The organism is Acidovorax sp. NCPPB 3576 (assembly GCF_028473605.1).
GTDB lineage: Bacteria > Pseudomonadota > Gammaproteobacteria > Burkholderiales > Burkholderiaceae_C > Paracidovorax.
Map to the genome: position 1 here is coordinate 2964671 of NZ_CP097267.1, position 115343 is coordinate 3080013.

At 65.3% G+C, this 115343-nt stretch carries 97 protein-coding genes, 4 tRNA genes, 2 pseudogenes and 1 riboswitch (1 of these 104 cut by a window edge); of the genes and pseudogenes, 49 read left to right on the top strand and 54 right to left on the bottom strand.

What is annotated here, in order from left to right:
- Positions 1-199 precede the first annotated feature (199 nt).
- The 3 genes and pseudogenes from M5C98_RS13590 to M5C98_RS13600 all read right to left on the bottom strand — a co-directional run.
- Positions 200-370: pseudogene (locus M5C98_RS13590) on the bottom strand (ABC transporter ATP-binding protein); the annotation flags it as partial.
- Positions 365-517 (bottom strand): annotated as a pseudogene (locus M5C98_RS13595) (ABC transporter ATP-binding protein); the annotation flags it as partial. The pseudogenes M5C98_RS13590 and M5C98_RS13595, both read right to left, overlap by 6 nt.
- The gene (locus M5C98_RS13600; RefSeq protein ID WP_272547967.1) at positions 517-750 is read right to left on the bottom strand and encodes a hypothetical protein; all 234 of its coding nucleotides are present in this window, start codon (positions 748-750) and stop codon (positions 517-519) included. The pseudogene M5C98_RS13595 and the gene M5C98_RS13600, both read right to left, overlap by 1 nt.
- On the opposite strand from M5C98_RS13600, the gene M5C98_RS13605 reads away from it, so the two are divergent.
- Both M5C98_RS13605 and M5C98_RS13610 read left to right on the top strand, forming a co-directional pair.
- A complete protein-coding gene (locus tag M5C98_RS13605) occupies positions 739-1464 on the top strand; it encodes an NrtA/SsuA/CpmA family ABC transporter substrate-binding protein (RefSeq protein WP_272547968.1) in 726 nt (241 codons plus the stop codon). The two genes, M5C98_RS13600 and M5C98_RS13605, sit on opposite strands and share 12 nt — an antisense overlap.
- A complete protein-coding gene (locus M5C98_RS13610; RefSeq protein ID WP_272547969.1) occupies positions 1461-3674 on the top strand; it encodes a molybdopterin-dependent oxidoreductase in 2214 nt (737 codons plus the stop codon). Before M5C98_RS13605 ends, M5C98_RS13610 begins: the two co-directional genes overlap by 4 nt.
- 497 nt (positions 3675-4171) lie before the next feature.
- On the opposite strand, the gene M5C98_RS13615 is transcribed toward M5C98_RS13610, so the two are convergent.
- From M5C98_RS13615 to M5C98_RS13675, 13 genes are all read right to left on the bottom strand, one after another.
- Positions 4172-4498, bottom strand: coding sequence for a hypothetical protein (locus M5C98_RS13615; protein ID WP_272547970.1), 327 nt, complete (start codon positions 4496-4498; stop codon positions 4172-4174).
- Positions 4499-4640: 142 nt separating this feature from the next.
- Positions 4641-4922: a DUF6980 family protein gene (locus tag M5C98_RS13620; protein WP_272547971.1), complete on the bottom strand. Its 282-nt coding sequence runs from the start codon at positions 4920-4922 to the stop codon at positions 4641-4643.
- A gap of 95 nt (positions 4923-5017) precedes the next feature.
- The gene (locus M5C98_RS13625) at positions 5018-5440 is read right to left on the bottom strand and encodes a hypothetical protein (RefSeq protein ID WP_272547972.1); all 423 of its coding nucleotides are present in this window, start codon (positions 5438-5440) and stop codon (positions 5018-5020) included.
- A gap of 363 nt (positions 5441-5803) precedes the next feature.
- Entirely contained in the window at positions 5804-6322 is a 519-nt protein-coding gene (locus tag M5C98_RS13630; RefSeq protein WP_272547973.1) for a hypothetical protein, read from the bottom strand.
- Between the two features lie 238 nt (positions 6323-6560).
- Complete coding sequence (locus tag M5C98_RS13635; RefSeq protein ID WP_272547974.1) at positions 6561-6857, bottom strand: hypothetical protein; 297 nt, start codon at positions 6855-6857, stop codon at positions 6561-6563.
- Complete coding sequence (locus tag M5C98_RS13640; RefSeq protein ID WP_272547975.1) at positions 6854-7411, bottom strand: RHS repeat-associated core domain-containing protein; 558 nt, start codon at positions 7409-7411, stop codon at positions 6854-6856. The genes M5C98_RS13635 and M5C98_RS13640 overlap by 4 nt, the downstream gene beginning before the upstream one ends.
- On the bottom strand, positions 7392-8561 hold the full coding sequence (locus M5C98_RS13645) for a transglutaminase family protein (RefSeq protein WP_272547976.1): 1170 nt from the start codon (positions 8559-8561) through the stop codon (positions 7392-7394). The genes M5C98_RS13640 and M5C98_RS13645 overlap by 20 nt, the downstream gene beginning before the upstream one ends.
- A 240-nt stretch (positions 8562-8801) precedes the next feature.
- Positions 8802-9497, bottom strand: coding sequence for an ABC transporter ATP-binding protein (locus M5C98_RS13650; RefSeq protein ID WP_272547977.1), 696 nt, complete (start codon positions 9495-9497; stop codon positions 8802-8804).
- Between the two features lies 1 nt (position 9498).
- A complete protein-coding gene (locus tag M5C98_RS13655) occupies positions 9499-10290 on the bottom strand; it encodes an ABC transporter ATP-binding protein (RefSeq protein ID WP_272547978.1) in 792 nt (263 codons plus the stop codon).
- On the bottom strand, positions 10287-11597 hold the full coding sequence (locus M5C98_RS13660) for a branched-chain amino acid ABC transporter permease (protein ID WP_272547979.1): 1311 nt from the start codon (positions 11595-11597) through the stop codon (positions 10287-10289). The genes M5C98_RS13655 and M5C98_RS13660 overlap by 4 nt, the downstream gene beginning before the upstream one ends.
- Before the next feature lie 4 nt (positions 11598-11601).
- On the bottom strand, positions 11602-12555 hold the full coding sequence (locus M5C98_RS13665; RefSeq protein ID WP_272547980.1) for a branched-chain amino acid ABC transporter permease: 954 nt from the start codon (positions 12553-12555) through the stop codon (positions 11602-11604).
- 99 nt (positions 12556-12654) lie between these two features.
- Complete coding sequence (locus M5C98_RS13670; protein WP_272547981.1) at positions 12655-13890, bottom strand: branched-chain amino acid ABC transporter substrate-binding protein; 1236 nt, start codon at positions 13888-13890, stop codon at positions 12655-12657.
- A gap of 149 nt (positions 13891-14039) precedes the next feature.
- A complete protein-coding gene (locus tag M5C98_RS13675; RefSeq protein ID WP_272547982.1) occupies positions 14040-15680 on the bottom strand; it encodes a 3-(methylthio)propionyl-CoA ligase in 1641 nt (546 codons plus the stop codon).
- Between the two features lie 188 nt (positions 15681-15868).
- Here M5C98_RS13675 and M5C98_RS13680 point away from each other — a divergent pair, with 188 nt between their 5' ends.
- The 5 genes from M5C98_RS13680 (at position 15869) to M5C98_RS13700 (ending at position 19481) form a co-directional block, all read left to right on the top strand.
- Entirely contained in the window at positions 15869-17356 is a 1488-nt protein-coding gene (locus tag M5C98_RS13680; protein WP_272547983.1) for a protein adenylyltransferase SelO, read from the top strand.
- A complete protein-coding gene (msrB, locus tag M5C98_RS13685) occupies positions 17353-17766 on the top strand; it encodes a peptide-methionine (R)-S-oxide reductase MsrB (protein WP_272547984.1) in 414 nt (137 codons plus the stop codon). Before M5C98_RS13680 ends, msrB begins: the two co-directional genes overlap by 4 nt.
- Before the next feature lie 32 nt (positions 17767-17798).
- Positions 17799-18362: a septation protein A gene (locus M5C98_RS13690; RefSeq protein ID WP_272547985.1), complete on the top strand. Its 564-nt coding sequence runs from the start codon at positions 17799-17801 to the stop codon at positions 18360-18362.
- Positions 18359-18628, top strand: coding sequence for a BolA family protein (locus tag M5C98_RS13695; protein WP_272547986.1), 270 nt, complete (start codon positions 18359-18361; stop codon positions 18626-18628). Before M5C98_RS13690 ends, M5C98_RS13695 begins: the two co-directional genes overlap by 4 nt.
- Before the next feature lie 67 nt (positions 18629-18695).
- Positions 18696-19481, top strand: a complete 786-nt coding sequence (locus M5C98_RS13700; RefSeq protein WP_272547987.1) for a foldase protein PrsA — start codon at positions 18696-18698, stop codon at positions 19479-19481.
- A gap of 127 nt (positions 19482-19608) precedes the next feature.
- On the opposite strand, the gene M5C98_RS13705 is transcribed toward M5C98_RS13700, so the two are convergent.
- A complete protein-coding gene (locus M5C98_RS13705; protein WP_272547988.1) occupies positions 19609-20397 on the bottom strand; it encodes a DUF1624 domain-containing protein in 789 nt (262 codons plus the stop codon).
- A gap of 261 nt (positions 20398-20658) precedes the next feature.
- On the opposite strand from M5C98_RS13705, the gene M5C98_RS13710 reads away from it, so the two are divergent.
- The gene (locus tag M5C98_RS13710) at positions 20659-20940 is read left to right on the top strand and encodes a hypothetical protein (RefSeq protein ID WP_272547989.1); all 282 of its coding nucleotides are present in this window, start codon (positions 20659-20661) and stop codon (positions 20938-20940) included.
- Positions 20941-21106: 166 nt separating this feature from the next.
- Here the strand turns inward: M5C98_RS13710 and M5C98_RS13715 are convergent.
- Both M5C98_RS13715 and infA read right to left on the bottom strand, forming a co-directional pair.
- Positions 21107-21183: transfer RNA gene (locus M5C98_RS13715), tRNA-Pro, on the bottom strand.
- A 73-nt stretch (positions 21184-21256) separates the two neighbouring features.
- The gene (gene infA, locus M5C98_RS13720; RefSeq protein WP_092739728.1) at positions 21257-21505 is read right to left on the bottom strand and encodes a translation initiation factor IF-1; all 249 of its coding nucleotides are present in this window, start codon (positions 21503-21505) and stop codon (positions 21257-21259) included.
- Between the two features lie 435 nt (positions 21506-21940).
- Here infA and asd point away from each other — a divergent pair, with 435 nt between their 5' ends.
- On the top strand, positions 21941-22792 hold the full coding sequence (asd, locus tag M5C98_RS13725) for an archaetidylserine decarboxylase (protein WP_272547990.1): 852 nt from the start codon (positions 21941-21943) through the stop codon (positions 22790-22792).
- A 51-nt stretch (positions 22793-22843) separates the two neighbouring features.
- Here the strand turns inward: asd and M5C98_RS13730 are convergent, their stop codons facing one another.
- A complete protein-coding gene (locus M5C98_RS13730; protein WP_272547991.1) occupies positions 22844-23098 on the bottom strand; it encodes a hypothetical protein in 255 nt (84 codons plus the stop codon).
- Positions 23099-23253: 155 nt separating this feature from the next.
- Between M5C98_RS13730 and M5C98_RS13735 the strand changes: the two genes are divergently transcribed.
- Positions 23254-25200 carry a phosphatase PAP2 family protein gene (locus tag M5C98_RS13735; RefSeq protein WP_272547992.1) on the top strand — a complete coding sequence of 649 codons (1947 nt, stop codon included), beginning with the start codon at positions 23254-23256 and terminating at the stop codon, positions 25198-25200.
- Positions 25201-25238: 38 nt separating this feature from the next.
- On the opposite strand, the gene hutG is transcribed toward M5C98_RS13735, so the two are convergent.
- The 15 genes from hutG to M5C98_RS13810 all read right to left on the bottom strand — a co-directional run bounded on the left by hutG (position 25239) and on the right by M5C98_RS13810 (position 40700).
- Positions 25239-26063 (bottom strand): N-formylglutamate deformylase, encoded by an 825-nt coding sequence (hutG, locus tag M5C98_RS13740; RefSeq protein ID WP_272547993.1) that lies wholly within the window; start codon positions 26061-26063, stop codon positions 25239-25241.
- A 49-nt stretch (positions 26064-26112) separates the two neighbouring features.
- The gene (locus M5C98_RS13745; protein ID WP_272547994.1) at positions 26113-27579 is read right to left on the bottom strand and encodes a formimidoylglutamate deiminase; all 1467 of its coding nucleotides are present in this window, start codon (positions 27577-27579) and stop codon (positions 26113-26115) included.
- Between the two features lie 58 nt (positions 27580-27637).
- On the bottom strand, positions 27638-28900 hold the full coding sequence (gene hutI, locus M5C98_RS13750) for an imidazolonepropionase (RefSeq protein ID WP_272547995.1): 1263 nt from the start codon (positions 28898-28900) through the stop codon (positions 27638-27640).
- A gap of 170 nt (positions 28901-29070) precedes the next feature.
- Complete coding sequence (locus M5C98_RS13755; RefSeq protein WP_272547996.1) at positions 29071-29691, bottom strand: HutD/Ves family protein; 621 nt, start codon at positions 29689-29691, stop codon at positions 29071-29073.
- Positions 29688-30551 carry a phytanoyl-CoA dioxygenase family protein gene (locus M5C98_RS13760; protein WP_272547997.1) on the bottom strand — a complete coding sequence of 288 codons (864 nt, stop codon included), beginning with the start codon at positions 30549-30551 and terminating at the stop codon, positions 29688-29690. The genes M5C98_RS13755 and M5C98_RS13760 overlap by 4 nt, the downstream gene beginning before the upstream one ends.
- A gap of 40 nt (positions 30552-30591) precedes the next feature.
- Positions 30592-31386 (bottom strand): amino acid ABC transporter ATP-binding protein, encoded by a 795-nt coding sequence (locus M5C98_RS13765; protein WP_272547998.1) that lies wholly within the window; start codon positions 31384-31386, stop codon positions 30592-30594.
- Positions 31383-32051, bottom strand: a complete 669-nt coding sequence (locus tag M5C98_RS13770) for an amino acid ABC transporter permease (protein ID WP_272547999.1) — start codon at positions 32049-32051, stop codon at positions 31383-31385. The genes M5C98_RS13765 and M5C98_RS13770 overlap by 4 nt, the downstream gene beginning before the upstream one ends.
- 50 nt (positions 32052-32101) lie before the next feature.
- Positions 32102-32878: a glutamine ABC transporter substrate-binding protein gene (locus M5C98_RS13775; RefSeq protein WP_272548000.1), complete on the bottom strand. Its 777-nt coding sequence runs from the start codon at positions 32876-32878 to the stop codon at positions 32102-32104.
- Positions 32879-32953: 75 nt separating this feature from the next.
- Positions 32954-33703: an IclR family transcriptional regulator gene (locus M5C98_RS13780; RefSeq protein WP_272548001.1), complete on the bottom strand. Its 750-nt coding sequence runs from the start codon at positions 33701-33703 to the stop codon at positions 32954-32956.
- A gap of 123 nt (positions 33704-33826) precedes the next feature.
- Positions 33827-35584, bottom strand: a complete 1758-nt coding sequence (gene hutU, locus M5C98_RS13785) for a urocanate hydratase (RefSeq protein ID WP_272548002.1) — start codon at positions 35582-35584, stop codon at positions 33827-33829.
- A gap of 13 nt (positions 35585-35597) precedes the next feature.
- Positions 35598-37184: a histidine ammonia-lyase gene (hutH, locus tag M5C98_RS13790; protein ID WP_272548003.1), complete on the bottom strand. Its 1587-nt coding sequence runs from the start codon at positions 37182-37184 to the stop codon at positions 35598-35600.
- Between the two features lie 60 nt (positions 37185-37244).
- Positions 37245-38024 carry a histidine utilization repressor gene (gene hutC, locus M5C98_RS13795; RefSeq protein ID WP_272548004.1) on the bottom strand — a complete coding sequence of 260 codons (780 nt, stop codon included), beginning with the start codon at positions 38022-38024 and terminating at the stop codon, positions 37245-37247.
- Positions 38025-38047: 23 nt separating this feature from the next.
- Entirely contained in the window at positions 38048-38833 is a 786-nt protein-coding gene (locus M5C98_RS13800) for an ABC transporter ATP-binding protein (protein WP_272548005.1), read from the bottom strand.
- Complete coding sequence (locus tag M5C98_RS13805) at positions 38830-39714, bottom strand: ABC transporter permease (RefSeq protein ID WP_272548006.1); 885 nt, start codon at positions 39712-39714, stop codon at positions 38830-38832. The genes M5C98_RS13800 and M5C98_RS13805 overlap by 4 nt, the downstream gene beginning before the upstream one ends.
- 20 nt (positions 39715-39734) lie before the next feature.
- Positions 39735-40700, bottom strand: a complete 966-nt coding sequence (locus M5C98_RS13810; RefSeq protein ID WP_272548007.1) for an ABC transporter substrate-binding protein — start codon at positions 40698-40700, stop codon at positions 39735-39737.
- Between the two features lie 594 nt (positions 40701-41294).
- Between M5C98_RS13810 and M5C98_RS13815 the strand changes: the two genes are divergently transcribed.
- The 18 genes from M5C98_RS13815 to M5C98_RS13900 all read left to right on the top strand — a co-directional run bounded on the left by M5C98_RS13815 (position 41295) and on the right by M5C98_RS13900 (position 66549).
- Positions 41295-42137 (top strand): STAS domain-containing protein, encoded by an 843-nt coding sequence (locus M5C98_RS13815; RefSeq protein ID WP_272548008.1) that lies wholly within the window; start codon positions 41295-41297, stop codon positions 42135-42137.
- A gap of 15 nt (positions 42138-42152) precedes the next feature.
- Entirely contained in the window at positions 42153-42527 is a 375-nt protein-coding gene (locus M5C98_RS13820; protein WP_272548009.1) for an STAS domain-containing protein, read from the top strand.
- A gap of 10 nt (positions 42528-42537) precedes the next feature.
- Positions 42538-42921, top strand: a complete 384-nt coding sequence (locus tag M5C98_RS13825; protein WP_442867284.1) for an anti-sigma regulatory factor — start codon at positions 42538-42540, stop codon at positions 42919-42921.
- A complete protein-coding gene (locus M5C98_RS13830) occupies positions 42912-43967 on the top strand; it encodes an ATP-binding protein (protein ID WP_272548011.1) in 1056 nt (351 codons plus the stop codon). The genes M5C98_RS13825 and M5C98_RS13830 overlap by 10 nt, the downstream gene beginning before the upstream one ends.
- A gap of 19 nt (positions 43968-43986) precedes the next feature.
- Positions 43987-44928, top strand: coding sequence for a sensor histidine kinase (locus tag M5C98_RS13835; RefSeq protein WP_272548012.1), 942 nt, complete (start codon positions 43987-43989; stop codon positions 44926-44928).
- A gap of 4 nt (positions 44929-44932) precedes the next feature.
- The gene (locus tag M5C98_RS13840) at positions 44933-46912 is read left to right on the top strand and encodes a hybrid sensor histidine kinase/response regulator (protein ID WP_272553279.1); all 1980 of its coding nucleotides are present in this window, start codon (positions 44933-44935) and stop codon (positions 46910-46912) included.
- 8 nt (positions 46913-46920) lie between these two features.
- On the top strand, positions 46921-49593 hold the full coding sequence (locus M5C98_RS13845) for an ATP-binding protein (protein ID WP_272548013.1): 2673 nt from the start codon (positions 46921-46923) through the stop codon (positions 49591-49593).
- A gap of 266 nt (positions 49594-49859) precedes the next feature.
- Positions 49860-50483: a biliverdin-producing heme oxygenase gene (locus M5C98_RS13850; RefSeq protein WP_272548014.1), complete on the top strand. Its 624-nt coding sequence runs from the start codon at positions 49860-49862 to the stop codon at positions 50481-50483.
- Positions 50480-52705 carry an ATP-binding protein gene (locus M5C98_RS13855; RefSeq protein ID WP_272548015.1) on the top strand — a complete coding sequence of 742 codons (2226 nt, stop codon included), beginning with the start codon at positions 50480-50482 and terminating at the stop codon, positions 52703-52705. The genes M5C98_RS13850 and M5C98_RS13855 overlap by 4 nt, the downstream gene beginning before the upstream one ends.
- A 69-nt stretch (positions 52706-52774) precedes the next feature.
- Positions 52775-53164, top strand: coding sequence for a response regulator (locus M5C98_RS13860; protein WP_272548016.1), 390 nt, complete (start codon positions 52775-52777; stop codon positions 53162-53164).
- 304 nt (positions 53165-53468) lie between these two features.
- Positions 53469-54002, top strand: a complete 534-nt coding sequence (locus M5C98_RS13865; protein ID WP_272548017.1) for a MarR family winged helix-turn-helix transcriptional regulator — start codon at positions 53469-53471, stop codon at positions 54000-54002.
- A gap of 250 nt (positions 54003-54252) precedes the next feature.
- Positions 54253-54480, top strand: coding sequence for a hypothetical protein (locus M5C98_RS13870; protein ID WP_272548018.1), 228 nt, complete (start codon positions 54253-54255; stop codon positions 54478-54480).
- Positions 54481-54499: 19 nt separating this feature from the next.
- Positions 54500-55804 (top strand): glucose-1-phosphate adenylyltransferase, encoded by a 1305-nt coding sequence (gene glgC, locus M5C98_RS13875; RefSeq protein ID WP_272548019.1) that lies wholly within the window; start codon positions 54500-54502, stop codon positions 55802-55804.
- A gap of 11 nt (positions 55805-55815) precedes the next feature.
- Positions 55816-57966, top strand: coding sequence for a glycogen debranching protein GlgX (gene glgX, locus M5C98_RS13880; RefSeq protein WP_272553280.1), 2151 nt, complete (start codon positions 55816-55818; stop codon positions 57964-57966).
- Positions 57963-59780 carry a malto-oligosyltrehalose trehalohydrolase gene (gene treZ, locus M5C98_RS13885; RefSeq protein WP_272548020.1) on the top strand — a complete coding sequence of 606 codons (1818 nt, stop codon included), beginning with the start codon at positions 57963-57965 and terminating at the stop codon, positions 59778-59780. Before glgX ends, treZ begins: the two co-directional genes overlap by 4 nt.
- Positions 59741-64756, top strand: coding sequence for a malto-oligosyltrehalose synthase (locus M5C98_RS13890; RefSeq protein ID WP_272553282.1), 5016 nt, complete (start codon positions 59741-59743; stop codon positions 64754-64756). Before treZ ends, M5C98_RS13890 begins: the two co-directional genes overlap by 40 nt.
- Positions 64753-66204 carry a glycogen synthase GlgA gene (gene glgA / locus M5C98_RS13895; protein ID WP_336298473.1) on the top strand — a complete coding sequence of 484 codons (1452 nt, stop codon included), beginning with the start codon at positions 64753-64755 and terminating at the stop codon, positions 66202-66204. The genes M5C98_RS13890 and glgA overlap by 4 nt, the downstream gene beginning before the upstream one ends.
- 126 nt (positions 66205-66330) lie before the next feature.
- On the top strand, positions 66331-66549 hold the full coding sequence (locus M5C98_RS13900) for a hypothetical protein (RefSeq protein WP_272548021.1): 219 nt from the start codon (positions 66331-66333) through the stop codon (positions 66547-66549).
- A 50-nt stretch (positions 66550-66599) separates the two neighbouring features.
- Here the strand turns inward: M5C98_RS13900 and M5C98_RS13905 are convergent, their stop codons facing one another.
- Together M5C98_RS13905 and rnr are read right to left on the bottom strand one after the other, a co-directional pair.
- Positions 66600-67355: an SDR family oxidoreductase gene (locus M5C98_RS13905; RefSeq protein WP_272548022.1), complete on the bottom strand. Its 756-nt coding sequence runs from the start codon at positions 67353-67355 to the stop codon at positions 66600-66602.
- A 39-nt stretch (positions 67356-67394) separates the two neighbouring features.
- Positions 67395-69692, bottom strand: coding sequence for a ribonuclease R (rnr, locus tag M5C98_RS13910; RefSeq protein WP_272548023.1), 2298 nt, complete (start codon positions 69690-69692; stop codon positions 67395-67397).
- Positions 69693-69711: 19 nt separating this feature from the next.
- On the opposite strand from rnr, the gene M5C98_RS13915 reads away from it, so the two are divergent.
- Positions 69712-69796: transfer RNA gene (locus M5C98_RS13915), tRNA-Leu, on the top strand.
- A 165-nt stretch (positions 69797-69961) separates the two neighbouring features.
- Positions 69962-70046: transfer RNA gene (locus tag M5C98_RS13920), tRNA-Leu, on the top strand.
- A gap of 216 nt (positions 70047-70262) precedes the next feature.
- Here M5C98_RS13920 and M5C98_RS13925 read toward each other — a convergent pair.
- Positions 70263-72989, bottom strand: a complete 2727-nt coding sequence (locus M5C98_RS13925) for a DUF349 domain-containing protein (protein ID WP_272548024.1) — start codon at positions 72987-72989, stop codon at positions 70263-70265.
- Between the two features lie 261 nt (positions 72990-73250).
- Complete coding sequence (locus tag M5C98_RS13930) at positions 73251-77003, bottom strand: DUF748 domain-containing protein (RefSeq protein ID WP_442867181.1); 3753 nt, start codon at positions 77001-77003, stop codon at positions 73251-73253.
- 716 nt (positions 77004-77719) lie between these two features.
- On the opposite strand from M5C98_RS13930, the gene M5C98_RS13935 reads away from it, so the two are divergent.
- The 4 genes from M5C98_RS13935 to M5C98_RS13950 all read left to right on the top strand — a co-directional run bounded on the left by M5C98_RS13935 (position 77720) and on the right by M5C98_RS13950 (position 83227).
- The gene (locus M5C98_RS13935) at positions 77720-78580 is read left to right on the top strand and encodes a lytic transglycosylase domain-containing protein (RefSeq protein ID WP_272548026.1); all 861 of its coding nucleotides are present in this window, start codon (positions 77720-77722) and stop codon (positions 78578-78580) included.
- A gap of 78 nt (positions 78581-78658) precedes the next feature.
- A riboswitch (ZMP/ZTP riboswitch) is annotated at positions 78659-78808 on the top strand.
- A gap of 34 nt (positions 78809-78842) precedes the next feature.
- Entirely contained in the window at positions 78843-80087 is a 1245-nt protein-coding gene (gene glyA / locus M5C98_RS13940) for a serine hydroxymethyltransferase (RefSeq protein ID WP_272548027.1), read from the top strand.
- 116 nt (positions 80088-80203) lie between these two features.
- Entirely contained in the window at positions 80204-80653 is a 450-nt protein-coding gene (gene nrdR / locus M5C98_RS13945; protein ID WP_272548028.1) for a transcriptional regulator NrdR, read from the top strand.
- Between the two features lie 216 nt (positions 80654-80869).
- The gene (locus tag M5C98_RS13950; RefSeq protein ID WP_272548029.1) at positions 80870-83227 is read left to right on the top strand and encodes a hypothetical protein; all 2358 of its coding nucleotides are present in this window, start codon (positions 80870-80872) and stop codon (positions 83225-83227) included.
- A gap of 56 nt (positions 83228-83283) precedes the next feature.
- On the opposite strand, the gene aroC is transcribed toward M5C98_RS13950, so the two are convergent.
- Together aroC and M5C98_RS13960 are read right to left on the bottom strand one after the other, a co-directional pair.
- Entirely contained in the window at positions 83284-84381 is a 1098-nt protein-coding gene (gene aroC / locus M5C98_RS13955) for a chorismate synthase (protein ID WP_272548030.1), read from the bottom strand.
- Positions 84382-84508: 127 nt separating this feature from the next.
- Positions 84509-84964 carry a CBS domain-containing protein gene (locus M5C98_RS13960; protein WP_272548031.1) on the bottom strand — a complete coding sequence of 152 codons (456 nt, stop codon included), beginning with the start codon at positions 84962-84964 and terminating at the stop codon, positions 84509-84511.
- Between the two features lie 98 nt (positions 84965-85062).
- Between M5C98_RS13960 and M5C98_RS13965 the strand changes: the two genes are divergently transcribed.
- Entirely contained in the window at positions 85063-86373 is a 1311-nt protein-coding gene (locus tag M5C98_RS13965) for an O-acetylhomoserine aminocarboxypropyltransferase (RefSeq protein WP_272548032.1), read from the top strand.
- Complete coding sequence (locus M5C98_RS13970) at positions 86373-87182, top strand: alpha/beta fold hydrolase (RefSeq protein WP_272548033.1); 810 nt, start codon at positions 86373-86375, stop codon at positions 87180-87182. Before M5C98_RS13965 ends, M5C98_RS13970 begins: the two co-directional genes overlap by 1 nt.
- Before the next feature lie 9 nt (positions 87183-87191).
- On the opposite strand, the gene M5C98_RS13975 is transcribed toward M5C98_RS13970, so the two are convergent.
- Positions 87192-88679: a hypothetical protein gene (locus tag M5C98_RS13975; RefSeq protein WP_272548034.1), complete on the bottom strand. Its 1488-nt coding sequence runs from the start codon at positions 88677-88679 to the stop codon at positions 87192-87194.
- 134 nt (positions 88680-88813) lie between these two features.
- Here M5C98_RS13975 and M5C98_RS13980 point away from each other — a divergent pair, with 134 nt between their 5' ends.
- Entirely contained in the window at positions 88814-89758 is a 945-nt protein-coding gene (locus M5C98_RS13980; protein WP_272548035.1) for a hypothetical protein, read from the top strand.
- A 402-nt stretch (positions 89759-90160) separates the two neighbouring features.
- Here the strand turns inward: M5C98_RS13980 and M5C98_RS13985 are convergent, their stop codons facing one another.
- Positions 90161-90853 (bottom strand): HAD family hydrolase, encoded by a 693-nt coding sequence (locus M5C98_RS13985; RefSeq protein WP_272548036.1) that lies wholly within the window; start codon positions 90851-90853, stop codon positions 90161-90163.
- A 165-nt stretch (positions 90854-91018) separates the two neighbouring features.
- Here M5C98_RS13985 and hemH point away from each other — a divergent pair, with 165 nt between their 5' ends.
- The gene (hemH, locus tag M5C98_RS13990) at positions 91019-92008 is read left to right on the top strand and encodes a ferrochelatase (protein ID WP_272553283.1); all 990 of its coding nucleotides are present in this window, start codon (positions 91019-91021) and stop codon (positions 92006-92008) included.
- A gap of 134 nt (positions 92009-92142) precedes the next feature.
- Here hemH and M5C98_RS13995 read toward each other — a convergent pair whose 3' ends face one another.
- Positions 92143-94269 (bottom strand): D-(-)-3-hydroxybutyrate oligomer hydrolase, encoded by a 2127-nt coding sequence (locus M5C98_RS13995; protein ID WP_272548037.1) that lies wholly within the window; start codon positions 94267-94269, stop codon positions 92143-92145.
- 303 nt (positions 94270-94572) lie between these two features.
- Between M5C98_RS13995 and M5C98_RS14000 the strand changes: the two genes are divergently transcribed.
- The 3 genes from M5C98_RS14000 (at position 94573) to M5C98_RS14010 (ending at position 98337) form a co-directional block, all read left to right on the top strand.
- Positions 94573-94794: a hypothetical protein gene (locus M5C98_RS14000; protein ID WP_272548038.1), complete on the top strand. Its 222-nt coding sequence runs from the start codon at positions 94573-94575 to the stop codon at positions 94792-94794.
- A 107-nt stretch (positions 94795-94901) separates the two neighbouring features.
- Positions 94902-97112 (top strand): TonB-dependent receptor, encoded by a 2211-nt coding sequence (locus M5C98_RS14005; protein WP_272548039.1) that lies wholly within the window; start codon positions 94902-94904, stop codon positions 97110-97112.
- A gap of 34 nt (positions 97113-97146) precedes the next feature.
- Positions 97147-98337, top strand: coding sequence for a PepSY-associated TM helix domain-containing protein (locus tag M5C98_RS14010; RefSeq protein WP_442867182.1), 1191 nt, complete (start codon positions 97147-97149; stop codon positions 98335-98337).
- On the opposite strand, the gene M5C98_RS14015 is transcribed toward M5C98_RS14010, so the two are convergent.
- The 3 genes from M5C98_RS14015 to M5C98_RS14025 all read right to left on the bottom strand — a co-directional run bounded on the left by M5C98_RS14015 (position 98327) and on the right by M5C98_RS14025 (position 101496).
- Positions 98327-99838 carry a tripartite tricarboxylate transporter permease gene (locus M5C98_RS14015; protein ID WP_272548040.1) on the bottom strand — a complete coding sequence of 504 codons (1512 nt, stop codon included), beginning with the start codon at positions 99836-99838 and terminating at the stop codon, positions 98327-98329. The genes M5C98_RS14010 and M5C98_RS14015 overlap by 11 nt on opposite strands.
- On the bottom strand, positions 99838-100404 hold the full coding sequence (locus M5C98_RS14020; protein WP_272548041.1) for a tripartite tricarboxylate transporter TctB family protein: 567 nt from the start codon (positions 100402-100404) through the stop codon (positions 99838-99840). The genes M5C98_RS14015 and M5C98_RS14020 overlap by 1 nt, the downstream gene beginning before the upstream one ends.
- A gap of 132 nt (positions 100405-100536) precedes the next feature.
- Positions 100537-101496 (bottom strand): Bug family tripartite tricarboxylate transporter substrate binding protein, encoded by a 960-nt coding sequence (locus M5C98_RS14025; RefSeq protein WP_272548042.1) that lies wholly within the window; start codon positions 101494-101496, stop codon positions 100537-100539.
- Between the two features lie 130 nt (positions 101497-101626).
- On the opposite strand from M5C98_RS14025, the gene M5C98_RS14030 reads away from it, so the two are divergent.
- From M5C98_RS14030 to M5C98_RS14050, 5 genes are all read left to right on the top strand, one after another.
- Positions 101627-102310 (top strand): response regulator transcription factor, encoded by a 684-nt coding sequence (locus M5C98_RS14030; RefSeq protein ID WP_272548043.1) that lies wholly within the window; start codon positions 101627-101629, stop codon positions 102308-102310.
- Positions 102307-103767 (top strand): sensor histidine kinase, encoded by a 1461-nt coding sequence (locus tag M5C98_RS14035; RefSeq protein WP_272548044.1) that lies wholly within the window; start codon positions 102307-102309, stop codon positions 103765-103767. The genes M5C98_RS14030 and M5C98_RS14035 overlap by 4 nt, the downstream gene beginning before the upstream one ends.
- Positions 103764-104183 carry an RNA-binding S4 domain-containing protein gene (locus M5C98_RS14040; RefSeq protein ID WP_272548045.1) on the top strand — a complete coding sequence of 140 codons (420 nt, stop codon included), beginning with the start codon at positions 103764-103766 and terminating at the stop codon, positions 104181-104183. The genes M5C98_RS14035 and M5C98_RS14040 overlap by 4 nt, the downstream gene beginning before the upstream one ends.
- 755 nt (positions 104184-104938) lie before the next feature.
- A complete protein-coding gene (locus M5C98_RS14045; RefSeq protein WP_272548046.1) occupies positions 104939-105385 on the top strand; it encodes a hypothetical protein in 447 nt (148 codons plus the stop codon).
- A 274-nt stretch (positions 105386-105659) separates the two neighbouring features.
- Complete coding sequence (locus tag M5C98_RS14050) at positions 105660-105839, top strand: hypothetical protein (protein WP_272548047.1); 180 nt, start codon at positions 105660-105662, stop codon at positions 105837-105839.
- 122 nt (positions 105840-105961) lie between these two features.
- On the opposite strand, the gene M5C98_RS14055 is transcribed toward M5C98_RS14050, so the two are convergent.
- The 7 genes from M5C98_RS14055 to cysS all read right to left on the bottom strand — a co-directional run bounded on the left by M5C98_RS14055 (position 105962) and on the right by cysS (position 112392).
- Entirely contained in the window at positions 105962-106342 is a 381-nt protein-coding gene (locus M5C98_RS14055; RefSeq protein WP_272548048.1) for a hypothetical protein, read from the bottom strand.
- A gap of 350 nt (positions 106343-106692) precedes the next feature.
- A tRNA-Ser gene (locus tag M5C98_RS14060) sits at positions 106693-106785 on the bottom strand.
- Between the two features lie 42 nt (positions 106786-106827).
- Complete coding sequence (locus M5C98_RS14065) at positions 106828-108096, bottom strand: aspartate kinase (protein ID WP_272548049.1); 1269 nt, start codon at positions 108094-108096, stop codon at positions 106828-106830.
- 95 nt (positions 108097-108191) lie between these two features.
- A complete protein-coding gene (gene tilS, locus M5C98_RS14070) occupies positions 108192-109142 on the bottom strand; it encodes a tRNA lysidine(34) synthetase TilS (RefSeq protein ID WP_272548050.1) in 951 nt (316 codons plus the stop codon).
- 100 nt (positions 109143-109242) lie between these two features.
- A complete protein-coding gene (locus tag M5C98_RS14075; protein ID WP_272548051.1) occupies positions 109243-110220 on the bottom strand; it encodes an acetyl-CoA carboxylase carboxyltransferase subunit alpha in 978 nt (325 codons plus the stop codon).
- 88 nt (positions 110221-110308) lie between these two features.
- The gene (locus M5C98_RS14080) at positions 110309-110968 is read right to left on the bottom strand and encodes a DNA-3-methyladenine glycosylase family protein (RefSeq protein WP_272548052.1); all 660 of its coding nucleotides are present in this window, start codon (positions 110966-110968) and stop codon (positions 110309-110311) included.
- A 44-nt stretch (positions 110969-111012) separates the two neighbouring features.
- The gene (gene cysS / locus M5C98_RS14085) at positions 111013-112392 is read right to left on the bottom strand and encodes a cysteine--tRNA ligase (RefSeq protein WP_272548053.1); all 1380 of its coding nucleotides are present in this window, start codon (positions 112390-112392) and stop codon (positions 111013-111015) included.
- 213 nt (positions 112393-112605) lie between these two features.
- Between cysS and M5C98_RS14090 the strand changes: the two genes are divergently transcribed.
- The 3 genes from M5C98_RS14090 to M5C98_RS14100 all read left to right on the top strand — a co-directional run.
- Positions 112606-113682: a L,D-transpeptidase Cds6 family protein gene (locus tag M5C98_RS14090; RefSeq protein WP_272548054.1), complete on the top strand. Its 1077-nt coding sequence runs from the start codon at positions 112606-112608 to the stop codon at positions 113680-113682.
- 103 nt (positions 113683-113785) lie between these two features.
- A complete protein-coding gene (locus M5C98_RS14095) occupies positions 113786-115069 on the top strand; it encodes a L,D-transpeptidase family protein (RefSeq protein WP_272548055.1) in 1284 nt (427 codons plus the stop codon).
- Positions 115066-115343: the 5' end (the start) of a peptidylprolyl isomerase gene (locus M5C98_RS14100; protein WP_272548056.1), read on the top strand. Its footprint extends 307 nt past the window's final position; the window shows 278 of its 585 coding nt (coding positions 1-278); it begins with the start codon at positions 115066-115068; its stop codon lies beyond the right edge, outside the window. The genes M5C98_RS14095 and M5C98_RS14100 overlap by 4 nt, the downstream gene beginning before the upstream one ends.

Genomic DNA, 115343 nt, shown 5'->3' on the forward strand with positions numbered 1-115343 from the left:
ATCTGCAGGGTAACGGCGAGCATCGCATCTTGACTGTGAGTCGCGGTGTGGTCCGGCGGCAAACCTCCACAAACAGCCGCGGAAACGCCCCCGCGTCGCTGAAAACTTTGAAAGTCACTGCGTAATGACCACGGATTCGTGCTGCGATGGCAAAGCCCCGGAAACGGCCCGGCCGTCGATCTGCGGCGTTGCAAGGCTGCTATACCTCTAGCCACTCCTTGCGCACCGCCGTGTTTTCGCGCAGGCCTTCGGGCGTGCCGTCGAACACGATGCTGCCGTGGCCCATGGCCAGGGCCCGGTCGGAGATGCGCATGGCGAGGGTGAGCTTCTGCTCGATGATCAGCACCGACTCGCCGCTCGCGCGGATGGTGGATTTGTCTGCGCCGTTGGGGCCAATGATGGCCACGCGCTCGCCTGCCTTCACGGCCAAGTTGGCGCCGCAGATGATTTCGGTCTTACCGAAGCGCTTGCGCAGATCGCGCAACTCCAGCGTCGGAATTCCTTCTGCGACCGCCATCATGCGCTCCTCCCTTTACCGGCCACGCCCAGTTGCATGACGCGCTCGATCGCTTCCTGCGTAGCGCTCCACCGCTTCGCGAAGTTCCGTCGGCAGACCTCGAAGAGCCCGATTTCCACGGCGAACACGAGGCCTGTGGCGATCCAGGTCGAGGTGCTGCGCGCATCGAGCACGGCGCCGAGAGAGTTCATCTCCGGCCCGAGCGCCGCATTGAGTTGCAGGTGGTAGGTCATCTCGGTAATGGCGGCAGCACCACGCCCGCGCTGGCCGCCATGATCGCGGGATCGCCGCTGGTGTTCACGCAGTTCGCCATCGTGGAGCCGCGCAGCACGGCCATCATCGCCAAGGACGGCTCGGGCATCGACAAGGTGCAGGACCTGGTGGGCAAGTCGGTGGCGGTCAACCGCTCGGGCCTGGGCGAATTCCTGCTGGTGGCGGCCCTGGAAAAGCACGGCATCGACCGCAGCCAGGTCAAGTTCGTGTACCTGAACCCACCCGACGCCGGCCCCGCCTTCGCGCAGGGCAAGATCGACGCCTGGTCGATGTGGAGCCCGGGCGTGGACATCGCCCGCACCGAGTACAAGGCGCACGACGTGTTCTTCGAGGGGCGCGACCTCGACTTCCTGATCGACTTCAACTCCTACGTCACCCACCGCAAGTTCGCCGAAGAGAACACCGCCATCGTGCACGCCGTGAATGCTGCCTACGCTGCCGAAGCCCAATGGGCCACGCAGAACGCGGCCGAGGCCGAGGCGCTCTACCAGCAGGACGCCAACTACAGCGATGCCGTGCGCGCCTCGCTGCTCAAGCTGCAGCGCCGCTGGGAGCTGCACGGCGTGAACGACGCGGCCTTCCTCCAGAAATTCCAGAACGCCGCCGACTGGCTGTCGCAGCGCAAGATCCTGCAGCAGAAGGTGCAGGTCAAGGACTACCTGGCCCGGCTGTGACCGCCGCGGCCCCCGCCCATCCCGCCCACGCGCCCCACGACACGGGCTTCACCGCCACGCACTGGGGCGTGTACCGGCCCATCGTCGAAGGCGGGCGACTGGTCGGCATGGCACCCGCGCCGTGGGACGCCGCGCCCTCGCCCATCGGCCAGTCCCTGCCCGGCGCCATCGACTCGCCCACCCGCGTGCGCCGGCCCGCCGTGCGCCGCAGCTTCCTGGACCCGGCCACGCGGCACACCAGCGGCCACCTGCGCGGGCGCGAGCCCTTCGTCGAACTGCCGTGGGACGAGGCGCTGGACCTGGTGGCCGGCGAACTGCGCCGCGTGCGCACCGCCCACGGCAACGAGGCCCTCTTCGGCGGCAGCTACGGCTGGTCGAGCGCGGGGCGCTTTCACCATGCGCAGAGCCAGCTGCACCGCTTCCTGAACGGCTTCGGCGGCTACATCGCCAGCAAGGACAGCTACAGCCTGGGCGCCGGCCGCGTGCTGCTGCCGCACATCGTCGATGGCATGGACGCGCTGCTGCAGCACCACACCGCGTGGGACGTGCTGGCCGAGCACTGCGAGCTGTTCGTGGCCTTCGGCGGCCTGCCCTTGCGCAACACGCAGGTGAGCCCCGGCGGCGCGAGCGACCACGGCGCGGCACCGGCCCTCGCCCGCATGGCGGCGGGCGGGCGCACGGCCTTCGTCAACATCAGCCCGGCGCGCGACGACCTGGCGGCCGTGCCTGCGGCCGAGTGGCTGCCGATCCAGCCCGGCACCGATACGGCCTTGATGATGGGCCTGGCCCACGTGCTGGTCACCGAGGGCCTGCACGACGCCGCCTTCTGCGCGCGCTACACAGTGGGCTTCGACCGGGTGCGCGACGCCCTGCTGGGCCATGGTGCCGACGGCACCGCCAAGACGCCCGAGTGGGCCGCCGCGCACACCGGCATCGCCGCTGCCGACATCGTGGCCCTGGCGCGGCGCATGGCCCGACACCGCACGCTCATCAACTGCACCTATTCGCTGCAGCGCGCGCGGCACGGCGAGCAACCGTTCTGGATGGCCGTCACCCTGGCCGCGCTGCTGGGCCAGATCGGCCTGCCCGGCGGCGGCTTCGGCCTGGGGTACGGCTGCATGAACTACATCGGCAGCGGGCACGGCAGCTTCTCGGGCGCGCGCCTGCCGCAGGGGCACAACCCGGTGAGCGCCTTCATTCCCGTGGCGCGCATCGCCGACATGCTGCTGCAGCCCGGCGAGCCCTTCGACTACAACGGCGCCCGCCACCGCTATCCCCAAGCCCGCCTGCTGTACTGGGCCGGCGGCAACGTGTTCCACCACCACCAGGACCTGAACCGCACCATCGAGGCGTGGCAGCGGCCCGAGACCATCGTCACGCACGAACAGGTGTGGACGGCGCAGGCCAAATACTCCGACATCGTGCTGCCCGCCACCACCTCGCTGGAGCGCGACGACATCGGCAGCGCCGGCAGCGAGCCGCGCATGATCGCCATGCGCGCCGCCATCACGCCCGTGGGCGAGGCCCGCGACGACTACGCCATCTTCCGCGCCCTGGCCGCGCGGCTGGGCTTCGAAGCCGCCTACACCGAAGGGCGCGACACCATGCAATGGCTGCGCCACCTGTACGAAGCCGCCCGCCCGCGCGCCGAAGCGGCGGGCATCACCCTGCCCGGCTTCGACGCGTTCTGGAGCGCCGGCCAGCTCGAACTGCCCCGGCCCGCCGCGCCCGTGGTGCTGCTGGAGCGCTTTCGGCAAGACCCGGCCGCGCACCCGCTGCCCACGCCCTCGGGGCGCATCGAGCTGTTCTCGCAGACCATCGACCGCTTCGGCTATGCGGACTGCCCGGGCCAGGCCACGTGGTTCGCGCCCGAGGCATCAGCCTGGCCCATCCACCTGCTGTCTCACCAGCCTGCGGCGCGGCTGCACAGCCAATACGACCACGGCAGCGTGAGCCGCGCCACCAAGGTGCAAGGCCGCGAGCCGATCACGTTGAGCCGAGCCGATGCACTGCGGCGCGGGATTGCCCAAGGCGACGTGGTGCGTGTGTTCAACGCCCACGGCGCGTTCCTGGCCGGGGCGGTGCTCAGCGACGGCCTGCGGCCCGGCGTGGCTCAGATCGCCACGGGCGCGTGGTACGACCCGCTGGACCCGCAGGTGGCGGGGAGTTTGGACAAGCATGGAATCCCAACCTGGTCACGCCGGATATGAGGAGCTCCAGACTTTCGCAGGGGTGCGCGGCGCAGAGCGCGCGCGTGGAGGTGTCGCTGTGGAAGGGGGCGTTGCCGGAGGTGACGGCTTTTGAACCGCCGGAGCGTGTGGGGGTGGAGGTCGTTGTCGATCCGAAGTGATGGGCGGGGCCAAGGCACAAAACCAGGCTTTAAGCCCAATCGGCCTCCACCGCAATCAGCACTAGGGGGTATAGCTATCAATTAAATAGCAAACCTCCCAACAACGCTTGGGGCGAAGCAAGCAAGTAAACGGCTGGGGCGACCGATGCATTGACGGTCATCAGGCACGGTGACGAGAAGCTCGGCGGAAGAACAGTCCAGTGGGAAACCTCTCAAAACCTCCGAATTTGCAGGTTTGATCGTCGTAACTCATTGATTCATAAGGGCTTCGAAGGGCTTGGATCGGGGTTTTGAGAGGTTCCCAGCGGTCTTACGGGCTTTTCACTTTGACCGTGGCAAATGATGGCCCGCTCCCCATCATTGAGCCGACGACGTGTTCATATTCCTGCCGTGTCGACGATCCATCTCCTGAATCGCGAACATCAACTCCCCAATCAATTCTGCACAAACTATTTCATTTTTCGATTGATAAGCCAGCCCAAACTCTTCCTCATCGGGATCGAAAAACAAAATGCAACTATTGCTGTTGGCAATTTTGTAGGCCAGTTTATTCGGTCGCTCAAATAACTCGAAAAGCGAGGCGCCCGTGCGGCATTCCTGGAAATATTGAACCAATACCAAATGCACGTTAGATTTGCAGAAAATATTCAGGAAATTTTCCAAATCGTTTTCCAGACTTTTCATGGAATTATCTGCATTTTTTCGGCCGACAAAGGGCGAATATTCATTCACTGGATCAATGAGAAATCAATTACGCCCCATCATCAATAAAATTATCAGCAGCTGTTCCGCCAGGCTTCGCGTAAGCATGATTGACGTAAATTATTTAAACCCCAATGTTCAAATATAATTTATCTATTTTATATTTATCATTCACCCACCAAGCTTCAGATTGCATTTCTAGAGGAATATCATCCTCCGGCTCCAACCCAATCCGATCCAAGACTTCAAACCAAACCTCCCGCAGAGACGATGACAGTTTTTTTCCACACCATGGGCAAAAGTCAATCACCTGATAGCTCCCCCCACCCACGTAGTTGATTCCGTATTCTCTGAATTTTGGAATAAATTCCAAATTGAAATCATCAGAAATTACTTGATCACACATTGCTGCGCAGCAGTGTCGAAAAACTCCATTTAATAATCACCAAGCCACATTCCATCCTCCACCTACCGTACTCCATTTTCGCAGTCATTTATATTTTAATTATTATTTGAGATGGCTTTTAATTGAACTTTCATGAGCCCTTCAATCGCCTTATAGTCATAAAACGCTTGCACCATTAGATTTGAATGGAAATTTAAAACATGATTTCTAATTTCCTCCTCATTTTTAAATGCGCCGCTATCTTGCAATTTTTTAATTAACAAAGGCTGTAAAATCCAATTTCTACCAACCTTACTCAGAGACCATGGAAAATCACCCTTGTAACTGTCCAACAATGAAGCCAAGCAAGAAATAAGACGATTTTCCAGATGATCGTCTACGGTATTTTTATCAAATCGCCAAACAGCAACTGGCAGTACAAATCCGATCTGCTCAGGCTTCAATACGGGATATCGAAACCATTCTAATTTGGCAACGCCTTCCAGAGCATCAATAACACCCCTGCCAAAACCTTTCATTTGATTACCGCTTCAGGATTTAACTGCTGAATCATTCGCATTCAATCGCTAAGAGAGCTGAAATGCTATTTAAGCGCGCGTCATACATATTTTCGTCGTTTTCTAAACCACCTTGGCATTTGGTGCATGCAGCGCATTCGGACCACGAAATGGTCGACTCACACTAGGCCTATTAATTGGCGACAGTAGAGAAAGACCTGCAAGCCAACCGCCTCAGCCCCTCCCGTTTTGAAATATTTTTCAAATACTTTGGAGAAATTATTATCTTTCGAATCAAGAAATGCTTATCTGACATTTTATCAATATTCCTAGCCATGGATAGAACAGCCTTTGCCTAGATTTGGATTGGGCATCCAGTTACTATCAACTCCTTACAAACCTTTCAATCAAAGCAATCTGGATATCAATCTCGGTTTTCTCAGCTTCATTGATCGATCTAATCTCATCAAGAGTCAACGCATTTATTTCCTCAAGAACGTATATGAAATTAATAACTTTTGAAAAATCTAAATGAGTATTTTCTTTAAAAATCTCACCCAAAACCAACTCCGCATTAAAACAAAGCGAATCCAGACTCAAAGAACCATTGCGATAGCCAGCAATTAATTCAAACAACTTTTCTTTATTCATTTTCACCCCCCTAGCAGCACAAGAATTACTTGGAGGCCCATTTCTAACAGTAATGACATTACCAGTTATCGAATTCGTCACAACCGTTATATTATTTACAGGGTCGTGAAACTGGGTGGTATTTGGTCGCGAGCCTGGATTCTGCCGCCCATAGAGCAGAGTATCTATTACTGCCGAAGGATAAACCCCACGCCCTTGCATTCGATCAAAAGCGTGCTCCGAGAAAGGACGACTATTAATTTCGCCAGGCAAATTTGATCCAGGCCGCACTTCAACAGGTGTGCACGTTGATCCTATCTGTGGATTAGGTAGTGGAAGGTTCCACCCACCATCCAGCCCGATTGGATCAGCCTGTATTACTGCCCGCCTTCCCAGTCGTAATAGCGATTCAGGTTGTACGCTAGTCCCGTCTCTTCATCCCACACCTGCCCTGGACCTTGTACGTTTCGACTTGTATGTAATGGATTTAATTAAAGCCATCCTCAACCTCCTAACATCTTTTCTTCATTTCCTGTAGAGCATAAGCCAGTGATCCAACCAATTCTGTATTGGTAACCTCCCCCACAGTCAAATACGCAAGGCCAAACTCCTCCTCATCAGGATCAAAAATTAGCAAAAGACTCCTATTTTGAGCGATTTTGTAAATTATTTTATTTTGAAGATCAAATACCTTCATTAAAACAGCATTAACCCTATTAGAAAGCAAAAAATCAGTTAATTCCGATTTTTCGCTTAAACTGCAAAATTCATCCAAAAATTTATCAAGCTCTTGTTCTATTTTTCTCATGGCATACAAATTTGCGGGTTATCAACAGAATTAGGACCAAGAGCTGGGTGAAAATGTGGACTCACATGATCACGTCTACCGTGATTCGTCACGTCTGTTCTACCCAAAAAACGCCCATTTGCATCAAACGTAGCTCCCTGTGTGTATGTACCTGAACGGCCTGACCTTGTTCCTAAGGTCGTATGAGCACCAACAGCATCAGGTAACGGTAGGTAATCAGTAGTCTTTGGATCTCTGGGAGGACCACCTTTGGAAGATGAGGTAAAAGCGCTCCTCCCTCCGCCTCCCGACATACCACCGCCACCTCCCTCCAGCGGCTCAAAATCTTTAGGGTTGCGTATTCCTTTAACCAATCCAGTAGGATCAATATTATTAATGGGATTGGCATCTACATATACGAATCGATTCAATCCCCCCTCTAGCCCAATCGGATCGGCCTGTATATATCGTGCTAGTGCAGGCCCCTGTGCTACTAAACTCAAAAAAATCACAAGCAAGATGTATTTAAACCATTTCATTACCATTCTCCCTCTGCTAATTTTGAAATTTTGCATTTGCGCCGTATCCAGTTTTGGCAGAAATTTCCAACGGCCGCCAACCCAGCCCATAAGCCCGATCATAAATTGACTCGAGTTGATCATTCAGCATCAGGAGCCGCGGTCGCTCGTTAATCGGAATGTCGTTGGCTATAGGATACTTTTTCACAAACTCCTGTCTTCGAATTTCCTGGGTCGCCGCGAACAGATTCAGAAGCGCGCAAATGTCATTGGGACTGTATTTCAACAAAAATTGAGCCATCGCGGCATGCCGATAAGGCTGATCTTGCTTTTCATAAAACGCCATCAGCGTTTCTGCCATGGCGACAATGGCCTCTTTTTTGGGCATGGGCCGCAAGTAAATCCCTGATTTCAGAGCAATGTCGGTCATGGGAGACTGCTGGCGCAGCCAGGCATCGCGCGTGAAGCCGGCGCCGCTGGTCGTTTCCAGGTTGTACAACTTGCCGTCGCTGTCTCGCCATTGCACGAACAGATGGTTGGGGGCGGCAGCCAGGCTCACGTCCAGCCCCAGCCGCTGCCCCAGGAAGATGAACAACAGCGGCATCGAGACACAGTTACCTTTTCTGGTTATCAAGTAGTTGGACAGCAGTTTGTTTTTGATATTGCGTCCGTACGGATCTTCCAGGTCGTATTGAAATGGTCGGCGCTCATTCCATTCATTGGGCTGATAGATGTGAAACCGCAGGGCGTCCAAGGTCAGGCGTTTGGAGGCGCCAACGGGCAGTGCCTTTCGGATCCCTCGCGCCATTTCGTCCAGGCGCGCCAACGTTGCATCGACATCGACACTGGGGTCCATCATTCGGTCGATGACCAATTTGGCTTTGGACAAATCAATGTCGGCCTCTGGGACCTGCAGAAGTTTCTGGATGATTTTTTGGTTTTCATCCGGCGCCTGGCTGATCCGCTGGGCATGGGCCATCGGGGCCAGTGCCAGCAAGAAGAGGGTGGTGGATACCCATCGCTTCAACAAGATCGCCAAGGCTTGCCATGGGGCCCTGGCCGATGGGCTTGATGCATGTTCCGCTTCGCCCCGTCCGCCCCGTAGCCGTTGGGCCAGCGTTGCTAGACCAAGCCTGCCCGGCAACGCACCGCTGCGTTGGGCCTTGCGAACATGGCGGGTGCACGTCCCCGCGAGTTCTGCGCTCATTGAAACCTCCCCGTTTCATTTTTTGTTGGGTCGGATGTTAAGCGCAGAGTGGCCAGTTCCAGCAGACATTACCCACCAAATATTAACTATTTGTCAAATTCTGATGAAAGCAGAGCCACGGGCAGCCTGCGGTGAGCGTTTGTGCTTGAAAGGCGCTCGGGGCCTCATGTATTGGGGAATGGCATTCGGTGCATCGGAACGATAAGTTGCGTAAAAAGCAACTTCACCAACCATGCCCGGTCACACCTCCAGCCACTCCTTGCGCACGTAGCTGTTCTCGCGCAGCCCCTGGGGCGTGCCCTCGAAGACGATGCTGCCGTGGCCCATCACCAGCGCGCGGTCGGAGATGGTCATGGCGATGGTGAGCTTTTGCTCGATGAGCAGCACCGAGATGCCTCGCTCCTTGATCGCCATGAGGTACTGCCCCACCAGCTCCACGATCTTGGGCGCGAGGCCTTCGGTGGGCTCGTCGATGATGATGAGGTCGGGGTCGCCCATGAGCGTGCGGCACAGGGTGAGCATCTGCTGCTCGCCGCCCGACATCACGCCGGCCTCGGTGTGCTGGCGTTCTTTGAGGCGCGGGAACATGCCATACATGTCGTCGAAGCTCCAGCGGCTGCCTTTGCCCTTGCCCTTCTGGCCCAGCAGCAGGTTCTGGTGCACGGTCAGGTTGGGGAAGATGTCGCGGCTTTCGGGCACGTAGCCCAGGCCCAGGTGGGCGATCTCGTAGGCCTTCTTGCCATCCAGGCGCTGGCCCTTCCATTCGAGGGTGCCTTCCCAGTCCACCAGGCCCATGATGGCCTTGGCGGTGGTGGAGCGGCCCGAGCCGTTGCGCCCCAGCAGCGCGACGATCTCGCCCGGCTGCACGCCGAACGAGACGCCGTGCAGGACGTGGCTCTTGCCATAGTAGGCATGCAGGTCTTGGACGTTCAGCATGTCAGTGCCCTCCCTCCTGTTGCGCCGCGACGGCCGAGCCCAGGTAGGCCTCCTGCACGCGCGGGTTGGCGCGCACGGCCTCGGGGGTGTCGAAGGCGATGACCTCGCCATAGACCACCACGGCGATCTTGTCGGCCAGGCCGAAGACCACGCCCATGTCGTGCTCCACGGTAAGCAGCGTGCGGCCCACCGTCACTTCCTTGATGAGGCGGATGAAGCGCGCGGTCTCGCTCTTGCTCATGCCGGCGGTGGGTTCGTCCAGCAGGATGACGTTGGCGCCGCCGGCGATGGTGATGCCGATCTCCAGCGCGCGCTGCTCGGCGTAGGTGAGGTTCATGGCCAGCGTGTCGCGCTTCTTGTCCAGGCGGATCTGCTCCATGAGCTGCGTGGCGCGCTCGTTGGCATCGTGCAGCCGCGAGAGGAAGCGCAGGAACGTGTAGCGGTAGCCCAGGCTCCACAGCACGCCGCAGCGCAGGTTCTCGAACACGCTGAGCTTGGGGAAGATGTTGGTGATCTGGAAGCTGCGCGACAGCCCCATGCGGTTGATCTCGTACGGCGCCTTGCCGTCGATGCGCTGGCCGTTCAGCAGCACCTGGCCGCTGGTGGCGCCGAACCGCCCGCTGATGAGGTTGAACAGCGTCGATTTGCCGGCGCCGTTGGGGCCGATGATGGCCACGCGCTCGCCCGGGGCCACGCACAGGTTGGCGCCGCGGATGATCTCGGTCTTGCCGAAGCGCTTGTGCAGGTCGCGCAACTCCAGCGCGTAAGGGGGTTTGATGGGGGTCACGCTCATGCTGCGTCTCCCCGCTTGATGTCGTGTTCGATGGCTTCCTGGATGGCGCCCCATTGCTGCAGGAACTGGCGCCGCACGGTCTCGAACAGGCCCAGCCCCACCAGCAGCACGAAGCCCGCGCCGAACCAGCTGGTCAGCGCCCGCGCGTTCAGCGTGGCGCCGAGAAAGTTCATCTGCGGGCCGAGCGCCGCGTTGAGCTGCAGGTGATAGGTCATCTCCACCATGCAGGCCGCGCCCAGCACGGCCACCAGGGCCGTGCCCCCCAGCGCCAGGTACGACACCCACAGCGTGCGCAGCCGACCGTATTGGGCCACGCGCAGGTTCATCATGATCAGGCTGGCGATGCCGCCGGGCGCATACATCACCATGAACAGGAACACGAGACCCAGGTACAGCAGCCAGGCCTTGGACAGCTCGGACAGCAGCACCGAGGCGAACACCAGCAGCACCGCGCCGATGATGGGCCCGAAGAAGAAGGTCGCCCCGCCCAGGAAGGTGAACAGCAGGTAGCCGCCCGAGCGCAGCACGCTCACGCTGTCGGCGCCGGTGACGATCTCGAAATTGATGGCCGCCAGCCCCCCGCCCACGCCCGCGAAGAAGCCCGCGATGATGAAGGCGAAGTAGCGCACGCGCTGCGTGTTGTAGCCGATGAACTCCACGCGCTCGGGGTTGTCGCGCACGGCGTTCAGGATGCGGCCCAGCGGCGTGCCGGTGAAGGCGAACATGAGCGCCGTGCACACGAAGCAGTAGGCCGCGATCAGGTAGTACACCTGGATCGCCGGGCCGAAGGTGATGCCCATGAACCCCTTGCCGTACACGCGGTCGGTGGTGATGCCGCCCTCCCCGCCGAAGAACTCGGGGAACATCAGCGCCATGGACGCCACCAGCTCGCCGATGCCCAGCGTGATCATGGCGAAGGTGGTGCCCGACTTCTTGGTGGTGACGAAGCCCAGCAGCACGGCGAAGAACAGCCCCGCCAGCCCGCCCACGAGCGGGATGAACACCAGCGGAATGGGCACAGCGCCCTTGCCCGCGAGGTTCATGGCATGGATGGCGATGAACGAGCCCAGGCCGGTATAGACGGCATGGCCGAAGCTCAGCATGCCGCCCTGCCCCAGCAGCATGTTGTAGGAGAGGCAGATGACGATGAGGTAGCCGATCTGCGACAGCATGGTGAGCGCCAGGCTGCTGGTGAACAGCATGGGCGCCACGATGAGCGCGGCCGCGAACAGGCCCCAGATGGCGATGCGCCCGATGTTGAGCGGCTTGAACCGGTAAGCCGGTGGCGAGGAGGTGTGGGAGCGCATGGGTTCAGTCCTCCCGCGTGCCGAGCAGGCCCTTGGGCCGGAAGATGAGGATCAGCACCAGCAGCAGGTACGGCAGGATGGGCGCCACCTGCGACACGGTGAGCTTGAGCAGCGGCCAGCCGAAGGTCTGCTCTGTCACCGCCATGCCGACCGCGCGCAGCGCATGCGCCAGCGAATAGTCCAGCGCCACCGCGAAGGTCTGCAGCACGCCGATCAGCAGCGAGGCGAGGAAGGCCCCGGCCAGCGACCCCATGCCGCCCACGACGACGACGACGAAGATGATCGAGCCCACCGATGCCGCCATGGCGGGCTCGGTGACGTAGGTGTTGCCGCCGATCACGCCCGCCAGCCCGGCGAGCGCGCAGCCGCCGCCGAACACCAGCATGAACACGCGCGGCACGTTGTGGCCCAGCGCTTCCACCATGTCGGGGTGCTTGAGCGCGGCCTGGATCACCAGGCCGATGCGGGTGCGGGTGAGCAGCAGCCACACGGACAGCAGCATCAGCAGCGCCACCAGCATGACGAACGACCGCGACTTCGGGAACTGCGTGCCATACAGCGTGAAAAGCGGCCCCTGCAACTGCGCAGGCAGGCCGTAGGGCACGGTGGAGCGGCCCCACACCAGTTGCACCACCTCCAGCACCAGGTACGACAGGCCGAAGGTCACCAGCAGCTCGGGCACGTGGCCGTACTGGTGCACGCGGCGCAGCGCGTAGCGCTCGAACGCGGCGCCGAGCGCGCCCACCAGCAGCGGCGCCAAGAACAGCGCCACCCAGAAGCCGACCAGGCCGGACAGCGTGTAGGCGATGTAGGCCCCCAGCATGTAGAAGCTGGTGTGGGCGAAGTTGAGCACGCCCATCATGCTGAAGATGAGGGTGAGCCCCGAGCTGAGCATGAACAGCAGCAGCCCGTAGCTGACGCCGTTGAGCAGCGAGATCACGAAAAACTCAAGATTCATCGAAGAACGCCGGCACGGTTAAAAAAAGAGCCCGAGTCACCCCGGGCCCAAGGTCTCAGCAATGAAACTGAAATGCGGTTGCCCCGTGTGGGCCCCGTGTCAGGAAGGCCGCTTCATCTGGCACGAGGTAGGCGTGCTGGCCACGTAGGGCTCGTAGTACTTCACCGGAACGAAGGTGTAGCCGGTATTTTCCGCGTCGTTGGGGTACTTGCCGCCGGCCTTCTCCCACTTGGAGACGAACAGGCCCTGCTGCAGCTGGTGGTCGCTCTTGCGCATCTCGACCTCGCCGTTGAAGCTGTTGAACTTCATGCCTTCCAGCACGGGGGCGACCTTGACGGGGTCGGTGGATTTGGCCTTGACGAAGGCGGAATCCAGCATGGCGAAGGCGTGGTACACGGCGCCGGTGTACATGTCGTCGTTGAACTTCTTCTTGTATTCGGTGACCACGCGGCCGATGTCGCCGGGCAGGTTCAGGTGGTTGTACGACACCATGTACACGCGCCCTGCCGCTGCCGCGCCCATGGCCGTGGGGCTGCCCGTCACGCCGCCGTAGTAGGTGTAGAAGTTGACGTTGGCCAGCCCCGCATCGTTGGCGGCCTTGATGAGCAGGGCCAGGTCCGAGCCCCAGTTGCCGGTGATCACGCTGTCGGCGCCGGACTGCTTGATCTTGGCGATGTAGGGGGCGAAATCGCGCACCTGGGCCAGCGGATGCAGGTCGTCGCCCACGATCTGCACGTCGGGCCGCTTGCGCGCGAGGTTTTCCTTGGCGAATTTGGAGACCTGCTGGCCGTGCGAGTAGTTCTGGTTGATGAGGTACACCTTCTTGACCTCGGGCAGGTCCTTCATGAAGGTGGTCATGGCCTCCATCTTCATCGAGGTGTCGGCATCCAGGCGGAAGTGCCAGTAGCTGCACTTGCTGTTGGTGAGGTCGGGGTCCACGGCGGCGTAGTTGAGGTACATGACCTCCTTGCCGGGGTTGCGCGCGTTGTGCTTTTCCAGCGCGTCGATGATGGCCAGCGCCGGGCCCGAGCCGTTGCCCTGCACCACGTAGCGCGCGCCCTGGTCCATGGCCGAGCGCAGGGCGCTGGTGGTTTCCTGCGGACTGAGCTTGTTGTCGATGCCGATGATCTCGAACTTAACGCCCGCCGCGTTCTTCTTGTTGAACTCTTCCGAGAGGAATTGGAAGCTCTTGAGCTGGTTGGTGCCCACCGCCGCCATGAGGCCCGACAGCGGGTCGAGCCAGGCGATCTTCACCGTGTCGCCCTTTTGAGCGAACGCGCCGCCAGCGCTTACCAGGATTGCGGATGCAGCTACAGCCTTGATAGCAAATCTCATCGCTTGTCTCCTCTTGGGTTCTTGAATGGAACAGGCCGCAGCGTAAGGCACGGCACAGAGGAGATGCTCAGGGATTCACCCTATCCGCTATCCCGCATGCGACTGGGCGGCGGCCCCGCGCGGCCGCCCCATCGCCGAATCGGCGCGCGTCACAGGCCCGGCAGGCGGTAGTCCTTGAGCTGCTCGCGCAGCTTGGCCTTGAGCATCTTGCCGGTGGCGCCGATCGGGATGGCGTCCACGAACAGAACGTCGTCCGGGATCTGCCACTTGGCGGTCTTGCCCGCGTAGAACTGCAGCAACTCCTCGCGCGTGACCTCGGCGCCGGGGCGCTTGACCACCGCCACGATGGGACGCTCGTCCCACTTGGGGTGCGGCATGCCCACGCACGCGGCCATGGCGACGCCAGGGTGGGCCATTGCGATGTTCTCGATGTCGATGGAGCTGATCCACTCGCCGCCGGACTTGATCACATCCTTGCTGCGGTCGGTGATCTGCATGTAGCCGTCGGCATCGATGGTGGCGACGTCGCCCGTGGGGAACCAGCCGCGGCCCTGCGCATCGGGCACCAGCGGATCGCCCTCGCCGCGGTAGTAGTTCTCGACGATCCACGGGCCCTTGACCAGCAGGTCGCCATAGGTCTTGCCGTCCCAGGGCAGTTCGTGGCCGTCGCCGTCCACGATCTTCATGTCCACGCCGTAGATCGCGCGGCCCTGCTTCATGAGGATCTGCATCTGCTCGTCGCGCGGCAGCGCCAGGTGCTTGTTCTTGAGCGAGCACAGCGTGCCCAGCGGGCTCATCTCGGTCATGCCCCACGCGTGCAGCACGCGCACGCCGTAGTCGTCCTGGAACGACTGGATCATGGCCGGCGGGCAGGCCGAGCCGCCGATCACGGTGCGCTTCAGTTGGCCAAAGCGCAGGCCGCCCGCCTTCACGTGGTTGAGCAGCATCTGCCACACGGTGGGCACGCCGGCGGCGAAGGTCACGCCCTCGGCATCCATCAGCTCATAGACCGATTTGCCGTCCAGCGCCGGGCCGGGAAACACCACCTTGGCGCCCACCAGCGGCGCCGAGTACGGCAGCCCCCAGGCATTGACGTGGAACATCGGCACCACGGGCAGCACGGCGTCGCTGGCCGACAGGCCCATCACGTCCGGCAGCGCGGCGGCATACGCATGCAGCAGGGTCGAGCGGTGGCTGTAGAGCACCGCCTTCGGGTGCCCGGTGGTGCCGCTCGTGTAGCACATGCTGGAGGCGGTGTTCTCGTCGAACGAGGGCCACACATAGGTGTCGGGGGCCGTGCCGATCCAGGCTTCATAGCTCAACAGGCCGGGGATGCCGCTGTCGGCGGGCAGCTGGTCGGCATCGCACAGCGCCACCCACTGGCGCACCGTGGGGCACTTGGCGTGCACGGCCTGCACGATGGGCAGGAAGGTCATGTCGAAGCACAGCACCCGGTCTTCGGCGTGGTTGACGATCCACGCGATCTGCTCGGGGTGCAGGCGCGGGTTGATGGTGTGCATCACCCGCTCGGAGCCGCTCACGCCGTAGTACATCTCCATGTGGCGGTAGCCGTTCCAGGCCAGGCTGGCCACGCGGTCCCCGGGTGCCAGGCCCATGCCGTCCAGCACGTTGGCCAGCCGCCGCGCCCGCACCGCCATGTCGCGGTAGGTGTAGCGGTGGATGTCGCCCTCGACGCGGCGCGACACGATCTGCACATCGCCGTGATGGCGCTCGGCGAATTCGATCAGCGTGGAAATCAGCAAGGGTTGACTTTGCATCAGGCCCAGCATGTTGGCTCCTTGGGTTGTCGTTGTGAATGGTTCCGCGGCATCCTACCGTGCGCCCCCTGCGCTCCAGCCCGGGGGGCGCCATGCGTTGGGGCCGCGTCTGTCGCCTGCTTGACAGCAGCGGCCGCAGGGCCGGCGCCCCCAAGTCCCCTCGCCCCGCGTGGCAAAGCGGGTCGGAGACAATTCGGCAGATGAATGCCCCCCTTCTCTCTGCTGCTGCCGCTGCGCCTGCGTCCGGCCTCGAATGGCGCAACGGCTTCGCGGACCTGGGCGCGGATTTCTTCACCGAACTGGTCCCCACCCCCTTGCCCGCCCCGCATTGGGTGGCCACGAGCCTGGACGTTGCTCACCAACTGGGCGTGCCGGCCGCTTGGCTGGACTCCGATGCGGCGCTGCAAGTGTGCTCGGGCAACGCGCTGCTGTCGGGCATGCGGCCCCTGGCCACGGTGTACAGCGGCCACCAGTTCGGGGTGTGGGCGGGGCAACTGGGCGATGGCCGCGCCATCCTGCTGGGCGAAACCGCCGGCGGACTGGAAGTGCAGCTCAAGGGCGCGGGGCGCACACCGTATTCGCGCGGGGGCGATGGCCGTGCCGTGCTGCGCTCGAGCATCCGCGAATTTTTGTGCAGCGAGGCCATGCATGCGCTGGGCGTACCCACCACGCGGGCGCTGGCCCTGACCGGCTCGCCCGCCCCGGTGCAGCGCGAGGTGGTGGAGACCGCCGCCGTCGTGACACGCATCGCACCCAGCTTCATCCGCTTCGGGCACTTCGAGCACTTCGCGGCGCGCGACCAGTTGCCGCAGTTGCGCACGCTGGCCGACTACGTCATCGACCGCTACTACCCCCAGTGCCGCAATCCTGACGCGCCAGGCGGCAACCCCTACGCCGCCCTGCTCCAGGCGGTGAGCGAGCGCACGGCGGAGCTGCTCGCGCACTGGCAGGCGCAGGGCTTTTGCCACGGGGTGATGAACACCGACAACATGAGCATCCTGGGCCTCACGATCGACTACGGGCCGTTCCAGTTTCTCGACGGGTTCGTGCCGGGCCACGTGTGCAACCACAGCGACACGCAGGGCCGCTACGCCTTCAACCGCCAGCCCAACGTGGCCTACTGGAACCTGTTCCGCCTGGGCCAGGCGCTGCTGCCGCTGATCGAGGACGTGGCGCTGGCGCAGGCGGCGCTCGAGTCCTACCAGACCGTGTTCCCTGCCGAATTCCTGCAGCGCATGCGCGGCAAGCTCGGGCTGCAGGCGGCCCATGCCGGCGACGCCGCGCTGGTGGACGGCCTGCTCAATCTGCTGGCCCACGGCGGGGTGGACTACCCCATCTTCTGGCGCCGCCTGTCGCATGCCGTGGCCAGCGGCGATTTCGAACCCGTGCGCGACCTGTTCATCGACCGGGCGGGCTGGGATGCTTGGTTGCTATCATTTTCAGAGCATCCAGGGCAATCGAATCCACGGCACATGGCGGATTCGATGCTGAAATGCAATCCGAAATTCGTGCTGCGCAACCACTTGGGCGAGCAAGCCATCCGCGCGGCCGAGCAAGGCGACTTCGCACCGCTGCACACCCTGCAGGCGCTCCTGGCCCAGCCCTTCGAAGAACACCCCGGCCACGACGCCTGGGCCGACTTTCCGCCCGACTGGGCTTCCTCCATTGAAATCAGCTGCTCATCATGACCTTTCCCATCAAAAAGACCGAAGCCGAATGGCAGGCCCTGCTGCAAAGCAAAGGCGCCGAACCCGTGGCGTGGCAAGTCACCCGCCATGCTGCCACCGAGCGCCCGTTCACCGGCAAATATGAAGCCCACTGGGCCGACGGCAGTTACCACTGCGTGTGCTGCGGCGCCAAGCTGTTCGACTCGGGCACCAAGTTCGATGCGGGCTGCGGATGGCCCAGCTTTTCCGAGGCGGTGCCGGGCTCGATCAAGGAGATCGTGGACCGCAGCCATGGCATGGTCCGCACGGAGACGGTTTGTGCACAATGCGGGGCGCACCTCGGCCACGTGTTCGAGGACGGCCCCGCCTCCACCGGCCTGCGCTACTGCATGAACTCCGCATCGCTCGATTTCGAGCCCGGCTCCACCTGAACGGCGGCAACGCTCGCCCACGCTCCAGCCCCATGAAACTGCTGATCGACTTCTTTCCCATCATCCTGTTCTTCGCGGCCTTCAAGCTGTGGGGCATCTACACGGCCACAGCCGTGGCCATCGCGGCCACCGTGCTGCAGATCGGCTACCTGCGCTACAAGAACGGCAAGGTCGAGCCCATGCAATGGGTGAGCCTGGGCGTCATCGTGGTGTTCGGCGGCGCCACGCTGCTCTCGCACAGCGAGACCTTCATCAAATGGAAGCCCACCGTGCTGTACTGGCTGATGGGCTCGGCGCTGCTGATCGGCCAGGTGTTCTTCCGCAAGAACCTGATCCGCTCCCTGATGGGTGCGCAGATGGAACTGCCCGACGCCGCGTGGCGCACGGTGAACTGGAGCTGGACCGGGTTCTTTGCCGTGATGGGCCTGGTCAACCTCTGGGTGGCCTATCACTTCGACACCGACACCTGGGTCAACTTCAAGCTGTTCGGCGGCATCGGGCTGATGGCGGTCTTCGTGATCGGTCAGGCTCTGTACCTGAGCCGCTACATGAAAGAAGACGAAACCAAGACCGCTCCCAAGGACGTGCAGCCATGACGGTACTGGCCATCACCGCCGAGGCCATGGCGGCCCGGCTTCAGGAGCGCCTGACCCCTGCCAAGCTGGAAGTGCTGGATGAAAGTGCCGCCCATGCGGGTCACGCAGGCGCCAATGGAACGGGGTCTGGCACCCATTTTCGGGTGCGGATTTCGTCACCTTTGTTTACAGGCAAACCACGGGTTGCACAACATCGCCTTGTGTATGATGCGCTGCAAGAATTTATTGACCAGGGCGCTCACGCCATAGCCATTGAAGTTCTTTGATCCGGCCCTATTTGTCGGACTTGCGGTCAAACTGCCCGCAACTCATTTCCTTTTTGTGGACTCCCCAATGAAGAAAAAGCTCTTGTCCGGCCTCGTGGCCGCTGCCGTGCTGGGCGCGACGGCATTTCCCGTCTACGCTCAAAACCTCGCCGTCGTGAACGGCAAGGCCGTTCCCAAGGAACGCGCCGAAGCCCTGAAGCAGCAAGTGGAGCGCTCCGGCCGCCCCGTGACCCCCGAGGTCGAAGGCCAGATCAAGGAAGAAGTGATCGCGCGCGAAATCTTCCTGCAGGAAGCGCAAAAGCGTGGCCTCGAAGCCTCGCCGGACTACAAGACCCAGATGGAACTGGCCCGCCAGACCATCCTGATCCGCGAGCTGTTCGCCGATTACCAAAAGGCCAACCCCGTCACCGACGCCGAAATCCAGGCCGAATACGACAAGTTCGTTGCCGCCAGTTCCGGCAAGGAATACAAGGCCAGCCACATCCTGGTGGAAAAGGAAGACCAGGCCAAGGCCATCATCGCGTCCATCAAGAAGGGCGCCAAGTTTGAAGACATCGCCAAGAAGCAGTCCAAGGACCCTGGGTCCGGCGCTCGCGGCGGCGATCTGGACTGGTCTGCGCCCAGCAGCTATGTGGCCGAGTTCACCGAAGCGCTGGTCAAGCTGAACAAGGGCCAGATGACCCAGACGCCGGTCAAGACCCAATTCGGCTGGCACATCATCCGCCTGGACGACGTGCGCGAAGCCAAGCTGCCCAAGCTGGAAGAAGTGAAACCCCAGGTGGCACAGCAACTCCAGCAACAAAAGCTGGCGAAGTTCCAGGAAGAACTGCGCACGAAGGCCAAGATCGAGTAATCGATTGCAAAGAGGGGGGTTGGCAAGCAAGCGCCTGCCGCACCACCCACCGCCCTGCTTCTTGCTCAACGCGGCCTTGGTGCCGCGTTTTGCTTTTGGAGGACGCCCCGTCCTGTGTCTTAGCGCCTTAAGCCCGCCCCAGCACCCAGGATGCAGCCATGAGCAAGCCGATCAGGACCGGCTGGTGCAGCATGTAATAGCTCAGGCTCCATCGGCCCAGCACTGCCAGCGGCGAAAGCGCCCTGGGCAGCGCGGCCTTCATCCAATACGGATGCTTTCGAAGCACCCACTGCCCGCTCGCCAAGCCCCACCACATCACGCCGAGCCACGGCAGCACCGGTACATAGTCTTCCGTGAAAGGCTTGCGCGACACCAGCCCCAGCCAGTTGAGCGCGTTACCGTTGAATGTGCTCGCCCAGGCAGAGAGCGGCCCGTCCGTCAGTGCCCAGCCCCCAAGCGAAGGGAGCGCGATGGCAATCGCTCCCGCAGGCCACAGCCAGGCACCCCACCCCGCCGTGCATCGCGCCACCATGAGCATGGCCGCCATCCCATGCAGTACGCCGAAGTGGATGAAGCTGCGGGGGAACATCAGGTACGACCCTGCGGTCACCAGCAATGCACAACCCACGATCTGCAGCCAACGCTTGAAAAACCGCTCCCATCCCAGGCCCTGATGCCAGGCCAAAGCCTGCCCCAGCCCCGCACAGAAAAGAAACAGTCCCACGATGGCCGTCCGTTGGGTCGTCCAGAACGGATCGGCCCGAAAGTTCTGCGGCCAGTATCCGAAGTGGCTGAGGTCAAAGCAGAAGTGGAAAATGGTCATCCATACCATGGCCACGCCCCGCAATGCATCCACCCCCGCCATGCGAGCACCATTGCGGGATGAAAAGCTGCCAAGGGGGAAGGGACGGGGCATGGCCAGGTAGGTTTTGAGCAGGACGCGAGATGGTAAAGCGATCACGACCGGCCATGCGGTACGCGGTACGCGGTACGCGGTAAGGCACTAGATGAGTGGCCATTCCCCGCTCGACGCAACACGCCGCCCCCCATAGCCGTTGAAAGATGGCGACTGCTGAAACGACAGGGTTTTTGACAGTATGCAGCCGCAGCGATGCTGGATGCAATTTCAGCTTGTTGGCCGTATAGCCCCGCTCTAGCATGGCACCGAGGAGGCATTATGGACAATCATCCACAAGCAGAAATAGAACTGCTGCGCCAGGAAATTAGAACGCTCAAAAGCGCACTGGCCAATGTCACGGCACAGGTACATCCACTGAATATGCTGGCCCAGGCTTTGGTCATATTGCACCAGGAGCCGACCGCATTGCTCATGGTGTTCGAGCATGCCATTCCCGAAGCCAATGCGCCGGACCTGCCCTTCCACCTGGAAAATGAAGAGGTGGAACAACTGACCCATCAAAGCGAGTGGATTTTGAGGCTGCTGCGCACCCGGGGCTGATTTCCACGGGACGTGCGTTGCAGATTTTTGCTTGCCCGCAATGCCTCCGGCCATGCCCTGCAATGTGAATGCAGAACACCATCGCAACGGCATCGAAAGCATGCGAAGAATGAGAAGCCAAAAAGACAAAAGGGGTTAGGTCAAATGACCTAACCCCTTGAATCAATGGTCGGAGCGGCGGGATTCGAACTCGCGACCCTCTGCTCCCAAAGCAGATGCGCTACCAGGCTGCGCTACGCTCCGACAACTAGTATTATAACCCTGCATCACAGCCATATTTGGAAGATTCAAGGAAATTTCCCAGATTTTTTCAAACTCAACGCGACGACGGTCCCGGGCCACGGCCTGGGAGGTGGCGGAAGGTGATACGTCCCTTGGACAAGTCGTATGGAGACATCTCGAGCGAGACCTTGTCGCCAGCCAGAATGCGGATGTGGTGCTTGCGCATCTTGCCGCCGGTGTAGGCGATCAATTGATGGCCGTTGTCCAGCGTGACGCGAAAGCGGGAGTCGGGCAGGACTTCCGTCACGGAGCCCTGCATTTCAATCAGTTCTTCTTTGGCCATGATTTCAAGTCAATCTTCAAACAGTAATAGGAGGTATCGGGGCCTGCGCGAAACTGCAACCAGAATGTCGGCCCATCTCGCAAGAGATCCAGGCACGGTGTACAGCAAGCGGGGGGATTCACTGCGCCCCATGGCGCATCGGTCGGAAAAGGCCGGCGGGGCGGCTTCCATACACAGCGACAGCGAGGAGCTGCGCAAAACCGCACCATTGTAACGTAGTAAGGGAATCGTGTGGAATAGTGCCGACACACCACCGCTGCAGCGCCAGCCCATGCCGAGCGCCCGTCGCGCACGGCGTTTTATTCCACCGTTTCGGCGCTGCACCGTCCGCACGGTTTTCGCCGGCTGAACCAGGGATGGGCTCAGATCAACCGCCAAGCAAGAGCGCCCGCGTCGTTAGAATGCCTCGCACCCCAACCGCTCAGGAAGTCCACCTTGTCAGACCGCCTTGCCGTACTTCCCCAATACCTTCTTCCCAAACAAGCACTCACGGCGCTGGCGGGGCGGCTTGCACGGGCGCAAGGCGGAGCCCGCACCACGGCGGCGATCGAGCGCTTCATTGCACGCTACCGGGTGGACATGAGCGAGGCCGCCGAGCCAAATCCCGCAGCGTACGCAACGTTCAACGACTTCTTCACCCGTGCATTGCGGCCCGGAGCAAGGCCCATCGCCACGGCGGCTGCGGTTTGCCCGGTGGACGGAGCGATCAGCCAGTTCGGGCCCATCGACCAGGACCAGATATTCCAGGCCAAGGGCCACCGCTACTCGACTACGGCCTTGGTGGGTGGCGATACCTCGTTGGCGGCGCAGTTCGACAACGGCAGCTTTGCCACCATCTATTTGAGTCCACGCGACTACCACCGCATCCACATGCCCTGCGATGGCACATTGCTGCAGATGGTGCATGTGCCCGGTGAGCTTTTCTCGGTGAATCCGGTAACGGCGCGGGGCGTACCCGGGCTTTTTGCACGCAACGAGCGCGTGGTGTGCGTGTTCGACACGCCTTTGGGAAAGATGGTCCTCGTGCTGGTAGGTGCGACCATCGTGGGCAGCATGGCCACGGTGTGGCACGGGCAAGTCAACCCGCCGCGCACAGGCGAACTGCGCAACTGGGGCTATGCCGATCGGCGGATCATGCTGCGCCAGGGAGAGGAGATGGGGCGATTCCTGCTGGGCTCCACCGTCGTGCTTCTGTTTCAGCGCGGTGCGGTGCAATTTTCAGAACAGTGGTCGCCTGCTCGTCCGGTGCGGCTGGGCGAGGCGATGGCCGAGCGGCCAGCCGGCTGACGCGCTTGCTGCGCCCGGCGCCTGAACGAAGTGGGCCGGGCGGGAGATCCATCAGCGCTGGCGCACGGTGGTGAATGCGCTGGGCGCCAAAAAGAGCCGGCTGGGAGAGACGGACGCTTCGTGGCCCACGAGGTAGATGGCCAGTTCCTGGCGCCGCAGGGCCACGTGGCTCACGGTTTCCCACTGATCGCCCATTCGTACCGCAGTGCCGGGCCGAAAGAGCGGCATGTGAAAAAGCTCTCCCCATCCAGGCAGTGCTACGGGCTTTTCCGCGACCGTGGGCGCGATGGTGGGGGCGATGTCCATGGCGAATGCTACTCCGCCCCGGCCCTTTGCGGGGAAATGATTGAGGCGCGCAGTCACGGCACTGTCACAGCGCAATCCTAGAGTGCAGCCGCAGCAGGCCCGCAAGGTCTGTTCGCCCCGGCTCCCGCCTTCGCTTTTCCAACCTGCCTGTTCCCATGACGCTGCCTTTGCCCCGACGCACACTGATCCTGGCGCTTGCCGCCGCATTCGCGCTCTCCGCCTGTGGCGGCGGGGGTTCCGATGCCGCACCACCGGACGCACCGCGCGGCCTGGGGTTTGCCGATTCCGCGCCGGTGCCCAATGAATTGACCACGCCCCCGTTCGTGGATTTCGCCTTCACCAACCAGCGCGGCGATGCCCGCTACGCCACGCTGGCCACCAACGCCGGGGTGCGGGTGCTGTCGGGCTTTCTCGACATCTGGAAGCCCAGCACGCTGCTGGTGGATGCCGGCGTGACGGCCGATGCCAACGGCGCCTTCCCCGCGATCAAGCCGTCAGCCTGGACCGGCATTCCCGGCGACGCGACCGACGGCACGGTGCTGAACGCGCAGGTGCACACCCGCAACATCCAGTACGTGGTGGACGCCACGGCGCGCCGCACGGCCGCCCAGGAACGCCTGGCCTACGAAGACGACCGGCGCGGCAAGGCCTACAGCGTGACCGATGGCCTGGGCCCGTTGACCAACGCGTGGCGCACCGCGGCGCAGCAAAAGACCAGCATTTCGGGCATTCCCGCGGATGCGACCACGGTGCTCTACAACGACACCGGCAACAACGCCGGGGTGGGCGGCAGCGCCAACGCGGGCTTCGGCACGGTGGTGGACTTCATCGGCGGCATCGGCGACAACGGCTCGACCGAGCCGGCCAAGCGCTTCTACAAGTACGCCCGCCCCTGGCGCTGGAGCGCCAATGTGCAGATCGTCCCGGCCCTGGTGCCCGCCAAGAGCACCACCCCAGCCACCGACGGCGGCTTCACCAGCGGCCACACCGCCGAGGGCGTGCGCGATGCCATCGCCATGGCCTACCTGGTGCCGGAGCGGTTCCAGGAAATGCTGGCGCGCGGGCTGGAGTTGGGCGAAAGCCGCATTCTGGCCGGCATGCACTCGCCCCTGGATGTGATCAGCGGCCGCGTGCACGGCCAGGCCGTGGCTGCCGCCAGCATCGCCACCGGCGCGAACGCGCCGCGCAAGGCCGCTGCCGTGGCCCAGGCCCGCAGCACGCTGATGGCTGCGGTGGGCGCGCGCACGCCCGAGGAATTCCTGCAGATCGCACACTCGCAGGCCACCACCGCCGACCGTTTCGCCGACCGCGCCGCCAACCAGGCAGAGTACCTGCGCCGCATGACGTTCGGCTTCGCCCCCATCGGCGACACCACGCGCCCGGCCGTCGTGCCCAAGAGCGCCGAGGTGCTGCTGGAAACCCGCTTCCCCTACCTGGATGCGGGCCAGCGCCGCGTGGTACTCAAGACCACCGCGATCGCATCGGGCTACCCGGTGCTGGACGACGCCGAAGGCTGGGGGCGCCTGAACCTGTTCGCGGCCGGCGACGGCTACGGCGCCTTCAACGGCGACGTGGCGGTGACCATGGACGCGGCGCAGGGCGGCTTCAACGCGCTGGACGCCTGGCGCAACCCCATCGCCGGCGCCGGCAAGCTCACCAAACGCGGCAGCGGCACGCTCGTGCTGGCGGGCGCGAACCGCTACACCGGCGGCACGGAAGTGGCCGCAGGTGCCGTACGGGCCGACAGCAGCAGCGCGCTGGGGCAAGGCGACGTGTACCTGAGCGGCGGCACGCTGATCGGCAACACGGCGGCGCAGCTGGCCATCGGCGGTGCCTTCACCCTGGGCAGCAGCAGCACGCTGGAACTGCGCGTGGGCGCCGATGGCGCCGGCCAGCTGCAGGCCGCCGGCCCGGTCACTCTGGCGGGCACCCTGCGCATCGCCTTCCGTTCGGGCTTCACGCCGGCGATCGGATCGACCCTCACGCTGGTGCGCGGCGCCCCGGTGCGCGGGACGTTCGGCAGCATCACGGTGAACGGCTTCAAGGTCACGCCGATCTATCTGGACGATTCCGTGCAACTGCGGATCGACGCCGCGGCCTGACTGGCGCGGGCGCGGACCGGCCGGTCCTGGCGTAGGCCTTACGCCAGCGCCCGGGTGCGGGCAAATTCCAGCACGGCCTCCAGCATGCGGCGCAGGACAGGCTGCACGCCGGCCGCCACCTCGGGCAGGTAGTCGAACGGCAGGGCTTCCTGCATGTAGCTGCACTGCGTCATCTCCAGCTGCACCGCGTGCACGTTGCGCGCAGGATTGCCGTAGTGCCGCGTGATGTGGCCGCCTTTGAAGCGGCCATTGAGCACCGTGGTGTACGCCGGGTCTGACTGGCCGATGCGCAGCAGCGCCTGCGCCAGCGCCGGGTCGCAGCTGGCCCCTTCGGCCGTGCCCAGGTTCAGGTCCGGCAGCTTGCCCGCGAAGAACCTCGGCAACACGGAGCGGATGGAATGCGCATCCCACAGCATGGCCACGCCATGGGCGGCGCGCAGGCGCTCCAGCTCGGCGGCCAGTTGCGCGTGGTATGGCGCCCAGACCGCATCGCGGCGCGCGGCGATCTCGGCGTCGTCCGGCGCGTCACCGGCCTCCATGTAGATCGGCGTGTCGTCGAAGGTGTCCACCGGGCACAGGCCCGTGACGCTCTGGCCGGGATACAGGCTGGCGCCATCCGGCGGCCGGTTCAGGTCGATCACATAGCGCGAATGCGTGGCCACCAGGATCGAGGCGCCGAGGCCGCGGGCAAAGCCGTAGAGCCGCTCCAGGTGCCAGTCCGTGTCCGGCACCTGGCGGGCCTCGTCGGTGAAGCGCGCGGCGATGTCCGGGGGCACGTGCGTGCCCACGTGGGGCATGGACACGAGCAGCGGAGCGGTGCCCTGGTGGAAGGTGAAGGGTGGAGGGGAATGGGGTACGGTCATGCGATCGGGTCTGCGTTGGGGGGACGAAAGCCGTGGGCCGGCCGGTCAGTCAATGATCGGCTCGGGCGATGGTGGCCGTGCGGGCGGCCACGAAGGCAGCGGCGGCGCGGTCGTGCAGCGCGTGGCGCCCCGCGACGACGCGCGGCGTGCCGGCAGTCCAGAGGCTGTGCAGCGCCGAGGTGCGATGGCTGCCGAACACATGCGCGCCCAGCATGCTGTCGGGCGGCAGGCCCTGCAGCGCGATGTGCTGCGCATCGAGCGCCACCAGATCGGCGCGCCCGCCCACCGCGATGCCGGCCGGCGCGTCTGGAGTGCACCGGCCGCTGGCCTGCGCCCCGCCCTGCACCGCCTGCAGCGCCATGGCGGTGGCGACCTCGGGGTGGGCGCGGCTGGCCAGCACGTTGCGCTGGCGCAGGGACAGGCGCTGGCCGTATTCGAGCAGCATCAGCTCTTCCGCCGCGTTCACGCAGGCATGGCTGTCGGAGCCCACGCCCCAGCGGCCGCCGTCCGCCAGCCAGCGCGGCAGGTCGAACAGGCCGTCGCCCAGGTTGGCCTCGGTGGTGGGGCACAGGCCGGCCACGGCGCCGGTGCGGGCGGCGCACGCATATTCGTCGGGCGTCATGTGGGTGGCATGCACCAGGCACCAGCGCGCATCGACCGGCGCATGCTCCAGCAGCCATTGCACCGGGCGCTGGCCGCTCCAGGCGATGCAGTCGTCCACCTCCTGCGTCTGCTCGGCGATGTGGATGTGCACCGGCGCTGTCGGGCTCAAGGCCGTGAGGCCTTCGACCGCGATGCGCAGGCTGTCGGGCGGCACGGCGCGCAGCGAATGCGGGGCCAGGCCCAGGATGCCGCCCTGCGCAGGCAGCACGGGCGCGAGGCGCTCCAGCAGCGCGAGCATGCTGTCGGTGCTGCGGATGAAGCGGCGCTGGTCCTCGCGCGGCGCGCGGCCGCCGAAGCCGCTGGTCTGGTAGAGCACCGGCAGCAAGGTGATGCCGATGCCCGCGGCCTGGGCGGCGCGCAGCAGCGCGAGCGACATGGCGGCATCGTCGGCATAGGGCTGGCCCGCCGCGTCGTGGTGCACGTAATGGAACTCGCACACCGCGGTGTAGCCCGCCTCCAGCATCTCGACATAGAGCCAGGTGGCGATCGCCTCCAGATGTTCGGGCGTGGTGCGCGCGGCAAAGCGGTACATGAGGTTGCGCCAGCTCCAGAAGCTGTCCTGCCCGCCGTCCGGCTGGGGCGCGCGGTATTCGGTCAGCCCGGCGAAGGCGCGCTGGAAGGCATGGGAATGCAGGTTGGGCATGCCGGGAAGGACCGGGCCCGGCGCACGCGGCGCGGTGCCGGCGGCGCTGCCCGGCGCCACGGCGGTGAGCCGGCCCGCGGCATCCCACTGCAGCAGCACGTCGCGCGCCCAGCCGCCGGGCAGCAAGGCGTCCTGCGCGAACAGGGCGCCAGCGGGAGGCGTCCGAGGCGCAGAGGACTCGGCAGGCGGGGATGAAACGGTGGTGCGCATCAGTCAATGGCCTCGGGGCAGATGGGAAATGAGAAAAAGGATTGGGGCCAAGGGCGCATCAAGCCGCCGCCCGGGCGATGCGCCCCTGCCGCACGATGGTGTGCGCCGGCTTGTGGCCGAACCAATAGGCCAGCTCCGCCGCCTCTTTGAAGGGCCACAGCACGAAGTTCGCCGGCCGCCCCGCGGCGATGAGCCCGTGCGAATCCTGCAGCCCCAGCGCGCGCGCGGCGTGGGTGGTGATGCCGGCCAGCGCCTCGGGCACGGTCAGGCGAAACAGCGTGCACGCCATGTTGGCCATGAGCAGCAGGCTCAGGGCCGGCGAGGTGCCGGGGTTGTGGTCGGTGGAGACGGCCATGGGCACGCCGGCCTCGCGCAGTTGCGCGATGGGCGGCAGGTGGGTGTCGCGCAGCGTGTAGTAGGCGCCGGGCAGCAGCACGGCCACGGTGCCCGCCGATTTCATGGCGGCGATGCCCTCGGCGGACAGGTGCTCGATGTGGTCGCACGACAGCGCTTTGTATCGCGCGGCGAGCGCCGCGCCGCCCATGTCCGACAGTTGTTCGGCATGCAGCTTGACGGGCAGGCCCAGCCGCTGCGCCGCCTGGAAGACCTGCTCGGTCTCGGCCAGCGTGAAGGCGATGCGCTCGCAGAACACGTCCACCGCATCGACCAGCCCTTCCGCCGCCAGCGCCGGCAGCATCTCCTGGCACACGTGGTCGATGTAGTCCTGGCTGCGGCCGGCGTATTCGGGCGGCAGCGCGTGCGCGCCCAGGAACGTGGTGCGCACCGTGGTGCCCGTGGCCTCGCCCAGGCGCCGCGCCGCGCGCAGCTGCTTGCGCTCGTGCACGGTCGCCAGGCCGTAGCCGGACTTGATCTCGATGGCGCACACGCCTTCGTCGAGCAGGGCCGACAGGCGCGGCAGGGCGAGGTCGAACAATGCGTCTTCGCTGGCCTCGCGCGTGGCCCGCACCGAGGCGACGATGCCGCCGCCGGCCCGGGCCACCTCTTCGTACGTGGCGCCGGCCAGCCGCATGGCGAACTCGTTGGCACGCTGCCCGCCATAGACCAGGTGGGTATGGCAGTCCACCAGCCCGGGCGTGGCCAGGGCGCCGCGCGCTGCGTGGCGCGGCAAGGCGGAGTCAATGGCGGGCAAGGCCGCTTCGGGGCCCACCCAGCGGATGACGCCCTGCTCCACCACCAGCGCGGCTGGCGCGCCCTCGGCCACAGGCACGTCGGCCACCGCCAGGCCCGGCGCCAGATGCAAACCTTGCCAGACGCCGTCAGCGCTGGGGGCTTTGGAAAAATCGTCGTGCGGCACCGTCATGTCATTCCCTTTTTTGCTATGAAAGGCATAGCTGCATGCCCTAGTGATTATTGCGCTGGAGGCATTTTTGACTCAAAACCAGACACAGACCGTCCCCCGGACCGACGCCACCACAGCACCAATACGCCCCATCCATTTGCTATTATTTTTATAGCGACATCCCCTAGTATTTATTGCGCCAGAGGCCGATTGGACTGAAACCCTGGCACCAGCGCCACCCAGGCGACGGCCGGCATTTCGGCGCCGCCGGCCAGTGGCTGAAGGGTCGCATGGGCGCCTGCCGGCGCGGCGGTGCTCCACCACAGCCCCTCCCCGGCCTCCATCACCTCGCTGCCCCACTGCCACCGGCCCGACAGCACCATGCACAGGCCCGCGGGCGTGGTGCCCGGCACGCACGCGTTCTGCAGCACCTGCACCGCGCCCTGCCAGCGCCCGTGCCGCAGCATGAGGTTGAAGTCGGTCGAGGCGCCGCCCAGCGGAATGCAGTCGATGGCCTGGTCGCCCGCGAACGCCACGGGCTGCCAGCGCTCGTCCAGCGCGTGGTCGATGCCTTCGTCCTCGGCGCGCAGGCGCACGCCGGCCCCGTCCAGCAGCATGATCTGGCGCTGCACGCCCTGGAAGGCCGAGAACGGCCCGGGCGCGGCGATGGTGGCCACGCTCACGCGCCACTCGAAGGCGTCCATGCCGGCGCCCGGCGGCCAGCAGGCCAGCTCGCGCGTGTCGCCGCCGCCGTTCTTCCACGGCGTGGGCGCGATGGCCGACAGGTCGAACCGCTGCAGCGCCGCCGTCATCCCGCCTCCCCCACCAGCAGCGGAAAGAGCGGGTGCGCCATGGGTGCGCCGGCCGGCAGCGTGTCGGCCAGGCCCGGGAAATCGGGCGAGGTCTTCCAGGCGCGCGGCGCATGGCGCGTGTCGTCGCCCAGAAAGCGCACCGAGAACACGCGGCGCCGCTGCGGCCCGGGCACGCCGCCCGAGGCATGCAGGGCCAGCATGTGAAAGCACACCACGTCGCCGGGCGCGATGTCCCAGCCCAGGATGGGAAACGCCGCGCGGTCGGCCTCGATGTCGGGCAGCTCGGCCAGGGAGCCTTCGGGAAACCACCGCGCCTGCTGGTCCATGAAGGTGCGCGGCATGCGCCACGGCCCCCGGTGCGATCCGGCCACGAACTCCAGCGTGGCCTCGCGCGCCACCGGGTCCACGGGAATCCACAGGCTCACGTTCTGGGTGCCGTCGATGTTGTAGTAGGGCTGGTCCTGGTGCCAGGGCGTGCGCTGGCGCGTGCCCGGCTCCTTGACCAGCACATGGTCGTGGTACAGCCGCACGCCGGCCGACTGCATGAGCCGCTGCGCGGCCCAGGCCACGGGCGTTTCGGCGATGAAGCGGCCGAAGGCGGGAATGTCCTGCCAGTTGCAGAAGTCCTCGAAGAACCGGCCCGGATCGTCCGGGCGGCTCGCCACCTTGGCGCGCGGGCTGGGCGCGGCCAGGTTGGCGTCGATGCCGCTGCGCAGCAGCGCCACCTCGGCCGGTGTGAGCAACTGGCGGATGCACACTGCGCCGTCGCGCGCGAAATCGGCCACGAGGGCGTCGGTCACGCGCTCGCGCAGCCGTTGCTGCAGGTCGGGCGGTGGCACCAGGGGGGTGGAAAGCGTCATGGCGAAGGCCTCACTCTCGGCGGCTCGGTGGTGGGGGCGCTCAACCGCGCGACAGCACGGCCTGCAGGAACGCGCGGGTGCGCTCCTGCGTGGGCTCGGTGAAGATCGTGGCGGGCGGGCCCGATTCGATGATGCCGCCGCCGTCCATCACCACCACGGTGTCGCCGACCTCGCGCGCGAAGTCCATCTCGTGCGTGACGACCATCATGGTCATGCCCTCGCGCGCCAGCAGCTTCATGACCTGCAGCACCTCGCCCACCAGCTCCGGGTCCAGGGCCGACGTGGGTTCGTCGAACAGCATCACGCGCGGCCGCATGGCCAGGGCGCGCGCGATCGCCACGCGCTGCTTCTGCCCGCCCGACAGGCTGGCCGGCATGGCCGCGGCCTTGTGGCCCAGGCCCACCTTGTCCAGCAAGGCGCGCGCCTGGCTCTCGGCCTCGGCACGCGAGGCACCGCGCAGCTTGCGCGGGCCCAGGGTGACGTTGTCGAGCACCGACAGGTGCGGGAACAGGTTGAACGACTGGAACACCATGCCCACCTCTTCGCGCAGGGCGTTGAGCTCGCGCTCGGGCAGCATGCGGCCTTCGTCCACCAGGGTGCGCCCGCAGATGTCGATGCGCCCGCCCTGGGGCTGCTCCAGCCCGTTGCAGCAGCGCAGGAAAGTGCTCTTGCCCGAGCCGCTGGGCCCGATCACCACCACCACCTGCGACGGCTGCACGTCGAAGTCGATGCCGTTCAGCACCACGTGCTCGCCGAAGGCCTTGCGCAGGCCGCGGATGCGCACGATGGGTCCGGCTTCGGACCCGGATTTTTCAATGGGTATCTGCCGCGTCATTGCACCATCCCCCCGGCGCGCAGGCGCAGCTCGATGTGGCGCAGCACCAGCGTGGTGATGCCGGTGAGCAGGAAATACACGACCGCAATCGCCAGGTACACCTCCAGCGAGCGGTACGACACGCTGATGATCTTCTGCCCCTCGTGCATCAGGTCGTGGATGGTGAGCAGCGACACCAGCGCCGAGTTCTTGATGAGCGCGATGAACTCGTTGCCCAGCGGCGGAATCATGCGCACCACAGCCTGGGGCAGTACCACCCAGCGCATCGCCACGCCCGAGGACATGCCGATGGAGCGCGCGGCCTCCATCTGGCCCCGGTCGATGGACTGGATCGCGCCGCGCACGATCTCGGACACGTACGCGCCCGAGTAGATGCCCAGCCCGATCACGCCGCACAGGAACGCCGGCAGCAGGATGCCGAACTGCGGCAACCCGAAGAACAGGATGAACAGCTGCACCAGCAGCGGCGTGCCGCGAATGACGGCCACATAGGCGGTGCAAAGGCTGTACACGATGCGGCGGCGGGGGTCGAGGCGGCCAATGCCCACCAGCAACCCCATCACGCAGCCCAGGAGCAGCGAGGCGGCCGTGATCTCCACGGTCACCAGCGCGCCCTCCAGCAGTTGGGGCCAGCCGGCCCACACGGGGGAAAAGTCGAGTTCCATCGCTCGGTTTCAGTGCTTGTCGATTCGGTCGGCGGCAGGGTTCCGCCGGCTCACTTGGCGGCCGGCGTGGCCGCGGTGGTGGCGGCGCTGCCGCTGAACCACTTCTTCACGATGGCGGCGTAAGTGCCGTCGGCCTTGAGCTTGGCCAGCGCGGCGTTCACCGCACGGGTGAGCTCGGGCGTGTCCTTGCGCAGCGCCATGCCGTATTCCTCGGTGGTGAGCTGCTCCTCGATCACGCGCAGGCCGGGCCGGGTGCGCACGTACTGGTAGGCCGCGGGCTTGCCGGTAACGGCAGCATCGGCGCGGCCGATGTCCACCAGGTTGAACATTTCCTGGTTCTTCTCGACCTCCACGCGCTGCGCCTTGGGGTAGTTCTGCGTGAGGAAGGCGACCGACTTGGTGCCCACCTGGACCGAGATCTTCTTGCCGTCCAGGTCGGCCGGCTTGCGGATGGTGGTGTTGCCTTCCTTGACCATGGCGACCAGGCCGCCGGCGTAGTAGGGCTCGGTGAAATCGACGACCTTCTTGCGCTCGTCGGTGATGTAGATGCCCGACACGGCCATGTCGAAGCGCCGCGAGATCAGGCCGGGGATCAGGCCCTTGAAGTCGATGTCCACCCACTCGACCTGCTTGCCCATGCTCCTGGCGACGGCCTCCACCAGCTCCACGTCGAAGCCGGTGCGCTTGCCGTTCTCGACGAACTCCATCGGCGGGAAGGTGGCATCGGTGGCCACGCGCAGCACGTTGTCTTGCGCGCGGGCGGCGCCAGCGCCCAGGGCGAACACGGCGGCCAGGCTGGCCAGGAGAAGATTGCGTCGGACGTTCATGGGGAGTTTCCGGTGGGGGTGGATGGAAGGAACAGGAACTGGGGGGAAAAGAAGCAAGAAGCGACGGGGCCGGGTTCAGTGCAGAACGAGTTGGCGCGAGATGCGCGCGGCCGCCACGACCACCATGCGGATCAGCGCGGCCTCCTGGCCCTGGGCCCGCATCACCGGCGCCATCAGCGTGATGGCGCCCGCGGCCTGGCGGGACGCGCCGAACAGCGGCACGCTGCAGCCCCAGACGCCGGGGTCCACCTCGCTCTCGCTGGTGGCGAAGCCGGCCTTGCGGATCGCCTCCAGCGCCTGCTGGGCGACCTCGCGCTCGGGCGTGCCCGTGCCCCATTGGCTATCGAGCACCGCATCGCGCGCGGCGGGCGACAGATGGGCCAGCACGCACTTGGCCGAGGCGCCTGCGCGCAGCGGCACGCTGCGCCCCTTCTCGAACGAGCAGCGCAGCGAATGGTGGCTCTCCACCATGTCCAGGCAGATGGCTTGGTCGTTCACCGCGACGATCAGGCCGACGCTTTCCTGCGACTGCTGCGACAGCTCCACCATGCCGGGGCGCGCCTGGCGCACCAGGTGCGAAGCCAGGTCGAAGCCGAGGGCCAGTTGCAGGCTCAACGGGCCCGGCGCATAGCCGCCATCGCTTTCCAGCACGAAGCCCCAGCGCTTCAAGCGCGCGAGCTGGCGGTACAGCGTGCTGCGCGCCATGCCGGTGTGTTCCATGAGTTCGGTGGCCGCCATCGCCCTGCCCTGCTGGGCCAGCACGGCGAGCACTTGAAGCACTCGGTCGGACGTGGCAACGGCGCCGGGCAATGCACTTTGGGTCATGCGTTCAGTATCGAAGGAAGCGGCCCGGGATCACACGCCCCCATTCCCGGCCATTGGGAATGGGGTTCCCCTTTTTTCTCGCGGAATTGCGATATTCCGTTTTCCGGCGGCCCTGCGGATGCCTCAGCGCACCATGGGAAGATTCAAGCCTTGCCTGCGCGCGGTGGCCACGGCGATGTCGTAGCCGGCATCGGCATGCCGCATCACGCCCGAGGCCGGGTCGTTCCACAGCACCCGGCCCAGGCGCGCGGCCGCCTCTTCGGTGCCGTCGGCCACGATGACCACGCCGGCATGCTGCGAGTAGCCCATGCCCACGCCGCCGCCATGGTGCAGGCTCACCCACGTGGCGCCGCCCGCCGTGTTGAGCAGCGCGTTCAGCAGCGGCCAGTCGCTCACCGCGTCGGTGCCGTCCTTCATGGCCTCGGTCTCGCGGTTGGGACTGGCGACCGATCCGGTGTCCAGGTGATCTCGGCCGATGACGATGGGCGCCTTCAGCTCGCCGCTCCTGACCATGTCGTTGAAGGCCAGGGCCGCCTTGTGGCGCTCGCCCAGGCCCAGCCAGCAGATGCGCGCGGGCAGGCCCTGGAAGGCGATGCGCTCGCGCGCCATGTCCAGCCAGCGGTGCGTGTGGTGGTTGTCGGGGAACAGCTCCTTGATCTTGGCGTCGGTCTTGTAGATGTCCTCCGGGTCGCCCGACAGCGCCACCCAGCGGAACGGGCCCTTGCCCTCGCAGAACAGCGGGCGGATGTAGGCGGGCACGAAGCCGGGGAAGTCGAAGGCATTCTTCACGCCTTCGTCGAACGCCACCTGGCGGATGTTGTTGCCGTAGTCCACCGTGGGAATGCCCATGGCCTGGAAGTCCAGCATGGCCTGCACGTGCACCGCGCACGACTGGGCGGCGGCCTTCGTCAGGACGGCATGCTGTGCGGGGTCCTTCATCGCGGCCTGCCATTGCGGCACCGTCCAGCCGGCGGGCAGGTAGCCGTGGATCAGGTCGTGGGCGGAGGTCTGGTCGGTCACCAGGTCGGGCTTCAATCCGCCCGCCTTCGCGCGGCGCACCAGTTCGGGCAGCACCTCGGCCGCGTTGCCCAGCAGTGCGATGGAGACGGCCTCCTTCGCGTCGCAGTGCTGCCGGATCAACTCCAGCGCATGGTCGATGTCGCGCGCCTGCTTGTCCACGTAGCGCGTGCGCAGGCGAAAGTCGATGCTGCTTTGCTGGCATTCGATGTTGAGCGACACCGCCCCCGCCAGCGTGGCGGCCAGGGGCTGCGCGCCGCCCATGCCCCCCAGTCCCGCCGTGAGGATCCACTTGCCGGAGAGGTCATTGCCGTAGTGCTGGCGGCCGGCCTCGACGAAGGTCTCGAACGTGCCCTGCACGATGCCCTGGCTGCCGATGTAGATCCAGCTGCCGGCCGTCATCTGGCCGTACATGAACAGGCCCTTGCGGTCCAGCTCGTTGAAGTGTTCCCAGGTGCCCCACTTGGGCACCAGGTTGGAGTTGGCCAGCAGCACGCGCGGCGCGTTCTCGTGCGTCTTGAACACGCCCACCGGCTTGCCGGACTGGATCAGCAGGGTTTCGTCGGCCTCCAGCGCCTTGAGCGACGACAGGATCTGGTCGTAGCAGGCCCAGTCGCGCGCGGCGCGGCCGATGCCGCCATAGACCACCAGATCCTGCGGGCGCTCGGCCACCTCGGCATCCAGGTTGTTCTGGATCATGCGGTAGGCGGCCTCGGCCAGCCAGTTCTTGCAGTTCAGCTGGCTGCCGCGCGGGGCGCGGATCACGCGCGTGGGGTCGTGGCGCGGGTCGGCGAGCGGGGCAGCGCCTCCCTGCGCAGTGGTCGCAGCGGAGGACTTGGAGAGGATGGCGTCGTTGGCATTCATGGCAAAGGCTCCTTCACGAAATCTGGGAAACAAAGCTGGGCAGGTGGGCGGTCACGGCGCCAGGCCAGGCGGATTCCTGGGCCCAGCCGCGCATGGCCTCGATGTCGGTGGCGAGAAAGCGGTCCTGCTCCAGGAAGGCGACGCGCGCGCGGATGGCGGCGATCTGCGCCTCGATGAGCGGCGAGCTTTTCAGCCACGGGGTGGCGGCCGCGCCCGGCGCGGGCACGCGGTCGAAATCGATGCCCTGGGTGGCGGCCATGGCCTCGATGCCGACGACCACCGCCGTGTTGCGCACCATGTCGGTCAGGCGCCGTGCGGCGTAGGTGGCCATGGACACATGGTCTTCCTGGTTGGCCGAGGTGGGCAGGCTGTCCACGCTGCCCGGGTGGGCCAGGCATTTGTTCTCGGACGCAAGCGCCGCGGCCGTGACCTGCGCGATCATGAAGCCCGAGTTCACGCCGCTGTCGCGGATGAGGAAGGCCGGCATGCCCGACAGGCCGGTGTCCAGCAGCAGTGCCAGGCGCCGCTCGGAGATGGCGCCGATCTCGGCCACCGCCAGCGCGATGATGTCGGCGGCGAAGGCCACGGGCTCGGCGTGGAAGTTGCCGCCCGAGATCACGTCGCCCGTCTCGGCGAACACCAGCGGGTTGTCCGAGGCGGCATTGGCCTCGATCTGCAGCACGCGCGCGGCATGCTGCAGGTTATCGAGGCACGCGCCCATCACCTGCGGCACGCAGCGGATCGAATACGGGTCCTGCACGCGCCCGCAGTCCGGGTGCGACGGGTCGATCTCGCTGCCCTCCAGCAGCGCGCGCACGGCGGCCGCCACGGCGATCTGCCCCGGCTGGCCGCGCGCTTCGTGGATGCGCGCATCGAACGGCTTGACCGAGCCCTTGATGGCTTCGAGCGACAGCGCGCCCGACACCAGCCCGGCCGCGAACACGCTCTCGGCACCGAACAGCCCGGCCAGCGCGAGGGCCGTGGACACCTGCGTGCCGTTCAGCAGCGCCAGCCCTTCCTTGGGGCCGAGCACGAACGGCTCGCAGCCGATGGCCGCCATGGCCTCTCGGCCCGGCACCGTGCGGCCCTGTACCTTGGCCTGGCCCTCGCCGATCAGCACGCAGGCCAGGTGGGCCAGCGGTGCCAGGTCGCCCGAGGCGCCGACCGAGCCCTTGGCCGGGATCACGGGCAGCACGTCGGCATTGGCCAGGGCCAGCAGCGAATCGACGATGGCCGGCCGCACGCCGGAGTGGCCGCGCGCCAGACTCACCGCCTTGGTGGCCAGCACCATGCGCACCACCGCATCGGGCAGCGGATCGCCCGTGCCCACGCTGTGCGACAGCACCAGGTTGCGCTGCAGCTCGGCCAGCCGGCCGTGGGCGATCTTCGTGCTGGCGAGCTTGCCGAAGCCGGTGTTGATGCCATAGACCACCTGGTCTTCTTCGACGATGCGCTGCACCGTGGCCAGCGAGGCCTGCATGCCGGCCTGCGCGGCCGGGTCCAGTGACAGGCGCACGCCGCCGGCGCTCAAGGTGCGCAGTTCGGCCAGCGTGACGCGGCCGGGGTGCAGCACCAGGGTTTCAGGGGAGGAATCGGTCATCAAGTTCATCCTGTATATACAAGTAGGTTCGAGCGAAAAAAGAGGAAAAGCGGTGGCACGCTATCCGAACACGGGATTGCCGTCGGCCCGAAAGCGGCTGCCCAGCCGGTAGCGCGAGGCGGGGTGCAGGCAGCGCACCAGGGTCACCGGCACGCCGCGGCTCCAGGTGCGGCGGGTGAGCAGCAGGCACGGCTGGGCGGGCTCCATGCCCAGCAGCTGCGCCTGCTCCAGCGTGGGCAGCACGGCATCGACCACATGCTCCACCTGGTCGAACGGCACGTTGCGCACCAGGAATTCCGAGGGCTGCAGCTGCGTGAAGTCCTGCTGCGCGAAGGTGGGCACCACGCGCGGGTTCACGTAGCGGTCTTCCAGCTGCACGGCCACGCCGTCCTCGCGGTGCACGCACACGGCATGGAACACCGACTCGCCCGTGCGCAGGTCCAGCGCCGCGGCCACCTCCATCGAGGCCGACACGCGCTCCACCGTGAGCACGTCGCAGCGGTAGTCGTGCCCGCGCTGGCGGATCTCGCTGGCCAGGTTGGCGATCTGCAGCAGGGTGGACTGCGGCTTGTCCTCCGCCACGAAGCTGCCCACGCCGGCCACGCGCACGATGCGGCCCTGCTCGGACAGCTCGCGCAGCGCGCGGTTGACGGTCATGCGCGACATGCCGAACTGCAGCACCAGTTCACTCTCGGACGGTAGCCGGTCGCCCGCGCGCCAGGAGCCGTCCTGGATCTTGCGGGCGATGAACTCCTTGACCTGCTGGTACAGCGCCAGCGCGGGCTCCACCGGCGCTGCGGCGGCAGACTCGGCTTCGGCACGGAGGGCGGCAGCGTTCATGTCGGCGGGCTTCTTCGAGCGGCTCAATGCAGGTCCGCCGCCATGGACTCGGCGCGGATCTCCTCGGTCAGCCGCGCCTTCAGGTCCATGAACTCGGGCGTGGTCTTGAGCGTGTAGTGCCGCGGGTGCGGCAGGTCCACCGCCAGCTCGGTCTTGATGCGGCCCGGGCGGGCGCTGAACACCGCCACGCGGTTGGCCATGAAGATCGCCTCGTCGATGTCGTGGGTGACGAACATCACCGTCTTGCGCTCGGCCTCCCAGATGCCCAGCAGCAACTCCTGCATGAGCACGCGGGTCTGGTTGTCGAGCGCGCCGAACGGCTCGTCCATCAGCAGGATCTTGGGGTCGTTGGCGAGGGCCCGGGCAATGGCCGTGCGCTGCTGCATGCCGCCCGACAGCTGCTTGGGGTAGTGCTGCTCGAAGCCGCGCAGGCCCACCTTGGCGATGAAGTACGCCGCCCGCTCCTTTTGCTGCGGCTCGGGCATGCCGCGCTCGCGCAGGCCGAAGCGGATGTTCTGCTCGATGGTGAGCCACGGAAACAGCGTGTAGCTCTGGAACACCATGCCGCGGTCGGCGCCGGGGCCGTCGATGCGCTGGCCGTCCAGCAGCACCTCGCCCGCGGTGGGAAAGTCCAGCCCCGCCACGATGCGCAGCAGCGTCGATTTGCCGCAGCCGGACGGTCCGAGGATGGTGACGAAGTCGTTCTCGCGCACCTCGAAATCCACCGGCAGCAGCGCCTGGGTGGCCTGGCCGCGCGCGCCGGCGAAGGTGCGCGACACGCCGCGAACGGAAAGCATCGGTGCGGTCATAGCGTGCTCCAGGCGAAGAGGCGGCGGTTGGCCGCCTTGAAGGCGAAGTCGGACACCAGCCCGATGACGCCGATCACGATGATGCCGAAGATGATCTGCCCCGTGTTCAGCAGCGCCTGGCTGTCGGTAATCATGTGGCCGATGCCCGACGACGAGCCGATCAGCTCGGCCACGATCACGTAGGTCCAGGCCCAGCCCAGCACCAGGCGCAGGGTTTCGGCAATGCCGGGTGCCGCGCCGGGAATGAGCACGCGGCGCACGATGCCCGTGTTGCCCGCGCCCAGCGTGTAGGCCGCCTCGACCAGGTCGCGGCGCGCGCCGCCCACGGTGACCGCCACCATCAGCGTGATCTGGAACACCGAGCCGATGAAGATGACAAGCAGCTTCTGCGCCTCGCCGATGCCCGCCCACAGGATGAGCAGCGGGATGAAGGCCGAGGCCGGCAGGTAGCGGCAGAACGAGACGAAGGGCTCGAAGAACGCCTCCACCGGCTTCCAGGCGCCCATGGCGATGCCCAGCGGCACCGCGACGATGGCCGCCAGCACGAAGCCGCCGAGCACGCGCCACACGGTCATGCCGATGTCCTTGTGAAAGCCGTACTCGGTGAACAGCAGGCCGCCTTCCTTGAGCATGGTGGCCGGGCTGGCCAGGAACATGGGCGACACGAATCCGCCCAGCGTGAAGAACGACCACACGGCGATGAACGCCACGAAGAACGCCAGGCCCAGCACCCAGCGGGCGCGCGGGCTGACGGGCTCGAGCGGCGCCATGGCACGGCGGCGAACGGGGGCGGTTTCGGGTGCGGTCCCCGCCCGCAGCGCGGCCGGGGCGCTGGCGGAGGGCCCTGCGGCAGGGTGGCGGGCGGCAGTCGTCGCGGGCATGGTGGCAGGCTCCCGGGCCATCACTGGATGAAGCTGGCGTCGAAGGTGGCTTCGAGTTTTTCAGGCGCCTTGCGGATCACGCCGGCCTCCAGCAGGATCGGCACCGACTCCTTCATGAACTGCATCAGTTCGCCGGCGAAGAACTTCTGGTTGGCCGCCTTGTCCTGCCAGCGCAGGTAGGCCGAGGACTTGGCGAACTGCTCGCCGCTTTGCTTGACGGCCGAGCCCATGATCTCGTTGGCCTTGGCCGGATCGGCCTTGATCATCTCCAGCGCCTCGAAATACGAGTTGGCCAGGGCCTGCGCGGCCTTGGCGTTGGCCTTGAGCCAGGTGGGGGCGCAGCCCACGGTGTCCATCACCATGGGGTAGTCGATGGTGGTGGCCAGGATCTTGCCGGCCTGCGGGTTGGCGCGCACGGTGGAGAGGTAGGGCTCATAGGTCATGGCGGCATCGTTCTGGCCGGCCACGAAGGCCTGCGCTGCGGCCTGGGGTTCGAGCGAGACGGTCTTCACGTCCTTGAGCGTCATGCCGTTCTTGTTCAGCATCCAGGCCAGGCCGAAGTACGGCGCGGTGCCCGGTGCGCTCACGCCGATGGTCTTGCCTTTGAGGTCGGCGAAGCCCTTCACGTCGTTGCGCACGGCCAGGCCGTCGGCGCCGTAGGATTTGTCCATCTGGAAGACCTGCACGATGGGCACGCCGTTGGCGTTCCAGGCCACGTGCGTTTCCACCGTGGTGGCCGCGCACTGGATCGCCTCGGAGGCCAGGGCCAGGTGGCGGTCTTTCTGCGGAATCATCTTGAGCTCGACATCCAGGCCATTCTTCTTGAAAAGGCCTGCCTTGTCGGCCAGCGTGAGCGGCGCAAAGCCCGTCCAGCCCGACATGCCCAGCGCAATCTTCACGTTCTGCGCCTGCGCCTGCAGGGACAGCCCCGCCACGCAAGCACCCGCCACCGCCAGCGACACCATTTTCAAAACCGATCGGCCCATCATCTGCTCCTCACAAGAAAAAGATCGAGTCGCGCGCCTGACAGGCACGCGCCGCATTGCTCCGACGCCCGGAATGATGGCGGTGCGACAGGCCTGTCTATACAGGGTAAGTACGCACAAGCCCTGCTTCGGGCCCGCACATTCCCACCGGGCGGGAACCCCGGAAAGCGCGCGATCGCTCGCGCCAACCCGGGTGGCCGAAGCGCTTGCAAGATCGGGGCCCGCGCGGGGCGGTTGCTTCGCATCGGGTGCGACCTGCGACGCCCCTGCCTCCGCCCTGCCCTCGCACCGCGGCATTTGCTACCATTTTTATAGCTATATGAGGCGTGGATAAAGCGGTGGCGGCCATTTCGATTCAAGCCGGTCTTGGCGCAACGCAGACCGGCGGCAGCGGCAATGACGCAGCGCACAGCGGCTTTCCGCCCCATCGCACCCGCCCATGGTGCACCGTGCCGGACTGGTGCCCCAGCCTTGTGCAGGACGATGCCAGCGACTGCGCCTCAAGTACCAGACCGGTGTCCAGCCACGCCCGCCCGTACGGATGAGCAAGCCCTCGCCATTAGAATTTGTTTTTATCTAGAAAGCGCCCCTGCCATGAAGCCGCAACACCCGGCCCTTCTTTCCCTTCTGGAAACCCACGAAGCCGCCATCCTGGAAGAGTGGCTGGCTGAGGCAGGAGTCCTGGACCCCACGCACCAACGCGCCACAGCGGCGCAGGCCCGCGAACTGCTGCAGCTGCTGCGCAGCGCACTGCAATCCGGCGGCGACGCGCAAGGCCCCAATGGCCCGGCCTGGCGGGGCCTGAACGAGGCGCTCGAAGCGCTTTCGCGGTCACGGGCATCGCGCGGACAGACGGCAGGCGACACCAGTGTGTTCGTGCAGGCCATGAAAAAGCCCCTGTTCACGCTGCTGCAGCAAATGGTGCCCACCGCCGCCGACCTGGGGCCGGCCCTGTGGTCCGCAACGTCGCTGATCGACCAACTCGCCCAGCGCACGGCCAACACGTTCCAGCAGGCACGCGAGGACATCATCCGACGCCAGCAGGAAGAGCTGCTGGAGCTGTCCACCCCCGTCGTCAAACTGTGGGACGGCGTGCTGGCCGTTCCCATGATCGGCGTGCTGGACAGCAACCGCACGCAAGTGGTCATGGAAACGCTGCTGCAGCGCATCCTGGAGACCGAGTCGGAACTCGCCATCATCGACATCACCGGCGTACCCACGGTGGACACCCTGGTCGCGCAGCATTTGCTCAAGACCGTGGCCGCGATCCGGCTCATGGGCGCGGATTGCATCATCAGCGGCATCCGCCCGCAGATCGCGCAAACCATCGTGCACCTGGGCATCGACCTGCAAGGCATCTACACCCGTGCCAACCTGGCGGACGCACTGTCGCTGGCGCTGCAAAAAACCGGCTGGCGCATCACGCGCACCGCCTGACCCGGAGCCCCACCCATGGACCGCATTCCGATTCTCCGCATGGGCGAGACCCTGCTGGTCACCATTCAGGTGGACATGCAGGACCGCACCGCCATGCAGTTGCAGGACGACCTGGCCGACCGCATCGCCAACACTGGCGCCACCGGCGTCATGATCGATATCTCGGGCCTGGAAATCGTGGACTCGTTCGTCGGCCGCATGCTGAGCAGCATCTCCGGTATCGCGCGCATTCTTTCGGCCCACACGGTGGTCGTGGGCATGCAGCCGGCGGTGGCCATCACGCTGGTGGAGCTGGGCCTGTCGCTGGAAGGCGTGCGCACCGCGCTCAACGTGGAACGCGGAATGCAGCTGCTCAGCCGCATCCGCCAGGAGCCGAGCCTTGTCCGCTGATCCTGCCGGCATGCTGCCGATCGCATCGGAGCAGCACATCGTCGCCTGCCGGCAGACGGTCCGCGTCCTGTGCACGCAGCTCAAATTCTCTCTGGTGGACCAGACGAAGCTCATCACGGCGGCCAGCGAACTGTCGCGCAACACGCTGGTGCACGGCGGTGGCGGCCGCATGCGCTGGGAAACGCTGGAGCGGCAGGGCCGCCACGGCCTGCAGCTGCATTTCGAAGACGACGGGCCGGGCATCTCCGACCTGAAGCTCGCCATGACCGACGGCTGGACATCGGGCGGCGGCATGGGCCTGGGGCTGCCGGGCAGCCGGCGCCTGGTCAATGAATTCGAAATCCACACCGCACCAGGTGAGGGCACCCGCGTGAGCATCACCAAATGGAAGTAGCCGCCCCGACGGGCAATGCCCCTCAGTTGCTGATGGGGTGGACGCACACGGCCTTTCCGATGGGCGACACCAGTTGCGTGGGCGAAGCACGGCGCTTCGCCGCGCACGCGAGTGCCGAGATGGACTGGAGCGACACCGACACCGGGCGCCTGTCCATCGTGGTGACCGAGCTGGCCACCAACCTGCATCTGCATGCCCGCAACGGGCGGTTGCTGGTCGCCGCCGTGCCGGCGCTCGGGCTGGTGGAGCTGATCGCCATCGACCACGGGCCGGGCATAGAGGACCTGCCGCGGTCCATGCGCGACGGCTACTCCACCGGCGGCACGCAGGGCACAGGGCTGGGCGCGGTCCGGCGGCTGGCGGACGACTTCGACATCCACTCCAGCGTGCCGCAGGGCACGGTGTGCGTGGCCCGCGTGCGCCGGCACAGAGAGCCGGGCGATGCACCGGCAGCCCCGCCACAGCGGCTGCGCGTGGGCGCCATCCGGCTGCCGCTGGCGGGCGAGAACGTGTGTGGCGATGCCTGGGCCGCAGCCCTGGACGGCGCGCGGGCCGCACTGTTCGTGGGCGACGGCCTGGGCCATGGCAGCGAAGCCGCCAAAGCCTCGGGCGCGGCAGCGGCCCTGTTTCTGCAAGCGCCGTTCGCCGACCTTCGCGAGCAGATCGAGGACATGCATGCCGAGCTGCAGTCCACGCGCGGCGCGGCCGTGTGCAGTCTGCGGCTGGATGCCGAGGCCGCCACCGTGCGCAGCACGGGCGTGGGCAATGTGGTGGCCCGCGTGGTCTCGGGCCTGTCGGACCGCTCCATCGTCACGCAGCACGGCACCGTGGGCATGGCCATGCGCCGTCCGCAAGAGACCACCACCGCGCTTCCTCCCTATGCCCTGCTGGTCGTGCACAGCGACGGCATCGAAACACGCTGGCACTCCGACAGCATCCAGCGCCTGCTGGGCAGCGATCCCACCCTGGTCGCGGCGGTGCTGATGCGAGACCACCATCGCTCGCGCGACGACGCGACGGTGGTGGTGGTGCAGTGCACCGAGTGACGCGAAGGACGAAAGACACATGGACCGCATTCCCCAGGCCCCTGCTCCGGCAGACCCCGTGGCCCCCCAAGAATCCATCGAAGACCTGCGCGCCGCCCTGGCCGAAAGCCAACGGCAAGTCCAGGAACTGAGCGCCGAGCTGGAAGAAACCAACCGCGGCGTGGTCGCGCTGTACTCCGACCTGGACACCCAGGCCGAGCAGCTGCAAAAAGCCACGGAGATGAAAAGCCGTTTCCTGGCCTACATGAGCCACGAGTTCCGCACACCCATCAACTCCATCCGCAGCATCGCGCGCCTGCTGGCCGACCATGTGGACGGGCCGCTCAATACCGAGCAGGCCCGCCAGGTGGGGTTCATCCAGAGCACGGCGAGCGAGTTCGCCGATATGGTGGACGACCTGCTCGATTTGGCCAAGATCGAGGCCGGCCGCGTGGAAATCTCGCCGGCATGGTTTGAAATGCTGGACCTGTTCCAGGCCCTGCGCGGCATGTTCAGGCCCGTGCTGACCAACCCGGACGTGAATCTGTTTTTCGACGAGCCCAAGGGCCTCGCGCCGCTGTACACGGATGACCGCAAGTTGTCGCAGATCCTGCGCAACTTCATCTCCAACGCGCTCAAGTTCACGCCCCGGGGCGAGGTGCGCGTGTCGGTGGAAACCGTGGACGGCGACCGGGTGCGCTTTTCGGTGGCGGACACGGGCATCGGCATCGCCCCCGAATTCCACTCCAGCGTGTTCGACGACTACACGCAGATCGGCTCTTCGCTGCAAAAGCGCCTGCGCGGCACCGGCCTGGGGCTGGCCGTGAGCCGGCAACTGGCCGAGTTGCTCGGCGGCACGGTGACGCTGGAGAGCGCGCTGGGTGCCGGGTCGGTGTTCTCGCTGACGCTGCCACTGCGCCTGCCGCGCGACGGCGCCCCGGCGGATTCCTTGCGCCCTACCCAGGATGGTCTCCGTGGCTAACGGCATGCAGGACGTCACGGCCATCCACACGACCATCGACCGTGCGGCGCACACGGTGCTGGTGGTGGACGACAACCCGGTGACACGCTATGCCACCGTGCGGGTGGTGCGCGCCGCGGGCTTTCAGACCGTGGAAGCCGACAACGGCGCCGAGGCCATCCGCCTGGCGGCCACCGACGTGTCGGCCGTGGTGCTGGACGTGCACTTGCCCGACATCGACGGCTTCGAGGTCTGCCGCGTGATCCGCCAGCAGGAAGGCACGGCCCTGCTGCCGGTCATGCACCTGTCTGCCGCCCATGTGCACAGCGAAGACCGCGTGACCGGCTTGAACGCCGGGGCGGATGCCTACCTGACCCACCCGGTGGAGCCGGCATTGCTCGTTGGCACCTTGCAGGCATTGATCCGCGCGCGCATGGCCGAGGACGGCCTGCGCCGCAGCGACCGCCGCTTTCGCGCCATCTACAGCCAGGCGCTGGCGGGCATTGGCCTCATCCAGCCCGACGGCCGGTTCACCGACGTCAATCCCGCCATGGTGCGGCTGCTGGACCGCTCGCGCGACGAGTTGCTGGGCCACCCCATCAGCGACTTCGCGCCGCCCGGATGGCTGGACTTCATCACCGAGAAAACCGTGGGGGGCGAGCGTGGCGAGCCCTGGCAGGGAGAGTTTCCGCTGCAGCGCCCGGACGGCGCCTGGGTGTACCTGGAGTGGAGCATCTCGGCCCACGTGGAACCCGGCCTGCGCATGGCGATCGCGGCCGATATTTCCGAACGCATGGAACTGGACTCCCGCCGCCAGGACGTGCTGGAGCGCGAGCAGGCGGCGCGCGCCACCGCCGAGCGGCTGAGCCGCACCAAGGACGATTTCATCGCGGTGCTGTCGCACGAATTGCGCACGCCGCTGAACGCCATTGCCGGATGGGTGCACATTCTCAAGCGCCGGGGCGGCACGCCCGAGCTGCTCAAGGGCCTGGACTCGATCCATCGCAACGTGAAGGCGCAGGCGCGCATCATCTCGGACATTCTCGATGTGTCGCGCATCAACAGCGGCAAGCTGCACCTGGAGCGGGAATGGATCGATCCCGTCGAATCGGTGCGCGCCTCCATCGATGCATTGCAGGCTTCGATCGCCGAGAAACGCCTGGACGTGGTGCTGGCCGTGCAGGATGCGAACGCCCCGGCCTGGCTGGACCCGACCCGCTTTCAGCAGATCTTCTGGAACCTGCTGACCAATGCCATCAAGTTCTCCAACGACGGCGCGCACATCGACGTGGCGCTGCGGCGCGAAAAAGGCCAGCTCACCCTGTCCGTGCGGGACTACGGGCGCGGCATCGCCAGCGAATTCATCGATCACCTTTTCGACCGTTTCACGCAGAGCGACTCGCCCGACAACCGCCGCCATGGCGGCCTGGGCCTGGGGCTGTCCATCGTCAAGCAGTTGGCCGAGCTGCACGGCGGACGCGCCACGGCCGTGAGCGCCGGGCTCGACCAGGGCACCACCATGCAGGTGATGCTGCCGGTGGACCACAAAGGGGGCGACATGGCGCGTGGCGCGCCCCTGGGCGACGATGCACCGGCCGATCCGCCGATGGCCGACCGGCCTCTGGCGGGCCTGGACATCCTCATCGTGGAAGACCACCCCGATGCGCGCGAGATGCTCACCGTGGTGCTGACCGACGGCGGCGCGCGCCTGCGTGAAGCCGGCGACTACGAAGCGGCCATGCGGGCCTTTGCCGAGCGCTGGCCGGACGTACTGGTCTGCGACATCGGACTGCCCGGCAGGGACGGCTACGAACTGGTCCGCAGCCTGCGCTCGCTGCCCCTGCCCAGCGGCAAGACCCAGCCGATCGCCGTCGCATTGACCGCATTCGCCCGCGCGCAGGATGCGCAGCGCGCCCTGGAGGCCGGATTCGATGCCCACCTGGGCAAGCCTTTGCAGCCCCACGCCCTGATGGCCACCATCAACCGACTGGTCGATTCACGCTGAGTTCCTGCATGAACCCTTTTCCTGCCCCTGCCATCGCAGCCCAGAGCGACCGCTTCGCCCACATCTTTGTCGGGGACAGCGAAATGGCACAGCTGATGCGATCCCACGACTGGGAGGCCACGCCGCTCGGATCTCCCGAGTTCTGGCCGGACACGCTGAAGGTGGCGCTGCGCATCCTGCTCACGTCGCGCTTCGAGATGTGGCTGGGCTGGGGGCCGGACATCGCCTTCTTCTACAACGATGCCTACCGCCCCACGCTGGGGGCCAAGCATCCGCAAGCGCTCGGGCGCCCGACCGCCCTGGTGTGGGCCGAAATCTGGGACCAGGTGAAGGGCCGCATGCACGCCGTGTACGAGCGGGCCGAGTCCACCTGGGACAACTCGCTGATGCTGCTGCTGGACCGCGCAGGCTACCTGGAGGAGACCTACCACACGTTCTCGTACAGCCCGCTGCACGGCGACAACGGGCAGGTCGGCGGCCTGTTCTGCGCGGTGTCGGAGGACACCGGCCGTGTGCTCAACGAGCGGCGCCTGCGCCTGCTGCGCGAATTGGGTGCGGCGCTGTCGGCGGTAAACAGCCGCCAGGCCGTGCTCGACACCGCTTGCGAGCGGATGGGCCATGCGCAGCGCGACTTGCCTTTCTCGCTGGTGTACCTCTACGAGCCATCGGGCGTGGCCCGGCTCCGTTGCAATGCCGGCATCGGCACCGGCCATCGGCTGGCGCCCCACGTGCTGGCCCCCCAATCGCGGGAACCCTGGCAGGCCCATCGCCTGCAGGCCGGCGACACAGCGTTCGCCGTGCCGCTGGATGCAGCAGACGATGTGCCCACGGGCGACTGGGACACGCCTGCGCGCGCAGCCTTCGTCGTAGCACTGCCGCCCCAGGGCGGCGCTCGGTCGGCCGGTTTCATGGTCTGCGGAGCGAACCCCCATCGGCCCATGCACGACGGGGAAGCCATGGCGTTCGTGCAATTGCTGGCAGGGCAGATCGCATCGCGCCTGGCCAGTGCCGAGGTGCTGGAAGAAAGCACGGCCGAGCGCGACCGCCTGCGCAGCCTGTTCCAGAAAGCGCCTGGTTTCATGTGCGTGCTGCGCGGCCCGCAGCATGTGTTCGAGTTCGTCAACGATTCGTACGTGCAGTTGATCGGCCACCGCAGCGTGGAAGGCAAGCCAGTGCGCGAAGCCCTGCCGGAACTCGAAGGCCAGGGCCTGTACGAGCGGCTGGATCAGGTCTATCGCACCGGGCAGCCCTACATCGCCCACGGCCTCAAGGTGCTGTTGCAGCAAAGGCCCGGCATGCCGCTGGCCGAGCGCTACCTGGACTTCATCTACCAACCCACCACCGACACGCAGGGCGAGATCAACGGCGTGTTCGCCGAGGGCTACGACGTCACCGAAAAGGTGGTGGCCGAACAAGAACTGCGCGCCTTGAACAGCCACCTCGAAGCGCGGGTGACTGAACGCACCCACGAGGTCGAGAACGCGCTGGAGCGGCTGACCAACGAATCGCGCGAGCGCGAAGTCGCGCAGGAGGCCCTGCGCCAGTCGCAAAAGATGGAGGCCGTGGGGCAGCTCACAGGAGGGCTCGCGCACGACTTCAACAACCTGCTGGCCACGATCACGGGCAGCCTGGAGCTGCTGCATCGCCGCGTGGGCCAGGGCCGGTACGACGACCTGGAGCGCTATGTGAGCGTGGGCCAGGGCGCCGCCAAGCGGGCGGCATCGCTCACCCACCGCATGCTGGCCTTTTCGCGCAGGCAGACGCTGGACCCCAAGCCCACGGACGTGAACCGGCTCGTGAAGGGCATGGAAGAGCTGATCCGGCGCACCATCGGGCCGGAAAACGAACTCGAGGTGGTCGGCGCCGTCGGCCTGTGGACCACCCATGTGGACCCCCACCAGCTGGAGAGCGCCCTGCTCAACCTGTGCATCAACTCCCGCGACGCCATGCCGGGCGGGGGCAGGCTCACCATCGAGACGGCCAACAAATGGATGGACGAGCGCGCCTCGCTGGACCGCGACTTGCCTGCGGGCCAGTACGTGTCGCTGTGCGTGACCGACACCGGCACCGGCATGTCGCCCGAGATCATCCACCGCGTGTTCGAGCCCTTCTTCACCACCAAGCCGATCGGCATGGGCACGGGGCTGGGGCTGTCGATGGTCTATGGATTCGCGCGGCAGTCCGGCGGCCAGGTGCGCGCCTATTCCGAACCCGGCATGGGCACGACCATGTGCATCTACCTGCCACGGCACGAGGCGCCGGCGCAGGACACCGAACACCCATCCGCGCCGTCGATCTCGATCGGCCAGGGGTCGGGCACCGTGCTGGTGGTGGACGACGAGCCCAGCGTGCGCTCGCTGGTGGTGGAGGTGCTGCAGGAGATGGGCTACGACACCATCGAGGCGCAAGACGGGGCGTCGGGGCTGCTGGTTCTGCAGTCCAGCACCCACCTTGACCTGCTGATCACCGATGTGGGACTGCCCGGCGGAATGAACGGACGGCAGATGGCCGACAGCGGCCGCGTCTACCGGCCGGACCTGAAGATCCTGTTCATCACCGGCTATGCCGAGAACGCGGCCGTGGGCAACGGCCACCTGGAGCGGGGCATGCAGGTGCTTACCAAGCCCTTCACGCTGGACGCGCTCGCGCGCCGGGTGCAAGGTCTGATCGCTCCGCCCTGAGGCACCTGCCCTTGAGCCACAGCATCGCGGCCCGCGACTGCCGGTTTCGCCGCCATCGCTGCCGCCGGAGCCCGGACCTCCCGGGTGGCCGGCACGGCCGTGTGCGGGCGCTGCCATCGCGGTCGCCAAACCGGTGGTTAACCGCCTTGGCGCCATGGGCAGGCCGACCCCCTAAAATCTTCCAGCGGTTTTGGCCGCCCACCCCGATCCCCTGCCCTTCCTCAGTGCCACAGCCACAGCGATCTTCCCTCCTTCCGGCCACTTCGGTGCCGGAGAACGACTGCCTGTCGGCATTGCGCTTGGCCACGAAGCAATTGCATGAACAGCTGGATGCCCGCCTGCCTCTGGGCAAAGCCGAGGCCAGCCTGGAAGATTACCGCCAGCACACCCTGGCCTTGAGCGCCTGGCTCACCGCCCTTCAACCGCACCTCGCTGCGCTGGAGCCGATGGCGCCTGGCTTTGGCTTCGCAGCCCCTGCCCGCCTGCAAACCCTGCATACGGACTGGCTCGACACCCATGCGGGACCCGCGCCGGACGACGCCGACTTCGGCAGCGCGAGCGGCTGCACGCAGCGAATGGCCGCCCACGCATTTTCCGCAGCCGGAGCGCCAGGCCATGGGGCCGTCTGCTGGGGCCTGGCCTATGTGGTCGAAGGCTCGCAACTGGGCGGGCAGTTCCTTTACCGGCGGCTGGCCCCCCGGCTCGCGCCGCACCCCCTGCGCTACCTGCAGGGCACAGGTGCCGACACGCATCTGCGCTGGAAAGCGTTCACCCGGCTGCTCAACACCAACGTACAAAGCAGTTTCGATATTCAGGCGGCCTGCGCCGGTGCGCGTGCCGGCTTCGACAGCCTGCAGCAACAGCTACAGGGCCAAGGGGTACTTGCATGAGCCAATCGTCCGCACCGGACGCCATCACCACGCTGGACAACTGTGACCGCGAGCCCATTCACATACCGGGCAGCATCCAGAACCACGGCACGCTGATCGCAGTGGACCGCGAAGGCGTGGTCCGCTATGTGGGCGCCAATGTGCAGGCCCTTCTGCACTGCGCCGTGAAGGTGGGCGAACGGTTGTCTGAAAGCCAGGGCGAGGCGTGCCCGGCAATTGCCGCACTTCTGCACGACGGCGTGCTGGCCCTGCGGGGCGAGCGGGACGTTCCCATGCCCGGCGAGCTGCAGGTGGCGGAACGCCAGTTCGACGTGGTCCTGCATGTGGGCAGCGCGATGCTGCTGGCCGAATTCGAATTGCGCCACCAAACCCACGGCGAGCTGGCCGGCTTTGCCATCCAGGCGCACCGCGCCATGGAAAAGCTCCGCCGGCCCCGGGCCATCGACGAATTGCTGCAGTTGGCCACCGAAGAGCTGCGTGCCCTGACCGGATTCGACCGGGTGATGGCCTATCGCTTTCGCCACGACAACAGCGGAGAGGTGGCCGCCGAATCGCGGATCGATGCGCTCGACCCATACCTGGGCCGCCGCTATCCCGCCAGCGACATTCCCGCGCAGGCACGCCGGCTGTACGTGGCCAACACCCTGCGGCTGATCGCCGACGTGCGCTCTCCCGCGGTTGCGCTGCTGCAGGAAGCGGGGGCGCCCCCGCTGGACTTGAGCGGCAGCATCCTGCGCAGCGTGTCGCCCATCCACATCGAATACCTGTCCAACATGGGCGTGGGTGCGTCGATGAGCGTGTCCATCGTCATCAACGAACAGCTTTGGGGGCTGATCGCCTGCCACCACATGGGGCCGCGCCAAGTACCCTACAGCGTGCGCATGGCCTGCGACGTGATCGCCCAGGTGCTTTCGGCCAACATCCAAAGCACCCTGGCGCGATCCCAGGCGGACCGACTGCAGCAACTGGCGGCGGCACGTACCCACCTCATCGAGGCGCTGCTCCACGCGGACGAAGAATTCACCGCCCTGATCCAGCATGCCCCCGAGATGGCCGCCATCTTTCAGGCCGATGCCGCGCTGGTGGCCCATGGCGCCAAACTGGCCGTGTTCGGGGGGTTGTCCGAGCCGGCAGGCAACGCCATCGTGCAATGGCTGGCCGCCGAACCACCCGCTCAGACACGGCAACGCCTGCTTCAGACCCAATCGCTGCCGCTGCTGGCGCCCGGCCTGGCCGCCGTGGCATCGCCCTGGTGCGGCTTGCTGGGCATTCCCTTCGACCGGGACCGCAACGGCTGGCTGATCTTCCTGCGCAAGGAGCAGATCGAGACCATCCACTGGGGCGGCAAGCCGGACAAGGACATCCGCCCAGGCCCCCTGGGCCCAAGGCTCACGCCGCGCGGCTCGTTCGATCTGTGGAAGGAAACGGTCCGCTCTACCGCCGAACACTGGAGCGCTCTGGAACTGAACGCGGCCGGGCAACTGATGGACGAGATCGTGCGCGTGCAAAACGCGCGCACCGCCGAGATGAACCGCACCCGCAACCAGCTCATGGCCGTGCTGGGCCATGACCTGCGCGACCCGCTGCACTCCATCAGCATGGCCGCGCGCGTGCTCGAGCGTGGCGGTACCGATGGCGGGCGGGCCGGAAAGATCGGCCAGCGCATCCAGTCGTCCAGCAGCCGCATGCAGCGGCTCGTCAGCCAGGTGATGGACATGTCGCGCCTGCAAAGCGGGCTGGGCCTGGACCTGCAGCGCACGGATGTGGACCTGGTCGCCTTGCTGAACGACCTCATCGACGAGGCACGCACCGCGCATCCCGGCACCGAGATCGTCGGTACCCTGCCTGCCGTCCTGAGCGCACAGGTCGATGCCGACCGAATTGCCCAGGTGGTCGTCAACCTGATCGGCAATGCGCGGCACCATGGCCAGACCGGGCACCCCATCGAGCTGCAAGCCATCAGCACAGGCGAATGGCACGAGATCGCCGTGCGCAATGTCGCCTCGCCCATCGCGAACGACATCGTCCGCAACCTGTTCAGCCCGTTCAAGGCGTCGTCGGCCGGCAACGCGCGCAACCGGTCGGGGATGGGGCTGGGGCTGTACATCGCCAACCAGATCGTTCAGGGGCATGGCGGGAGCATCGGATACGACTACCGCTCCCCCCATGTCGTCTTTCTGGTCCGTTTGCCCGTGCACAGGCCGGGCACAATAGGGGCTTGAAGAAGATGGCTATTGAGATCGATCGTTCAATGGCCTGCATCAACCCCGTACCGTCAGCGAAGCCCCCGCATGCCAGCAGACATTCTCATCATTGACGACAACCGCGATGCCGCCGAACTGCTCAGCGACCTGCTTGACCTGCAGGGCTACACGGTGCGCATCGCCCACAGTGGCAGCGAAGCGCTGCAGCGCATGGCACAACGGCCGGCATCGCTGTTTCTGGTGGACCAGCAATTGCCCGACATGCTGGGCACGCAACTCGTTCCTCAACTGCGCGCTGCTGCCGCAGGCCGGCCCTGCATCGCGATCGCCATCACCGGACTGGGTGTCGCGGACCGAGCGCAGTTGACCGGGTTCGACCACGTGCTGGCAAAACCGCTGGCCTTCGATGCGTTCGACGCCCTGATCGCCGCCTGCGTGGCCCAACTGACCCCACCGGGCGACCCGAGCGCTGACTGATAGCTGACGACCACCGCCCACCGGCGCGCGGCACGGCCCCATTGCGCACCCAACTGCCCACCAGCTGGGATATGCGTGGCGATAATGCGTCGCTTCATGGCGAGTGCACTGGACTGCTGGATTTTGTATGCGGCTCTTGGGCCACCACCCGTCGCCAAGGCACTTTGCTTTTACCCGAACCACGGCGGCCCTGGCCCACGAAGCCTGCGCTGCTCACGAGTGTCAGAGCAATCCATTCAGGTGTCTTGCGCCGGACTGGCAGGCATTGCGAGGACTCTTACACTCGACCGCCCGGAAACGCTCCATGCACGAATCTCCCATCGACCCTTCTGCCGTCCAGCACTTGCTCGGCTATTCACTGGCCCAGGCACGCGTTGCGGCAAACCGCGCTTTCTTGCAGGCGATCGGCGAGCCCATGCAATTGCGCACGGTCGAATTTTCCTTGTTGATGCTGCTCATGCCGGGGGATGGCCTGTCTCAGAGGCAACTGGCGCAGGCACTCAACCTGAGTGCGCCCAATCTCACCTTGGTGGTGAGCCGGCTGCAAAGCAGAGGGTTGCTGGTGCGCGAGCGCAACCCGACCGACCGACGGGCACAGGCCATCCGCCTGACGACCGAAGGCTTGGCCATCGCGCAGCGGGCGCACGCCACGTCGCTGGAGATGGAGGCGGGTTTGCGCCAACACTACTCGCCGGCCGAATGGGCGCTGCTACTGGAACTGCTGGAACGCGTCAGCCCCGGCGCTTTGGCTGCCAACGAGGAGCAGGCGCGCGCCGCGCAGCGCCAGGTAGTTCGGGGTCAAATCGACCCTCAGCGCAATAACATCCACGGCATATAGCTATCAATTTAATAGCGATCGTCAAAAAAACCGCCAGCAACCCCTGAAGGCAGCCATGCGATTGGCTGGCACCCTTCGGGATCGGCACGCCCAGCTTGAGCTAAACGCGCGGGCCAGATCGGGTTGGGCGCGGGTTCTACGCCTTTGCCGTGGCCTCGGAACCGTGTAGGCACCTACCTACAAAGGCAGGTAGGAACTTCCTGCAACTTCGTGTTGCAACGCAACAGAAGATGCCTCCAGGACCACCTGCATGCACCCCAACTCCCTCCATGACCCGGCCTTCGAAGCCTTCTGCCTTACGGGCAAGGCTTCGAGCCGGGATCAGTCGCGCGCGAAAAGGGATGCAAGAGGAGGATGGCCCGGATCGATCCACATGGCGCAGACGCTGGCAGCTACCCAACTGCCGAACGTCCCCGCGTTCCGATGTCGTTCGCCGCAGCCCAACCTGATTGTCTCCACCTCGCCCAACCACGTCTGACCCATCCGGGAGTTTCCACATGTCACGCACCAAGAATGTCCTCGCCATCGTCATGGCCGGCGGTGAAGGCTCCCGCCTTCACCCTCTAACCGCCGAGCGCTGCAAGCCCGCAGTGCCGTTCAACGGCAAGCACCGCATCGTGGACTTCGTTCTGTCCAATCTGGTGAATTCGGAAATCTTTTCCATCTACCTGCTGGTGCAATACAAATCGCAGTCACTCATCGAGCATGTCCGCCAGTCGTGGACCATGGCCCGCTTCATTCCAGAGCATTTCGTGACGGTGGTGCCGCCCCAGATGCGCAACGGCCCCGAATGGTTTCAGGGCACGGCTGATTCGGTTTACCAGAACATCCACCTGATCGAGAGCTTTCGGCCCGACATCGTCGCGGTGTTCGGGGCAGATCACATCTACCGCATGGATGTGCGCCAGATGATCGACTTCCACGTGGCCAACAACGCCGATGTCAGCGTGGCCACCTTGCCCGTGAAGCTTTCGCAATGCGACCAGTTCGGCATCGTGGAAACCGACGACAGCCACCGCATCACGCAGTTCGTCGAAAAGCCGCAATCCACGCGCCCCATGCCCGGCAGTTCGACCCACGCGCTGGCATCGATGGGCAACTACCTTTTCAATGCGGATGTGCTGCTCGACGCGCTCAAGAAGGCGCACGAGACCGGCCACAGCGATTTCGGCAAGCACATTCTGCCGACCATGCTGGAGTCGCATCGCCTGATGGCCTATGACTTCGACACCAACACCATCCCCGGGACCGAGCCTTACGAAGAGCATGGCTACTGGCGCGATGTCGGCACCATCGATTCGTACTTCGATGCCCATTTCGACACGCTCGGCGCGACACCCCGCTTTCGCATGACCAATCGCCAATGGCCGATCTATGCCAGCCCCGACCAGGCGGAATCCGCCCAGATCGAAAACGGCGTGATCCACCGCTCGGTGGTGGGCTCGGGCAGCATTGTGGATGGCGCATCGCTCGACCACGCCATGCTTCGCCGCTCGGTCGTCGTTGAGCGCGACGCACGCCTGGAGCATTGCATCGTGATGGAGCGCACCCGGATTGGCCGCGGCGCCCAGATCCGGCGCGCCATCATCGATCAGGACAACGACGTACCCGCCCACGAGCGCATCGGCTTCAACCTGGAAGAAGACCGCAAGCGTTTTCACGTCACCGAAAGCGGCATCGTCGTGGTTCCCCGCAAATTCTTCACAGCGCAAAAAGATACAGGCAGCAGCACCCCCAGCATCGGCCGTGCCCGGCCACCCGTTCCCATGGCAACCGATAGCGACCGCAAGGTAGCCGCATGAAACCAGACGTGATGAATACGCCTTCCGCTCCCGTTGCATCGCGCCACAGAAAAGTCCGTTACACCGTCGAACCTGGCCGTTATTGGCCCCAGGGCGCTACCGCGAGCCGGCATGGCGTGAACTTTGCCGTCTATGCGCCATCGGCTGAAAAAGTGGAGGTTTGCCTGTTCTCCGAAGACGACCAGGAGACAGCGCGCATTGCGTTGCCCTGCCTAACCCGGGATACCTGGCACGGATTGGTGAAAGGTTTGAAGGTCGGGCAAAAATACGGACTGCGCGTGCATGGACCCTATGAACCTGGCAACGGGCACCGATTCAACGCGGCCAAGCTGTTGCTTGATCCGTACGCACTGGCTCTCGACCGGCCCGTGCTCGGCCATGCGGAACAGTTTGGCTATGAACTGGACCAGGACGAAGAAGACCTGAAACCCAGCAGCATGGACAACGGCGCGGTGGCGCCCAAGTGCCGGGTCGTGAAATCGCGCTTCGACTGGGGCGATGACGCCTCGCCCCGCGTGCCGGCCAAGGACACCGTTTTCTACGAGGTGCATGTGAAGGGCTTCACCCAGACCATGCCCGGGGTTCCCGAGCCCCTGCGGGGCACCTATGCCGGGCTCGCAAGCGATGCAGCCATTGCCCATCTTCGCGACCTGGGTGTCACCAGCGTTGAACTGCTGCCGGTCCAGGCCTTTCTGGACGACAAACGGCTGGTGGACAACGATCTCACCAACTACTGGGGCTACAACACCGTCGCTTTCTTTGCGCCCGAACCGCGTTACAGCGCATCCAAGACCGACGGCGGAGTGGACGAATTCAAGGCCATGGTGAAGGCGCTGCACGCCGCCGGCCTGGAAGTGATTCTGGACGTGGTCTACAACCACACCGGGGAGGGCAACCACCTCGGCCCTACCATCAGCTTCAAAGGGATCGACAACGCCGCGTATTACCGCCTGTCTCCAGAAGATGCAAGGTATTACGTGGACTACACCGGCACCGGCAACACCGTGGACACGAGCAGCCCGGCCGCGCTGCGGCTGGTGCTCGACAGCCTGCGCTACTGGGTGACGGAAATGCACGTGGATGGTTTCCGCTTCGACCTGGCCTGCGCGATGGGCCGCGATCCCTCGGGGGCTTTCACGCACCGTGCCGCTTTTTTCGCGGCCGTGGCGCAAGACCCCGTGCTTTCGAAAACCAAGCTCATCGCCGAGCCATGGGACCTGGGACCAGACGGTTACCAGGTGGGCGGATTTCCGGTGGGATGGATGGAATGGAACGGCCGCTACCGCGACGCGGTGCGCGATTACTGGCGCAATGCCGACAGCAGCCTGCCCTCGTTCGCCGCCTGCCTGTGCGGCAGCGCAGACATGCTGGCGCCCCGCAAGCGCCCGCCAGTGGACAGCGTGAACATCGTCACGGTGCATGATGGCTTCAGCTTGGCTGACCTGGTGAGCTACAACGAAAAGCACAACGACGCCAACAAGGAAGACAACCGTGACGGGGAAAACCACAACCGCAGTTGGAATTGCGGTGCCGAGGGCCCGTCGGACGATCCTGAGATACAAGCCCTGCGTGCGCGCCAGATGCGCAACTTCATTGCCACGCTGTTTGTCTCGCACGGCACGCCTTTGCTGCTGGGCGGCGACGAAATAGCACGCACCCAGCACGGTAACAACAACGGCTATTGCCAGGACAGCGCTTTGTCCTGGTATGACTGGAACCAGGCCACGGGCGAGGCAGAACTGATGGGCTTCACCAAGGCTCTGCTGGCGCTACGGCACTCGTTGCCCGTGTTGCGGCCTGCGGTGCATCCTGCAGGCACCACCGGGCATCCTGCGTGCGTGGCACTCAATTGGCACAGCGTCTGGGGCCTGTCGATGACGCCGGAGGAATGGGAAGACCCTCAGGTGCGCTGCGTGGCCGCGTTGATGGAGGGCCATGGCGATAGCGAATCGGTCATGTTGCTGTTCAATGCAACACCCGACGATGCGGTTTTCACCTTGCCTCAGGACGAGCGCGGTCGCATGTGGACGGTACGGGTGGACACTCGCACCGCAGCCGTGCCACCCGCAGACGCGACGGATATCCCTGCGGGCGGGCAGTGGACGCTTCAGCCCCATTCCATGGCCGTTTTGACGACACCTTCGCGTACCGATCAGCCATGAAGTACCGGCACGATATGCCGTTTGGCGCCCGGCTCACTGCCGATGGCGGTGCCGGATTCAGCCTGTGGGCGCCGAACGCACGTGAAGTGGTCTTGCACCATGGCGCTTCGCCAGCCTCTGCCAGGGTGGCGCTTGCCGCGCAGCCACGACCGAATGGTTGGTGGCACGCAGAGTTGCGAAAGGCAACGGCCGATACCCGATACCAATGGCAGGTGGACGGCGGCCCGCTGATTCCCGACCCGGCATCGCGCAGCAACCCCGAGGGCCCTCACGGCGCCAGCGTGGTGACCGATGCCAAAGGTTTCGACTGGCAGGTGGACTGGCAAGGGCGCCCGTGGAACGAAGTGGTTCTGTATGAACTGCATGTCGGCACGTTCACATCCGACGGCACCCTGCGAGCGGCCTTGCAGCAGTTGCCACGCCTGAAGGATTTGGGCATCACCGCCGTGGAGCTGATGCCCCTTGCATGCTTTGGCGGCCGGTTCGGCTGGGGGTATGACGGCGTCCTGCCCTTCGCTCCGCACCCCGCCTATGGCACTCCGGACGACCTCAAGCGATTCATCGACGGGGCCCATGCGCTGGGGCTGATGGTGCTGCTGGACGTGGTCTACAACCACTTCGGGCCGGATGGAAATTACCTCGGCCTTTACGCACCACAGTTCTTTTCAGAAAAACACACCAGTCCTTGGGGAGCGGCCATCAACTTCGACGGTGCCCAGAGCGAAGCGGTGCGCGAATTCTTCATCCACAACGCGATGTATTGGATAGAGGAATTCCGGTTCGACGGTCTTCGTCTGGACGCAGTGCACGCCATCATCGACGACAACGAGCCCAGCTTTCTGGCAGAGCTGTCGCAACGCGTGAGAACCGCCTGCACGGGCCGGCATGTGCACCTCGTTTTGGAAAACGAGAAGAACCAACCGGAACACCTCGCCTGCAGCCCGCAGCCGGCGCGCTATGACGCGCAATGGAACGACGATTTCCACCATGCGCTGCACGTGCTGCTGACCGGCGAAACGCAAGGCTACTATGCCGATTACGGTGCCAACCCGGTGGCGCTGCTGGCCCGGTCGCTGACAAATGGTTATATCTTTGCCCACAGCGAGCGCGACGCGCAAGCACGCAGGCTCGAAGTGATTGCCGCAGCGCCGCAGCCGCTATCGACCATGGTCCAGTTCTTCGGCAACCACGATCAGGTCGGCAACCGAGCGTTCGGGGAAAGACTCGCGCAGCTGGTGCCGGCGCCCGCCGCAGAACTGGCCATGCTGTTGACTTTGCTAGCGCCCGCGACCCCGCTGATTTTCATGGGCGATGAGTTCGGCGCCCACACGCCATTCCTTTACTTCGCTGACTGGGAGGGAGAGTTGCGCGAGGCAGTCCGCCAGGGGCGGTTGCGCGAATTCAGCCACGAAGTCCCGGCAGGCGGCACCCTCCCCGATCCTTGCGATGAAGCCACCTTTGCGCACAGCCGTCTCGACTGGCAACAGGCCGACAGTCCGCAAGGCCAGGCACGGCAAGCGCTGCTGCGCGAGGCGCTTGCAGCGCGCAGGCAATGGGTGACTCCACGCCAGCATCGGCTATTGCGAGAGGGCCATGTGGCCAGGGTAATCGGGGCGCGCGGCCTTCAGGTGCGTTGGCAGTACGAAGACGGTGCGCAATGGCAGATGGATATGAATCTGAGCGAAATGCCTGTCGAAGCGCCAGCGCCTGATGGCCCGCTGGGAGTCCCGCGGTTTTCGCACCGCTGGAGCAACGACACCATTGATTGGGCACCGTGGTCCGCCCGCTGGTGTTTTCTGGAGCCCAAAGCATGACGGACCCTACTCTTGACCAAGCATTGCGCCATCGCGCCGACTTGGCCGGCATTGCACTGAACTACACCAGCTTCTGGGGCGAGCACCGAGACGTGACAGCCGCCGTCATCGAGCGGGCACTGGCAGCCATGGGCAACCATGCGGACACCACCGCCGTGCCCTCCACCGTGCTGGTGTCGCACGGCAGCGCAGCCAGCGTGCCGCTCGACGACACCGGCCCCTGGAGCCTTTTCAGCGCCGAGACGGATGAGCGCTTGCTTGTGTGCGAAGGCCAGGGTGCCATCGCACACCTTCCGGATTCGCTGGCGATGGGGTACTACGCGCTCAGTGCACCCGGGGCGTCGGCCGAGCGGCTGGTCATCGTGGCACCGGAACATTGCTGGTCTCCGGAACCCCTGCGCCAAGGCGAGCGCTGGTGGGGCTTGAGCGCCCAGTTGTACGCCCTGCGATCGGAGCGCAATTGGGGCATTGGTGATTTCACCGACCTGGCGGACCTCGTGTCCATTGCTGCAGGACAAGGGGCAGCCTTTGTCGGGCTGAGTCCTTTACACGCCCTGCGCGCAGACCAACCGGAGGCTGCAAGCCCTTACAGCCCCTCGAGCCGGCTGGCGTTGAACACGCTTTTCATCGACGTGGCGGCCGTGCCTGAATTCATGCGCAGTCCGGCTGCTCAGGCTCTTTTCTCGGATGCCGCTTTTCAGCAGCATCTGGGCGTGTTGCGGGCCTCGGGCGAGGTGCGCTATGCCGAAGTGGCAGCGGCCAAGCAGGAAATGCTGTCGCTGCTGTGGGATGAGTTCGTACGCAGCGAGTCGAACGCCGCGTCGCCGCGTGCAAAGGCATTCCAAGAGTTCATGCAAAGCCATGCCGACATCCTCGGGCAGCATGCGCTGTATGAGGCCATCCAATACCATTTGAACGCCATCGACCGCGGCGTCTGGGGATGGCCTGCATGGCCCGAAGCGATGCGCGATCCGCAGGGTGCCGAAGTGAAGGCATTCGCGCAGGAGCATGTGGATCAGGTGCGGTACCGCTTCTGGCTGCAATGGCTGGCACATGAACAGCTGGAACGGGTCAGCCAGCGGGCTCGCGCGATGATGCCCCTGGGCCTGTATTGCGACTTGGCGGTCGGAGCGAACGACGCGGGGTCGGAGACCTGGACCCACCAAGGCCTGTACGCGCGTGGCATGAACGTGGGCGCCCCGCCGGATCCACTCAACCACCAGGGCCAGGATTGGGGACTCCCCCCGATGAATCCCTGTGCCTTGGCAGCTGCGCATTTCAGTCCCATGCGCCGTTTGCTGAGCAGCGTGATGCGCCCGGCCGGCGCGCTGCGAATGGACCATGTCATGGCGCTCATGCGCCTGTTCTGGACCAGCCCGGATGGTGGTGCCTATGTTTATTACCCCCTGGACGCATTGATGGCCATCATGGCCATCGAAAGCCATCGCCACCAGTGCCTGGTCATTGGTGAAGACCTGGGCAACGTGGCGCCGCAGATGCGTGAAGCCATGGCGCAGAAGACGCTGCTCTCGTATCGTCCATTGATTTTCGAACGCACCGATGGCGGCGCGTTCCGTTCGCCGGCCCAGTGGCCCCACCAGGCCCTGGCGGTGGTCAGCACGCATGACCTGCCCACGCTGCGCGGGTTCTGGGCGGCCGAGGACATCGAGGTGCAGTCGCGTTTGGGCTGGCTCTCTGCCCCGGATGCGCATGCGCGCGCATTGATGGACCGCGCCCAGGACCGCGTGAGGTTGCTCATCGCACTCAGTGAAGAAGGGCTTCTTCCCCCCGGCGCCACGGCAGATCCGCAGTCGGTGCCGGAAGCCAATGCGAACTTCGTGGCCGCAGTGCACCGTTATCTCGCCCGCACTCCGTGCTGGCTGGCGGCCGTCCAACTGGAAGACGTGACAGGCCAGCTCGAGCAGGTCAATGTGCCAGGCTCCACCGAGGCCATGCAACCCAACTGGCGCCGCCGCCTCAGTGTGCCGCTGGAAAAATTGGCCACCCATCCCTGCTTTTCGGAGATCGCGGCGGCCATGCGTGCCGAACGCGGTGGCGCCGCCCTGCCCTTCAGCGAAGCGCTGCCACCACTGGACACCGCCGACATTCCCTTGGCGACCTACCGGGTCCAGTTCCACGAGGGCAACACCTTCGAGCAGGTCACTCGGGCCGTGCCCTACCTTCATGCATTGGGTATCAGCCACCTCTACAGTTCGCCCTACCTGAAGGCGGCGCCTGGAAGCACGCACGGCTACAACGTGGTGGACCCAACCCGGCTGAATCCCGAAGTGGGGTCGGAGGCCACCCACACCGCTTTGTGCGAAGCGCTGCAGGCGCACGGGCTCAGCCAAATCCTCGACATCGTGCCCAACCACATGGGGGTGCTGGATTCCAACAACCCATGGTGGCAGGACGTGCTCGAACACGGACGGGCATCGGCTTATGCCGGCACCTTCGATATCGAATGGGAGCCCACCGCGCCAGAGATGCATGGCCGCGTGTTGCTGCCCATGCTGGGCGGCCATTACGGCCGGGTTCTCGAGTCCGGCGAACTCCAGGTGGCGTTCAACTTGGACGGCGGCCGGTTCAGTGTGCGCTACTGGGACCACGAACTTCCCATCGACCCACAGCATTACGCACGCATCTTTTCAGCCGTGCCGGCCCCAGTAGCGGGTGGCGAAAGCCATGGCGATAGCCTGGCACAAATGCAGTCGCTGGTGGATGCGTTCGGCAACCTGCCTTCCCGCAACACCGGTGACGAGAACGAACGGGCCATGCGCCAAAGAGACGCGCCGCTGCATCAGCGCCGGCTTGCCGAACTGGCGGTCGAGCATGCCTGGGTGCGCCAATGGATCGAAGCGCTGCTGACACAGTGGAACGGCCACAAGGACACCCCGGAAAGTTTCGATGCGCTGGACCAATTGCTGCGCGATCAAGCCTATCGGCTGGCAGACTGGCGCGTGGCGGGCGACGACATCAACTACCGCAGATTTTTCGACGTCAACTCGCTGGCCGCCGTTCGGATGGAAGACCCCGCCGTGTTTGAGGCAACGCATGCCTGCATTTTCCGCTGGCTGGCAGAGGGCAAAATCTCCGGTCTGCGCATTGACCATCCTGACGGTCTTGCAGACCCTGCACAATACTTCGACCGGCTGCAGAGGCGCTATGCGTCGCTGGCGCGCGCCGCGGGCCGGGAGCCCCGTGCGCTTTATCTCATCGTGGAAAAGATCCTCGCAGACCATGAGCCGATACCGCAGGATTGGCCGGTGCACGGAGCCACCGGCTACCGATTCAGCAGCTTGGTCAATGGCCTCTTCGTGGAGCCGGCATCCCAAGCCGCCTTCGACGATGCGTACTCTGCCTTCACGGGCGATCGGAAAGAGTTCGAAGAGGCGGTGCACGAATGCAAGAAGCACATCATCGAAACCTCGCTGTTCAGCGACCTGGGATGGTTGGCCGACACGCTGTACCGCATCAGCCGTACCGATCGCAAAACCTGCGATTTCACGCGCAACCAACTGTGCATCGCGCTGACGGAAGTGGCCGCGGTCTTTCCCGTCTATCGCACCTACGTGGCACCTGACGGCACCGGGTTGTCCGATACGGACCGGCAACACATCGAATGGGCGATTGCGGCAGCGCGTCGCCGCATGGGCACTGCTGAGGGCGGTGTGCTCGCGTATCTTCAGGGTGTTTTCGTCGGCACCGAAGCCCAGCACATGCCCGCGCTGCGCGGCGCTTTCCTGCGCCGCTGGCAGCAGTTCACTGCGCCGGTAATGGCCAAGTCCGTCGAAGACACGGCGTTCTACCGCTACGTGCGTCTGGTGTCGCTCAACGATGTGGGCTCGGAGCCGCGCCGCTTCGGACTTTCTGGCGCCGCATTCCATCAAGCCAACCTGCAACGCTCGCGGCGGCTACCGCATGGCCTGCTGGCCACCTCCACCCATGACAGCAAGCGGTCGGAAGATTTGCGCGCCCGTCTGAATGTGCTGTCCGAGATACCGGCCTTGTGGGAAGACACCGCCATTCAGCTGCGTGAACTCGGGACGCGGTTCACGACGGAAATCGATGGCGCCGCGGTGCCCAGTCCCCATGACCTTTGGGCGCTATATCAGGCACTGGTCGGAATCTGGCCGGCCGATGGGGCCGATGCGGATGAGCGCATCAGTTTGCGCGACCGCGCCAAGCAATACATGGTGAAAGCCATGCGCGAGGCCAAGCAGGCGACCAATTGGCTCTTTCCCAACGAGGCTTACGAAGGGGCTGTCGACCGCTACATCGACGGGGCCCTGTCTACCGAGCGCTTCGTGCGCGAACTGGAGAAATTCGTCCAGTCCATTGCGCCCTACGGCTTTCGCAATAGCTTGTGCCAACTCGCTCTGAAACTGACCGTTCCCGGCGTGCCCGACATCTATCAAGGATGCGAACAATGGAACTTCAGCTTGGTGGACCCGGACAACCGCAGGCCGGTCGATTTCACGGAACTGGAGCGCACCTTGGAAACCGTGCGCTCGCACTACGCGGGCGGATATCCCACCGCGCAGGCTTGGCAGGAGATGCTGGGCGCATCGCCCGCACCGCAAGTCAAACAGTTGGTGACATGGCGTCTGCTGCAGTTGCGGCAGAAAATGCCGGAATTGTTCCTGAACGCCACCTACCTGCCCTTGGCCCTTGAAGGACCCAGCGCTGAGCACGCGGTCGCCTTTGCACGCATCAGGGATGGCAAAGCCATCGTGGTGGTCTGCTCGCGGTTGTTGTACGGGTTGACTGCGATGGGTTGGCGCGGCACGCGCGTCGCTTTTGGCACGGCACACCCGGCTCTCGACAAAATTCCGAGCTGGAAGAACTGGATGACGGGAGCCACTTTGGTGGCGGACCAAGGTGAAGGCATCGATATTGAAATGCTGATGGGCGAAATGCAGCAGGAGGCAGGCAACCTGCCGTTCGTGGTACTGGTGCCCGAGGACGTCGAATGAAAGTCTTGTTCGTCACGCCTGAATGCGCGCCGATGGTAAAAACCGGTGGCCTGGGCGATGTCAGTGCGGCGCTTCCACGTGCGCTGGCTGCCCTGGGACACGATGTCGCCTTGCTCATGCCGGCCTACGGCGACATGGTCATTTCCGGCCAGATCGTGGGTTTGTTTGCCGTTGCACCGCACGGCGCCTGGCCTGCAGCGCAGTTGCTGAAACTGCGCCAGGAAGATGGCTTCATCCTTTATCTCCTTTCGTGTCCCCAGCTCTATGCGCGCGCTGGTACGCCTTACGGTGCCTCCAACGGCCAGGACCATGATGACAACGCGCTGCGTTTCGGCCTGCTGAGCCGCGTGGCCGCGATGATGGGGACACAGGCAACGCCTTGCGGATGGCAAGCCGATATCGTGCATGCCAACGATTGGCCCACAGGCCTGGCACCGTTCTATCTGGCCCAAGCGCGCTCCGCCGCAGGGGCGGCGCCGGTGGCCCGTAGCCTCATCACCGTGCACAACCTCGCGTTTCAGGGCATCTTTCCGATGCACGCCTGTGATGTGCTGGATATTCCAACCGAGGACCGCGGGATGGAAGGCGTAGAGTTCTGGGGCGGGATATCGATGCTCAAGGCCGGCCTGAACTTTGCCGATGCCATCACCACCGTCAGTCCAACCTACGCGCGCGAAATCCAGGGCGCTGAACTGGGGTTCGGTTTGGATGGGGTCTTGCGGGGGCGTGCCAGTGTGCTGCGCGGCATACTCAACGGGATCGATACGGTCGTCTGGAACCCGGCGGACGATCCGCTGATCGCTGCGCCCTACAGCGTGGACAGCCCATCCGGCAAAGCGCTGAATAAAACCGCTTTGCGCCAGCGCTGTGGCTTGGATGCTGCGGAAAACCGCATGCTGTTCGGTTTGGTGGGGCGGCTTACCCATCAGAAAGGCGTTGATCTGGTAGCGCAAGGAGCCGAGCGTTTGGTAGAGCAAGGTGCACAACTCGTCGTTTTAGGCAATGGCGATGCCGCCATGCAAGCCCGTTTCACCGATTTGTCAGCACGCTACCCAGAGCACATCAGCGTGACGCTGGGGTTTGACGAATCGCTGGCCCATCAGATCGAAGCCGGCGCAGACTGCTTCCTCATGCCTTCACGATTCGAGCCCTGTGGTTTGAACCAGATGTACAGCCAGATCTACGGAACCCCGCCAATCGTCACGCACACCGGCGGCCTTGCAGACTCTGTGGTGGATGCGGACTCGCCTCAGCCAGGAGGCACGGGTTTCGTGATGCAGGCCCCTACGCAAGAAATGTTTGATCATGCGGTACAGCGGGCATTGGCGGCATGGAAATCCCCCGTGGCCTGGGAGTCGCTTCAACGCGCCGGCATGCGGCAAACGTTCGGATGGGACGCATCCGCCATGGCCTATTCGGACCTCTATGGGGAGTTACTGGCGAACTGAGCACACAGCTGGGTCGATTGTTCTGCGCTGTCCTACAAAGAGTGGAAGGAGCCGCGGAAATACTCGGTGAATGCTTGGCGAGAACGCTTCGCGTATCCGGTACCCGCACTTTTCTAGGAGATAGAAATGACCCGTAAATCCTGGCCCTTCCTGTCCACCTACCAAGAGCGCAGTCCCATCCAGCATGCATCCCCTCCATCCGAGGAGGCATCCAGAGTCTCCATCGGCCAAGGCGCAATCACGTTCGGCATCGACGGTATGCGCGTTGTTGCTTCGCCGCTGAGCGCGGCACAACTGCGTTGCTCTGACTTCACTGGTAGCGATTTTTCGCCTGCAGGTGCTTGACAGATCATCCGGCGCGATCAGCGCCGGATTGCAACCACCGATCGCCGTGTCTATCCGCGGCCCGCGAAGGGCATTTTCGTAGCCATCACCGTGTGGAACATGACGTTGGCTTCGAGTGGCAGGTTGGCCATGTAGAGAACGGATTGGCCCACGATGTTGACATCCATCAACGGCTCAGCAGCTATCTGGCCGTTGGCCTGAAGAACACCCTGTGCCATGCGTTGAGCAAGCTCCGTTCCTGCATTGCCCACGTCGATCTGACCCACCGCAATGTCGTGCTTGCGCCCGTCGAGCGATGCGGTCTTGGTGAGCCCTGAAACCGCATGCTTGGTGGCCGTGTAAGCAATCGAATGGGGCCGCGGCGCATGCGCCGAAATGGAACCGTTGTTGATGATGCGTCCGCCAGGAGGCTGTTGCGCCTTCATCACCCTAAAGGCCTGCTGCAGGCAATAGAACATGCCATTGAGGTTGGTGCCCACCACTTTGTGCCACTGGTCCAGCGGTAGCTCATCGATGGGTACAGCGGGGGCGCCAACACCGGCGTTGTTGAACAGCAGATCCACCCGCCCGAAAGCCTCGACCGCACGGTCGAACAAAGTCTGAACCGCCACAGGGTCCGCGACGTCCGTAGGAACGGCCAAAGCCCGTCCTATGGCCCCTGCTTCAGCAATGACGCTGTGCAGCAGGGGCTCCCGACGCCCGGCCAAGACCACACGCCATCCGTCTTTCAGCAGTGCCAACGCAGCAGCCTTGCCAATACCGGACCCGCCACCGGTCACGATGGCAACCTTAGATACATCACTCATCAACCATTCCTTCATCCAATTCGCCGATCAGCGGCCGGCTCACCTGCGGGATTTACGGCCTTTGGCCGGAGGCCCGGCACGCTTTCCGGCTGCCTTGGGCGACTGTTTGCGCGACGAGCGCTCATCGGATGGAGCCCGCACAGCCGACTTGCCCGAGGCTTTTCTGTTTGAAGTGGTCGTACCGTGTGCAGCACGGCTTTCAGACCCAGCCATTCCTCCAGTTGCCTTGCCTTTTGCTGGCCTAGCCTGAGCGAGATCTTCACCTTCGCGAACCAGGCGGAAATCGATCTTGCGGCCATCAAGATCTACGCGGCTCACCTGTACCCGCACGCGGGAGCCGATCGCATACCGAATGCCGGTTCGTTCGCCGCGAAGTTCCTGACGCGCCTCGTCGAACTTGAAGTACTCGCCACCTAACTCAGTAATGTGCACAAGGCCTTCGACATACATCGCGTCCAACGTCACGAAGATGCCAAAGCTGGTGGCAGCGCTGACCACTCCGCTGTATTCCTCGCCCAGATGCTCGCGCATGTATTTGCATTTGAGCCATGCCTCGACATCCCGGCTGGCCTCATCGGCTCGGCGTTCATTAGCGCTGCAGTGCAGGCCTGCCGCTTCCCATGCCTGGGTCTCCCGGGTACTGACCGGTGCTTCTTTGCGCGGCTGCATGGTGGGCGCAGCCACACGTGCTGCCAGCCGTTTGGCCAGCTTGGCATGCGCTTCGCCAGGGGTGGGCAACGCCGGCAACCGGTATTTGGTTTTACCCAGGATCGCCTTGATCACCCGGTGAACAAGCAGATCGGGATAACGGCGAATGGGGCTGGTGAAATGGGTATAGGCCTCGAAAGCAAGCCCGAAGTGGCCGCTGTTGATCGGGGTGTAAATGGCCTGCTGCATCGATCGCAACAGCATCGTGTGGATCTGCTGAGCATCAGGCCGATCCTTGGTGGCGTCTGCAATGGCCTGAAAGTCACCTGGTTTCGGGTCGTCGCCAATCGACATGCCCACGCCCATCGCCTTGAGGTAATTGCGCAGGATCTCCTGCTTTTCCGGCGTTGGCCCTTCGTGCACCCGGAACAGACCAGGTTGCCCACCCTGCGCTATGAAATCGGCACTGCAGACATTGGCTGCCAGCATGGCCTCTTCGATAAGGCGATGCGCGTCGTTGCGGGTGCGGGGCACGATTTTCTCGATGCGGCCGTTGTCGTCGCAAATGATCTGCGTCTCGGTCGTTTCGAAGTCCACGGCACCCCGCACATGTCGCGCAGCCAGCAAAGCCCTGTAGACGTCGTGCAGATTGAGCAGATCTTTCACGCGCGGCTTGCGTTTAGTGGCCTCGGGACCGCGGGTATTGGCCAAGATGGCCGCTACCTCGGTGTAAGTGAAGCGGGCATGGCTGAACATCACTGCCGGGTAAAACTGGTACGCGTGAACATCGCCCTTGGCCGTGATGAGCATGTCGCAAACCATGCACAGACGTTCCACTTCAGGATTCAGCGAGCACAAGCCGTTGGACAGTTTCTCGGGCAGCATGGGAATCACGCGTCGAGGGAAGTAAACGCTCGTCGCACGATCGTAGGCGTCGATATCGATCGCACTGCCGGTCTCCACGTAGTGGCTCACATCCGCAATGGCCACGAGCAGGCGCCAACCTTTGGCACGCCCGACCTTCGCCGGCTCGCAATACACGGCATCATCGAAATCGCGGGCGTCTTCACCGTCGATGGTCACCAGCGGCACATCCGTCAGATCCACCCGGCTGCGTTTGTCCTGGGCCCGTACCTTATCGGGAAGCGTCTTGGCCTGCGCCAATGCATCGGCTGAGAATTCATGCGGCACGCCGTATTTGCGCACCGCAATCTCGATCTCCATCCCTGGATCGTCCACCTCACCGAGGACTTCGGTGATTCGTCCCACCGGCTGCCCAAACAAGGCAGGAGGTTCAGTCAGTTGAACCACGACCACCTGCCCCGGCTTCGCCGCGCCAGTGGCTCCTTTGGGAATCAAAACATCCTGGCCATAGCGCTTGTCTTCGGGGGCGACAAGCCAGACGCCGCTTTCCTGAAGCAGGCGCCCAATGATCGGCTGGTCGGGCCGCTCGACAATTTCTACCACGCGCCCTTCCGGACGTCCCCGACGGTCTTGCCGAACGATCCGTACCCGCACGCGATCCTTGTGAAGCACGGCACGCATCTCGTTAGGGGGAATGTAGATATCGGATTCACCGTCGTCCCGCTGCACGAATCCATGCCCGTCGCGATGCCCCTGCACACTGCCTTCGATCTCGTCTTCATTGCGCGCAGCAGGTGCGCCGGGGGTCGATTTTTTGATATACAATCTGAGTCTTTCCTGAAATGCCCAGGTGGCGGAATTGGTAGACGCACTAGTTTCAGGTACTAGCGAGTAACATCGTGGAGGTTCGAGTCCTCTCCTGGGCACCAAGTTTAACGACAACCAACAAGGTTGTTGGCCAAAAAAGCCGCTTCTTTTGAAGCGGCTTTTTTATTTCTTGCGTTCTCGCTCCGCAATAAGGTTCAAGCAAAAAATTCCATTGCTCAGCCAAGCCGCATAAAAAAACGCTCTATAATCTAAGTCTTTCCTGAAATGCCCAGGTGGCGGAATTGGTAGACGCACTAGTTTCAGGTACTAGCGAGTAACATCGTGGAGGTTCGAGTCCTCTCCTGGGCACCAAATTGAAAAAGCCGCTGTTTTCACAGCGGCTTTTTTTTGGCCGAATTTCACCACTGCTGCGCACGATCGACGAATGGGATGCCGCAACTGGACGCTGCTGAGCAGCCTGAAGCAAGAGAGACTGCCCAACACGTGAAAAGGCAATAGCGAGCCGACAGATTTGCAAAGCAGCAAGGCCGGAGGTGTGACCCGGCCTTGGCTCACTGAACTGCTCTCTTATTTGCGCAGCAGAGTCTTGAGGGCGTTCTGCAACCTGCGGGCGCTGGTTTCGTCGGTGGCACTTGCCAGCACCCTGGCAACGTCCTGTCCCCAGGTTTGGACAGGCGTAGGATCGTTTCGTCGGGTGAGCAACTGAAGTTGCAGCGCACGGCGGGCCTGCAATTGCTCTGCAGGAGTAGGCACCTCAGCCGCCATTTCCAGTCTCAACAAAGCCTCCGATGCATCCCCTTGAGGCGCAGCAGAAACCGCCTGCGTCCATGCCGTTCGGACGGAAGCCTGAACCTGCCCGCCCAGTTCCTGAACACTGGGAAGTTGAGTTGCGTCGCGCTTTTGCCAAGCGGCAATCAGCTGAGTCAATGCCTCACCATGTGCCTGGACTGCCAACTTGCGCAGCGTGAGTTGCGCATGCTCGAGCGCCTCGCGCTGGGCACGGAAAGCGCTGTCGCCCAAACGGGGACCATGGGCCTCTGAACGATCTCCGAATCGGTCGCCCCGGTCTCCGAACCGATCGCCACGTGCATCACCGCCACGGGCGGAGGCATCACGCGGACCGCGCCCCTCTCTGCGCTCGCCCGGACGTCCTGGACGCCCCGGCAACGCAGGCGCATCCTTCTTCATGCCAGGGCGATCATCACCCCGCACCGCCACCACGGGACGGGGTGCAGGTTTCGGCGCAGCGGCCGGCGGAATCTGGTCCGCATCGGTAGCACCTTCTTCCGAGGTCGATGCGACCTCCGAGGGTGCTGCAACGGCATTGTCCGAGAGAGTTACCTGCGGTTTGCTCTGTGCAGCCGACGCAGCGGCCTCGTTGGCCAATGCCTGGCCTCGAAGAGCCGCTTCCAAAGCAATCATTGCAGCGCGGATCTTCTGAGCGTCGCCGCTGGCATTGGCGTCTTCCAACGCTTTAGACGCCTCCAGCACGATGCGGTCTCGGTCACTGATCTCACCCGCCATCTTGTCTCGATCGGCTGATTTGCGATTGAACGCTTCGTCGATGGGCTTGCGGAAGGCGTCCCATAGTTTCTGCTCGTGCTTGCGATCCAGCGGTACAGACTGCGCCTCGGCCTGCCAACGCTGCTGCAGTGTCTTCACGGCGTCGACTCGCAGCGTAGGAGCGGCACCCAGTGCTGTCGCCTCGTCGATCAGTGCATGCCGGCGCGCCAGGCTTTCCTTCTGCGCAGTTTCCAGCGGGGCCGCTGCTGCAGCCATGACCTCTTTCCATTGAGGCTGCAATTCAGCAAACACCTTCTCACTGACATGACCTCCGTCGCGCCACCGATCGCCGAACTGGTGGAGCGCACGGTTGACCGCCTTCCAGTCGGGTTGACCAGCCGTTGCCTGGGCTGCTGTCCAAGCCTTCACCTCTTCCAGCAAGGCAACGCGTTGGCCCTTGTGCTCCGCCGCGTCCGCACGCACCTTCTCCAGCCATGCCTCGACCACTTTGTGCGCGGCATTGCAGGCTTCGTCGAATTTCTTCCAAAGCGCATGGTTGGCCGGACCACCTTGGTCCGCTTGCTTCCACTGCTCGCGCAATTGGCGCAAGGTTTCCTGCATCTTGCGGCCGCCCAAGGCTTGGCCTTCCGGACGTTGCAGCAGCCCTTCGGCGCGGGCCACCAGGTCTTCCCGAACCTGGTCCGCACTCCAGCGCTGCCAGCCTTCGAGCTCGCCCGCAGCGACCAAAGCAGCATGCACTTGCTGCTCCAGTGCCGCGTCGATGTGCTTTCCCTGTGTTTTGAGCACGCTTCGGAGCGCCGCAGCGGCTCCTGCGCTGGCCTTGCCGTGGCCTTCAGCGGTTTCACGCTCCAGTTTTCCCAATGCATCCCGCACGGCTTGCACCGCTTTGTCTCGCACTTCAGGATCAACTTTGGGGCGTGCTGGGGGCCGCGACGAAGGTTGCGCTGCAGCGGTTTCCGAAGGCTGGCCGCGGGCCACGCGCAACTCATCGGCCCACACGGGGACCGGAGGCAAGGCAGCAGCAGAATCTTCCGACGCAGCCACGGCCTGAGCGACCGCCGGCTGGAAGGCATCCCACACCACGAGCAGTTGGGTGCGCGAGGCATCCAGCAAAGGTGGAAAACGTGCCTCTACACTGGCCCAGGACGGGTCGTCGGTCAGTTCCTGGGCCTGTTGCTGCCACCGGCCCACGTCGGTGCGCAAGGCCTCCAGGGCAGCTTGAGCGTCGCGCCAAGGCTTGGTGGAAAGCACCTCGATGCGCTGGGCGAGCAGCACTGCGGCCTCCCGCTGTACCTGCACACGATGCTGCAGATCCTCGATGACCTTCATGCGTTCGGCCAATTGCACCTTGAGAGAAGCCAAAGGCTCGCGCGACAAAGGGGCTCCGGCCTTGGCAGCGTCACGCTGCCAGGCCAATGCGTCAGCGATGTTCAGCTTGGCCGCAGACAACAAGCCCTGCGCTTTCTCGGCCCACTCGGCAGCGATCGCCTCCTGGCCCTTGGCCCGCCGGATTTCATCGAGGCGCTCACGGACGGCTCGGGCGGCACCCTTGTCGCGCCCGCTCAATTCCTTGAAGACTTCCTGCAACTGCTCAGGCGACGGTTGGGTCTGCAGCCATTCGCGGATGCGCGATGCCCTCTCTCCCGAGGTCGCGGCGGAAAACGCGCCGCCCGTCAGCGCATCCAAAGGATGCGGCTCGGTGTGCTTGGCCGGGGCCGGGTTCACTTCGGGTGAGTCAGACATTTTGTTGCGAGAAGAAAAGGGAAACATGGATTCAGTGGGTAAAAGGCCGGGGCCGATGGAGCCAGCGCCTACAGGCAGCGCAGATGACGCCGCCGACAAGGGCGCTATTTTCGCCCGGTTTTTGCGAGTTCCCTGTGCAGGGCGTTTATCCGGCCTCGGCGGGCATGCTGGACCATCGTTCAAACACTGGATCGCTGCATATGGGGCGCATGGCTGCGACTGCAATACGGCAATGTAGCCCACAGGTGCAGATGAATGCAAAAGCTTGTTGCCACCCAGTGCGCCTGGTCATCGGGTGGACAAAGTAAGTTCCGCATGGGGCGATGCGTTCGTACTCTCCGAATCCATTTTCGGCGCACCGACGAACAATCGATTCAAAGCGACTTGCCGCCCCGCCAAGTAGTCGCGGACCGCGACCGCTCGCGCCTGCGCCAGTTCCCGCATGGCATCTTCGGGAAGCACCATGTTTGCCAACAACAATGCCTCCATTTCTGGGACAGACATTTCCTTCGCCATTCCGACCAGATTCCGGGGTTTTGCGATATCGGCCCTGCGGTACACCTCCTTGAGCGAGTCTGCGTATTCCTGCGAATCCGGCGCCAGCGCTTCGGACTCGCGAAGCGTCCGGTCGCCACGTACGGCCATGCGACGCGCCTGGGCCATGACCCGGGCCTGCAACTGGGCCCGTTTCCAGCCCTCCTGCTCCACATCCCGCTGTGCGTGCCCTTCTACGGTCATGTTGAGTCCCGGCCGTTCCCAGAGTGCCTGTCCGATCTTGTCTAGCGTCTTTCTCGCTTCGTCGTCCAGCGCTGCGCTGCCTGGAGCAAAGCTGACGCGGTCGAGTTCAGAACTGCCACCCATCCATCCGGCCAAGAGCGAGAAGGGAGAAGTGATTGCCTTCATCACCAAGTTACCCACTGCACGAAAAATCACGGGGCCCAACCGGAACTCTGGGTCGTTCAGCGAGCCGTTGATGGGCAGTTCCACGTCGATCACGCCATTGCGGTCCGCCAGCAAGGCGACGGCCAGGCGCACCGGCAAACTGGCAGGGGCTCCATCCACAGGCTCGCCAAAACGCAACTGATTCAGAACGAGCTTATTGCTGGCCGTCAACTGTCCATCCGGCAGAACGCGGTAGTTGATGTCCATGCTGAGCTTGCCCCGTTCGATCCCATGCCCTGCGTATTTGATGCTGTAAGGCGACAGTGGCGGCAGTTCCAGGTCGCGCATCCGGCCTTGAATGTCCAATGCCAACGGCTTGGCCAGCGGATTCAGCCGCCCCGTGATGTCGAGCGAGGCCGATCCTTGCGCACGTCCGCGCAACTGAAGGTCAGCCATGGCCGGCTCGCTGCCTCCGACGGGCGGCGCAGACGCAAAAGGCCCCAGGCGCCCGTTCAGTTCGCTCAGGTCGGCAGAGTAATTGGGCCGAACGAACGAGTCGGTGAACCGCACCGAACCGCCTGTCAGCACCGTCGGCCCGAGTCGGATGACAGGCGCCATTGAAGGCGTCACATCCTGGGGCGTCGCTTGCAAGGCGTCCACGGAAGCGATGCCTGGGGATACAGCCCCGGTTGCTGGTACGCCAGGCTGCCCCTGCGCAGGCCGGGCAAGGTCCTGCAAGTTGATGCGTCCATTCGGCTGAACGATGATGCGGGCGAAAAAGTCGCTCAACGCCGTTTCCTTGATGTCGAAAACGGTCGGCTTGCCCGGCGAGAGGGAGAGCTCCATGCCCTGCAACGCCAATGACTTCCAATTCAGCAGTTCTTCTGCGCGAACGGATGCCGACCCGTCCCGTGACCCAGGCGCCGGCAGGCTTACGGGTAACGCTCTCACCCGCACATCTTCCAATGCAGCATTACCCCGTACGCCGACGGACGGCCCCTCTTTTTGCGCGGCATAGCGTACGTCGCCATTGAAGCTGCCCAATGCGCGCACGACGTCCACCGCCATCGGGTGATCCACATAGGGCTCGAAGGGATGCAGCGGCAGGCGGGAAGCCTGCACTTTGCCCTGCACCAGCATTGGCGCCAGTTGCACCGTCCCTTCGTAAGCAAGGCTGCCAGGATCAGACCGCCCGGAGCCCAGGCGCGCGGAAAGCTGCAGCGGCATCGGTGAAGCGCCGGCCTTTGCCGGCCACGCAAAACCTTTGGCCCGCATTTGGAAGGCATCGACAAGCACCGCCACAGGCTGCGCTTTTGCGGCGTCGTTGAAGGCCAGGGCTCCACCTTCCATCGACACCTCGTCCAATTGCAAATCCCAGCCGGGAGGATCGGCAGGCAGTGTTCCCGGAGTGACCGGCATGCGGTTTATCCCGGAACTGTCGGATGCCTGGACCAGCCAGCGCTCCAGCATCCAACGCCCTTCCCCATTGCGCTCCAACCGAACTTTGGGCTGCGATGTCGCCACCCGCGCAACGGTGACGGTCCGCTGAGGCATCCGGATCAATGCGTCTTGCATTTCGATTCGCCCGATTTCAACCCAGGCTGCGTTATTGCGCAGGGCCAAGCCCGTAGCGGCACTCGCAGGGCAATCACGTCCAGCGGCGCAGGCCAATTCAACGCGGTCCACCGACAGCTTCGCGATCTTTGCAGCCAAGGCAGTGCCGTTCCAAGCCACACCGAAGTCAGAATCCAACGTGCCATTCAGCTTGGGTTGCAACGCGTAGGCCAGATACGGGCGCGCCATCCCTATCGGCCAGCCACGGGCCGACACGGCCACGCTTCCGGACTGCGACTGAACCTGTCCTTGAAGCGAAAGCGTGGCAGCGTCGCCACCCTCTTCCGAAGATAGTTTGGCATCCGCTATGAACTGCACCGGCTTGGAGAGGGGCAAAGCCAGGCGCGTCACGTGAATCCGCAAATCGCGCGCCGAAATACGGGTCGGCGCTGTCGCGCTCTCATCCAGCCAATCCACTTGCCCGCCATGGACCCTCACCCGATCCACCACTACATCCCAAGGGGCGCTGGGCACCGAAGGGTTTTCATTTTTCGTGGTGCCCGGGCCTTGTACCGAATCGCCCAGCCAAGCCATTCGCCCGTCCCGGTCACGCCGCACCATGGCATGCGGCCCTCGCCATTCCAGCGAGGTGAGATGCACCTTTCGCTGGAAGGGTTGGAGCGCTGCCAAATGGGCGGTTGCCACATCGAACGACAGCAGCTGGCCGCCCTGCGGATCGCTCAGGCGTGCGCCATGGATTTGGACGACCCCACTCACGGAAAGGGCCGGCTCCGACTGCTTCTGGAATGCCAGCCTCAGATCGGCATCCAGCGTGCCTTGCTCGATGCGCGCAGGCATTCCGGGTGGCAGGTAGGCCAGAAACGGCTGCAGATCCAGCCCCTTGAACCGCAGCGTGGCTTCGGTGTCCCGGCTGTCCAGGAAGGGCGTGCTCTGGGCTCCGGTCGTGAAAGCCGTCCCATTGAGTTCAAAAGCCAGATGGGGGGCCACCTTCACGGCGCGGTCCGCCGGCCGATTGCTCAGGAAGGGAACACTCAGGGTGAATCCCCGCACGGTATGGACCCGCTTTTGCGGCGCGTCGCCGAAATCCACTGCTCCATCCCGCACCACGATGTTGTAGAGCGAAAATCGCTGAGGCTCCGCCGCGGTTGAAGGTGCCGGCGCCGAAGTTCCCGGCAGCTTTTTCAGCAGATCATCGACGTCGGTGTGGTTTGCCGACGTGCGCGCCACGCGCAATGTGGGCCCGTCCACCTCCAGCGCGTCGATCACCGGTGCCAGATGCCAAAGGGACTGCAGCTCTGCATCTATATAGAGGCGCCTAATTTCCAGCTGGGGCTCTTTGCCCGAAGAGTCTGCCGCCATTCTCAGATCACGCAGTTCCAGCTCCAGGGTCCACGGCTTGAAATCGATCTGTCCCACCGAAAGCTCTCTGCCCAGTTGCGCCGACACCCTGGTATGCAGGACATGGCGGAGCGCTGGCGGAACCAATGCCCAAGCGAGCGCCCAGAGAGCCAGCCAAGCCAACACAGCCCACGCCAAGCGGCGCAGCCAGGGATTTGTTTTGATCGAGAGCGCTTTCAGGGGCACATCAGAGTCCGGTTTTCATTGCACAGATCATAGGATTCGAGCAGAAAACGGCCGGCGCAACATGTAACCAGACGCAAAAAAGAAAGCCCGGTGGGATCTGAAGATCCACACCGGGCTGGACGGCTGACACAAAGGTCTTTTGCCATCATTTGCACCATGGAGTTTGAACGTCCAAGGGGCAGGAGGCAAGGTATTGCCTCCGGGGTCTGCCTTGGAAGTTCGGCCAGTCACCTTCAATGCACTGCATGCTTTTGGAGGGCGGCTCCGCTTCGTCCGGCGATGCCTGAATCAATCAGGCAAGTCCACTTTAGCCAAGTTGATGGATGACCACAAGCTGGATTTTCAATCGCTTCACACGCCTCGATTGCATTCAGCACCATCGCCTGGGCAAAGGGGTAACGCAGGGTAATGCAAAGGTGCAGTTCAGCCCTATAAACCTGTGTTTCCTAACAGATTTTTAAGATCAAATTCATCTAACAAAGACGTTTGTTAGTATTGACTCTGTATTAAGAGCCCTCCTAGAATCCGCGAGCCCCGAAAAACGGGGTTGACGATTTTCCATCCGCTGCCGATCCCGGCTAAGTCAGTTCGGTCATTGAACGCTCTCCGGAGGCAATGCGAACCTGATGGCGTACCAATCCAGGCGAGATGCCTGGCACGGCCTGGCCCCTTGTGGGCCACCTTGCTCAGGCCTCGACTCAGAAAGGAAAAGCTACATGACAGCGTTAGGAACAGTGGTCACCGGAGCGCGAACGTTCGCATCCGATGTGATCGACGGTTTTTTTGAAATCACCCACAGCAGCTTTGCACTCCTCGGCCTGGCTGTCGCTTTTGCCGTCATCACCCTGACCGCACGTCCCGACCTGCGCCAGACCGGAGAAGAAAAGCTGATGGGCTGGCTGCAAGCCCGACAGGTCGCGGTCATGGGTACGCCCATCGAGCCCGAAGCCAGCGAGCGCGCCACCGCGAGCAATCCGAAAGAACTCCCCAAAGAACAAGCCGCTGTCACCTACTGGCTCAGCAAGAAGTACCGCGTGGCGCCAGAGCCTTTGGCGGTGTTGGTGGCCGAGGCCTATGAAATCGGCGGCAAGACCAAGCTGGACCCCACGTTGATCCTGTCGATCATGGCAGTGGAATCGAGCTTCAACCCCTTTGCCCAGAGCGCGGTGGGTGCCCAGGGCCTGATGCAGGTCATGACGAACGTGCACACCGACAAGTACCAGAATTTCGGTGGCCATTTCGCGGCATTCGATCCGGTCAGCAATCTGCGGGTGGGCGTGAAGGTGCTGCAGGAATGCATCACCCGCGCCGGCTCATTGGAAGGCGGCCTGCGCTACTACGTGGGCGCTGCGAACCTGCCGGACGATGGCGGGTACGCTGCCAAGGTCCTGGCCGAGCACTTCCGCCTGCGCCAGGTGGCCAGCGGCCGGTCGGTGCCCTTGCAACCTCCCGCACCGGCCGCTCCGCCGATGCTCTCGACGCAGGCGCCCGCACAGGCCGTCCCCGCCAAGGCTCCGGCCGAGGCAGAGGCCCCCAAAGCCAGCGCCGACAAGGTGGCGCTTCTCTCCGACCTTTGAGCCCGCGGCGCCAGACACGGCATCGCATCGATTCACCAAGAGGCGCTGGGCTGCGGGCCCGTTTCTGTCAGCTACACTCGCGGGGTACGCAACTGGCGATAGGCGCGGCACTCTACTGCCGCCGCTGACGTGGAAACCGACAGGGGTTCACCCCCTGTGAACCACTGGGGAGCGTGCCGCACGGGCTGAAAGGCCTGCTGTGTTCCGCCGTTCGCCTGGGCAGCCCTTGTTTCAAGGGACACCAGTTCATAGGACTGCCAACATGTACCAACGCAATATCCTCGTCAGCCAGGCCGACCCTGAAATCTGGGCCGCCATCCAGGCCGAAAACGTTCGCCAGGAACAGCACATCGAGCTGATCGCCAGCGAAAACTACGCCTCCCCGGCCGTCATGGCCGCCCAGGGCTCGCAGCTCACCAACAAGTACGCCGAAGGCTACCCCGGCAAGCGCTACTACGGCGGCTGCGAAAATGTGGACGTGGTCGAGCAACTGGCCATCGACCGCGTGAAGAAGCTCTTCGGTGCCGAAGCCGCCAACGTGCAGCCCAACTCCGGCTCGCAGGCCAACCAGGCCGTGCTCCTGGCCTTCCTCAAGCCCGGCGACACCATTCTCGGCATGAGCCTGGCCGAAGGCGGCCACTTGACGCACGGCATGCCGCTGAACATGAGCGGCAAGTGGTTCAACATCGTCTCGTACGGCCTCAACGAAAAAGAAGAGATCGACTACGACGCGCTGGAAGCCAAGGCCCGCGAACACAAACCCAAGCTGATCATCGCCGGCGCATCGGCCTATTCCCTGCGCATCGACTTCGAGCGCTTTGCAAAGATCGCCAAGGAAATCGGCGCGATCTTCTGGGTGGACATTGCCCATTACGCCGGCCTGGTGGTTGCAGGGCAATACCCCAACCCGGTGCCCCATGCCGACGTGGTCACCTCCACCACGCACAAGAGCCTGCGCGGCCCGCGCGGCGGCATCATCCTGATGAAGTCCGAACACGAGAAGGCCATCAACAGCGCCATCTTCCCGGGCCTGCAAGGCGGCCCGCTGGAACACGTGATCGCGGCCAAGGCCGTGGCCTTCAAGGAAGCGCTGGAGCCGGGCTTCAAGGCCTACCAGGAACAGGTCGCCAAGAACGCCATCGTGTTCGCCGAGACGCTGATCGAGCGCGGCCTGCGCATCGTGAGCGGCCGCACCGAAAGCCACGTGATGCTGGTGGATCTGCGCGCCAAGGGCATCACCGGCAAGGAAGCCGAAGCCGCTCTGGGCAACGCCCACATCACCATCAACAAGAACTCGATCCCGAACGACCCCGAAAAGCCGATGGTGACCAGCGGCATCCGCGTGGGAACGCCGGCGATCACGACGCGCGGCTTCAAGGAAGAGGAAACGCGCCTGACAGCCAACCTGCTGGCCGACGTGCTGGACAACCCGCGCGACGAAGCCAACCTGGCCGCCGTGCGGGCCAAGGTGCATGCGCTGACCTCGCGCTTTCCGGTTTACGGCTGAGCAATGCCCTTCTCTCCGCTCAGCGCCGTCTGCCCTCGCCAAACCGGGGCAGCACGGGTGCTGGCGCCAGCCCGCTTATCAATGTTTGCCGGCATCCTTGAAAAAGGGGCCCTCCGATGAAGTGCCCCTTCTGCAGCCATCCTGAAACCCAGGTGGTGGAGACGCGGGTGGCCGAGGACGGAGATTTCGTGCGCCGCCGCCGCCAGTGCGGCGCGTGCGACAAACGCTTTACCACCTACGAGCGGCCGGAAGTCAATTTTCCGTCGATCGCGAAGAAGGACGGCCGGCGCATCGAATACGAGCGGGCCAAGCTGCTGGCCTCGTTCAACCTGGCGCTGCGCAAGCGCCCGGTCAGCACGGTGCAGATCGACAGTGCCATCGAGCGCATCGAGGAAACGCTGCTCAACCTGGGGCAGCGCGAAGTGCCGTCCCACCAGATCGGCGAGTGGGTGATGCGCGAACTCAAAAAACTCGACAAGGTGGCCTACATCCGCTTTGCCAGCGTGTACCGCAGCTTCGAGGACATCGACGACTTTCGCGCGCTGGTGGACGAAGTGCGCAAGTAGCGTCAGGCCGCACAGGCCTTGCAGGTCTTTCAGGCCTGCACCGCAGGTCCATCATGTGGCGGCAGCTATTAATTCAATAGCAAGCAGAATGGCGCGCTGTCTGACAAGGCGAGCGACCGCGTGGCCGCTTCAGCGTTCTAAACTGGACCGCTTCGTCTGCCGAGGCGGCTTTCGCGCCCGGCTCGCCCGTCACGATCCGCCCTTCGCCTTCGCTCCATGGAATCCCAGCCACCGATTTCCACCCCACCGATCTCGCCCATTCCCAAGACCACCACGGGGCATGTCCACCGCCACACGTGGCAGTTCTTTCGCGCCGGTGGCGTGGATCAGGTCACCATCCACACGGGCGCCGACATCGCCCACTTGGCCGAACTGGACCAGAAGCTCTGGGTGGCGCTGGCCTGCCCCACGCGCGGCATCGAGTTCGACCCGCGCACGCTGGACCTGATCGACACCGACAAGGACGCCCGCATCCGCCCGCCGGAACTGCTCGCGGCCTGCGCCTGGGCCTGCGCCCGGCTGGCCGACCCCGACCTGCTGGCCCAGCCGGCCGATGCGCTGGACCTGGACGCCATCGACGCCACCACGGACGAGGGCGCTGCGCTCGTGGCGCAGGCCCGGCGCATCCTCGCGCTGGCCGACCAGCCCGATGCCACCGCCATCACGCTGGCCCAGGTGCTGGAGCGCAGCGAACAGCTGAGCGCCATGCGCTTCAACGGCGATGGAGCGATCACGCCGGACACGGCGCAGGACGACACACAGACGCGGGAGGCGATCCAGCAGATCATCGCCACGCACGGCAGCGTGCCCATCGAGCAAAAGCCGGTGAAGGGCATCGCCCAGGAGGCGCTGCCCGGGGTGGACCGCGACCATGCCGAGGCCTTCTTTGCCGAGGTGGCGAAATGGCATGCCTGGTCGGCCCAGGTCGGCGACCGCACGGCCGGGCTGGCGCTCGGTGAGCGCACGCTCGCCGCCACGCAGGCGATGAACGCGGTGCGGCACAAGATCGACGATTTCTTCGCGCGCTCCCGGCTGGCCGCCTACGACCCGCGGGCCGCAGCGGCGCTCAACCCCACGGCAGAGGAATATGCGGCCATGGCTGGCGTCGATCTGGATGCATCGTCCCCCGCGGTGGCCGCCCTGCCCTTGGCGCCGATCACGCCCCACGGACCCCTGCCGATGGCGCGTGGCACCAACCCCGCCTGGGCCCAGGCGCTGCAGACGTTCCGGGAAAAAGCCGTGGAGCCGCTGCTTGGCCGCCCAGCCGAGGCGCTGACCGAAAAAGAGTGGGAGCAGGTGCAAAAGGCCCTGGCGCCATGCCAGCAATGGCTGGCCGACAAGCCGCTCACGAAGCTAGAGACGCTCAAGGACGACGCCATCCGCCAGTTGCATGAGAGCAGCGTGCGCGAGCGCGTGATGGCCCTGATCGACCAGGACGAGGCCGAGAAGGCGCACAACACGCAGATGCTGGACCTGGAGAAGCTGCTGCGCTTTCGGCGCGACCTGCTCGTGCTGCTCAACAACTTCGTCTCGTTCTCGGCGTTCTACCAGCGCGAGGGCGCGATCTTCCAGGCCGGCACGCTGTACCTGGACGCGCGCAGCTGCGATCTGACGGTGCAGGTTGCCGACGCGGGCAAGCATGCCAAGCTCGCCGGGCTGGCCAAGACCTATCTGGCCTACTGCGACTGCACGCGCAAGGGGCAGAAGATGTCCATCGTGGCGGCCTTCACGGCGGGCGACGTGGACTTTCTGTTCGTGGGACGCAACGGCGTCTTCTACGACCGGCAGGGCCACGACTGGGACGCCACCATCACCAAGCTGATCGAGAACCCGACCAGCATCGCGCAGGCGTTCTTCTCGCCCTACAAGAAGTTCGTGCGCATGATCGAAGAGCAGGTGGCCAAGCGGGCCTCGGCCAGCGATGCGCGGGTGGAAAAATCGCTGGGCGCCACGGCCGGGCAATTGGCCAACACGCCGCTGAAGGCCGGCGGCACCACGCCCGCCGCCTCCACCGTGGTGGAGCCCGGGCGCCGCACCGACGTGGGCACGGTGGCGGCGATCGGCGTGGCGCTGGGCAGCATCAGCGCGGTGCTGGTGGGCATCTTCGGCAAGTTCGTCGATCTGGGGGTGTGGATTCCGCTCGCGCTCATCGGCATCGTGCTGGCCATTTCCGGCCCGAGCATGCTGATCGCGTGGCTCAAGCTGCGCCAGCGCAGCCTGGGGCCGATCCTGGATGCGAGCGGCTGGGCCATCAATGGCCGCATGCGCATCAACACGCGGCTGGGCGGATCGCTGTCGCAGACGGCGCGGGTGCCGGCCAATGCGCGGCGGCTGCTGGACGACCCGTTCGCCGAACCGCGTCGGCCGGTGTGGCTGGCGGTGGGGGGATTGCTGGTCGTCGCCGTGCTGGCGGTGGCCGCATGGCGCTGGTACTGGCTGGAGCATGCCCTTGCTTCCGCACCTGCCGCGGCTCCCGTTGCGGCCACGGGCAGCGCTGCTGCTGTGGCAGCCCCTGGTGTGCCGGCGGCTTCGGCGCCGGTGACGCCAACCGTGCCTGCCTCGGCCGCGCGTTGAGGCGCAGGCCCGGGGACCTCAGCGCCGCGGGCGCATGTGGCCCGCGGGCTTGAGCCTCAGAGAAACGACGCCTGGATCGGCGGCACTGGCGGCTCGACGTCGCCGCACTGCCCTCGGTGACGCAGCGCGTGGTCCATCACGACCAGTGCCAGCAGGGCCTCGGCGATGGGCGCGGCGCGGATGCCCACGCAGGGGTCGTGCCGGCCCTTGGTGATGACCTCGGTGCTCTGGCCGTGCACATCGATGGATTCCCGCGGGCTGATGATGGAGCTGGTGGGCTTGATGGCCAGCGACACCTCGATGTCCTGCCCCGTGCTGATGCCGCCCAGCACGCCGCCCGCGTTGTTGCTGGCAAAGCCCCGGGGCGTGAGCGAATCGCCGTGCGTGGTGCCGCGCTGCGCCACGCTGGCAAAGCCCGCGCCGATCTCCACGCCCTTGACGGCGTTCAGGCCCATCATCGCGTGGGCGATGTCGGCATCCAGCTTGTCGTAGAGCGGCTCGCCCAGGCCGACCGGCACGCCCGTGGCCTGCACACGGATGCGCGCGCCGCACGAATCGCCCGACTTGCGCAGCGCGTCCATGTAGTCCTCGTAGGCGGACACATCGGCGACCGGCGCGAAGAACGGGTTATGGGGCACGTGGTCCCAGCTCTCAAACGGAATGGCCAGCTCGCCGACCTGCATCATGCAGGCGCGAAAGCGCACGCCGTATTTCTCGGACAGCCACTTCTTGGCGATTGCGCCAGCGGCCACCGTGGGGGCGGTGAGCCGCGCCGACGAACGCCCGCCGCCGCGCGGGTCGCGGATGCCGAACTTGTGCCAGTAGGTGTAGTCGGCATGGCCGGGGCGAAAACTCTCGGCGATGTTGGAGTAGTCCTTGCTGCGCTGGTCGGTGTTGCGGATCAGCAGGGCGATGGGGGTGCCGGTGGTCTTGCCTTCGTACACGCCGGAGAGGATCTCGACCGTGTCGGCCTCGTTGCGCTGGGTGACGTGGCGGCTGGTGCCGGGGCGGCGTCGGTCCAGGTCGGCCTGGATGTCCGCCTCGGACAGAGGCATGCCGGGGGGGCAGCCGTCGATCACGCAGCCGATGGCTGGGCCGTGGGATTCACCGAAGTTGGTGACTGCGAATAGGGTGCCGAGTGTGTTGCCGCTCATGGGGCGCGATTATCACAGAGGCCCGGCGCCTGCCACGATACGGCCCCACGGCATATTGCTATTAAATCAATAGCTACTACCGCAATAAATACTAGGGCGACAGGCCTTTTTCATACCAAAGCGGCATTCAGGCTGCAGGGCGGGCGTCTTCCTCGGGCCAGTCGCGGATATAGGCCTTGAGCATCTTGTTCTCAAAGTTCTGGGCGTCCACCACGGCCTTGGCCACGTCGTAGAAGCTGATCACGCCCATGAGCATCTTCTTGTCCATGACGGGCATGTAGCGGGCGTGGCGGTTGAGCATCATGCGCCGCACCTCGTCCACGTCGGTCTCGAGCGTGCAGGTGAGCGGGGCATCGTCCATGGCGGTGCGCACGAGCAGGGTGCCGACCGAGCCGCCGTTCTTCACCACGGCCTGGATCACTTCGCGGAAAGTGAGCATGCCCACCAGGTCGCCCAGGTCCATGACCACGAGCGAGCCGATGTCCTTTTCGGACATGATTTCAGCGGCCTGGGACAGCGGCTCGTCGGCGTTGACGGTGTAGAGGGTGTTGCCTTTGACGCGAAGGATGTCGCTGACTTTCATGGGGGAGGTCTCCGTGGTGCGCGCCAGGGCGCTGCTGGCTGAATCCTGCGCAATATAGCCCACAATGCGGCGCTTACCCCCCTACAGAGGAGACACGGATGCCCGGTTACTCAGACCCTGGCTTCGACACATTGGCGCTGCACGCGGGCGCCTCGCCCGACCCGGCCACCGGGGCGCGCGCCGTTCCCATCCACCTCACGACGTCGTTCGTGTTCGAGTCGAGCGACCACGCGGCCGCGCTGTTCAACCTGGAACGCCCGGGCCACGTGTACAGCCGCATCAGCAACCCCACCAACGCCGTGCTGGAGCAGCGCGTGGCCGCGCTGGAAGGCGGCGTGGGCGCCATCGCGGTGGCCAGCGGCCAGGCCGCGCTGCACCTGGCGATCTGCACGCTGATGGGCGCGGGCGGCCACATCGTGGCCAGCACCGCGCTGTATGGCGGATCGCAGAACCTGCTGCACTACACGCTGGCGCGCTTCGGCATCGAGACCACCTTCGTCGCCCCGGGCGACATCGACGGCTGGCGCGCCGCGGCGCGGCCCAACACCCGCCTGTTCTTCGGCGAGACCGTGGGCAACCCGGGCCTGGATGTGCTGGACATTCCCACTGTGAGCGCCATCGCGCACGAGGCCGGCGTGCCGCTGCTGGTGGACTCCACCCTCACCTCGCCATGGCTCATGCGGCCCTTCGAGCACGGGGCGGATCTGGTGTACCACTCGGCCACCAAGTTCCTGTCGGGCCATGGCACCGTGATCGGCGGGATCGTGGTGGACGGCGGCAGCTTCGACTGGGAGGGCCCGCGCACCGCGGGGCGCTTTGCCGAACTGACCCAGCCCTACGACGGCTTTCACAACATGGTGTTCACCGAGGAAAGCACGGTGGGCGCCTTCCTGCTGCGCGCGCGGCGCGAGGGCCTGCGCGACTTCGGCGCGTGCATGAGCCCGCACACGGCCTGGCTGATTTTGCAAGGCATCGAGACGCTGCCGCTGCGCATGGAGCGCCACATGCGCAACACGCAGAAGGTGGTGGAGTTCCTGGCCAGCCATCCCTTCGTGTCGCGCGTGGGGCACCCGATGCTCGAATCGCACCCCAGCCATGCACTGGCGCAAAAGCTGCTGCCGCGCGGCGCGGGATCGGTGTTCAGCTTCGACCTGAAGGGCAACCGCGCGCAGGGCAAGCAGTTCATCGAGACGCTGAAGGTCTTCAGCCATCTGGCCAACGTGGGCGACTGCCGCAGCCTGGTGATCCACCCGGCCAGCACCACGCATTTCCGCATGAGCGACGAGGCACTCTCGCAGGCCGGCATCTCGCAAGGCACGATCCGCCTGTCGATCGGGCTGGAAGACGCGGACGACCTCATCGACGACCTGCAGCGCGCGCTGAAAGCCGCAGAAAAGGCAGGTGCGTGATGCGCATCACCGTCAACGGCCACGGCACCTATTGCTACACCGGCGGCAAGGCGTTCGACGCGGCCAAGCCGACCGTCGTCTTCATCCACGGCGTACTCAACGACCACAGCGTGTGGGCGCTGCAAAGCCGCTACTTCGCCAACCATGGCTGGAACGTGCTGGCGGTGGATCTGCCAGGCCACTGCCGCAGCGAGGGCGATGCGCCCGAAAGCGTCGAGCAGGCCGCCGGCTTCATCGCCGCGCTGCTGGATGCGGCCGGCGTGGCGCGCGCCGCGCTGGTGGGCCACAGCTGGGGATCGCTGATCGCGCTGGAGGCCGCCGCCCGCCTGCAGGACCGCATCACGCACCTGGTGCTGGTGGGCACCGCCTACCCGATGAAGGTGTCCCCGGCCCTCATCGAGTCGGCCCTGAACACGCCCGAAAAGGCGCTGCGCATGGTGAACGTGTTCTCGCGCAGCACGCTGGCCTCGCCCTCGGGCGCGGGCTTCTGGGCCTATGGCGCGGGCATGGCCCTGGGTCGCCGCGTGCTGCGCAGCAACCCGGCCGTGAACGTGTTCCACCGCGGCTTTCTGGCCTGCGACCGCTATGCGGGCGGCGAGGCAGCCATCGCGCAGATCACCTGCCCGGTGCTGTTCGCCCTGGGCGTGCAGGACCAGATGACCAATCCGAAGGCGGCGCAGGGCCTGATCGCGGCGGCGCGCGCGGCCGGCAAGGCGGTGCAGGTGGCGAGCCTGCCGGTCGGCCACCACCAGATGACGGAGGCGCCGGACGCCACGCTGTTCGCGATCCGGGATTTCCTCGCGGCCTAACAGGCGGCGTTACGAATCGCCGTTGGACGGTCCACGCGTGCGCACGACTTTCAGCACCAGGTTGCGCGCACTGTCCTCCTCGGAACTGACAACGAGCCAACGCCCCGCGCCGTCCCGAAGCACCTCGCGTGGTTCTGCGCTGGTCGGCGGATCCTGAATGGAGGTCGCCACGTTGGTGTCGTTGTTGGCCAGCGCGCCGTTGCCCGTCAGGCTCGTCCAAACCGCACGGAACCGGCGTGCATTGGTGCCCGCTGCCGCGCTTTCCTCGATGGCGCCGAAGGCCTTCATGCTTTCGTCGCCCTGGACGAAGAAGGACTTGAGACGATAGTTGACAGGAAGCACCACACGCTCGATGCCTTGGTCGCCAAAGGAGGTGTCGAGCGCGCCATTGGCACTGAACTTGGCGACGCTGAGATGGCAGTCGCTGCCCGCGCATGTTCTGGCGGCGACGACCAATCCGCCATCGGGATGGGACGCGAGTTGGTATTCCTTCAACTCCGCCCCGAAGGACGTCCAGCCACCGGAGGTCTGCGCTTGCGTCCCGCCCGCGTGCAGCGCGACGCAAAGCCCGGGGTCGGACTTCGGGTCGGAGTAGATCCGGCCACCCAGTTGGCCGGCGGTGACGATGCCGCCGTTGCGCAGCGCCAGCACCGCCGCGCCGCTGGCCTCGCAGGGCGCAGGCGGCTGCGATGCCGTCGGTTGATTGAACGCGGCATCAGGTATTCCGTCCGCAGACAGGCGGCGCAAGGAACGCCCGAACACTTGCAGGATGGGGCGGTCGTTGGACGTCAGCAGAACGGGTTTCTGATCGGGCTGGATCGCCAGCGCGAGGGTGTTGAGATTGGTGGAGACGAATCCCTCCGCAACGCCCTGGGTGCCGAACGTGCTGTCGACCGCCCCGTTCGCGGCAAGGCCGACCACGGTGTGGTGCCATGTGCCGGGCTCCCCGGACGCCGTCAGGCACCGGGTCTGGTAGGACGGTGAGAAACACGGTTCGTGCGCCTGAACCGCCACGAGGATTCTGCCGTCGGCCTGGAGTCGAACATCGCTGATCGACTCGTACCCCTTGACGGAAAACCGTGCTTCGCCGTTTTGGCCGAAGCCCCTGTCGACGTTTCCGTCGGCGCCCATCCGGACGACAAAGGTCTGCGTGGCGGGCAGCGATCCGAAACCCGAAGGGGCTGCGGGAACCGAGACTCTGCTGCCTGCAATCAGCAGCCTGCCATCCGGCTGCACGCCCAGGCTGGCGAAGGATGGCGTGCCGAGCGGGAAGGTAGCCACCCCGGCTTCGCCGTACGTGGTGTCGACCTTCAGGGCATCGGACAGAGTGACCGTGGTGGATCTCGATCCGCCGCCACAGGCCGTCAACGCGAATGCCACCAGGCAACTCGCCAGCCAGACGTTGTATGTCGGTCGTTGAAAAATACGCCCCGTATCGAGTCGATGCATGCCAAACCCCTCCTTTGATTGAAGAACCCTTTGCAGGACATTCTGCATGGCTGGTCGCTGGGTTTTCACTCGGCGGGCTTGCGCTGTGTGGGATTGGGTAACACCCGCCGAAAGATCTGCGATAGATTCCGCCATTCCGAGCAGCACCCGCCGGTACGGAAAAATGTGGAGGGAGGCAACCGATGCGCGAGTTTCTGATGTGGGAAAACGAACCGGTGGCCGTGCCCGCTTTCCGGTCGATCGCGATCGTGGAGGGCACGGTCCACGCCCCGACCATCGCTCCGCACCTTCGCAAGCTCTACGCCCAGTTCGAAGCGCGCTTCGGCCCATCGGCGAACGAAACGTCGTACCACTTTCCCGGCTACAAGGGCAAGATCCGCCCGGCGACGCAGCGCATTTTGGACGATGGCCGCGCCTATCTCGCCAGGGACACCGGAACCCGGTATGGCGAGGGACTGCGCCGCTACGGCCGCGCGCTCGCCGACTTCCCGCACCCCGGCTTGCCGTTCTTCGGCATCGAGCAGCGCAGCGGCCGTTTTTTTCTGGAGGCCGCGATACCGCAAGACTCGCCCCATTGGCACGGCTTCGCGGAGAAAGTCAGCGCGACCTTGATGGAACTGCCCACCATCAGCGGCACGATGGGCATGGGACGATTTCTCCCCCCACACAAAAGCAGCCTCAGGTTCCTGTTGAGCGCCGATTCGGATCGCCATCGTGCCGCGTTCAGCACCGACGCCGACATGGTGGAGCCAGCGCTTCGCAGGGAAGGTTCACCGCATCGGTGGAAGGCGGGAGAGGAAGCTGGTATTGCCGATATTGGATGGCGAACGTTCATCGGCCGTGAGTATTGGGATCGGATCGAACCCGCACTGGCCGCGCTGGCCCTCGACCCCGACATCATGGTCGAGCGATCCACCCATCTTCTCTCGATCACGGCCGGCGATCGCCCGATCTGGGGCTCGCCCGACGAAACCGATGCGTTGCGGCCGTTCCGAACGATCGCCCGCGCGCTCGAGCCCGTCCGCCAGCCCCTCGGCGCGGCCCGGGCTTTCTGGTTCGGTGGCGGGGCCACCGACGATCACGATGATTTGGTCGCGGCGTACCTCGCCCGCTTTGACCCGGCGTAGTGTCCTGCCCGCCGCACTCGGCCACTTCGCATCGCCTTCCCATCACCCGTCGGCTTCGACAGGAAAGACGTTTGGAGAAACTGCACCGAGGGCCGGCGTGGCCGCGGCGGCTTGGGGGAGCGGCGCTGGTACGGCCCTGCCGCGGCGGCGCTTTCATGCGGCGCACTGCCATTTCTAATAAAAAGCGCTCTATGCCCTAGTAGTCATTGCCCTTGCAGCTATTGATTTAATAGCATTGCAGCAATCACCCGTCATGCGGATGCCAGCACGGAAAAGCCATCGGGCCCATACGCCCCACCTGCGGGCCTCGCATCGGCGCCTCCTTGGCCGGGTAGCGGCGGATGCACGCCCTCCCCGCCAAGGCCCGGGCCGCTCATGCGCGCAAGGCCGCAAGTGCGGCCGTCACGCCAGCAGCCGGCACAGCTCGGTGAGATCAGGCACCGTGGCGTGCGGCTCGCCTTCGTGCGGCCAGGCCGCCTCGCCCCGGTTGATCCACACCGCCTGCATGCCCGCGCCCAGGGCGCCGTGCGCGTCCAGCGTGGCATCGTCGCCCACGTGCAGCACGCTGTCGGGCGGCACGCCCAGAGCCTCGGCCGCCGCGTGGAAGATGCGCGGGTCGGGCTTGGCGATGCCGAACTCGCGTGCGCTGATGCGGGCCTGGAAATAGGCGCCGATGCCGATCAAATCGAGATTGGCATTGCCATTGGACAGCGCCGCGACGGGGTAGCGCATGGCCAGGAATTCCAGCGCCGCGATGGCGTCGTCGTAAAGCTCCACGCGCTGGCGCTCGGCGAAAAAGGCATCGAAGGCGCCGTCGGTCAGCCCCGCGTCATCGCCTGCCTGCCGCAGCGCGGCGCGGATGCTCTCGCGGCGCAGGGCGCTCAGGTCGTGGGACAGCTGCGGATGCGCTTGCACGACCTGGCTGCGCAGCACGGCGGCGGCTTCGGGGTCGGCCAGGAGGGCGGCGGTGGCGGGCGCCCGGTCCTGCAGCCAGGCGCACAGGACAGCCTGGGCGCGGGCGATGGTGGGCCAGATGGGCCAGAGCGTGTCGTCCAGGTCGAGGGTGACGGCACGGATGCGTTGGGTGTCGAGCATGCGGGGAGGATAGCGCAGGGGTTTCGCGCGCGGCCCGCCGAAAGGGTGCGTGGCCTTTGCCACAATGCGGGCATGCCCTCCCCCACCTCTGCGCCCTCGTCGCCGGCCCCCCTGTCCGGCGCCCCTGCTCCCCTCACCCCTTCTGCCGCGCGACCGGCCGCAGGCATGTCCCGCGCCGCCGTGCTGCTGTGCAACCTGGGCACCCCCGAGGCGCCCACCGCACCGGCGCTGCGCCGCTACCTGGCGCAGTTCCTGGGCGATCCGCGCGTCGTCGAGATTCCCCGCGTGGCCTGGCTGCCCATCCTGTACGGGATCATCCTGCGCATCCGCCCCGCCAAATCCGCCGCCAAGTACGCGAGCGTGTGGATGCCGGAAGGCTCTCCGCTGGCCGTGTGGACAGCCAAACAGGCCACGCTGCTGCGCGGCTGGCTGGGCGAAGCGGGGCTGGGGGTGCGCGTGCGCCATGCGATGCGCTACGGGCAGCCATCGATCGCCTCGCAGCTCGACGCCCTGCAGGCCGAAGGCGTCGAGCGCGTGCTCGTGCTGCCGCTGTATCCGCAGTATTCGTCCACCACCACGGCCAGCGTGGCGGACGACGTGTATGCGTGGGCGGGCAAGCAACGGCGGCTGCTGGAGTTTCGCTTCGTGAACAGCTACCACGCGCACCCGGGCTATATCCACGCACTGGCGCAGAGCGTGCGCGCGCACTGGAAGCGCGAGGGCAGCCGGGCCGAGCAGCTGGTGATGAGCTTTCACGGCATTCCCGCGCGCAACGTGCAGCTGGGCGACCCCTACCAGCAGGAATGCCTGACCACCGCCACGCTGGTGGCGCAGGCCCTGGGGCTCTCGCCCGAGCAGTACCGGGTGACCTTTCAATCGCGGTTCGGCAAGGCCCGCTGGCTGGAGCCCTACACCGAGCCCACGCTCATCGAAATGGCCCAGGCCGGCACGCGCAGCGTGGACGTGATGTGCCCGGGCTTTCCCTGCGACTGCCTGGAAACCCTGGAAGAAATCAACCAGGAGGCGCGCGAGGCTTTCCTGCACGCGGGAGGCCAGGAGTTCCGCTACATCCCCTGCATGAACGACGACAACGCCTGGATCACCGGCCTGAGCCAGATCGCGCAGCAGCATTTGCAGGGCTGGGAATCGCACTGAGACGGCAGCGCGCGGGCAATAACAGCCAAAAAGGCCTCCAGCGCAATAAAGACGGCGGCATCATGCTATTAATTAAATAGCAAAATTGCCGCCACCGGCCGCTACGCCGGCATGACTACGGCACGACTACAGCGTTACTCCGGCACGCTGATCGCGCCGCTCGTCACGGTGATGGCATTGCCGTTCACCGGCGTGGCGGCAATGGCCGGCACATTGGCCGCCGTGATCGCCGGAGCGCTGCCCGCAAGACCGCCGCGCGGCACCGTGCGCACCACCTGGCTGGCGGGCAGCGCGGTGCCGTTGGCGAGATGGTCGTACATGGCGTCGAGCGCGCGGTTCAAATAAACGTGCAGCGGCACGTAACGCGTGTCGTAGCCCGGCAGCACGCCGGTCAGGCCGATGAAGCTGTCGAAGTGCTGCGCATTCGTCACCTCGATGTAGCGCAGGCGGCTGGAGGCGCCCTCGACCCGGCGGTTCAGCGCCGTGTAGGGGCGGGAGGTGTGGTTGACGGGCAGCAGCGCATCCGAGCGGCCGTGCACGATGATGGCCGGCTTGCCGCGCAGGTTGCCGCTGCGGCGGGTTTCGTCCACACCGGCCTGCAGTCGCTGCGCCGCATCGTCGGTGCCCGTCACGAGGTTGCGCAGGCACAGCGCGCCGCTCAGGTTCCAGTCGCGGGCGCCGGTGGCGCTTTGCGACAGCACGTCGCGCGTGGCGCCGCCCAGGCTGCGGTTGTTGACGAGCTGCACGCCCGCCGAGGGCGGCACGCCGTTGCCGGTGGCGAACATGTCGGCCAGCGCGGCCGGCGCCAGCGGCGTCACCGCGCCCTGCGCCGTGGTCGCCGCGAAGCTGTAGCCGCAGAGGTTGTCCTTCACGCTCGAACGCGAGAGCGCGTTGGCGAAGGTCACCGCCACGGCGGGCACGACCTCGAAGCCGGCCAGAGACGGGTACTGCGCCACCGATTCCGCCTCCCAGCCGTAGGCCCGCAGCCGTGCCAGCGCCTGTTCGGCCAGAGCCACGGTGCTGCCGCCGGTGATGAGGCCCTGCGCACGCAGCGCCTCGCAGCGGTTGGAGGCGATCGGCAACGACGGGCTGGCGAAGCCCAACGCGAACGTGCTGGCGTAGGGGCTGTCGCTGATGGACGGTGCCAGCGCGGCGCAGGCCTGGTACAGCTGCGCGTAGGTGGTGTAGTCGATGAGGGTGCGGCTGTTCACCGCCACGTCGGTGGTGCCGCGGCGCACGGTGACGCCGGGGTTGGCGGGCAGCTCCACGGCCGGCTCCGACACGGCCACGCCGCCGATCAGGCCCTGCGTGTCCTGCTCGGCCGCGGCGATGGCCGCGGCCCCGCCGTTGGAGAGGCTGGAGGCGATGACGATGGTGTTGGTCGGCTTGAAGGTGCGCAGCCGCTGCCCGCCCGGGGACAGATCGCCGAAGCGCTCGTTGATGACATAAAAGCCCATCTCCACCGCGCGCAGCGTGGCCAGGCCCCAGTCCTTCTCGGGGTTCTGCCCCGAGTGGGCGTGCTTGAACGCGAAGCGGTTGGGCGTGGCGGTGTTGAACGCGGCCAGATCGGCGGCCGACAGCCCGGCGTTGAATGCGGCGCTGGTGCCGGCCGAGGTGGCCGAGGTGCGGGTGCCGTCGATCAGCGGCACGGTGTCGGCCTGCAGGTCGTGCGGGGCCGCGCCCGTGCCCTTGTCGGTATAGGCCACGGCGCAGCCGCGCTTGAGGCCCCACTCGCCGGTGGACATGCCGCCGTAGATGCCGAGCGAGCCCGAGGCCGTGGCGGTGATGATGCAAGGCCTGGCGGGGTTGAAGGTGTCCGGCACCTGCACCATCAGCGTGACGTTCTGCCGGCCCGAGCCGTCGTCGTAGTAGGCGATGGTTTCGGTGCCGGCGATCTTGCCTTCGCCCGCCGTCACGCGGCCCTGCGCATCCACGTTGGGGCCGTAAAGCGTGCCGTAGCCGCCGGCGGCCGTCATGTCCAGCAGCGCACGGTAATTGGTATAGATGGCGTTGCGGCGCATCTCGGCCGCGGTGGGCTGGGCGCCTTCGTAGCCGGGGGCCTCGGGGTCGGCCAGGCCGGTGCGGCCCAGGCCGGCGGTCAGCAGGTCGTCGTCCACGCCGTCATAGGTCGCCTGGCGCAGGCTGGCCAGATAGGACGGACGCACATTGAAGTCGAAATCCACGGTGTTGCCACCACCGCCACCGCAGGCAGCCAGGACAGCAGCGGTCAGGGCCATGGCGCGAGGAATGAGCGATCGCATCGGAAGTCTCCTGCAGCGGTGAAACGGAATGAAATTGTCGTGGAGAGTATGCAATGGCCATCCCGGGTACTGCCAATGGAGGCACCCACAAGGCGTTGCAATGTTTTCAAGTGCGGATCATGCCACGGTGAGGAATTCGCCCCAAAAACAATGCGAACCATTCGCAATATCATTTAACATGCCGGCTTGAAAAACAGCGCCCTGGTGGGGAGCCCCGGGGAGATTTTTCCCCGGGGCGCTCGCTGCGCCTCGCTGGCCCTTCGTGGCGGCCTCCTGCCGCCACCGCCCCTCCCGATTGCGCCCATGCCACCTCCGATCGAACCACCGTCCGACCTCCGACCCACGCCCGGCGGCTTCCTCCCGCTGTGGGGCTGGCCCATCGCATTGGGGGTACTCACAGCCACCGGGCTGTTGAGCGCGTTGGTCAGCGATGGCTGGGGAGACGTCTGGTCCTGGGTGGCACTGGGCGTGCCGGTGGCCGTGATGGCCTGGTTCGGCCTGCGCCGCCGCCCGCCCTCGCCCTAGCCGCCGCCTGTTTCCCTTTCCATGCGCTTCGTCCTCTGCGGATTCGCCACGCTGCGCCGATGCTCTTCCATGCCCTTTCCTGAACCCGCCCGTTGACGTCCATGCCCATGAATCAGCACACCCCCATCGCCCTGGCCGTCGCACTGGCCCTTGCCACGCTCGCAGGTCAGGCAAGCGCCCAGACCGCAGCCGCGCCCGCGGACGCCCCGACCTTGCCCACGGTCACCGTAGGCGCCAGCGCGGATGCATCGGCACAGGGCCTGTCGCCCGCCTACCCTGGCGGCCAGGTCGCCCGTGGGGGGCGCGCCGGCATCCTGGGCACGCGCGATGCGATGGAGACGCCCTTCAGCATCACCAGCTACACCAATGAACTGATCCAGGACCGGCAGGCGCGCAGCGTGGGCGAGGTGCTGCAGAACGATGCCGGCGTGCGGCTGGCGCGCGGCTTCGGCAACTTCCAGGAAACGTATTTCATCCGTGGCTTCCTGCTGGACTCGGACGACGTGGCCTACAACGGCCTGTACAGCCTGCTGCCGCGCCAGTACATCGCGACCGAGCTCTTCGAGCGCGTGGAGCTGCTGCGAGGCGCTTCGGCGTTCCTGAACGGCGCGGCACCCAACGGCGGCGGCATCGGCGGCGCGATCAACCTGCTGCCCAAGCGCGCCCCGAACGAGCCGCTGTCGCGCGTGACCGTGGGCACGGGCTCGGGCGGGTACGGCCAGGTGTCCACCGACATCGCGCGCCGCTTCGGCCCCGACAACAGCACCGGCATCCGCCTGAATGCCGCCTACCGCGACGGCGACACCGCCGTGGACCATGAAAAGAGCCAGCTGGGCCTGGTCTCCGTGGGCCTCGACTGGCGCAGCCGCGACGTGCGCCTGTCGGGCGACATCGGCTGGCAGGACAACCAACTCAAGGGCACGCGCACCAACGTCACGCTCAACGGCGCGAACGCCAGCTTCATTCCCGCCGCGCCGAACGCCTCGGCCAACTTCTCGCAGCCCTGGACGTACTCCAACGAGCGCGACCTGTTCGGCACCTTCCGCGGCGAAGTGGACATCAGCCCCGATGTGACCGCGTGGGGCGCCTGGGGCCTGCGCCGCAGCGAAGAATCCAACTCGCTGGCCAACCTCAGCGTGAGCAACTCGGCCACGGGCGAAGGCAGTACCTACCGCTTCGACAACACCCGCAAGGACCGCGTGAACACGGGCGAGGCCGGCGTGCGCGGCAAGGCCCGCACGGGCAGCGTGGGCCATGAATGGGTGGCCTCGGCCTCGTACTTCGATGCCGAGAAAGACAACGCCTATGCGTTCGACTTCTTGAACACGCGCGCGGGCAGCCTCTATGCCTACATGCCCTACGCACAGCCCGCCTTCAGCGCGGGTACGGGCTATGGCGGCACGCTCGCCAGCCCCAACCTGACCGGCCGCACCCGCATGACCAGCTTCGCGGTGGGCGACACGGTGTCCTTCGTGCAAGACACCGTCCTGGTCACGCTGGGTTTGCGCCACCAGAAGCTCGACGTGGCCGACTACGCCTACGGCACCTCGGCGCTGGTCACCCGCTACGAGCAAAGCCGCACCAGCCCCCTGGCGAGCGCCGTGTTCAAGGCCAGCAAGCAGCTGTCGCTGTACGCCAACTATGTCGAGAGCCTGAGCAAGGGCGAAACCGCGCCCGCCACGGCCAACGGCACGCCGGTGGTCAACCGCGGCGAGCAACTGTCGCCCTACGTCGCCAAGCAAAAGGAGATCGGCCTCAAGTACGACGCCGGCCGCATCGGCGGCTCGCTCGCCCTGTTCAGCACGACCAAGCCGCGCGCCATCGTCAACGCGGCCAACGTGTTCGCCTCGTCCGGCAAGGACCGCCACCAGGGCGTGGAGCTCAACGTGTACGGCGAGGCCATGCGCGGCCTGCGCGTGCTCGGCGGCATGACGTGGCTGGATGCCAAGCAGCGCGAGACCGGCAATGCCGCGCTCAACGGCAACCGCGTGATCGGCGTGCCGCGCCTGCAGGCGAACCTGGGCGCGGAATGGGACGTGCCAGGCGCGCAGGGCCTGGCCCTGGACGCGCGCGTGGTGCGCACCGGCGCCACCTATGCCAACGACGCCAACACCCTGCGCGTGCCCGCTTGGACGCGCCTGGACATGGGCGTGCGCTACGCCACCGAGTGGAGCGGCCGCCTGGTCACCCTGCGCGCCCGCGTGGACAACGCCACCGACCGCAACTACTGGGCTTCCGCCGGCGGCTACCCGGGCTCCGGCTACCTGGTGGTGGCGGCGCCCCGCACGTTCACGCTGAGCGCCAGCGTGGATTTCTGATCCTGCCGCGACGCCCCCATCCATCGCACCGACCATGCTGACCGCACGCTCCCTCAAGACCTGGACCTGGCTGCACAAGTGGAGCAGCCTGGTCTGCACCGTGTTCATGCTGCTGCTGTGCCTCACGGGCCTGCCGCTGATCTTCCACCACGAGATCGGGCACCTGCTCGGCACCGAGGTGGAAGCCCCGCCCATGCCCGCCGGCACGCCACACGTCAGCCTGGACCGCGTACTGGAGGTGGCGCGCGCGCAGCACCCGGACCGCGTGGTGCAGTTCGCCTCGCAGCCCGAGGACAGCACCGACCTGTGGTTCGCCACCCTCACGCCCACGCCCGCCCCCACCGAGGATTTCCGCTCGGTGGCGGTGGATGCGCGCACCGGCGCCCTGCTGGCGCAGCCGCGCTTCGACGAGGGGTTCATGTACGTGATGTTCAAGCTGCACGTGGACCTGTTCGCGGGCCTGGCGGGCAAGCTGTTCCTGGGCTTCATGGGCCTGCTGCTGCTGGTGGCCATCGTCACGGGCGTGGTGCTGTATGCGCCCTTCATGCGCAAGCTGCGCTTCGGCGAGGTGCGGCGCGAGCGTTCGACCCGCGTGAAATGGCTGGACCTGCACAACCTGCTGGGCATCGTCACGCTGGTATGGGCCTTCGTGGTGGGTGGCACCGGGATGATCAACACCTGGGCCGACCTGCTCGTCAAATACTGGCAGTACGACGAACTGAGCGCGCTGCTGGCGCCCTACAACGGCCAGCCGGTCACGCCCGTGGCCGAGCGCGCCTCGGTGCAGAAGTCGCTGGACGCCGCAATGGCGCGCGCACCGGGCACCAAGCTGTCGTTCATCGCGTTTCCGGGCACGTCGTTTTCCAGCCCGCACCACCACACGTTCTTCCTGCGCGGCAACGAACCGCTCACGTCGCGGCTGCTGCAGCCGGTGCTGGTGGACGCCAAGACGGCCGAGGTGACCGCCGCGCCGAAGCTGCCGTGGTACCTGGTGGCCCTGCTGGTGTCGCAGCCGCTGCACTTCGGCGACTACGGCGGCATGCCGATGAAGATCCTCTGGGCGCTGCTGGACATCGCCACCATCATCGTGCTGGGCAGCGGGCTCTACCTCTGGCTGGGCCGCAGGGCCGCCAGCCCGGCGACCGCATCCTCTGGAAAAACGGCCAGCGGGGAAGCCGCCCTGGCCTCCCCGCTGACGGCGGCACGCGCACCGCTCAAGCGGTAGCCAGGGCAAGGCGGCGCGCGGCCCAGCCGCGCATCAGGCGGGGCACGACCAGCACCGCCACCACGATCACCATCAGCGCGAGCGACATGGGCCGCGTCACGAAGATCGACCAGCTGCCCTCGCCGATCGAGATCGCGTTGCGCATCTGGGCCTCGGCCAGCGGGCCGAGGATCATGCCCACGACGACTGGTGCGGTGGGGAAGTCGAACCGGCGCATCAGCACGCCCAGCACGCCGATGCCATACAGCAGGAACAGATCGAACGCGCTCTGGCGCATGCCGTAGGCCCCCACCGTGGCGAAGATCAGGATGCCCGCATACAGCTGGGGCTTCGGAATCTTGAGCAGCTTGACCCACAGGCCGACCATGGGCAGGTTGAGCACCAGCAGCATCACGTTGCCGATGTACAGCGAGGCGATCAGCGCCCACACCAGCGTGGCCGACGTGGTGAACAACTGCGGGCCGGGGTTGATGCCGTAGTTCTGGAACGCGCCCAGCAGCACGGCCGTCGTGTTGGAAGTAGGAATGCCCAGCGTGAGCAGCGGGATCATCGCGGCCGTCACCGTGGCGTTGTTGGCGGCCTCGGGGCCAGCCACGCCTTCGATGGCGCCTTCCTTGCCGAACTCGGCCTTGTTGTCACCCTTGGCCAGCTTCTTTTCGGTGGCATAGCTCAGGAAGGTCGGGATCTCCGTGCCGCCGGCGGGAATGCAGCCGAACGGCGTGCCGATCAGCGTGCCGCGCAGCCAGGCGGGAATGGAGCGCTTCCAGTCCCGTGCCGTCATGTGCACGCGGCCCATGCGGTTTTGCGTGTCCACCACGCGGCCTTCGTACATGGCGGCATACAGCACCTCGGCCACGGCGAACAGGCCCACGGCCACCAGCACGATGTCGATGCCGTCCAGCAGCTCGGGCTGGCCGGCCGTGTAGCGCGCCGCGCCGGAGATCTGGTCCATGCCGACCAGGCCCGCGGCCAGGCCAACGAACAGCGCCGTGAGGCCACGCACCGTGCTCTTGCCCAGCACCGCGCTCACGGTGGTGAAGGCCAGCACCATCAGCATGAAATATTCCGGTGGCCCCAGGCGCACGGCGAAGTCCGCCACATAAGGCGCGAACAGCGTCACCACCACGGTGGCGATGGTGCCGGCGACGAACGAGCCGATGGCCGCGGTGGCCAGCGCCGCGCCCGCACGCCCGCTCTTGGCCATCTTGTTGCCTTCCATGGCCGTGACCATGCTCGCCGTCTCCCCGGGCGTGTTCAGCAGGATCGAGGTGGTCGATCCCCCATACATCGCGCCGTAGTAGATGCCGGCGAAGAAGATCATCGAGGCCGTGACCTCGACCTTGGCGGTGATCGGCAGCAGCATGGCCACGGCCACGGCCGGGCCGATGCCCGGCAGCACGCCCACGGCGGTGCCCAGCGCGCAGCCCACCAGGGCCCACAGGAGATTGGCCGGAGTGGCCGCGGTGGCGAAACCCGCCAGCAATGCGTCGAAGATTTCCATCACAGCCACCCTGTTTGCGTGAGGCCTGGCAGGTTGATCGCCAGGAATTGCGTGAAAGCCCAATAGACCGGCGCCGAGATCAGCGCGCCGGTCAGCACGTCCATCGCCCAGGTGCGCGCCGAGCCGGCCGATGGCTGCCCGGCCGCCCGGCGCAGCCCTTGCACCGCCAGCACGTAGCACAGCGTGCAGCTCAGGATGAAGCCCACCGTGGCGATCAGCGCCGCGTTCAGCAGCAGCCCGGCCGACACCCAGACGAACGCCAGCTTGTTGGCGCGCGCCGCGCCGCCGGGCTCGTCCATCGAACGAAAGCCGCCCGACAGCGCCTCCCACACCAGCACCGCACCGCACACCGCCAGCACACCGGCCACCAGCCAGGGCAGGAAGCTCGGGCCCACGCCGCCGTAGCCCGCGTTCGAGGGAATGCTCACGGCGCCGAAGGCCAGGCCGCCCGCGATCAGCACCACGGCGGCGCCTACGGCCGCCTGCATGCGCGCGCCGGGCACCGTGCTGGGCCCCGGGTCGGGCTCGGCCAGGGAAGGGGGGGAAGAAGCGATAGGCTCCGACATGCTTGTGTCCTCGTCATCCCCCGGGGCCACCGGCACGGGGTGCATTGATTTCAGCGCTGGGGTTCGGCGGCCGCGCAGGTCACGGCGGTGCGCCACCCGGGCCGGGCGCCGCACCGCAGGAAAGCGGCCTGGTCAGGCCATTCCCGCCTTGACCATCGTGGCGCGCAGGCTGGCGAATTCGGCATCGACGAACGCGCCGAACTCGTCGCCGGCCAGCCATGCGGGCGTCCAGTCGTTCTTCTCCAGCGACTCGGCCCAGCTCTTGCTCTTGAGCGCCTTGGCCACCATGTCCACCAGTCCCTTGCGCTGCTCGGCCGAGATGCCCGGGGCGGCATACACGCCGCGCCAGTTGCCGATCTCCACATTGATGCCCTGCTCCTTGAGCGTGGGCACCGAAGAGCCCTTCAGGCGCTGGCCCGAGGTCACCGCCACCGGCACCATCTTCTTGGTGTTGATGTACTCGGCCATCTCGCTGTAGCCGCCACCGCCGATGGTCACGTTGCCGCCCAGGATGGCCGCGATCGCCTCGCCGCCTCCGCGGAATGCCACGTAGTTGATCTTGGCCGGGTCCACGCCGGCCTCGCGGGCGATCATCGCCGCGGCGATGTGCTCGGTGGAGCCGCGCGAGCCGCCCCCCCACTTCACGCTGCCGGGGTCTTTCTTGAGCTGGGCGATCACCTCGCCCATGGTCTTGAAAGGCGAACTGGTCGGCAGCACGAACACGTTGTATTCGCTCGTCAGCCGCGCGATCGGCGTGGCCTGCGACAGGTTCACGGGCGGCTTGCCCGTGATGATCCCGCCCACCATCACCGAGCCCATCACCATCAGCGCGTTGGGATCGCCCTTGCTGGAATTGACGAACTGCGCCAGGCCGATGGCCCCGGCCGCCCCGCCCTTGTTGTCGTAGGTGACGGACGAGGCCACGCCGGCGTCCTGCAGCGCCCGGCCCAGGGCGCGGCCCGTGGTGTCCCAGCCGCCGCCGGGGTTGGCGGGCAGCATCATCTTGACGGCGGTGGCAGCACGGGCCGACAGAGGCAGCGCACCGGCCGCGGCCAGGGCCGCCAGGGATTTGAGGAAGGTGTCGCGACGCATCGTTGTCTCCTGCATTAATCGTTGTACGAACGGGCCGATGATGCGCGCCGTTCCTGTCAAACGGCTGTCCGCGCGCTCAGGGTAAACACCCATCTTCGGCACCGCTGCGAGCGGTGCTAAGGTGCCGCGCATGCAACTGCTTCTCGTGGAAGACGACCCGGCCATGCAGGCCACGCTGCAACGCTCCCTGACCCGCCGCGGCATGGAAGTGACCGCCCTCGGCGATGGTCGCGCCGCCCTCGCGCAATGGACGGCGCGCGCCCCGGATGCCGTCGTGCTGGACCTCACCCTGCCCGGCCTCGACGGCCTGCAGGTGCTGCAGCAGGCGCGTGCCAAGGGACTGCGCACGCCCGTGCTGCTGCTCACCGCGCGCGGCACCGTGGGCGACCGCGTTCTGGGCCTGAACGCCGGCGCCGACGACTACCTGCCCAAGCCCTTCGACCTGGACGAACTGGAGGCGCGGCTGCGCGCGCTGGTGCGCCGGACCGGCGAGGTGCCTGAGGCCAAATCGGCCTCCAGCACAATCAACATCGCGGCAGTGCGCTACGAAAAAGATAGCGGCGCCATTTACCTTGGCAGCGAGGTCATGGAGTTCACCCCACGTGAGCTGGCCCTCATGCACGCCCTGCTCGCCCAGCCCGGCCACGCGGTCACCAAGGAGCGGCTGTACGAGCTGGTCTTTCCTGGCCAGTTGGACGTGCAATACGAAGCCATCGAGGTCGTCGTCTACCGGCTGCGCAAGAAGCTGGTCGGCACGGGCCTCACGCTCATGACCCTGCGGGGCCTGGGCTACCTGCTCAAGGCCGATGCATGAAGCGCGCCGCCGCGCGGCCCCGCATGCGATCGCTGCGCCGGCAGCTGCTGGTGGGCATCCTCGTGCCTGCCTCGCTGTTCATCGCCTACAACACCCACAGCCTTTACCGGCAGACCCTGGCATCGCTGCACACGGCCTATGACCGCACCTTGCTCGCTTCCGCCAAGAGCATCAGCGAGCAGATCGACGTGACCGGCTACGACGACGACGCCCAGCTGCGCGCCATCGTGCCGTACTCCGCGCTGGAGGCCTTCGAGGCCGACAACCAAAGCCGCATGTTCTACCGCGTGTCCAACCTGCACGGGGGCCTCGTGTCTGGATTCGAAGAACTGCCGTTCTGGCACGGCACCATCCCCCCACGCCCACCCTATGCGGCACTGGTGGACTTCTACGACGACCAGTTCCGAGGCCGCCCCGTGCGCGTGGCCGTGCTGCTGCAGCCCGTGGCCACGCCCCAGGGCCGCGGCATGGCCGTGATCCAGGTGGCCGAAACGCTGGAGCTGCGCCAGACCCTGGCCCTGCAGATCCTGTGGACCACGCTGGCGCGGCAGGCGCTGCTGGTGTTGGCCATCGGCGTCATCGTCGTGCTGGTGGTGCAGCAGGCCACGCGCCCGGTGCGACAGCTCAGCACCCGGCTGCAGAACCGGTCGGAGGACGACCTGCGTCCCATCTCGGCGACGTCCGCGCCGCGCGAACTGCAGCCGCTCATCGACGCCACCAACCACGTCATGCTGCGGCTGTCGCATCTGCTGGCGCACCAGAAACGCTTCGTGCGCGATGCCTCGCACCAGCTGCGCACGCCGCTGGCCGTGCTCAAGACCCAGGTGCAGTCCGCGCTGCGCGGCGATGCCCCCCCGGAACAGGCGCTGCACGAGATCAGCGACACCGTGGAGCGCGCCACCCAGTTGGCCAACCAGATGCTGGCGCTGGCCAAGGTGGAGCAGTTGCGCCAGCAAAGCGCCCCACCCGTGACCCGGCTGGACGAAGAGCTGCGGGCGATCGCCCTGGAGCTGTCGCCCCTCATCGCCCAGCGCGACCTGGACTTCGGCATCCACACCGATCCCGCCCCCGTGCAGGCGCACGAATGGATGCTGCGCGAACTCACCCGCAACCTGCTGCACAACGCGATCCGCCACACGCCGGTGTCCGGCGTGCTGTCGGTCGAACTGCGCACGGACGGGCGCCACGTGGCGCTGACCGTGGCCGATACCGGAACCGGCATCGATGCCGAACTGGCGCAACGCCTGTTCCAACCCTTTTCTGCCGGCGACGTGCGCACCGGCTCCGGCTTAGGGCTGGCCATCTGCCAGGAGATCGTGCAGGCCCTGGGAGGGCAGATCGAGTTGTCCAACCGCATGGAAGGCGCCCGGATTGCGGGACTGGATGCAGTGGTGCGGCTTCCGTTGGCATCGGCCGACAACCCGCCGCACGCCGATCGGAAGAAAATGGCCGAATGAACCCTCCCGAATCGATGCGCCTGGACAAATGGCTGTGGTGCGCCCGCTTCTATAAAACCAGGTCGCTGGCCGTGGAAGAGATCGGCAAAGGCCGCGTGACCGTCAACGGGCAAGCGGTCAAAGCCGCCCGGGAACTGCGCGCTGGCGACACCATCGCCTTGCGCCAGGGCCCTGTGCAACGCATGGTTCTCGTGCGGGCACTGAGCGGCGTGCGTGGCCCGGCGCCCGTCGCGCAATTGCTTTACGAAGAAACACAGGAAAGCATCGCCGCCCGGGAAAACGCCGCGGAACAACGCCGCTTGGCCCCGGAGCCCGCGGCCAGCCTGCATGAAGGCCGTCCCACCAAGCGCGACCGGCGCAGCATCGATCAGGCCCGGGATTGGGGCAGCCGCTGGAGCGCGTCCGCCGACGACTGAATTGAAGGCCTTTGGGCGGGAGCTCGGCGAAGACGGCAAGCGCGACAGCACAAAGCTGTGACCGAGCCCACCAGCTGTGACCATGTGCACAAAAAGAAATGCCCGCACAAGGGCGGGCAAAGTCGGGCAGGCATTGCAGCCTGGTCACAGCCCGAATTCCTCAGGGGAGGCGATGCCCCATTCGGTGGAATCCATTTTGGACATGACCCTTACTCCCCGCTGACAGCACAAAAAAAAGAATGCCCGCACGAGGCGGGCAAAACTTGCTAAAGAGCAAGAAAGGGAGGTGTCGGCTGGAGGTGCCGACGGGATGAATCATAACCCTTGAATGCATGAAAAAAGCAGGTCTATCGTTTCGCCTGTTGGAATTTGAGAAATATGCTATTCGTGGCGATAAATCTGCTGGATTTTGAAGCGCGCCTGCAGGCTTTGTCATATGCGCTGACCTAACGCCTCATCCGAAGCGCCAGTGTCATATTTCCCATGCCGTCACAAAAGACGCAATTCGTTACCTCAAACCATTCCTGCCTGACTTCCGAGTCAGGCTTCTCCTACGCCCCTTTGCGTGGTGAAAGCGCAACCTCCAATGCTCTTGAAGCCGTTTCAGATGCGTTTGTTTGTTAACGCCATCTGCTGACACAAGGAAGCAAGGAAAAGCGATGCGGATTGACCATCCTTCGGAAGCTCAGGAAGACAAGCTGGATGTCCTGCTACCAAGGCTCCAGTCATTTCAATAACCACCCCATTCCAATCCCATGGACAACTATCCGGCCAGGAGCGCGAGACATCGCGGCCTCATGCAACAGTTCACGCCCTTGAATCTATCTACCAGTTGGACGGAGTACACCGTGGTGAAAGCCCGCGGCGTACGCATCGTTGCATTGGCCGGGCAAGCCCCCTATTCGGCCAACGGGTACACCGTGCAGAACGCCGTCGGCTGCATCGAAATTACCGGCGGAAAAGTCGGTGCCAATGGCACCATGCTGATGATCGGATTCACCCTGGATGCAGCAGTGCCGCCACCTGCGTTCGAAATTCTGTCGGGCGACGCCGTCGGCATGATGACGCTGCCTGCCCAATGTTTTGCAGCCTATGCCGCGATTGCGAACACGATCGGCGCGCACTTTCGGATCGGCGCGGATGGGCTGCTCAATGCACTGGCAACGGACGCGGCTTCGCTGTACTTGACATCTGCAACCTGACGTCTTCTTCGATCGCAGCCCGTGGAGGGGCCGATGGAGGGGATTGACATGCGCTGGCCGCACTTACCGCATCTCACAGGCTGTATCAAACCCCCCGAACTATCATCGCTCAGCCTGGCCAGGTGGCGGGGTCTCAGGCCAAAGCCGTGTCCACTCGCGGTGACGGCGTTTGTGCTCAGCGCGCGCGCGCCGGGTGCATTCACCCTGTCTTTTTTTGTGGTCTGAGAGAGGGCATACCCAATGCGGAGCTTCAACCACTCTCCACCCTACATCCATGCACGAACCACTGAGAGCGCGGCTTGCTGCGCTCAAGACCGAGCTTTCTGCAGGCGAACAACAACTCCGGCAATTGGAGGCGCGGCAAGCTGAACTCAGGGACACGCTGATGCGCATCCGGGGCGCGATCCAAGTATTGGAGGAACTGGAACAGGAATCCGCTGCGCAAGGCAAATGAGCGCAACGAATCAACGCGCTCTCCGAGCCTTGCCCGCCCCTGCTCTCAGGGTTTGGCCGATATCTTCGTCCAATGGAGAAGCCACTGCGTGGTGGCTGTCCATGGGTTCCGCTGACGCGAATTCAGCGAGGCAAAACGGTATTTGGGGTCTTACCAGCTTCATGCGCCGGTTGCTCGTCGGCTGACGGACCCTCGGGCTCCACCAGATTTCCCGCAGCAGCCCCACCCAACGCGCCCGCCACGGCCCCGACAGTGCCGCCCACAAACACCCCGACAGGCCCCGCCACCGCCGCGCCAACGGCCGCGCCTGCGGCGGCGCCGGCCATGACACCGCCGCCCGTCAGAGATGATTTGGATTCGCGCTCGGCTTCCTCAGGAGACAGCGCATATTGGGCGGCCACAGCCGGGTCCTGCGAAGGAATGCCATGGCCAGGCCGGGCCTGCTGTGCCAAGTCAGAATCATCAGGTCTTGTTTCAGCCAGGGGCGTAGTGGGTGCGTTCATGGTGGCTCCTTTAAGGTTGTCGCGTCACGAGCGAAATGCTCGGTACAGTTCCGTTGTAAAGAGCCGTTTGCAAGCGTGGCGCCGTCCCGAACACTGCGTGGATGTCGGACGACACGCAATCGCGGCAAAAAACTTGATTCAGGTCATTTTTGGCGGCGTCACAGGTCCGCCGCAGGCACGCGCACTTCCAGAACGGCAACCCGGCTTGAAACGAAAAACCCCGCCAAAGCGGGTTTCCGAAAAGAAGGCTATCGAGGTCGCATGGAGCGGTATCGATGCACCGTCCAGTGCTTATGCCACCGCGCAAAAGGAAAAAGCCCCGGGTGAAAATCACCCGGGGCTTTTGTACCTGGCGGAAACGGAGGGATTCGAACCCTCGATGAGGCTCTACACCCCATACTCCCTTAGCAGGGGAGCACCTTCGGCCACTCGGTCACGTTTCCAATCCGGCTATTATGCCTCAGATTACAGGCGTTTTTGCCTCGTTATGCCGGGGACTGGTCCAGTTCGAATGCCTTGTGCAGCGTGCGCACCGCGAGTTCCACGTACTTCTCGTCGATCACGACGGAGGTCTTGATTTCGGAGGTCGAGATCATCTGGATGTTGATGCCCTCTTCGCTCAGCACGCGGAACATCTTGGCGGCCACGCCCACATGGCTGCGCATGCCGATGCCGACGATGCTCACCTTGCAGATCTTGGCGTCGCCCACCACTTCCTGCGCGCCCAGTGCGGGAACGACCTTTTCCTTGAGCAGATCGATCGTGCGCGCGTAGTCCGAGCGGTTCACGGTGAAGCTGAAGTCCGTCTTGCCGTCCTTGCTCAGGTTCTGGATGATCACATCGACATCGATGTTGGCATCGGCCACGGCGCCCAGGATCTGGTAGGCGATGCCGGGCTTGTCGGGCACGCCGAGCACGGAGATCTTGGCCTCGTCGCGGTTGAATGCGATGCCGGATACAACGGCTTGTTCCATTTTTTCGTCTTCCTCAAAAGTGATCAGCGTGCCGGAGCGGGCTTCTTCGTTGATGTCGATGTCCCAGGGCGTGAAGCTGGACAGCACGCGCAGGGGCACCTTGTATTTGCCGGCGAACTCGACCGAGCGGATCTGGAGCACCTTGCTGCCCAGGCTGGCCATCTCCAGCATTTCCTCGAAGCTCACGGTCGCCAGGCGGCGTGCCTCCTGCACCACGCGCGGATCGGTCGTGTACACGCCGTCCACGTCGGTGTAGATCAGGCACTCTGCGGCCTTCATCGCGGCGGCCACCGCCACGGCCGAGGTGTCGGAGCCCCCACGGCCGAGCGTGGTGATGTGGCCGTGCTCGTCGATGCCCTGGAAACCCGTCACGATCACGACCTTGCCGGCGGACAGGTCGGCACGCACGCGTTGGTCGTCGATGGATTCGATGCGGGCCTTGGTGTAGGCGCTGTTGGTGCGGATCGGCACTTGCCAGCCGGCATAGCTCACCGACTCCATGCCTTCGGATTGCAGCGCAATCGCCAGCAGTGCGGAAGACGCCTGCTCTCCGGTGGAGGCCAGCATGTCGAGTTCACGGTGGTAGGCGGACGTGGCGCGCGACGGGGCCAGGTCTTTGGCCAGCCCGAGCAGGCGGTTGGTTTCGCCACTCATGGCGCTGGGCACCACCACCATCTGGTGGCCGGCCCGCGCCCATTTGGCCACGCGCTTGGCGACGTTGCGGATGCGCTCCGTGGAGCCCATCGACGTGCCGCCGTATTTATGAACGATCAGTGCCATTGGATATATGGAATGACGAAACGCAGGACGGCGCAAAGGGAGGGAGAAAATGTTCTGGCGCGCCGCCGTTTTCGTGCAGGGATGGGGACCAAAACCTAGGAATTGTACCAACCGAGTCCCTGCGCCTCGCGCACGGCGAAGCCACGGCCGACCTTGATGCGGATGCGGTGGCCCCGCGTGGTGCATGCGGCGATCTGGTCCAGCAACTCGCTCAGTTGCGCCGCAGCCGGCGTGGTCGAGTGCACGGTGCGCAGCCAGTGGCGCAGCACGTTGGCCTGGCGGGCCCGGCTCAGCACCTGCAAGGCCGCCAGCCGGGGCGGCACGCCCACCACGGCCAGATCGGCCTCGGCCAACTCCTGCAGCAGTTCGCTGGCCTGCGCGGCGTGTTCTGCGCTGCGGGCGAACGTGTCACGGAACTGGGGAAATGCCGCATCCAGCGCTGGCAGCAGCCTGTGGCGGATGCGGTTGCGCGTGTAGCGCTCGTCGCCATTGGTCGGGTCTTCGACCCACGGCTCATGCTGCGCCGTCAGCCAGGCGCGCACGTCGGCCCCGGAGACACGCAACAAGGGCCGTTGCCAGACGAGGCCGTCGCGTTGCCAGCGCGCGGGCATGGACGCCAGCCCCGGCACGCCAGCCCCACGCGACAGTGCCAGAAGCAGGGTTTCGGCCTGGTCGTCCGCATGCTGGGCCAATGCTATTGTTTTTATAGCTATATGCCCTAGTGTTTGTTGCGCCAGGGCATTAAAAGCCTCATATCGCATCCGGCGGGCCACGTCTTCCGGACTTTGGCCGGGCGCAGGGCGGGCGTCCACGCGCGCCACCTGGAGCGGCACGCCGTGCCGCTGGCACAGGCCGGCGCAGTGCTGCTCGAAGCCATCGCCCGCCGCCTGCAGCCCATGGTGTACATGGAACGCGCGCACCTGGCCGGGCCACCGATGCGCACAGGCCAGCAGCAACGCGGTGGAGTCGGCCCCGCCGCTCAGCCCCACGGCAAGCGGAAGGACCGGGGCGAAGGCCTTCATGGCAGCATCGAAGGATTGCGTCATGCCAGTGGGCGCGTCAGGGGTGTGTTGGGGCGTCTTCCATGCAAAACGGCCCCGAAGGGCCGCTGGGCTTGGATGGCCAGGCAGAGCCGAGGCACGGCGTTCAGCGCGTTTCTGCCTTGGTATCGGTGAAGCGGCCGTAGCTCTGCAGGCGCTCGTAGCGGCGGTCCAGCAGTTCCTTGGGCTTGAGGTCGGCCAGTTGGCGGAAGGCATCTCCCAGCGCGCGCTTGAGGAATGCGGCCATCTGCTTGTGGTCGCGGTGGGCGCCGCCGACGGGCTCGCTCACGATCTTGTCGATGAGGCCCAGCGCCTTGAGCCGGTGCGCGGTGATGCCCATCGCGTCCGCCGCGTCCTGCGCCTTGTCGCTGGTCTTCCAGAGGATGGAGGCACAGCCTTCGGGGCTGATCACCGAGTAGATCGAGTACTGCAGCATGATGACCTGGTCGGCCACGCTGATCGCCAGTGCGCCCCCGGAGCCGCCCTCGCCGATCACGGTGGTGATGATCGGCACTTCCAGCTGCGCCATCTCGAAGATGTTGCGGCCGATGGCCTCCGATTGGCCGCGTTCTTCTGCATCGATGCCGGGATAGGCACCCGGTGTGTCCACGAAGGTGAACACCGGCAGCTTGAATTTCTCGGCCGTCTTCATGAGGCGCAGGGCCTTGCGGTAGCCCTCGGGGCGGCTCATGCCGAAGTTGCGCGCGGCGCGCTCCTTGGTGTCGCGGCCCTTTTGCTGGCCCAGCACCATGCAGGCATGGCCGTTGAAGCGGGCCAGCCCGCCCACGATGGACAGGTCATCGGCAAAGTGGCGGTCGCCGTGCAGTTCGACGAAGTCGGTGAAGATGTCCCGCACGTAATCGAGCGTGTAGGGGCGCTCGGGGTGGCGGGCGATCTTGGTGATCTGCCAGGGCGACAGATCGCTGTAGATGTCTTTGGTGAGCTGGTGGCTCTTCTTGCTGAGCTGGTCGATCTCTTCCGAAATATCGACTGCGCTTTCGGTCTGCACGTAGCGCAGTTCTTCGATTTTTCCCTCGAGCTCGGCAATCGGCTGCTCGAAATCCAGAAAGGTTTTTTTCGCCAACGTAATTCTCCTTGGGCTCCTCGCCCTGTTCAGGCCAGCACCACGGGCACGGACGCAGCATCGGTTGCCGCGCCCTCCCGCGAGGGCGTCAATAGTCCACCGGCAACGGGGCGAGCGACCGCCAAATATACCAACTCGCCACGCTGCACCAGGGTTTCCAGGCCTCTGCCACTTCGCGGGCATCGCTGCGGCTCACGGGATCGCCTGAAAAATAATGCTGGCTGATGCCCTGGATCAGGGTGGCGTCGTCCAGCGGCATGACGTTGGGACGGGCCAGGTGGAAGATGAGGAACATGTCCGCCGTCCAGCGGCCGATGCCGCGGATGGCGATCAGCTCCTCCGTAATGGCCTCGTCGTCCATCGCGTCCCAGTCCTTGACGTGCAGCTTGCCGCTGTCGAAATGCAGCGCCAGATCCACCAGGTAATCCACCTTGCGAGCGGACAGGCCCGCGCCGCGCATGTCGTCCACCTTGAGCTTGAGCACGCTGGCCGGCGTCATGGTGCGCGGCAGGGCCGCAAAGCGGTCCCACACCTTCTGCGCGGACGCCACCGACACCTGCTGGCCGACGATGCTGCGCGCCAGCGTGGTGAACGCATCGCCGCGCTGGCGCAGTGCCACGTCGCCCAGTTGCGGGATGAGCCGCTTCATCACGCGGTCTTTCTTGACGAGGTGCTTGCACGCCTCGGCCCAGTAGGCGGGCGCGATCAGCTGCGGCTCATCAGGAGCTATCTTTTTTGTAGCTGCCACCGCTTACCCCACTTGCGCCAGAGGCCATTTCACCCAGGAGCCCCTCACTGCGCCGCCTCCCAGGTCGTGCCAGCGGCGGAGTCCTTCAGGACGATGCCCTGCTCCAGCAAAGCCTTGCGGATGCGGTCGGCCTCGGCGAAGTCCTTCGCGGCCTTGGCGGCCGCGCGCGCGGCAATCTGCGCCTGGATGGCGGATTCGTCCAGCGTGGCGCCGGCCTTCAGAAAGGCTTGCGGATCGCCCTGCAGCAGGCCCAGGCACCCGGCCAGCGCCTTCAGCAGCCCGGCGGTCTGCGGCGACTGCGTGCGGTTGACCTCGCCGGCCAGATCGAACAGCACCGCCACGGCCTCGGGCGTGCCGAAATCTTCGTCCATCGCGGCCTTGAAGCGGGCCGCGTAGGGATCGGCCCAGTCGATGGCGAGTACGGGCTGCGGCGCGACCAGGCTCAAGGCCGTGTACAGGCGCTTGAGCGCGGCGCGCGCGTCGTCCAGGTGCGCGTCGCTGTAGTTGAGGGCGCTGCGGTAATGGGCGCGCACGATGAAAAAGCGCACCGTCTCGGCGTCGTACCTGGCCAGCACGTCGCGGATGGTGAAGAAGTTGCCGAGCGACTTGCTCATCTTCTCGTTGTCCACGCGCACGAAGCCGTTGTGCACCCAAAAGCGCGCCAGGGGCTTGCCGGTGGCGCCTTCGCTTTGCGCGATCTCGTTTTCGTGGTGCGGAAACTGCAGGTCGGCGCCGCCACCATGGATATCGAAGCTCTCGCCCAGCGTGGCGCAGCTCATGGCCGAGCACTCGATGTGCCAGCCGGGCCGGCCGGTGCCGAAGGGGCTTTCCCATTGGGCTTCGGGCGGCTCTTCGGGCTTGGAGGATTTCCACAGCACGAAGTCCAGCGGATCGTCCTTGCCGTCGGCCACTGCCACACGCTCGCCCGCGCGCAATTCATCGAGCGACTTGCCGGACAGCTTGCCGTAGCCTGCGAACTTGCGCACCGCGTAGTTCACATCGCCGCCGCTGGCGCGGTAGGCCAGTCCTTTGCCTTCCAGCGCGCCGATCAGCGCGAGCATTTGCGGCACGTATTCGGTGGCGCGCGGCTCGATGGACGGCGGCTCGATGCCTAAAGCGCCGATGTCCTGGTGCATGGCCGCAATCATCTCGTCGGTCAGTTGGCGGATGGTGATGCCGCGCTCGACCGCACGCCGGATGATCTTGTCGTCGATGTCGGTGATGTTGCGCACGTAAGTCACGCGCAGGCCGCTGCTCTTGAGCCAGCGCTGCACCACGTCGAACGCCATCATCATGCGGGCGTGCCCGATGTGGCACAGGTCATAGATGGTCATGCCACAGACATACATGCGGACATGTCCGGGCTCCAGCGGAGAAAAAGGCTCCAGCGCACGCGACAGCGTGTTGTAGATACGCAAACTCATGGAAATTCAGTCAAGGGGTGGATGGTGCAGCCGGCGCCCGGGCAGGGGCTGCGCGAAGAGGCGGGAGCCTCTCGGAAGGGCTGTGCGCGGCGGTGCGCACATGCAAAATCAGGAGCGGCAACAGCGTACCGGCATGACAAACCCCTCAGCTACAATCCGCCGCAGTATAAGCCCCCGTTACGGCTTGACACCTCCAACCATTCCCGTCCGCCCATGAAGCATCCACAACGCACCCTTGCCCATCTCCTGCGCCTGATTGCCCTGTCGGCCTTGTTGGGTGCCCCGCTGGCCCACGCGGACGACTATGCCGAGATCACCCAGTTGCTCAAGGCGGGCAAGCCGGCCGATGCCCTGGCCAAGGCCGACCAGCGGCTCACCGCCAACCCCCGCGATCCGCAGTTGCGCTTCCTGCGCGGCGTGGCCCAGGCGGATTCGGGCAAGCAGGCCGAAGCGGTCGCCACCTTCACCAAGCTCACGGAAGACTATCCCGAGCTGCCCGAGCCCTACAACAACCTGGCCGTGCTGTACGCCAACCAGAACCAGCTCGACAAGGCGCGCACCGCGCTCGAGATGGCCATCCGCACCAACCCCAGCTATGCCACCGCGCATGAAAACCTGGGCGACATCTACGCCAAGCTTGCCAGCCAGGCCTACAACAAGGCGCTGCAGCTGGATGCCACGCACGCCGGTTCTGTCAAGCCCAAGCTGGCGCTGATCCGCGATCTGTTCTCCAGCGAGGGCAAGGCCTCCACCGCGAAGGCACCAGCCACGCCCGTGGCCGCTGCGACACCCCGCCCTGCTCCGGCACCCGCGCCAATGGCGGCATCGCCGGCCCCGGCACCGACGCCCATGCCTGCCGCGCCTGCAGTGGCCGCTGCACCGGCACCCACCCCGGCTCCGGCACCAGCCCCCGCAGCAACGGGCAACACCCCCTCCAGCGCCGCCGCCGCGACGGAAAGGGAAGTGGCCGCCGCGGTGCACGCCTGGGCCAAGGCCTGGGAAAGCCAGGACATGAACGCCTACCTGGGTGCCTACGACAAGAACTACGCCCCCAACGGAAAGCAAAGCCATGCCGCCTGGGAGAAAGAGCGCCGCGACCGCATCGTGGGCCGCGCCAAGATCAACGTCAGCGTGAGCGACCTGCGCGTTTCCGTGAACGGCAACAAGGCACAAGCCCGCTTCCGCCAGGGCTACAGCTCGGGCAGCTACAGCGTGAACAGCCGCAAGACGCTGGACCTGGTGAACACCGGCGGCCAGTGGACCATCGTGCGCGAGGCCACCGGCGGCTGATGGTGGTCGGTTCGTTGACGCGGTCGTCCATCATCGCCATCGGGATGCTCCCTTGCCCTCTGCAGGCGCGCCGCGCCGCATTCGTTCCCGCTTGAAGCCTCGCATGCCTGCGGGACGTTCTCCCTGGAGCCGCGGCATGGCGGCGGGCATGGCGCTGTCGCTGCTGGCGGCGGCCTTGCCCACCCACGCCCAGGGCGACAAGCTGCGCGCCGTGGGCAAGAACGCGCGCACGGCGCCCGTGCGCATCGCCCCGCTCGCCGATGGCCTGGCGGAAAAGCGCCTGATGGAGGTGTACCGCCTCACCGGCGAAGGCAAGGGCCGGGAAGCCCTGGCCAAGGCCGAAAGCCTGGTGCGCGACCACCCGAATTTTCAGCTCGCGCAATTGGCGTTGGGCGACTTGCTGTCGGCCCGCACGCGGCCGCTGCGGCAGATGGGCGACGTGCCGGCCGGCCAGGGCGATTCCCCGCCGCCGCAGGAAGCCGCCGACGTGCTGGCCGAACTGCGCGCGGAATCGCGCCAGCGCACGGACGCCCTGCGGGTGCGCCCCCAGGCGCGCACCATTCCCGCCCAGTTCATCGAGCTGTCGCTGCGCTCGCGGCACGCGATCGCGGTCGATGCGTCGCGCTCGCGGCTCTATCTGTTCGAGAACACGCCCAACGGGCTGGAACTCGTGGCCGACTACTACGCCTCGGTGGGCAAGCTGGGCATCGAAAAGCTCATCGAGGGCGACCAGCGCACCCCGCTGGGCGTGTACTTCATCACGAGCCGCCTGGACCCGGCCACGCTCAAGGACTTCTACGGCGCCGGCGCCCTGCCCATCAACTACCCCAATCCGCTGGACCAGAGCCGCGGCAAGACGGGCAGCGGCATCTGGCTGCACGGCACGCCGCCGGACCAATTTTCTCGCGCGCCGCTGGCCACCGACGGGTGCCTGGCCCTGGCCAATCCGGACCTGGAGCGCATCCTGCGCACGGTGGAGCCGCGGTCCACGCCGGTGGTGATCGCGCGGCAGCTGCAATGGGTGCCGCCCCACAGCATGCAGGCCGACCGCAAGGCGTTCGACGCGGTGCTGGATGCCTGGCGCACTGCCAAGTCGCAGGGCGACCTGCAGCGTCTGATGGGGTTTTACGCCCCCACGTTCCAGAGCTACGGCAAGATGCCGCTTCAGGAGTTTTCCAAGCAGCTGGGCGCGGAAACGCGTGCGCTGCGCGGGCGGCCGATCCAGCTCAAGGACAAGACCCTGCTGCGCTGGACGGATGCCTCCGACACCATGGTGGTAACGTTCGGCGAGGTCATCGAAGGGGCCCGCACCGGCCCCGTCAAGCGCCAGTACTGGACGCGCAAGGGCAACCAATGGCAGATATTTTTCGAAGGAGTGATTGGATGATTTCCAGAAGAAATTCGACCCTGGCGCTTGCCAGCATGGCGCTGGCAGCTATCGTTTCCGTAGCACCTGCGCACGCGCAAGATGCGGCTGCACCGAAGGTGAAGCTCACCACGTCGCTGGGCGACATCGTGGTGCAGCTCGATCCCGCCAAGGCCCCGAAGACGGTGGACAACTTCCTGTCCTATGTGAAGGACAAGCACTACGACGGCACCGTCTTCCACCGCGTGATCAACGGCTTCATGATCCAGGGCGGCGGCTTCACGCCCGACATGCA

Excerpts from the sequence above, each read along its gene's own strand:
- M5C98_RS13840 (WP_272553279.1), top strand. The coding sequence starts at position 44,933 with ATGCAGGACGTCACGGCCATCCACACGACCATCGACCGTGCGGCGCAC.
- M5C98_RS14025 (WP_272548042.1), bottom strand. The coding sequence starts at position 101,496 with ATGCGTCGCGACACCTTCCTCAAATCCCTGGCGGCCCTGGCCGCGGCC.
- M5C98_RS13965 (WP_272548032.1), top strand. The coding sequence starts at position 85,063 with ATGCCCGGTTACTCAGACCCTGGCTTCGACACATTGGCGCTGCACGCG.
- M5C98_RS13755 (WP_272547996.1), bottom strand. The coding sequence starts at position 29,691 with ATGACGGCGGCGCTGCAGCGGTTCGACCTGTCGGCCATCGCGCCCACG.
- M5C98_RS13980 (WP_272548035.1), top strand. The coding sequence starts at position 88,814 with ATGCGCGAGTTTCTGATGTGGGAAAACGAACCGGTGGCCGTGCCCGCT.
- M5C98_RS13620 (WP_272547971.1), bottom strand. The coding sequence starts at position 4,922 with ATGTGTGATCAAGTAATTTCTGATGATTTCAATTTGGAATTTATTCCA.
- M5C98_RS13985 (WP_272548036.1), bottom strand. The coding sequence starts at position 90,853 with ATGCTCGACACCCAACGCATCCGTGCCGTCACCCTCGACCTGGACGAC.
- M5C98_RS14040 (WP_272548045.1), top strand. The coding sequence starts at position 103,764 with ATGAACCCTCCCGAATCGATGCGCCTGGACAAATGGCTGTGGTGCGCC.
- M5C98_RS13670 (WP_272547981.1), bottom strand. The coding sequence starts at position 13,890 with ATGAGATTTGCTATCAAGGCTGTAGCTGCATCCGCAATCCTGGTAAGC.
- M5C98_RS14030 (WP_272548043.1), top strand. The coding sequence starts at position 101,627 with ATGCAACTGCTTCTCGTGGAAGACGACCCGGCCATGCAGGCCACGCTG.
- M5C98_RS14090 (WP_272548054.1), top strand. The coding sequence starts at position 112,606 with ATGAAGCATCCACAACGCACCCTTGCCCATCTCCTGCGCCTGATTGCC.
- M5C98_RS13635 (WP_272547974.1), bottom strand. The coding sequence starts at position 6,857 with ATGAGAAAAATAGAACAAGAGCTTGATAAATTTTTGGATGAATTTTGC.
- M5C98_RS13870 (WP_272548018.1), top strand. The coding sequence starts at position 54,253 with ATGCACCCCAACTCCCTCCATGACCCGGCCTTCGAAGCCTTCTGCCTT.
- M5C98_RS13675 (WP_272547982.1), bottom strand. The coding sequence starts at position 15,680 with ATGCTGGGCCTGATGCAAAGTCAACCCTTGCTGATTTCCACGCTGATC.
- M5C98_RS13800 (WP_272548005.1), bottom strand. The coding sequence starts at position 38,833 with ATGACCGCACCGATGCTTTCCGTTCGCGGCGTGTCGCGCACCTTCGCC.
- M5C98_RS14010 (WP_442867182.1), top strand. The coding sequence starts at position 97,147 with ATGCTGACCGCACGCTCCCTCAAGACCTGGACCTGGCTGCACAAGTGG.
- M5C98_RS14095 (WP_272548055.1), top strand. The coding sequence starts at position 113,786 with ATGCCTGCGGGACGTTCTCCCTGGAGCCGCGGCATGGCGGCGGGCATG.
- hutI (WP_272547995.1), bottom strand. The coding sequence starts at position 28,900 with ATGACGGTGCCGCACGACGATTTTTCCAAAGCCCCCAGCGCTGACGGC.
- M5C98_RS13700 (WP_272547987.1), top strand. The coding sequence starts at position 18,696 with ATGAAGAAAAAGCTCTTGTCCGGCCTCGTGGCCGCTGCCGTGCTGGGC.
- M5C98_RS13960 (WP_272548031.1), bottom strand. The coding sequence starts at position 84,964 with ATGAAAGTCAGCGACATCCTTCGCGTCAAAGGCAACACCCTCTACACC.
- M5C98_RS13845 (WP_272548013.1), top strand. The coding sequence starts at position 46,921 with ATGAACCCTTTTCCTGCCCCTGCCATCGCAGCCCAGAGCGACCGCTTC.
- M5C98_RS14050 (WP_272548047.1), top strand. The coding sequence starts at position 105,660 with ATGCACGAACCACTGAGAGCGCGGCTTGCTGCGCTCAAGACCGAGCTT.
- glgC (WP_272548019.1), top strand. The coding sequence starts at position 54,500 with ATGTCACGCACCAAGAATGTCCTCGCCATCGTCATGGCCGGCGGTGAA.
- M5C98_RS13745 (WP_272547994.1), bottom strand. The coding sequence starts at position 27,579 with ATGCGCACCACCGTTTCATCCCCGCCTGCCGAGTCCTCTGCGCCTCGG.
- M5C98_RS13810 (WP_272548007.1), bottom strand. The coding sequence starts at position 40,700 with ATGGGCCGATCGGTTTTGAAAATGGTGTCGCTGGCGGTGGCGGGTGCT.
- hutH (WP_272548003.1), bottom strand. The coding sequence starts at position 37,184 with ATGACCGATTCCTCCCCTGAAACCCTGGTGCTGCACCCCGGCCGCGTC.
- M5C98_RS14015 (WP_272548040.1), bottom strand. The coding sequence starts at position 99,838 with ATGGAAATCTTCGACGCATTGCTGGCGGGTTTCGCCACCGCGGCCACT.
- M5C98_RS13865 (WP_272548017.1), top strand. The coding sequence starts at position 53,469 with ATGCACGAATCTCCCATCGACCCTTCTGCCGTCCAGCACTTGCTCGGC.
- M5C98_RS13995 (WP_272548037.1), bottom strand. The coding sequence starts at position 94,269 with ATGCGATCGCTCATTCCTCGCGCCATGGCCCTGACCGCTGCTGTCCTG.
- M5C98_RS13650 (WP_272547977.1), bottom strand. The coding sequence starts at position 9,497 with ATGCTGAACGTCCAAGACCTGCATGCCTACTATGGCAAGAGCCACGTC.
- M5C98_RS13680 (WP_272547983.1), top strand. The coding sequence starts at position 15,869 with ATGAATGCCCCCCTTCTCTCTGCTGCTGCCGCTGCGCCTGCGTCCGGC.
- cysS (WP_272548053.1), bottom strand. The coding sequence starts at position 112,392 with ATGAGTTTGCGTATCTACAACACGCTGTCGCGTGCGCTGGAGCCTTTT.
- aroC (WP_272548030.1), bottom strand. The coding sequence starts at position 84,381 with ATGAGCGGCAACACACTCGGCACCCTATTCGCAGTCACCAACTTCGGT.
- M5C98_RS13705 (WP_272547988.1), bottom strand. The coding sequence starts at position 20,397 with ATGCCCCGTCCCTTCCCCCTTGGCAGCTTTTCATCCCGCAATGGTGCT.
- M5C98_RS13950 (WP_272548029.1), top strand. The coding sequence starts at position 80,870 with ATGGAATCCCAGCCACCGATTTCCACCCCACCGATCTCGCCCATTCCC.
- M5C98_RS14005 (WP_272548039.1), top strand. The coding sequence starts at position 94,902 with ATGAATCAGCACACCCCCATCGCCCTGGCCGTCGCACTGGCCCTTGCC.
- hemH (WP_272553283.1), top strand. The coding sequence starts at position 91,019 with ATGTCCCGCGCCGCCGTGCTGCTGTGCAACCTGGGCACCCCCGAGGCG.
- msrB (WP_272547984.1), top strand. The coding sequence starts at position 17,353 with ATGACCTTTCCCATCAAAAAGACCGAAGCCGAATGGCAGGCCCTGCTG.
- infA (WP_092739728.1), bottom strand. The coding sequence starts at position 21,505 with ATGGCCAAAGAAGAACTGATTGAAATGCAGGGCTCCGTGACGGAAGTC.
- M5C98_RS13900 (WP_272548021.1), top strand. The coding sequence starts at position 66,331 with ATGACCCGTAAATCCTGGCCCTTCCTGTCCACCTACCAAGAGCGCAGT.
- M5C98_RS13780 (WP_272548001.1), bottom strand. The coding sequence starts at position 33,703 with ATGACCCAAAGTGCATTGCCCGGCGCCGTTGCCACGTCCGACCGAGTG.
- hutC (WP_272548004.1), bottom strand. The coding sequence starts at position 38,024 with ATGAACGCTGCCGCCCTCCGTGCCGAAGCCGAGTCTGCCGCCGCAGCG.
- M5C98_RS13765 (WP_272547998.1), bottom strand. The coding sequence starts at position 31,386 with ATGACGCGGCAGATACCCATTGAAAAATCCGGGTCCGAAGCCGGACCC.
- M5C98_RS14055 (WP_272548048.1), bottom strand. The coding sequence starts at position 106,342 with ATGAACGCACCCACTACGCCCCTGGCTGAAACAAGACCTGATGATTCT.
- M5C98_RS14035 (WP_272548044.1), top strand. The coding sequence starts at position 102,307 with ATGAAGCGCGCCGCCGCGCGGCCCCGCATGCGATCGCTGCGCCGGCAG.
- M5C98_RS13835 (WP_272548012.1), top strand. The coding sequence starts at position 43,987 with ATGGACCGCATTCCCCAGGCCCCTGCTCCGGCAGACCCCGTGGCCCCC.
- M5C98_RS13860 (WP_272548016.1), top strand. The coding sequence starts at position 52,775 with ATGCCAGCAGACATTCTCATCATTGACGACAACCGCGATGCCGCCGAA.
- M5C98_RS13645 (WP_272547976.1), bottom strand. The coding sequence starts at position 8,561 with ATGAGCGCAGAACTCGCGGGGACGTGCACCCGCCATGTTCGCAAGGCC.
- M5C98_RS13655 (WP_272547978.1), bottom strand. The coding sequence starts at position 10,290 with ATGAGCGTGACCCCCATCAAACCCCCTTACGCGCTGGAGTTGCGCGAC.
- treZ (WP_272548020.1), top strand. The coding sequence starts at position 57,963 with ATGAAGTACCGGCACGATATGCCGTTTGGCGCCCGGCTCACTGCCGAT.
- nrdR (WP_272548028.1), top strand. The coding sequence starts at position 80,204 with ATGAAGTGCCCCTTCTGCAGCCATCCTGAAACCCAGGTGGTGGAGACG.
- M5C98_RS13905 (WP_272548022.1), bottom strand. The coding sequence starts at position 67,355 with ATGAGTGATGTATCTAAGGTTGCCATCGTGACCGGTGGCGGGTCCGGT.
- M5C98_RS13775 (WP_272548000.1), bottom strand. The coding sequence starts at position 32,878 with ATGAACGTCCGACGCAATCTTCTCCTGGCCAGCCTGGCCGCCGTGTTC.
- hutG (WP_272547993.1), bottom strand. The coding sequence starts at position 26,063 with ATGACCGTACCCCATTCCCCTCCACCCTTCACCTTCCACCAGGGCACC.
- M5C98_RS13770 (WP_272547999.1), bottom strand. The coding sequence starts at position 32,051 with ATGGAACTCGACTTTTCCCCCGTGTGGGCCGGCTGGCCCCAACTGCTG.
- M5C98_RS14065 (WP_272548049.1), bottom strand. The coding sequence starts at position 108,096 with ATGGCACTGATCGTTCATAAATACGGCGGCACGTCGATGGGCTCCACG.
- M5C98_RS13735 (WP_272547992.1), top strand. The coding sequence starts at position 23,254 with ATGACGCTGCCTTTGCCCCGACGCACACTGATCCTGGCGCTTGCCGCC.
- M5C98_RS13820 (WP_272548009.1), top strand. The coding sequence starts at position 42,153 with ATGGACCGCATTCCGATTCTCCGCATGGGCGAGACCCTGCTGGTCACC.
- M5C98_RS13935 (WP_272548026.1), top strand. The coding sequence starts at position 77,720 with ATGACAGCGTTAGGAACAGTGGTCACCGGAGCGCGAACGTTCGCATCC.
- M5C98_RS13615 (WP_272547970.1), bottom strand. The coding sequence starts at position 4,498 with ATGAAAAGTCTGGAAAACGATTTGGAAAATTTCCTGAATATTTTCTGC.
- glyA (WP_272548027.1), top strand. The coding sequence starts at position 78,843 with ATGTACCAACGCAATATCCTCGTCAGCCAGGCCGACCCTGAAATCTGG.
- M5C98_RS13730 (WP_272547991.1), bottom strand. The coding sequence starts at position 23,098 with ATGGACATCGCCCCCACCATCGCGCCCACGGTCGCGGAAAAGCCCGTA.
- M5C98_RS13925 (WP_272548024.1), bottom strand. The coding sequence starts at position 72,989 with ATGTTTCCCTTTTCTTCTCGCAACAAAATGTCTGACTCACCCGAAGTG.
- M5C98_RS13825 (WP_442867284.1), top strand. The coding sequence starts at position 42,538 with ATGCTGCCGATCGCATCGGAGCAGCACATCGTCGCCTGCCGGCAGACG.
- M5C98_RS13665 (WP_272547980.1), bottom strand. The coding sequence starts at position 12,555 with ATGAATCTTGAGTTTTTCGTGATCTCGCTGCTCAACGGCGTCAGCTAC.
- M5C98_RS14000 (WP_272548038.1), top strand. The coding sequence starts at position 94,573 with ATGCCACCTCCGATCGAACCACCGTCCGACCTCCGACCCACGCCCGGC.
- M5C98_RS13760 (WP_272547997.1), bottom strand. The coding sequence starts at position 30,551 with ATGACGCTTTCCACCCCCCTGGTGCCACCGCCCGACCTGCAGCAACGG.
- glgA (WP_336298473.1), top strand. The coding sequence starts at position 64,753 with ATGAAAGTCTTGTTCGTCACGCCTGAATGCGCGCCGATGGTAAAAACC.
- tilS (WP_272548050.1), bottom strand. The coding sequence starts at position 109,142 with ATGACGCAATCCTTCGATGCTGCCATGAAGGCCTTCGCCCCGGTCCTT.
- M5C98_RS13805 (WP_272548006.1), bottom strand. The coding sequence starts at position 39,714 with ATGCCCGCGACGACTGCCGCCCGCCACCCTGCCGCAGGGCCCTCCGCC.
- glgX (WP_272553280.1), top strand. The coding sequence starts at position 55,816 with ATGAATACGCCTTCCGCTCCCGTTGCATCGCGCCACAGAAAAGTCCGT.
- M5C98_RS13815 (WP_272548008.1), top strand. The coding sequence starts at position 41,295 with ATGAAGCCGCAACACCCGGCCCTTCTTTCCCTTCTGGAAACCCACGAA.
- M5C98_RS13970 (WP_272548033.1), top strand. The coding sequence starts at position 86,373 with ATGCGCATCACCGTCAACGGCCACGGCACCTATTGCTACACCGGCGGC.
- M5C98_RS13600 (WP_272547967.1), bottom strand. The coding sequence starts at position 750 with ATGACCTACCACCTGCAACTCAATGCGGCGCTCGGGCCGGAGATGAAC.
- M5C98_RS14045 (WP_272548046.1), top strand. The coding sequence starts at position 104,939 with ATGGACAACTATCCGGCCAGGAGCGCGAGACATCGCGGCCTCATGCAA.
- M5C98_RS13660 (WP_272547979.1), bottom strand. The coding sequence starts at position 11,597 with ATGCGCTCCCACACCTCCTCGCCACCGGCTTACCGGTTCAAGCCGCTC.
- M5C98_RS13855 (WP_272548015.1), top strand. The coding sequence starts at position 50,480 with ATGAGCCAATCGTCCGCACCGGACGCCATCACCACGCTGGACAACTGT.
- M5C98_RS13710 (WP_272547989.1), top strand. The coding sequence starts at position 20,659 with ATGGACAATCATCCACAAGCAGAAATAGAACTGCTGCGCCAGGAAATT.
- M5C98_RS13830 (WP_272548011.1), top strand. The coding sequence starts at position 42,912 with ATGGAAGTAGCCGCCCCGACGGGCAATGCCCCTCAGTTGCTGATGGGG.
- M5C98_RS14020 (WP_272548041.1), bottom strand. The coding sequence starts at position 100,404 with ATGTCGGAGCCTATCGCTTCTTCCCCCCCTTCCCTGGCCGAGCCCGAC.
- M5C98_RS13640 (WP_272547975.1), bottom strand. The coding sequence starts at position 7,411 with ATGCAAAATTTCAAAATTAGCAGAGGGAGAATGGTAATGAAATGGTTT.
- hutU (WP_272548002.1), bottom strand. The coding sequence starts at position 35,584 with ATGAATGCCAACGACGCCATCCTCTCCAAGTCCTCCGCTGCGACCACT.
- M5C98_RS13975 (WP_272548034.1), bottom strand. The coding sequence starts at position 88,679 with ATGCAGAATGTCCTGCAAAGGGTTCTTCAATCAAAGGAGGGGTTTGGC.
- M5C98_RS13690 (WP_272547985.1), top strand. The coding sequence starts at position 17,799 with ATGAAACTGCTGATCGACTTCTTTCCCATCATCCTGTTCTTCGCGGCC.
- M5C98_RS13625 (WP_272547972.1), bottom strand. The coding sequence starts at position 5,440 with ATGAAAGGTTTTGGCAGGGGTGTTATTGATGCTCTGGAAGGCGTTGCC.
- M5C98_RS13695 (WP_272547986.1), top strand. The coding sequence starts at position 18,359 with ATGACGGTACTGGCCATCACCGCCGAGGCCATGGCGGCCCGGCTTCAG.